This window comes from Natrialba aegyptia DSM 13077, from assembly GCF_000337535.1.
GTDB lineage: Archaea > Halobacteriota > Halobacteria > Halobacteriales > Natrialbaceae > Natrialba > Natrialba aegyptia.
The window spans coordinates 1-114,488 of record NZ_AOIP01000014.1; the positions used below are offsets into that span (position 1 = coordinate 1).

General features: G+C 64.1%; 97 protein-coding genes and 2 pseudogenes (1 of these 99 running past the window's edge). 45 read left to right on the forward strand and 54 right to left on the reverse strand.

Features of this window, described 5'->3' with window-relative positions:
- Positions 1-384, reverse strand: a pseudogene (locus C480_RS02950) (helix-turn-helix domain-containing protein); the annotation flags it as partial.
- A gap of 59 nt (positions 385-443) precedes the next feature.
- Here C480_RS02950 and C480_RS02955 point away from each other — a divergent pair.
- The 3 genes from C480_RS02955 to C480_RS02965 all read left to right on the forward strand — a co-directional run bounded on the left by C480_RS02955 (position 444) and on the right by C480_RS02965 (position 3,312).
- Entirely contained in the window at positions 444-1,001 is a 558-nt protein-coding gene (locus C480_RS02955) for a hypothetical protein (protein WP_006664131.1), read from the forward strand.
- 177 nt (positions 1,002-1,178) lie between these two features.
- Positions 1,179-1,736, forward strand: coding sequence for a hypoxanthine/guanine phosphoribosyltransferase (gene hpt, locus C480_RS02960; RefSeq protein WP_006664132.1), 558 nt, complete (start codon positions 1,179-1,181; stop codon positions 1,734-1,736).
- Between the two features lie 181 nt (positions 1,737-1,917).
- Positions 1,918-3,312: a uracil-xanthine permease family protein gene (locus tag C480_RS02965; protein WP_006664133.1), complete on the forward strand. Its 1,395-nt coding sequence runs from the start codon at positions 1,918-1,920 to the stop codon at positions 3,310-3,312.
- Positions 3,313-3,429: 117 nt separating this feature from the next.
- Here C480_RS02965 and C480_RS02970 read toward each other — a convergent pair whose 3' ends face one another.
- On the reverse strand, positions 3,430-4,581 hold the full coding sequence (locus tag C480_RS02970; RefSeq protein WP_006664134.1) for an acyl-CoA dehydrogenase family protein: 1,152 nt from the start codon (positions 4,579-4,581) through the stop codon (positions 3,430-3,432).
- A 115-nt stretch (positions 4,582-4,696) separates the two neighbouring features.
- Between C480_RS02970 and C480_RS02975 the strand changes: the two genes are divergently transcribed.
- Positions 4,697-6,670: a 3-hydroxyacyl-CoA dehydrogenase/enoyl-CoA hydratase family protein gene (locus C480_RS02975; protein ID WP_006664135.1), complete on the forward strand. Its 1,974-nt coding sequence runs from the start codon at positions 4,697-4,699 to the stop codon at positions 6,668-6,670.
- 360 nt (positions 6,671-7,030) lie between these two features.
- On the opposite strand, the gene C480_RS02980 is transcribed toward C480_RS02975, so the two are convergent.
- A complete protein-coding gene (locus C480_RS02980; RefSeq protein ID WP_006664136.1) occupies positions 7,031-9,004 on the reverse strand; it encodes a PAS domain S-box protein in 1,974 nt (657 codons plus the stop codon).
- Positions 9,005-9,019: 15 nt separating this feature from the next.
- Here C480_RS02980 and C480_RS24470 point away from each other — a divergent pair, with 15 nt between their 5' ends.
- Entirely contained in the window at positions 9,020-9,148 is a 129-nt protein-coding gene (locus tag C480_RS24470) for a hypothetical protein (protein ID WP_006664137.1), read from the forward strand.
- A gap of 94 nt (positions 9,149-9,242) precedes the next feature.
- Here C480_RS24470 and C480_RS02985 read toward each other — a convergent pair whose 3' ends face one another.
- Positions 9,243-9,617, reverse strand: coding sequence for a cupin domain-containing protein (locus C480_RS02985; protein WP_006664138.1), 375 nt, complete (start codon positions 9,615-9,617; stop codon positions 9,243-9,245).
- A 284-nt stretch (positions 9,618-9,901) separates the two neighbouring features.
- Here C480_RS02985 and C480_RS02990 point away from each other — a divergent pair, with 284 nt between their 5' ends.
- Positions 9,902-10,360, forward strand: a complete 459-nt coding sequence (locus C480_RS02990; protein ID WP_006664139.1) for a hypothetical protein — start codon at positions 9,902-9,904, stop codon at positions 10,358-10,360.
- Here the strand turns inward: C480_RS02990 and C480_RS02995 are convergent.
- The 3 genes from C480_RS02995 to C480_RS03005 all read right to left on the reverse strand — a co-directional run bounded on the left by C480_RS02995 (position 10,345) and on the right by C480_RS03005 (position 14,228).
- A complete protein-coding gene (locus tag C480_RS02995; RefSeq protein WP_006664140.1) occupies positions 10,345-11,040 on the reverse strand; it encodes an O-methyltransferase in 696 nt (231 codons plus the stop codon). The genes C480_RS02990 and C480_RS02995 overlap by 16 nt on opposite strands.
- Positions 11,041-11,141: 101 nt before the next feature.
- Entirely contained in the window at positions 11,142-12,311 is a 1,170-nt protein-coding gene (locus C480_RS03000) for an aspartate-alanine antiporter-like transporter (RefSeq protein WP_006664141.1), read from the reverse strand.
- Positions 12,312-12,644: 333 nt separating this feature from the next.
- Entirely contained in the window at positions 12,645-14,228 is a 1,584-nt protein-coding gene (locus C480_RS03005) for a long-chain-fatty-acid--CoA ligase (RefSeq protein ID WP_006664142.1), read from the reverse strand.
- A 197-nt stretch (positions 14,229-14,425) separates the two neighbouring features.
- On the opposite strand from C480_RS03005, the gene C480_RS03010 reads away from it, so the two are divergent.
- Positions 14,426-15,052: a universal stress protein gene (locus tag C480_RS03010; RefSeq protein WP_006664143.1), complete on the forward strand. Its 627-nt coding sequence runs from the start codon at positions 14,426-14,428 to the stop codon at positions 15,050-15,052.
- 45 nt (positions 15,053-15,097) lie between these two features.
- Here the strand turns inward: C480_RS03010 and C480_RS03015 are convergent, their stop codons facing one another.
- Positions 15,098-16,366 (reverse strand): cation:proton antiporter, encoded by a 1,269-nt coding sequence (locus tag C480_RS03015; protein ID WP_006664144.1) that lies wholly within the window; start codon positions 16,364-16,366, stop codon positions 15,098-15,100.
- A 98-nt stretch (positions 16,367-16,464) separates the two neighbouring features.
- On the opposite strand from C480_RS03015, the gene C480_RS03020 reads away from it, so the two are divergent.
- Positions 16,465-17,091 carry a hypothetical protein gene (locus C480_RS03020; protein WP_006664145.1) on the forward strand — a complete coding sequence of 209 codons (627 nt, stop codon included), beginning with the start codon at positions 16,465-16,467 and terminating at the stop codon, positions 17,089-17,091.
- Between the two features lie 63 nt (positions 17,092-17,154).
- On the opposite strand, the gene C480_RS03025 is transcribed toward C480_RS03020, so the two are convergent.
- From C480_RS03025 to C480_RS03035, 3 genes are all read right to left on the reverse strand, one after another.
- Complete coding sequence (locus C480_RS03025; protein WP_006664146.1) at positions 17,155-18,999, reverse strand: acetyl-CoA carboxylase biotin carboxylase subunit; 1,845 nt, start codon at positions 18,997-18,999, stop codon at positions 17,155-17,157.
- A 127-nt stretch (positions 19,000-19,126) separates the two neighbouring features.
- Positions 19,127-19,519, reverse strand: a complete 393-nt coding sequence (locus C480_RS24150) for a hypothetical protein (RefSeq protein WP_006664147.1) — start codon at positions 19,517-19,519, stop codon at positions 19,127-19,129.
- A 1-nt stretch (position 19,520) separates the two neighbouring features.
- Positions 19,521-21,065 carry an acyl-CoA carboxylase subunit beta gene (locus C480_RS03035; RefSeq protein WP_006664148.1) on the reverse strand — a complete coding sequence of 515 codons (1,545 nt, stop codon included), beginning with the start codon at positions 21,063-21,065 and terminating at the stop codon, positions 19,521-19,523.
- A gap of 157 nt (positions 21,066-21,222) precedes the next feature.
- On the opposite strand from C480_RS03035, the gene C480_RS03040 reads away from it, so the two are divergent.
- Entirely contained in the window at positions 21,223-22,563 is a 1,341-nt protein-coding gene (locus C480_RS03040) for a sodium-dependent transporter (RefSeq protein ID WP_083873332.1), read from the forward strand.
- Positions 22,564-22,704: 141 nt separating this feature from the next.
- Positions 22,705-23,488 (forward strand): annotated as a pseudogene (locus C480_RS03045) (ABC transporter substrate-binding protein); the annotation flags it as partial.
- Positions 23,489-24,067: 579 nt separating this feature from the next.
- Here C480_RS03045 and C480_RS03050 read toward each other — a convergent pair.
- The 4 genes from C480_RS03050 to C480_RS03065 all read right to left on the reverse strand — a co-directional run bounded on the left by C480_RS03050 (position 24,068) and on the right by C480_RS03065 (position 29,208).
- Complete coding sequence (locus C480_RS03050) at positions 24,068-24,967, reverse strand: metallophosphoesterase (protein WP_006664151.1); 900 nt, start codon at positions 24,965-24,967, stop codon at positions 24,068-24,070.
- An 11-nt stretch (positions 24,968-24,978) separates the two neighbouring features.
- Complete coding sequence (locus tag C480_RS03055; RefSeq protein WP_006664152.1) at positions 24,979-26,829, reverse strand: hypothetical protein; 1,851 nt, start codon at positions 26,827-26,829, stop codon at positions 24,979-24,981.
- On the reverse strand, positions 26,826-28,145 hold the full coding sequence (locus C480_RS03060) for a Single-stranded DNA binding protein (RefSeq protein WP_006664153.1): 1,320 nt from the start codon (positions 28,143-28,145) through the stop codon (positions 26,826-26,828). The genes C480_RS03055 and C480_RS03060 overlap by 4 nt, the downstream gene beginning before the upstream one ends.
- A 127-nt stretch (positions 28,146-28,272) precedes the next feature.
- Positions 28,273-29,208, reverse strand: coding sequence for a hypothetical protein (locus tag C480_RS03065; RefSeq protein ID WP_006664154.1), 936 nt, complete (start codon positions 29,206-29,208; stop codon positions 28,273-28,275).
- Positions 29,209-29,607: 399 nt separating this feature from the next.
- On the opposite strand from C480_RS03065, the gene C480_RS03070 reads away from it, so the two are divergent.
- Entirely contained in the window at positions 29,608-30,282 is a 675-nt protein-coding gene (locus C480_RS03070; RefSeq protein WP_006664155.1) for a 2,5-diamino-6-(ribosylamino)-4(3H)-pyrimidinone 5'-phosphate reductase, read from the forward strand.
- 41 nt (positions 30,283-30,323) lie between these two features.
- Here C480_RS03070 and C480_RS03075 read toward each other — a convergent pair whose 3' ends face one another.
- Entirely contained in the window at positions 30,324-31,328 is a 1,005-nt protein-coding gene (locus C480_RS03075; protein WP_006664156.1) for an NAD(P)H-dependent flavin oxidoreductase, read from the reverse strand.
- Positions 31,329-31,500: 172 nt separating this feature from the next.
- On the opposite strand from C480_RS03075, the gene msrA reads away from it, so the two are divergent.
- The 3 genes from msrA to C480_RS03090 all read left to right on the forward strand — a co-directional run bounded on the left by msrA (position 31,501) and on the right by C480_RS03090 (position 33,890).
- Positions 31,501-32,034, forward strand: coding sequence for a peptide-methionine (S)-S-oxide reductase MsrA (gene msrA, locus C480_RS03080; protein WP_006664157.1), 534 nt, complete (start codon positions 31,501-31,503; stop codon positions 32,032-32,034).
- Positions 32,035-32,148: 114 nt separating this feature from the next.
- Positions 32,149-32,586, forward strand: coding sequence for a CBS domain-containing protein (locus tag C480_RS03085; RefSeq protein ID WP_006664158.1), 438 nt, complete (start codon positions 32,149-32,151; stop codon positions 32,584-32,586).
- 83 nt (positions 32,587-32,669) lie between these two features.
- Positions 32,670-33,890, forward strand: a complete 1,221-nt coding sequence (locus C480_RS03090; protein ID WP_006664159.1) for an FAD-dependent oxidoreductase — start codon at positions 32,670-32,672, stop codon at positions 33,888-33,890.
- 26 nt (positions 33,891-33,916) lie between these two features.
- Here C480_RS03090 and C480_RS03095 read toward each other — a convergent pair whose 3' ends face one another.
- Complete coding sequence (locus tag C480_RS03095) at positions 33,917-34,306, reverse strand: STAS/SEC14 domain-containing protein (RefSeq protein WP_006664160.1); 390 nt, start codon at positions 34,304-34,306, stop codon at positions 33,917-33,919.
- 166 nt (positions 34,307-34,472) lie between these two features.
- On the opposite strand from C480_RS03095, the gene C480_RS03100 reads away from it, so the two are divergent.
- On the forward strand, positions 34,473-35,231 hold the full coding sequence (locus tag C480_RS03100; protein ID WP_006664161.1) for an SDR family NAD(P)-dependent oxidoreductase: 759 nt from the start codon (positions 34,473-34,475) through the stop codon (positions 35,229-35,231).
- Positions 35,232-35,282: 51 nt separating this feature from the next.
- Here the strand turns inward: C480_RS03100 and C480_RS03105 are convergent, their stop codons facing one another.
- Positions 35,283-35,648 (reverse strand): winged helix-turn-helix domain-containing protein, encoded by a 366-nt coding sequence (locus tag C480_RS03105; protein WP_006664162.1) that lies wholly within the window; start codon positions 35,646-35,648, stop codon positions 35,283-35,285.
- 70 nt (positions 35,649-35,718) lie between these two features.
- On the opposite strand from C480_RS03105, the gene C480_RS03110 reads away from it, so the two are divergent.
- The 3 genes from C480_RS03110 (at position 35,719) to C480_RS03120 (ending at position 38,876) form a co-directional block, all read left to right on the forward strand.
- Positions 35,719-36,471: a cob(I)yrinic acid a,c-diamide adenosyltransferase gene (locus C480_RS03110; RefSeq protein ID WP_006664163.1), complete on the forward strand. Its 753-nt coding sequence runs from the start codon at positions 35,719-35,721 to the stop codon at positions 36,469-36,471.
- A gap of 87 nt (positions 36,472-36,558) precedes the next feature.
- Positions 36,559-37,317: an ABC transporter ATP-binding protein gene (locus tag C480_RS03115; protein ID WP_006664164.1), complete on the forward strand. Its 759-nt coding sequence runs from the start codon at positions 36,559-36,561 to the stop codon at positions 37,315-37,317.
- Positions 37,314-38,876 carry a hypothetical protein gene (locus C480_RS03120; RefSeq protein WP_006664165.1) on the forward strand — a complete coding sequence of 521 codons (1,563 nt, stop codon included), beginning with the start codon at positions 37,314-37,316 and terminating at the stop codon, positions 38,874-38,876. Before C480_RS03115 ends, C480_RS03120 begins: the two co-directional genes overlap by 4 nt.
- Before the next feature lie 30 nt (positions 38,877-38,906).
- Here C480_RS03120 and C480_RS03125 read toward each other — a convergent pair whose 3' ends face one another.
- Complete coding sequence (locus C480_RS03125; RefSeq protein ID WP_049903187.1) at positions 38,907-40,817, reverse strand: bifunctional metallophosphatase/5'-nucleotidase; 1,911 nt, start codon at positions 40,815-40,817, stop codon at positions 38,907-38,909.
- Between the two features lie 167 nt (positions 40,818-40,984).
- On the opposite strand from C480_RS03125, the gene C480_RS03130 reads away from it, so the two are divergent.
- Positions 40,985-42,577 carry a cobyric acid synthase gene (locus C480_RS03130; protein WP_006664167.1) on the forward strand — a complete coding sequence of 531 codons (1,593 nt, stop codon included), beginning with the start codon at positions 40,985-40,987 and terminating at the stop codon, positions 42,575-42,577.
- Here the strand turns inward: C480_RS03130 and C480_RS03135 are convergent, their stop codons facing one another.
- Positions 42,578-42,976 (reverse strand): CopG family transcriptional regulator, encoded by a 399-nt coding sequence (locus tag C480_RS03135; RefSeq protein WP_006664168.1) that lies wholly within the window; start codon positions 42,974-42,976, stop codon positions 42,578-42,580.
- Positions 42,977-43,180: 204 nt separating this feature from the next.
- Between C480_RS03135 and C480_RS03140 the strand changes: the two genes are divergently transcribed.
- Both C480_RS03140 and C480_RS03145 read left to right on the forward strand, forming a co-directional pair.
- On the forward strand, positions 43,181-43,432 hold the full coding sequence (locus C480_RS03140) for an MTH865 family protein (RefSeq protein ID WP_006664169.1): 252 nt from the start codon (positions 43,181-43,183) through the stop codon (positions 43,430-43,432).
- Positions 43,433-43,608: 176 nt separating this feature from the next.
- On the forward strand, positions 43,609-46,143 hold the full coding sequence (locus tag C480_RS03145; protein WP_006664170.1) for a bacterio-opsin activator domain-containing protein: 2,535 nt from the start codon (positions 43,609-43,611) through the stop codon (positions 46,141-46,143).
- 311 nt (positions 46,144-46,454) lie between these two features.
- Here the strand turns inward: C480_RS03145 and C480_RS03150 are convergent, their stop codons facing one another.
- The 6 genes from C480_RS03150 to C480_RS03170 form a co-directional block, all read right to left on the reverse strand.
- The gene (locus C480_RS03150) at positions 46,455-46,832 is read right to left on the reverse strand and encodes a winged helix-turn-helix domain-containing protein (RefSeq protein WP_006664171.1); all 378 of its coding nucleotides are present in this window, start codon (positions 46,830-46,832) and stop codon (positions 46,455-46,457) included.
- Positions 46,833-47,035: 203 nt separating this feature from the next.
- Positions 47,036-48,076 (reverse strand): trehalose-phosphatase, encoded by a 1,041-nt coding sequence (gene otsB, locus C480_RS03155; RefSeq protein WP_006664172.1) that lies wholly within the window; start codon positions 48,074-48,076, stop codon positions 47,036-47,038.
- A gap of 101 nt (positions 48,077-48,177) precedes the next feature.
- Entirely contained in the window at positions 48,178-49,776 is a 1,599-nt protein-coding gene (locus tag C480_RS03160; protein WP_006664173.1) for an alpha,alpha-trehalose-phosphate synthase (UDP-forming), read from the reverse strand.
- A 197-nt stretch (positions 49,777-49,973) separates the two neighbouring features.
- A complete protein-coding gene (locus tag C480_RS23710) occupies positions 49,974-50,150 on the reverse strand; it encodes a hypothetical protein (protein WP_006664174.1) in 177 nt (58 codons plus the stop codon).
- Positions 50,151-50,315: 165 nt separating this feature from the next.
- The gene (locus C480_RS03165; protein ID WP_006664175.1) at positions 50,316-51,476 is read right to left on the reverse strand and encodes an iron transporter; all 1,161 of its coding nucleotides are present in this window, start codon (positions 51,474-51,476) and stop codon (positions 50,316-50,318) included.
- Between the two features lie 104 nt (positions 51,477-51,580).
- A complete protein-coding gene (locus tag C480_RS03170; RefSeq protein WP_006664176.1) occupies positions 51,581-53,218 on the reverse strand; it encodes a hypothetical protein in 1,638 nt (545 codons plus the stop codon).
- A gap of 163 nt (positions 53,219-53,381) precedes the next feature.
- Here C480_RS03170 and C480_RS03175 point away from each other — a divergent pair, with 163 nt between their 5' ends.
- The 6 genes from C480_RS03175 to C480_RS03200 all read left to right on the forward strand — a co-directional run bounded on the left by C480_RS03175 (position 53,382) and on the right by C480_RS03200 (position 60,558).
- Entirely contained in the window at positions 53,382-54,128 is a 747-nt protein-coding gene (locus C480_RS03175; protein WP_006664177.1) for an SCO family protein, read from the forward strand.
- Between the two features lie 2 nt (positions 54,129-54,130).
- Positions 54,131-54,718 (forward strand): TlpA family protein disulfide reductase, encoded by a 588-nt coding sequence (locus C480_RS03180; protein ID WP_006664178.1) that lies wholly within the window; start codon positions 54,131-54,133, stop codon positions 54,716-54,718.
- Positions 54,715-55,401, forward strand: coding sequence for a cytochrome c biogenesis CcdA family protein (locus C480_RS03185; RefSeq protein ID WP_006664179.1), 687 nt, complete (start codon positions 54,715-54,717; stop codon positions 55,399-55,401). Before C480_RS03180 ends, C480_RS03185 begins: the two co-directional genes overlap by 4 nt.
- A 285-nt stretch (positions 55,402-55,686) precedes the next feature.
- Positions 55,687-56,127 (forward strand): universal stress protein, encoded by a 441-nt coding sequence (locus C480_RS03190; RefSeq protein ID WP_006664180.1) that lies wholly within the window; start codon positions 55,687-55,689, stop codon positions 56,125-56,127.
- A gap of 220 nt (positions 56,128-56,347) precedes the next feature.
- The gene (locus tag C480_RS03195; protein ID WP_006664181.1) at positions 56,348-59,383 is read left to right on the forward strand and encodes a bacterio-opsin activator domain-containing protein; all 3,036 of its coding nucleotides are present in this window, start codon (positions 56,348-56,350) and stop codon (positions 59,381-59,383) included.
- A 350-nt stretch (positions 59,384-59,733) separates the two neighbouring features.
- Positions 59,734-60,558, forward strand: coding sequence for a helix-turn-helix domain-containing protein (locus C480_RS03200; RefSeq protein WP_006664182.1), 825 nt, complete (start codon positions 59,734-59,736; stop codon positions 60,556-60,558).
- Positions 60,559-60,590: 32 nt separating this feature from the next.
- Here the strand turns inward: C480_RS03200 and C480_RS03205 are convergent, their stop codons facing one another.
- Positions 60,591-60,830, reverse strand: coding sequence for a hypothetical protein (locus C480_RS03205; protein WP_006664183.1), 240 nt, complete (start codon positions 60,828-60,830; stop codon positions 60,591-60,593).
- Positions 60,831-60,972: 142 nt separating this feature from the next.
- A complete protein-coding gene (locus C480_RS03210) occupies positions 60,973-61,161 on the reverse strand; it encodes a DUF5786 family protein (protein ID WP_006664184.1) in 189 nt (62 codons plus the stop codon).
- Between the two features lie 639 nt (positions 61,162-61,800).
- Between C480_RS03210 and glmS the strand changes: the two genes are divergently transcribed.
- Positions 61,801-63,615, forward strand: coding sequence for a glutamine--fructose-6-phosphate transaminase (isomerizing) (glmS, locus tag C480_RS03215; protein ID WP_006664185.1), 1,815 nt, complete (start codon positions 61,801-61,803; stop codon positions 63,613-63,615).
- A 231-nt stretch (positions 63,616-63,846) separates the two neighbouring features.
- Here the strand turns inward: glmS and glmU are convergent, their stop codons facing one another.
- On the reverse strand, positions 63,847-65,028 hold the full coding sequence (glmU, locus tag C480_RS03220) for a bifunctional sugar-1-phosphate nucleotidylyltransferase/acetyltransferase (protein ID WP_006664186.1): 1,182 nt from the start codon (positions 65,026-65,028) through the stop codon (positions 63,847-63,849).
- Positions 65,029-65,436: 408 nt separating this feature from the next.
- On the opposite strand from glmU, the gene C480_RS03225 reads away from it, so the two are divergent.
- Positions 65,437-65,646 (forward strand): DUF7563 family protein, encoded by a 210-nt coding sequence (locus C480_RS03225; RefSeq protein WP_006664187.1) that lies wholly within the window; start codon positions 65,437-65,439, stop codon positions 65,644-65,646.
- A gap of 447 nt (positions 65,647-66,093) precedes the next feature.
- Here the strand turns inward: C480_RS03225 and glmM are convergent, their stop codons facing one another.
- Positions 66,094-67,407 (reverse strand): phosphoglucosamine mutase, encoded by a 1,314-nt coding sequence (gene glmM / locus C480_RS03230; RefSeq protein WP_006664188.1) that lies wholly within the window; start codon positions 67,405-67,407, stop codon positions 66,094-66,096.
- A gap of 190 nt (positions 67,408-67,597) precedes the next feature.
- Between glmM and C480_RS03235 the strand changes: the two genes are divergently transcribed.
- Entirely contained in the window at positions 67,598-67,912 is a 315-nt protein-coding gene (locus C480_RS03235; protein ID WP_006664189.1) for a MarR family transcriptional regulator, read from the forward strand.
- 81 nt (positions 67,913-67,993) lie between these two features.
- On the opposite strand, the gene C480_RS03240 is transcribed toward C480_RS03235, so the two are convergent.
- A complete protein-coding gene (locus C480_RS03240) occupies positions 67,994-69,019 on the reverse strand; it encodes a lipid II:glycine glycyltransferase FemX (protein ID WP_006664190.1) in 1,026 nt (341 codons plus the stop codon).
- Positions 69,016-70,641 (reverse strand): alkaline phosphatase family protein, encoded by a 1,626-nt coding sequence (locus C480_RS03245; RefSeq protein ID WP_006664191.1) that lies wholly within the window; start codon positions 70,639-70,641, stop codon positions 69,016-69,018. Before C480_RS03245 ends, C480_RS03240 begins: the two co-directional genes overlap by 4 nt.
- Before the next feature lie 225 nt (positions 70,642-70,866).
- On the opposite strand from C480_RS03245, the gene C480_RS03250 reads away from it, so the two are divergent.
- The gene (locus C480_RS03250; RefSeq protein ID WP_006664192.1) at positions 70,867-72,000 is read left to right on the forward strand and encodes a DegT/DnrJ/EryC1/StrS family aminotransferase; all 1,134 of its coding nucleotides are present in this window, start codon (positions 70,867-70,869) and stop codon (positions 71,998-72,000) included.
- 65 nt (positions 72,001-72,065) lie between these two features.
- Here C480_RS03250 and C480_RS03255 read toward each other — a convergent pair whose 3' ends face one another.
- On the reverse strand, positions 72,066-73,898 hold the full coding sequence (locus tag C480_RS03255) for an ATP-binding protein (protein WP_006664193.1): 1,833 nt from the start codon (positions 73,896-73,898) through the stop codon (positions 72,066-72,068).
- Positions 73,899-74,061: 163 nt separating this feature from the next.
- Between C480_RS03255 and C480_RS23400 the strand changes: the two genes are divergently transcribed.
- Together C480_RS23400 and C480_RS03260 are read left to right on the forward strand one after the other, a co-directional pair.
- Entirely contained in the window at positions 74,062-74,226 is a 165-nt protein-coding gene (locus C480_RS23400; RefSeq protein ID WP_161606992.1) for a hypothetical protein, read from the forward strand.
- Positions 74,227-74,463: 237 nt separating this feature from the next.
- Positions 74,464-74,808, forward strand: a complete 345-nt coding sequence (locus C480_RS03260) for a hypothetical protein (protein ID WP_006664194.1) — start codon at positions 74,464-74,466, stop codon at positions 74,806-74,808.
- A 47-nt stretch (positions 74,809-74,855) separates the two neighbouring features.
- Here C480_RS03260 and C480_RS03265 read toward each other — a convergent pair whose 3' ends face one another.
- Positions 74,856-75,518, reverse strand: coding sequence for a hypothetical protein (locus C480_RS03265; protein ID WP_006664195.1), 663 nt, complete (start codon positions 75,516-75,518; stop codon positions 74,856-74,858).
- Positions 75,519-75,836: 318 nt separating this feature from the next.
- Here C480_RS03265 and C480_RS03270 point away from each other — a divergent pair, with 318 nt between their 5' ends.
- A complete protein-coding gene (locus tag C480_RS03270) occupies positions 75,837-76,838 on the forward strand; it encodes a hypothetical protein (protein WP_006664196.1) in 1,002 nt (333 codons plus the stop codon).
- Between the two features lie 92 nt (positions 76,839-76,930).
- On the opposite strand, the gene C480_RS03275 is transcribed toward C480_RS03270, so the two are convergent.
- On the reverse strand, positions 76,931-78,946 hold the full coding sequence (locus C480_RS03275; RefSeq protein ID WP_006664197.1) for a DEAD/DEAH box helicase family protein: 2,016 nt from the start codon (positions 78,944-78,946) through the stop codon (positions 76,931-76,933).
- A gap of 139 nt (positions 78,947-79,085) precedes the next feature.
- On the opposite strand from C480_RS03275, the gene C480_RS23715 reads away from it, so the two are divergent.
- Positions 79,086-79,262 carry a hypothetical protein gene (locus C480_RS23715; RefSeq protein WP_006664198.1) on the forward strand — a complete coding sequence of 59 codons (177 nt, stop codon included), beginning with the start codon at positions 79,086-79,088 and terminating at the stop codon, positions 79,260-79,262.
- On the opposite strand, the gene C480_RS03280 is transcribed toward C480_RS23715, so the two are convergent.
- Positions 79,255-80,208 carry a transcription initiation factor IIB gene (locus tag C480_RS03280; protein ID WP_006664199.1) on the reverse strand — a complete coding sequence of 318 codons (954 nt, stop codon included), beginning with the start codon at positions 80,206-80,208 and terminating at the stop codon, positions 79,255-79,257. The two genes, C480_RS23715 and C480_RS03280, sit on opposite strands and share 8 nt — an antisense overlap.
- A 971-nt stretch (positions 80,209-81,179) precedes the next feature.
- Here C480_RS03280 and C480_RS03285 point away from each other — a divergent pair.
- Positions 81,180-81,779, forward strand: coding sequence for a DUF7344 domain-containing protein (locus C480_RS03285; RefSeq protein WP_006664200.1), 600 nt, complete (start codon positions 81,180-81,182; stop codon positions 81,777-81,779).
- Between the two features lie 474 nt (positions 81,780-82,253).
- Here C480_RS03285 and C480_RS03290 read toward each other — a convergent pair whose 3' ends face one another.
- From C480_RS03290 to C480_RS03300, 3 genes are all read right to left on the reverse strand, one after another.
- A complete protein-coding gene (locus C480_RS03290) occupies positions 82,254-83,945 on the reverse strand; it encodes a hypothetical protein (RefSeq protein ID WP_006664201.1) in 1,692 nt (563 codons plus the stop codon).
- 481 nt (positions 83,946-84,426) lie between these two features.
- Positions 84,427-85,371 (reverse strand): hypothetical protein, encoded by a 945-nt coding sequence (locus C480_RS03295; protein WP_006664202.1) that lies wholly within the window; start codon positions 85,369-85,371, stop codon positions 84,427-84,429.
- Between the two features lie 446 nt (positions 85,372-85,817).
- A complete protein-coding gene (locus C480_RS03300) occupies positions 85,818-87,629 on the reverse strand; it encodes a hypothetical protein (RefSeq protein WP_049903142.1) in 1,812 nt (603 codons plus the stop codon).
- A gap of 399 nt (positions 87,630-88,028) precedes the next feature.
- Between C480_RS03300 and C480_RS03305 the strand changes: the two genes are divergently transcribed.
- Positions 88,029-89,426 carry a hypothetical protein gene (locus tag C480_RS03305; RefSeq protein WP_006664204.1) on the forward strand — a complete coding sequence of 466 codons (1,398 nt, stop codon included), beginning with the start codon at positions 88,029-88,031 and terminating at the stop codon, positions 89,424-89,426.
- 68 nt (positions 89,427-89,494) lie between these two features.
- On the opposite strand, the gene C480_RS03310 is transcribed toward C480_RS03305, so the two are convergent.
- Together C480_RS03310 and C480_RS03315 are read right to left on the reverse strand one after the other, a co-directional pair.
- Positions 89,495-89,968, reverse strand: a complete 474-nt coding sequence (locus tag C480_RS03310) for a hypothetical protein (RefSeq protein ID WP_006664205.1) — start codon at positions 89,966-89,968, stop codon at positions 89,495-89,497.
- 105 nt (positions 89,969-90,073) lie between these two features.
- Positions 90,074-91,678, reverse strand: coding sequence for an alkaline phosphatase family protein (locus C480_RS03315; protein ID WP_006664206.1), 1,605 nt, complete (start codon positions 91,676-91,678; stop codon positions 90,074-90,076).
- 242 nt (positions 91,679-91,920) lie between these two features.
- Between C480_RS03315 and C480_RS03320 the strand changes: the two genes are divergently transcribed.
- The 4 genes from C480_RS03320 to C480_RS03335 are packed head-to-tail and all read left to right on the forward strand — an operon-like array spanning position 91,921 to position 96,223.
- Positions 91,921-92,871 (forward strand): polysaccharide deacetylase family protein, encoded by a 951-nt coding sequence (locus tag C480_RS03320; protein ID WP_006664207.1) that lies wholly within the window; start codon positions 91,921-91,923, stop codon positions 92,869-92,871.
- 51 nt (positions 92,872-92,922) lie between these two features.
- Complete coding sequence (locus C480_RS03325; RefSeq protein ID WP_006664208.1) at positions 92,923-94,026, forward strand: Gfo/Idh/MocA family protein; 1,104 nt, start codon at positions 92,923-92,925, stop codon at positions 94,024-94,026.
- Positions 94,023-95,120: a hypothetical protein gene (locus tag C480_RS03330; protein ID WP_006664209.1), complete on the forward strand. Its 1,098-nt coding sequence runs from the start codon at positions 94,023-94,025 to the stop codon at positions 95,118-95,120. Before C480_RS03325 ends, C480_RS03330 begins: the two co-directional genes overlap by 4 nt.
- Positions 95,120-96,223, forward strand: a complete 1,104-nt coding sequence (locus C480_RS03335) for an NAD-dependent epimerase/dehydratase family protein (RefSeq protein WP_006664210.1) — start codon at positions 95,120-95,122, stop codon at positions 96,221-96,223. Before C480_RS03330 ends, C480_RS03335 begins: the two co-directional genes overlap by 1 nt.
- 185 nt (positions 96,224-96,408) lie before the next feature.
- Here the strand turns inward: C480_RS03335 and C480_RS03340 are convergent, their stop codons facing one another.
- A complete protein-coding gene (locus C480_RS03340; protein ID WP_006664211.1) occupies positions 96,409-97,338 on the reverse strand; it encodes a glycosyltransferase in 930 nt (309 codons plus the stop codon).
- A 151-nt stretch (positions 97,339-97,489) separates the two neighbouring features.
- Here C480_RS03340 and C480_RS03345 point away from each other — a divergent pair, with 151 nt between their 5' ends.
- A complete protein-coding gene (locus C480_RS03345) occupies positions 97,490-98,587 on the forward strand; it encodes a DUF354 domain-containing protein (RefSeq protein ID WP_006664212.1) in 1,098 nt (365 codons plus the stop codon).
- A gap of 20 nt (positions 98,588-98,607) precedes the next feature.
- Here the strand turns inward: C480_RS03345 and C480_RS03350 are convergent, their stop codons facing one another.
- From C480_RS03350 to C480_RS03370, 5 genes are read right to left on the reverse strand one after another with little or no spacing between them, the layout of a single operon-like run.
- Positions 98,608-99,681, reverse strand: a complete 1,074-nt coding sequence (locus C480_RS03350) for a glycosyltransferase family 2 protein (protein WP_006664213.1) — start codon at positions 99,679-99,681, stop codon at positions 98,608-98,610.
- Positions 99,668-101,224: a nucleotide sugar dehydrogenase gene (locus C480_RS03355; protein ID WP_006664214.1), complete on the reverse strand. Its 1,557-nt coding sequence runs from the start codon at positions 101,222-101,224 to the stop codon at positions 99,668-99,670. Before C480_RS03355 ends, C480_RS03350 begins: the two co-directional genes overlap by 14 nt.
- Positions 101,224-102,228, reverse strand: a complete 1,005-nt coding sequence (locus C480_RS03360; RefSeq protein WP_006664215.1) for a Gfo/Idh/MocA family protein — start codon at positions 102,226-102,228, stop codon at positions 101,224-101,226. The genes C480_RS03355 and C480_RS03360 overlap by 1 nt, the downstream gene beginning before the upstream one ends.
- Positions 102,225-103,472, reverse strand: a complete 1,248-nt coding sequence (locus C480_RS03365) for a DegT/DnrJ/EryC1/StrS family aminotransferase (protein ID WP_006664216.1) — start codon at positions 103,470-103,472, stop codon at positions 102,225-102,227. Before C480_RS03365 ends, C480_RS03360 begins: the two co-directional genes overlap by 4 nt.
- Positions 103,469-104,047 (reverse strand): acyltransferase, encoded by a 579-nt coding sequence (locus C480_RS03370; RefSeq protein WP_049903190.1) that lies wholly within the window; start codon positions 104,045-104,047, stop codon positions 103,469-103,471. Before C480_RS03370 ends, C480_RS03365 begins: the two co-directional genes overlap by 4 nt.
- Before the next feature lie 468 nt (positions 104,048-104,515).
- Between C480_RS03370 and C480_RS03375 the strand changes: the two genes are divergently transcribed.
- Positions 104,516-105,052, forward strand: a complete 537-nt coding sequence (locus C480_RS03375) for a DUF7344 domain-containing protein (protein WP_006664218.1) — start codon at positions 104,516-104,518, stop codon at positions 105,050-105,052.
- A gap of 738 nt (positions 105,053-105,790) precedes the next feature.
- Here the strand turns inward: C480_RS03375 and C480_RS03385 are convergent.
- From C480_RS03385 to C480_RS03395, 3 genes are all read right to left on the reverse strand, one after another.
- Positions 105,791-106,795, reverse strand: coding sequence for a DUF1616 domain-containing protein (locus C480_RS03385; RefSeq protein WP_006664220.1), 1,005 nt, complete (start codon positions 106,793-106,795; stop codon positions 105,791-105,793).
- A 319-nt stretch (positions 106,796-107,114) separates the two neighbouring features.
- Positions 107,115-107,390, reverse strand: a complete 276-nt coding sequence (locus tag C480_RS03390; protein WP_006109692.1) for a PadR family transcriptional regulator — start codon at positions 107,388-107,390, stop codon at positions 107,115-107,117.
- A 253-nt stretch (positions 107,391-107,643) separates the two neighbouring features.
- A complete protein-coding gene (locus C480_RS03395; RefSeq protein WP_006109693.1) occupies positions 107,644-107,976 on the reverse strand; it encodes a winged helix-turn-helix domain-containing protein in 333 nt (110 codons plus the stop codon).
- A 421-nt stretch (positions 107,977-108,397) separates the two neighbouring features.
- Here C480_RS03395 and C480_RS22015 point away from each other — a divergent pair, with 421 nt between their 5' ends.
- Both C480_RS22015 and C480_RS03400 read left to right on the forward strand, forming a co-directional pair.
- Positions 108,398-108,568 (forward strand): DUF7563 family protein, encoded by a 171-nt coding sequence (locus C480_RS22015; protein ID WP_006664221.1) that lies wholly within the window; start codon positions 108,398-108,400, stop codon positions 108,566-108,568.
- 289 nt (positions 108,569-108,857) lie between these two features.
- A complete protein-coding gene (locus C480_RS03400) occupies positions 108,858-109,361 on the forward strand; it encodes a DUF7344 domain-containing protein (RefSeq protein WP_006664222.1) in 504 nt (167 codons plus the stop codon).
- A gap of 257 nt (positions 109,362-109,618) precedes the next feature.
- Here the strand turns inward: C480_RS03400 and C480_RS03405 are convergent, their stop codons facing one another.
- The 4 genes from C480_RS03405 to C480_RS03420 form a co-directional block, all read right to left on the reverse strand.
- Complete coding sequence (locus tag C480_RS03405) at positions 109,619-112,195, reverse strand: DUF7282 domain-containing protein (RefSeq protein ID WP_006664223.1); 2,577 nt, start codon at positions 112,193-112,195, stop codon at positions 109,619-109,621.
- A gap of 272 nt (positions 112,196-112,467) precedes the next feature.
- On the reverse strand, positions 112,468-113,061 hold the full coding sequence (locus C480_RS03410) for a helix-turn-helix transcriptional regulator (RefSeq protein ID WP_006664224.1): 594 nt from the start codon (positions 113,059-113,061) through the stop codon (positions 112,468-112,470).
- Between the two features lie 243 nt (positions 113,062-113,304).
- Complete coding sequence (locus C480_RS03415; RefSeq protein WP_006664225.1) at positions 113,305-113,658, reverse strand: hypothetical protein; 354 nt, start codon at positions 113,656-113,658, stop codon at positions 113,305-113,307.
- A gap of 238 nt (positions 113,659-113,896) precedes the next feature.
- Positions 113,897-114,488, reverse strand: the 3' portion of a protein-coding gene (locus C480_RS03420; protein ID WP_006664226.1) for an NAD-dependent epimerase/dehydratase family protein. The gene runs 539 nt beyond the window's last position; only the last 592 of its 1,131 coding nucleotides appear in the window; its start codon lies beyond the right edge, outside the window — the gene reads right to left on this strand; it ends in the stop codon at positions 113,897-113,899.

Below are 114,488 nucleotides of genomic sequence, written 5' to 3' on the forward strand. Positions count from 1 at the left end.
AGATGTGTATAAGAGACAGTCGAAGAGCAGCCCCTCGCCCAGATATTCGAGGGCTACGTGGGGGACCGACGTGCAGACTTCGGTTCGCTCCCAGTAGGTGTAGACGACGAGCGTATCGCTCGATCGATCGAGGACCTGCACCTCACAATCCGCCCCGCAGTGGTCCTTGACGAGACAGTCCGCGAAGTAGTCGGCCGTCTCGTAGGCCCGTTCGAGTTCGGCGAGCGCCGCGTCGGGTCCGGTCGCGAGGTCGACTCGCCAGAGGCTATCGGCGCTGACGTGACACGACAGCGAGCGGACCGACATCTCGGGGTAGTCCGCGAGCACGTCGGCGACCGGGTTGGTTCCCGGTTCGTACTCCAGTGCAAAGACGAACTCTCTCATTGTCGGCACTAGGGGTTCACGCGACAAATGGTTTCCCGCTCGATGGCGTACCGAACGGTATGGGACAGCCGGCAACAGCACGGATCAGAACGGAACTCCGCGAGTTCTGGGAGTTCTACCGCGGCTATACGAAGACGGCGATCCACGCAGCCACTGCGGCCGGACTCACGATCTTCGGGATTCTCATCTTTATCGACCCCTGGTTTGCCGCGATTGCGATCGCCTGTTACGTCGTTCCGCCGGTCGCATTGTATCTGCTGGAGGTGAACTCGGTTTGGGAGGCGGGTGACAGCGAGCGCGACCGTCAGGGTGTGAAAGAATCACGGCGGAATCGGGTTCCCGAGACCGACACCGACGCCGGTTCAGCCGAACCGGAGACGGCGCTGATACACCCGCCGTCCGGAAGTGATGCGACTGCTGGGCCGGCTTCCGGTGACGGTGATACAGATTCGGATTCGGATTCGGATTCGGACTCGGATTCGGACGACGGTGACACTGACACCGACACCGATTCCGGGGGCGATGGCGACACGGACAGCGATACTGACGATGGCGATACCGACTCGGACTCCGATACCGACGACGGGGATACCGATTCGGATTCGGACAGCGACTGATAACGCCATCGCCACGCCCGTGAGGCGAACATCCGGAGCGACCAGCGATGGAACGCGATTCGTTCAACACGAGCCGAACGACGGTGGAAACTCCACTGTCGAATATCCAACGCGAGAGGCCGCTCCGCTCGGAGTCGAGAACGAACCGCTTTTGCCGCGATTGCCCCAATCCACGACATGGACCGACTCCTCGCATCGCTCGACGACGCGCCGATCATCGACAAAGACGGCTACGAGTACCTCGTCCACCCGATCAGCAACGGCGTTCCGGTGCTCGATCCGGCGCTGTTGCGGGAGGTCGTCGTCGAGGTCATGCAAACTGCCGACCTGAACGTCGACAAGATCGTCGCCCCCGAAGCGATGGGCATCCACCTCGCAACCGCGGTGTCGCTACAAACCGACATTCCGCTCGTCGTGATTCGCAAACGAGAGTACGGCCTCGAGGGCGAGGTATCGCTCCACCAGGAGACGGGCTACTCGGAGTCGGAGATGTACATCAACGACGTCGAACCCGACGACCGCGTCGTCATCATCGACGACATGCTCTCGACCGGCGGCACCCTGGCGGCAATCTGTACGGCGCTCGACGACATCGGAGCCGAAATTGCTGACATCGTCGTCGTCATGCGAAAGGTCGGCCCGTCCGCCCTCGACGAGACGCCGTTCGAGGCGACGAGCCTCATCGACATCACAGTCGAAGACGGGGACGTTACCGTTCACTCATCGCACTGCTGAACTCGGTTTCGAGAGCGAAACCCTCTTTATTATTAGATATATGATGGGTTCGGCGAGTAGCTCTCCTGCTCCTTGTCGCGCTCAGATGTGCACGATTATGGATTAAAATACGGTTGATGGGGTTCGGTCTGAGCGCATATACGAGACCTTTTACCTCTCGGTTGCAAGGTGATTCCTATAGATGTCGAACGAATCCGGGGATGGCATTCACCTCGAGTACGGACTCGACGAGAAACCGCCGTTGCCGAAGTCGATCCTGCTGGGACTCCAGCACGTCGCGGTCATGATCGTGCCGGCGACGGCGGTGGCGTACATCGTCGCGGGCAGCGTCGGACTGAGCGGTGCCGATACGGCCTACATCGTCCAGATGGTGCTGTTGTTTTCCGGCCTGGCGACCATCGTCCAAGCCTACACGGTCGGCCCCGTCGGCGCGAAACTGCCGATCGTTATGGGAACGAGTTTTACGTTCCTCGGCGCGATGACGACGATCGGCGCAGACTTCGGCATGGCCGCGGTGTTCGGTGCGATCCTCGTTACTGGCTTCACCGTCGAAGGACTCATCGGTTGGCAGTTCAACCGCATCAAACCCTTCTTCCCACCGCTCGTCACCGGTCTCGTCGTCGTCATCATCGGACTGTACCTGATCCCGACGGGAATGGACTACGCCGCCGGCGGCACCGCCGCCCACGAAGCCGGCGAGTTCGGCGCGCTCCACCACATCGGACTGGCCGCGCTGGTTCTGGCCATCGCCGTCGGGCTCAACATGTTGACGCGCGGAATCACCCGTCTGCTGAGCATTCTCGTCGCGATCACGGTCGGCTACGTCGCCGCGGTCGCGGTCGGCCTCGTCGACTTCTCGCCGATCGGAGCGGCCGCATGGGTCGCCGTTCCGTCGCCGACCCGCTTCGGGTTCGAGTTCGAACCGATCGCGATTCTCGTCTTCGCCTTCCTCTTTCTCGTCTCCGCGATGGAGACCGTCGGCGACATGTCCGGCGTGACCGCTGCCGAAGGGCGAAACCCCGACACCCGCGAGTTCCGCGGGGCCCTCTTTACCGACGGTCTGCTGAGTTCGCTCGGCTCCGTCTTCGCCACCTTCCCCGTCACCTCGTTCTCCCAGAACGTCGGTATTATCACCTTCACGGGCGTGATGAGCCGCCACGTCGTCGGCATCAGCGGGGTCATCCTTGCGGTGCTCGGTCTCAGCCCGAAAATCGGTGCCGTCGTCACGACCATCCCGAGCGCCGTCTTCGGCGGCGCCACCCTGCTGATGGTCGGGATGGTCGCCGCCAGCGGCTTCCGATTGATCGTCCTGCACACTGAACTCGACCGGCGGAACATGGTTATCGTGGCCGTCTCGCTCGGCCTCGGCCTCGGTATCGCGACGACCCCGGAAGCGATCAGCGGGCTTCCGAACGCAGCTCAGACGTTCTTCGGCGAGCCGGTGATCCTGACCGCGCTGTCGGCGCTCGTCCTCAACACGTTCGTCCCCGGTGAACAGAGCCCGCTGTTCGACGCCGAAGCTGCAACTCCCGTAGACGACAACCCAAATCCTGCTCCCGGTCCCAGCGACGACTAGCGTCCCTTACGAAGACGGCCCCTTCTACATCCTCGCCGCGGATCGCCTCAAGAAGGAAGCTTCGATATTTTGCCGAGTACGGCCGCGAAGCGACCGACGCAGAGCAACAGTTTGGTTCTAGAAGCCCTTGCCGAGCATCTCGCGTGCGATGACGTTCTTCTGAATTTCTGAAGTGCCCTCGTAGATCTGGGTGATCTTCGCGTCGCGGTAGAACCGCTCGACCGGGAAGTCGTTGACGTAGCCGGCCCCACCGTGGATCTGGACGGCCTCGTCGGCGGTCTCGACGGCGATTCGGGAGGCGTACTCCTTGGCCATCGAAGCGAGTTTGGTGATGTCCTCGCCCTGGTCGACGTTCCAGGCCGCCTTGTAGGTCAGGTTGCGGGCCGCCTCGGTGTTCGTCGCCATCTCGGCGAGTTTGTGCTGGATGGCCTGGAACTCCGAGATCGACTGGCCGAACTGTTCGCGGTCCTGGGCGTACTCGAGCGCGGCGCGGGTGGCACCCTTGGCGATGCCGACGCCCTGTGCGGCGACGGCGGTGCGGGTCTCGTCGAAGAACTGCATCTGCTGCATGAACGCGGCGTCTTTGGTGCCGATGAGGTTCTCCTCCGGAACGCGCACGTCGTCGAAGACGAGTTCAGCCGTGTCCGAGGCGCGGATGCCCAGTTTGCCGGTGATCTTCTCGGCGGAGAAGCCGTCGCGATCGGATTCGACGACGATCTGGCTGAAGCCGTTGTACCGGCCCTGTGCGTCGGGATTGGTCTTACAGAGGACGACGAAGAAGTCGCCGACGGTCCCGTTGGTGATCCACATCTTGTTGCCGTTGATCACCCACTCGTCGCCGTCCTTCTCGGCGCGGGTCGAGACGGAGGACACGTCGGAGCCGGTGTCGGGTTCGGAGATCGCAGCACCGGAGATTTTCTCGCCGAGCGCGACGGGCTCTAAGAAGCGCTTCTTCTGGTCGTCGGTCCCGAAGTTCATGATCGCCTCGCAACCGAAGGAGGTCGAGATGATCGACAGCGCGATTCCGGGGTCGTAGGAGAACAGTTCCTCGGTGATGATCGCGGTATCGAGGATGGAGTAGCCGGCACCGCCGTAGTCGATCGGGATGTACGAGCCGGTCAGGCCCATTTCGGCGGCCTCGTCGATGACGTCGTGGGGGTATTTCTCCTGTTCGTCGTACTCCTCGGCGATGGGGACGATTTCGTTTTCGGCGAACCGCTGTACCTCTTCGCGGATCTGCTCCTGTTCTTCGGTGAGACCGAATTCCATGGTCAATCGTTATTATCCGAGCGATAAAGAGCTTTGTAACCGGCTATAAACGCAAAGAAAGTTTCTAACCCGGAAGAGGGAAACGTTCAAACGGGTGCCCATTGCATGATTATTCATGGAACTGGAAGACATCAACACCGTCGCAGTTCTCGGCGCGGGGAACATGGGACACGGCATCGCGGAGGTCGCCGCGATGGCGGGCTACGAGGTCGCACTTCGCGACATCAAAGACGAGTTCGTCCAGAACGGCTACGAGCAGATCGAGTGGTCGCTGAACAAGCTCGCGGAGAACGACCAGCTCAGCCAGGACGACGCCGATGCCGCGCTCGAACGCGTCACGCCGCTGGTCGACGTCGAGGAGGCCGTCGGCAATGCGGATGTCATCATCGAGGCCGTCCCGGAGAAGATGGAGATCAAGAAGGACGTCTACGGCGAGGTCGAGGAACACGCACCCGACCGCGCCATCTTCGCGACGAACACCTCGAGTCTCTCCATCACCGAACTCGCGGACGTGACGGATCGTCCCGAGCAGTTCTGCGGGATGCACTTTTTCAACCCGCCGGTTCGGATGCAACTCGTCGAAGTCATCTCCGGCGCGGAAAGTGCCGAGGACACCCTCGACGTGATCGAGGAACTCGCCGAAGACTTCGGCAAGACGCCGGTCCGCGTCCACAAGGACTCGCCCGGCTTCATCGTCAACCGCATCCTCGTCCCCCTGATGAACGAGGCCAGCTGGCTCGTCAGCGAGGACGAGACGACCATCGCCGAGGTCGACTCGACGACGAAATACGACATGGGTCTGCCGATGGGCAGCTTCGAACTCGGCGACCAGGTCGGCAACGACGTGAGCTACCACGTCCTCGAGTACATGCACGAGGTGCTCGGCGACGCCTACGAGCCGGCTCCGCTCCTCGAAACGAAAGTCGAAAACGAAGAACTCGGCAAGAAGACCGGCAAGGGCTTCTACGATTACGAGGACGGCGACGGCGTCGACATCCCGACCGACGAGCAGTCCGAGTTCGTCAAAGAACGGCTGCTCGCGACGATGGCCAACGAGGCGGCGAAGCTGATCGGTAACGACGTCGCCCCGCCGGAGTCCATCGACGAAGCCGTCCAGCTCGGTGCCGGCTTCCCCGACGGCCCGGTCAAACTCGTCGACGAGTTCGGTCTCGAACCGCTCCTGGAAACGCTCGAAGACGCCTACGACGAGACCGGCCACGAGCGCTACGCGCCGGCCGACTACCTCGCGGAGCGCGCCGACGAAGGCGGCTTCTACGAGTCCGCTGACGACGGGGCCGGCGTCGACTTCGACGCCATCCGCGTCGAGTACCCCGGCGACATGGTCGGACACATCGTCCTCGACCGCCCGCACCGCATGAACACCATCAGCGACGACCTGCTGGCCGAACTCTCCGAGGCCATCGACCTGCTCGAGGACGACGAGGAAATCCGTGCGCTCCTCATTACCGGTGAGGGCGAGAAGGCCTTCTCCGCTGGTGCCGACGTGCAGAGCATGGCCGCCGGCGGTGCCGACCCCATCGGCGCGGTCGAACTCTCGAAGAAAGGCCAGTCGACGTTCGGCAAGCTCGAAGCCTGCGACATGCCGGTCGTGGCCGCTATCGACGGCTACTGTCTCGGCGGCGGCATGGAACTGGCCACCTGCGCGGATCTGCGCGTCGCGAGCGACCGCTCCGAGTTCGGCCAGCCCGAACTCGATCTCGGCCTGCTCCCCGGTTGGGGCGGTACCCAGCGCCTGAAACACATCGTCGGCGAGGGCCGCGCGAAGGAGATCATCCTCACCGCAGAGCGCTACGAGGCCGCGACGATGGAAGAGTTCGGCTTCGTCAACGAACTCGTCGGCAACGACGAACTCGTCGACGAGGCACTCGACCTGGCGACCGATCTCGCCGGCGGGCCGCCGATCGCCCAGAAGTTCACCAAGCGCGCGATGCTCGCGGGCCGCGACGACACCGAGGCGGGGCTCGAGTACGAATCCTCCGCGTTCGGCCACCTGATGGCGACGGACGATCTGATGGAGGGCATTACGGCGTTCATGGGCGACGGTGAGCCGGAGTTCGAAGGGAAGTGAGGAAGTGAGGAAGTGAGGCGACCGTCGAAAGACGAACACAGCGAGTCTTTCGGTAGCGAACCGGCGTTCGAAGGGCAGTAGAAGGCGACGGTGTCCGACTGAGAGCGACGAGAAACGCTCTCGCGTGTCTCTTGCGGTTCTTGAACGCTTTCGATTCCGGCGTGGTCGATCCGATCACAGCGTGTGGCGGGCGTCTCGAGTCGAACTGCGAGCTTCTGTTCGGCGCAGTCGTTCGTTCGAGCACTGCTGTCTGCTCGCATCACTCTTCCGTCGCCCGCGACACGTTGGACACCCGTTCTAGACGGATGGTCGCGCAGTCGCGCAGTCCCACCGTTCGTTTGGCCTCGTTGACGACTCCGATCACGAACTCGATCGTCCGGCCACCGTGACGAACTCGAACCGCGCGCCGCCGGCCTCGCTCTCCGTCGCGGTAACGCGCCAGTCGTGGCCCGCCGCGACCTCGCGGACGACCCAGAGTCCGATACCGAGGCCGTCCGCGTCGGTCGACACCGAGGGATCGAAGAGTTCGGCAGCGGCGGCGAACTCGTCGGGAAGGCCAGCCCCGTCGTCCGCGACGAAGAAGCCGCACGGGTCGTCCGCTTCCAGTTCTCCGCCGGTGCCGTTCTCGATCTCGTCCGCCGCGAGCGAACACGCGTCGAACTCGAGTGTGCCGACCCGGACGGTCAGTTCGTGCTCGGACTCGTCGCCGTTGCAGCCGTGTTCGATCGCGTTCCGAAACAGGTTCTCGAAGACGCGCAACAGTCGGGAGCGATCGGCCGTGAGCGTCATCGTATCCACGATCGAGAGCATCGCCCCGCCGGTCGAGACGTGGTTCCAGGCCTCCGTCGCGGCCGATTCGAGATCGACGCACGTCGTTTCGCTCGCCCACGCGCCGTCGCGAGCGATCGCCAACACGTCGTCGATAATTGCCTCCATGCGGTCGAGACTGCGCCGAGCCGTCGGAAGGTGCTCGAGCGACTCCGTCTCCGCGACGAGTTCGAGATAGCCCTGGGCGATGCCGAGGGGATTGCGCAGGTCGTGGCTGACGATGCGGGCGAACGCGTCGAGGCGTTCGTTCTGCTCGCGAAGGCGGCGCTCGTTTCGCTTGCGCTCGGTAACGTCTCGGACGACGCCGACGCAGCCGCTGAACTCGTCGTCGTGGACGAGGACGGTGAGTTGGACTTCGCAGGGAATCCGGGCTCCGGACTTCGTTTCGAGCGGGGCCTCGATCGTCGTCGAACGGTCGTTGCTTCGGAGCAGCGAGCCGATCGCCGTTTCGGCACGGTCGATGGTCGACTCGTCGAAGAGCAAGTCGGCGTGTTCGCCGAGCAGTCCCTCGCGCGTGTAGCCGGTCATCTCGACGATCGCGTCGTTGATCGTCATGATGTGGCCGGCCGCATCGAGGACGTAAATGCCGTCCCCTGCCGTCTCGACGAGGCGTTCGTACCGGTGCAGGGTCTGCTCTTGCTGTTCGAGCTGGCCGCGGATCGCGATCGTTTCGAGGACGTGCGAGGCCACTTTGGCGACCGACCGAATCGTCTCCCGCTCGGCCGTCGACAGCGCCGTGGCCGCGTACACCACGAGCACGCCGTAGCGCTCCTCACACGTTGCAAGCGGCGAAACTGCCACCGCCTGCACGTCGCGTTCGCGGGCGCGATCGGCAAACGGAATCGACCGCGTGGCGTCGGTACTGGCGGTCTGTAAGGTCTGCGTGTACAGCGCGCGTTCGAGCAACGGATTCGCACCGTTGCCGACTCGAAACGTCCGGTGTGTCGGCCAACTGGTCGCCTCGGGGTCCGTGATCCAGGGCACGACAGACTGCTCACCGCGGTCGTACTCGCCAGCCCAGGCGAACACGAACGCATCGCTTGCCGTAAACGTCGTGCGAAGCACCTGCTCGACGGTTCGCGGCGACATCGCATCGGCCAATTCACACCGGATCGTTTCGACGAGTTCAGGGCGGCGATCCGCGGTCGAACTCGGGGTGATACTGTCGAGAATCGGCTGTGCGAGATCCGTTGCGGGAGCCGTCGCCGGGTCGGATGCGGAGAGTTCGGTGAGAACCGGCGTCGTCTCGCCGCAATCTGCATCCCAGTAGCCGAATATCGAGAGATCCGGCGCGACGGATTCGAGGGTGCTGCGGACGGCCGGAACGTCCGAAATCGTTCCCGCATCGATGACGACGGCGTCGACCGGGTCCCGTTCGAGACGGTCGATAGCCACGGCAGGCTCCCGTGCAACGGCGACGCTAACGGGTGCATCCGTCAGTGCGAGCGTCAGCGTTGCTCGCGTCGACCGATCGCGACTTATACAGAGGATCTGTCGACGGCTCATAGCGGAGGGTGTGTGATGCGGTTCTGGCTCGGTGTTATCGTCGCCATCTCTATCGTCGGCGCTATGATCGTCGCCGGCGTCGGCAGCGTCACCAGCAGGTGTCCAGCGGGAACCATCACACGACTGCACTCGTGTGAGAACTAATTGTTCTTTCTACATATCTTCCGTCTCGGTTGTACGAACCGTACGCAGTGGGTGCCGAAGTGATGGGAGCGGGGAGCGGAGCTACCGACTACAGTCACCCGGCAAAACCGGAGAGGGGCCACTCGCTGTCGTCATCGTCGTCCTGAATACTCGGTGCGCTCACGAGGACGAACGCGCTTTCGTCGTCACCGTTTTGGATCTGGCGCGTCGACGTTGGCGGAATCCAGAGCGCATCGCCGGTTTCCATCGCGACCGGTTCGTCGTCGACGACGACTGTCGCTTCGCCCTCGATGAGGACGTAGACTTCCTCGTGATCGTTGTCAGTGTGGTCGTGTGGCTTACTTTTCCAGCCCGGATCACAACGGGCAACCGTTACGCCGACCTGTTCCGTTTCGAGCGGATCGCTCAGGAAGTGCATCGCACTCGACACCTGCTCGACTTCCTCGTAGTTCACTTTCCGATAGGACATGGCTGTGCCTTGGTGTGGACGACAGTAAAGTTACGCGTTCATCCACCCTGACCGATCGGGCCGAACCCGTCGACCGGCGCGACCGCACCCTCGACCGGCAGGTGCACGTGCCATTCGCAACTCGGCCGAACAACATGGGTCCACCCCCGTCGGGGGATCGGTCACCTGATTGCCCCGGTTCGACGCGCGTCACCGCCGTATCCCCGTCAGTGCGCCCGTCTATCATACTGGTATACCGGAGCCAACAGCTATATAGCCACCCAGCTATAGGTGCCAGCAAAGCGGTGCACGACGTGATCCTGACACCAACACGTTCGGATCGACTCCTGGTCGCCGTCTCGCTCGCCCTGTTCGGCGTCGCGGGCGCTTTGAGCGCTTCCGTCGACGAACTCGGCCCAACGCTTGGCGCGACGACACTCGCCATTGCGGGCGTCTACACGCTCGCCAAGTACGCAAACAGCGTTTCTCGGCGCACGCTTGCTTCCCTGGCACTCGTCCTCTGGGCCGGATTCCTCGCCGTCGCTACCCTGCACGTCATCGGTCTCCAGACGATCGGTGCCGCCGTTCCCGGTCCGACCGCCGTGCTCGTCATCGCGGTCACCGCGGCGACGTGGGCACTGCTCCTGACCGCCTGTTCGACGACCGCGTTCCTCGGGTTCCGCGAGTACGGGACAACCGTCAGTACCGAGACTCTCGACGAGCAAAGCATCGAGAGCGAGCCGTCAGACTACTCGACGCGGTAACTCACCGCGATTCCCTCGCCGAGGGGCACGACGACCGTCTCGAACGACGGGTCTTCTCGAACGCGCTCTAGATACGACGCGATTCCGCGCGTGTGTTCGTTGCTCTCGGCCGCAACCCTGCTTGCGCTCTCCTCGCCGCCGTTCGCCGCCTCGACCATTTCCAGTAGCGCCTCGAACTCGATACTACCGGCCGAAATTGCATTATCCGCAATGACGACGCCACCGACCGGAACCTTCGAGCGGACGGCCTCGAACGCCGCTTCGTACCGGTGCTTCTCGAGGTCGAGCAACACCACGTCGAACGGCCCCTCGTATCGCTCGACCGTCTCCAGTGCGTCGCCGAGTTCGTATCGCGCAACGTCGTCGTATCCACCAGCAGTCATATACTCGCGGGCCTGCTCGAGTTCAGCCTCGTCGACTTCGGTGAGGACGAGTTCGCCGTCAGCGGGAAGTGCCTCGGCGAACCAGTACGCGGAGTAGCCATAGCCCGAGCCGAACTCGAAGATGCGCTCGGCGTCGGTGAGACGGGCAACGAATCGGAGAAAGGCACCGACTTCGGGACCAACGTGAGGGAAGCCCTCCTCGCGGGCGAACTCGTCCATCTCGGCGAGCGTGTCGTCGGGGTCGGGACCGGCTGCACGAACGAAGCGGCTGAGCTCGGTTGTGAGTACGTCGACCATGGCTAGTGGTACGGGAGCGAGAATATCAAGCTCGGGGGACGATGCCACGCCGTGCGGTCACCCCTGCGAACCGTTCCGGAACCGAGATTCGGGGGCGACTCTCAGCCGACCGTGGCGGGGACGAGCAACACCAGCACCTTCGCGTACAGTACCATGAACAGGAGGGCGAAGGGGTAGGTGTTGCCGTAGGCGGCACCGACCTCGTCGGCGTCGGTAGCGTCGATCGCCGCGGCGAGGCCTTTCGTGTCGGTGTGGCCGCCGCAGATACCGCCGGCGGCCGTGATCCAGTCTTGGCCCCAGAGCCGTCGCGTGACGGCCAGTCCAACGAGAATCGCGGTGAGGCTCGTCAACGCCGACGCCAGGACGATCTGAACGCCGTACTCGGCGACCGTTTGAACGAGCCCGCTGCCGGCTTCGATGCCGACCGTCGCGAGGAATAAGCCGAGCGTGAGCGACCGGAGTTCCGAGAGGATCGTCCGGTCCATCCGTAGCGTGACCGGCCCGAGTTCGCCGTAGTAGCCGAGCACCAGCGCGGCGATGATGACGCCGCCGGTCGTTCCGAGCGTCGGCGCGCCGAGCGGACCGAGCGGGAGCGGGATCGACCCGAGTACGACGCCGACCGCGAGCACGAGTCCGAATCCGACGAGGCTGAACGACACCCGCTCGATTGGCGAGTCGTCGGAACCCGATTCGGCTCCGTCCACGTCGGCTTCGTACCGTCGACGCTCCGCGTCCATTTCGAGGCCGGCGAATCGAGGATAGAGTTGCTGAAAGAGGACGATGAGGACGGCACCGACGACGTAGCCGATCGAGTGTCCGATCTGGTACGATGCCTGTGCGCTACCGGACAGACCGTCGAGGGCGGACGCGAGACCGGGGCTGCTCGTCAGCGCGCCGGTGAACGCACCCATGAGCAACGGCGTGTTCGTCTCGGGGAACAGGACCGTCGCCGAGAGGGCGGTAACCGCGAAACCCGACGCGGTCATGACGGCCGCGAGGACGACGAAGTACGGGCCGTAGGTCCGGATAACCCCGGAGATGTCTTCGGCGGCGATCAACCCGACGCAGGCGACGAACAGCGCGAGTGCGAGGCCGGAGTACGACGGCGGGACCGTCAGTCCGAGGTGACCGAGTACCAATCCCGCAAAGAGCGGGCCGGCGACCCCGAACGAGACGCCTCGAACGGTGACGCGCCCGACCGCCATGCCGACGACGAGCGCCAGAAAGACGACGAAGATTCCGTTACCGAGCACGTCGCTCACGATGGACACGGCCGCTCACCTCCCTCGAGTGCCGTCGCGTTCGTCCGACCGATACCGAGAACGTTCCGCCGATACAGCGATGATGCCTGTCTGATGGGTAGTAGCACCTCCAAAGCGGCGCTTCTCTCGTTCCGGCCGGTCGAGCGTCGCAGAGCGATGCCCGGCCGTGCCACTCAAAAGTTACTACCCAACGAGTAAGATCTCATCGATGTAGGGAGAATGTCCATATCGTCAATTATGATCGTCACTACTGCGGATTAGACGCTCTGAATCGCCTCTCCCCACACTCACAGCGGGTGTAGGATCAACGAATTTCGCTTTCAGTGCAGCGCAGTAGAGCCGTCAGTTCGTCTCTGCTTCCGCCGTCTCCTCGCGCTCGCGAAGCTTGAACTTCTGGACCTTCCCCGTCGTCGTCCGCGGGAGTTCCTCGACGAACTCGATTTCGCGCGGGTGCTTGTATTCCGCCAGATTAGTCAGGCAGTACTCCCGGAGTTCGTCGGCCGTCACGTCGGCGTCGGGCGTCGGCACGACGAATGCCTTGACCGTCTCCCCCCGTCGATCGTCCGGAATGCCGGCGACCGCAGCGTCGGCGACGGCCTCGTGTTCGAACAGCAATTCCTCGACTTCACGCGGGTAGACGTTGTAGCCGCCCGTGACGATCATGTGCTTCTCGCGGTCGACGACGTAGAAGAAGCCGTCTTCGTCGTGGTAGCCCACGTCGCCGGTGTGGAACCACGTCGTTCCCGCTGCCTCGGTGAAGGCCTCCTCGTTCGCCTCGGGCAGGCCGTAGTAGCCTTTCATTACGTTCGGCCCGGAGACGACGATTTCGCCGGTGATCTCGGTTAAGTCCGTTTCGTCCTCGTCGACTGGACCCTCCTCGACGGGCGAGACGTCCTCGAACTCGTCATCGACGACCTTCGAGTCGACGCCGGGGACGGTCTTGCCGATACTGCCGACGCGCCGCCCGTCGATCGGACTGTTGAAGTGCGTGATCGGGCTGGTCTCGGTGAGTCCGTATCCCTCGTAAACCTTCGGTTCGTAGCGGTCTTCGAACTGCCGGAGGACTTCGGTCGGAATGCCGGATCCGCCGACGCCGCACAGCCGGACCGAGGAGAAATCGAACTCGTCGGCGTTGGGCTGGTTGATCACGTCGTTGTACATCGCCGGCACGCCGTGGAAGACCGTGAGTTCCTCGCGCTCGACGAGCGAGACGGCGTCCTGGGCGTCCCACTCGGCCATCGGGTAGTAGGCTGCACCGTTGAACAACGCGGCGTTCATCGTGACGGTCATCCCGTAGATGTGAAACAGCGGTAGAACGCCGAGTTGCTTGTCGTCGGGCCGAATTCCGTCCGGAACGAGTTTCGCCGCCGCCGTCGCGTTCGAAGCGAGATTTTCGTGCGTTAGCTGGACGCCTTTCGGCTGTCCCGTCGTCCCCGACGTGTACGGCTGAACCGCCACGTCGTCGCCGGCGCGGTCGACGATATCGGGAGCACCGCGCTCGAGGAACGCCTCGAACGTCGTCGCACCCTCGGCTTCGCCGTCGATACTGACGACGTGTTCGACGCTCGTCTCGTCCTGGACCGCCGTGACGAACGGGACGAGATCGGAGAGCGTGACGACCACCCTGGCCTCGCTGTCGCCGAGTAAGTGGCTGATCTCCCGCGACTTGTACTGCGGGTTCATCGGCACGACGACGCCGCCCGCCCGTAACGTTCCGTGGAAGGCGATCAAAAACGGCGGGACGTTCGGCAGATAGAGCGCAATACGGTCGTCCTCGCCGATCCCCCGCTCGTCGAGCGCGGTTGCGAACGCACCAGTCTGCGCCCAGAACTCGTCGTAACTGGTCTCTTCCCCCCGGAATCCGATCGCGGTGGTACCCCCGTGTTCCTCGACGGCTGCCGCGACGTTCGTGACAAGGTTTGCCATTGCTCACGCAAACTGTTGTCGTACTGTGTGAAAAACATTTACATTGTTTATACTATATTGATTCGTCCTTACCAGGCTGACGAGTTCAGCGCCGGCGCTGGTACTCAAGAGCAAACAGGTAGGACACTGAACTCGGCTGTGGCGGTGGCCCAGCGGGAGTCGAGCCTATTTACGTTCGTGTGCCAAACGTCCGAGCGATGTACGATCACGTCCTCATTCCGACGGACGGAAGCGACGGGACCCGGCGGTCGATCACGCACGGATTGGCCATCGCCGATCAGTTCGGCGCGACGGTCCACGCGCTCTCGGTCGTCCCGGAAGGCCCGTTCGGAACGTTCGAGAGCGAGGCCGCAACCGAGGCCGCCCGGCGCGCCGTCGACCGGGTCGCAATGGAAACGAGAGCCGCCGATCTCGAAACCGTTACCACCGTCGCACAGGGTGTCCCTCACGAGGAGATCCTCGCCTACGCGGACGACAACGAGATCGATCTCATCGTCATGGGGACCCAGGGACGGACCGGCCTCGACCGCGTGCTCGTCGGGAGCGTCACCGAACGCGTCGTCCGGATGGCCGACGTGCCGGTCGTCACCGTCCGACTGACGGACGACATCCGAATCACCGACGCCGAGGAGGCGCGTGAACTCGCGCACGAACAGGCCGAACAGGAGGGGTACGAGGACGTAACGAGTGTCGGCGAGCCACACCGCACCAGCGCCTCCTGGATCGTCCCGCTCGAAGCGAACGGCCACTCGATGCAGGTCCACATCGACGCGGTATCCGGCGAGGGCCGAATTGCAGACCGAACTCGTGACGAGGACCGATAAGAATCGATGCGACAGTGTCCCCCGCACGGTGGGCCGTGCAGCCGATTACCGTTCTGCTGATCTGAGGTGATTGACGACTGGTGTCGCAGTAATCCCGTGGACGACGACCGAGAGCAGGACGACCGCACCGACCAGCGCCCACACCAGGTCCGCGTTGGCAAAGACGGCCTCGTTGAGGGCGTGTGAGAGATAATAGAACGAGCCGATTCCGCGAATACCGAAAAAGGCGATCGTTCCGCGCTCACCCCAGTCGCGGTCGAAACCGAGGAGACCGACGATCCCTGCGACCGGTCGAACGACGAAGACGATTACGACAGCAGCGATTGCGGCCTCGATCGTCAACGGCGCGAGAAGGCCGCCGACGATCGCACCGCCGAAAAAGACCATAATGATCGCCATCACGGCTTGCTCTGCTAACTCGCTGATCTCGTGTAACGCCTCGTTGTACTCGTGCGAGCGCTCGTAGTTCCGAATCAGCAGCGCTGCAATGAAGACGGCGATGAACCCGTAGCCGCCGGCGAGTTCAGTGAGGCCGTAGACGAGCAGCGTCGCGGCGACGGCTTCGAGGCCCTGTACCGATTCGGCGATCTGGGTGGTCGGGTTCGTCAGGAAGACGATGCGGGCCGTCACTGCGCCGAGAACGGCACCGAGTGCGACGCCGACGGCGATTTTGTAGGCGACGGCGACGAGAAGCCACTCGCCGAGCCAGTTGCCGGGAGCGATACCGACGAGGGCGATCGCGATGGCGAGATTCGTAAACGGGAACGCGAGGCCGTCGTTCAGGCCGGCTTCGGAGGAGAGCGCGAATCGGACCTCCGCCTCGTCTTCGCGGGCAGGCGGAGCCTCGATCTGTTCGTTGGTTCCCGAGCCGGGTTCGTCGACCTGGACTTCCGCGGCGAGGACCGGGTCCGTCGGCGCGATGCACGCCCCGAGCAGGACGGCCGTGGGGAGAACCAGGCCCGCGAGTCCCCAGCCGAGCAGCGCTGCGCCGGCAATCGACAGCGGCATCGTGATCGCGAGGAGTCGCCACGTCGACGCCCAGGCGCGAAGTCCGGGCGGGCGGTCGAGTTTCAGCCCGACTCCCATGAGCGCGAGGATCACGCCGAGTTCGGCGAGGCGTTCGGTCGTCTCGCTCTGTTCGAGCGGGTCCGGCGGCGGGAGATCGATCGGGAGGCCAAACACCAGCAAGCCGAAGGCGACGAAAAAAAGCGGCAGCGAAATCGCTCGGTTCGCGACGAGACGGGGCAAGATCGCGACTCCGAAGAGTACGATTCCGACGAGGACGAGGCCGATGTCGTACAACTCGAGTACCATCAGGGACCAGTAACTACCGACAACGGAAGTCTTGAAGCCGATGCAGGCAGATGCAGAACGAATCCCTATGGCGACCGCCACCCCAGGCCGATACGATGATGCGACGCGGCGATTCCTCGGACCGTCAGGCCCAGCCTCGCGACCGTCCCCGAACCGAGACGTGCCGGCGGCGGCTCCTCCGATGGGGCGGTCTCGTCGGCCTCACTTCCCTGAGCGGCTGTACCGCGGATATCGGCGAGGAGTTCCCGCCGAACGAAAAGTGGCCGACCGCCGACCTCGCACCCTCGCTCCCCGTGAGCGAACGATCCACCGTCCTGGAAAACGGAATCGAAGCGATGGCTCCCGAATCGATCGCCGACGAAACCGAGTTCGAGACGGCGATCGACGAGTACGGAATCGACGTCGAAACGGTCGAGCGAGACCGGGACGTGCTGACGATCGAGTACGCCGCGACGGAGCGCTACGAGACGAGTACGCTCCACACCCTCGGCCCGATTGCAGGCGCGTTCGCAGCCCTCGTCGACGCCGGCTACGACGCCACCGCGCTCGCCGTTACCATCCTCGATCCCGCCCCCGACTCGTTCGGCGAAGCCTCGATCGAACGCCCGTGGGCCGAGGCCTACCTCGACGGCGACCTGTCCGCGGCGGAATACGGTGAACTCGTCGCCACGACGGTCGCCTCCGAACGTCACCCGCCGGATGTCGAAGTCTCACCGTCAGAATAGCGTTCTCGCGGTATCGGCCCGTTGTTTCCCGTGATTTCTGCCTCCCGATTCGCCCGAATTTCCTTATTCGAGCACCACCAGCACGTCACCCATATCGACGCTCTGTTCCTCCTCGACGGCGATCTCCGTCACCGTCCCGCCGCGGGAAGCCACGATGTCGTTTTCCATCTTCATCGCTTCGAGCACGACCAGCACATCACCTGCCGCGACCTCGTCGCCCTCCTCGACTGCAACGTCGAGGATCGTCCCCTGCATCTCGGCGTCGACGGTCTCGCCGTCGCCGGCGAACTCGTCGCTGCCGCCGCTGTCCCCGTCCGCCGGCTGTGGCGGACTTGCCGCCCCAGTTCCGGTGCTGGCCGCCGCCCCGTCACCGACCGGAATCGCCGGCGCGCCGTGCTCTGCGAGTTCGACTTCGAAGCGCTTGCCGTTGACCTCGACGGTGAACTCGCGTTCGACGGTCTCTTCGTCGTCTTCGTCGCCGCCGCTGCCGGTGTCACCGCCCCACTGCGCCTGAGCCTCCTCGATGCGGCTCTCGTCGAGTTCGTTGTCGAGGTACTTCGTCGTGTGCGTGCTCGCGACGAACTGCTCGTCGGTGAGCATGAGCCGGTGGAAGGGGATGATCGTCGGGATGCCCGCGATGTCGTACTCGCGCAGGGCGCGAAGCGAGCGGGCGATACACTCCTCGCGGTCCTCGCCCCAGACGACCAGTTTGGCGATCATCGAGTCGTAGTCGGTCACGAGGTCGTCGCCCTGCCGGAGCGCGTCGTCGAGGCGGACGCCGACGCCGCCCGGCGGATCGTAGGTCTCTAGTTGGCCGCCGGTTGCGGGTGCGAAGTCCTCGGCGGCGTTCTCCGCGTTGATCCGGAACTCCATCGCGTGGCCGTCGATGTCGACCTCGTCCTGATCGAAGTCGACTTCCTCGCCTGCGGCGATCTGAATCTGGCGCTTGACGATGTCGTAGCCGGTGATCTCCTCCGTGACGGTGTGTTCGACCTGGATCCGCGTATTGACCTCGAGGAAGTAGAAGTTCGCGTCCGGCCCGAGCGGCCCGTCGCGGCCCGACTCTTCCTCGACGAGGAACTCGACGGTGCCGGCGTTGGTGTAGTCGGCGGCGGCGACCCCGCGGCGGGCGGCCTCGCCGATCTGTTCGCGGAGTTCGTCGGAGAGGGCCGCGGATGGACCTTCTTCGATGACCTTCTGGTGCCGGCGCTGGAGCGAGCAGTCCCGCTCGCCGAGGTGGCGGACGTTACCGTGCTCGTCCGCGAGAATCTGGATCTCGATGTGGCGGGGCTGTTCGAGGTAGCGCTCCAAGTAGACCGAGTCGTTGTCGAAGTAGGCCTCGCCCTCGCGCTGTGCGCTCTCTAACTGGTCCTCGATCTCGCTTTCGTCCCAGACGACCTTCATCCCGCGCCCGCCGCCGCCACCCTCGGCCTTGATGGCGATCGGATAGCCGTGTTCCTCGCCGAACGCCGCGACCTCCTCGGGGTCGGTGACGGGGTCCGTCGTCCCGGGGACGATCGGCACGTCGGCCTCGGACATGATCTCGCGCGCCTTCGTCTTCTCGCCGAGCGATTCCATCGCGTCGCTCGACGGACCGATCCAGGTGATCCCGTCCGCGGCTTCGACCTTCTCCGCGAACTCGGCGTTCTCCGCGAGGAAGCCGTAGCCGGGGTGGATCGCGTCGGCGTCGGCCTGCTGTGCGGCCTCGATGACAGCCTCGTGATCGAGATACGAGTCCGCCGCGCGAGCGGGGCCGACGTTGTACGCCTCGTCCGCGTATTGAACGTGACCGCTATCCGCGTCGGCCTCGGAGTAAATCGCGACAGTTCCGACGTTTAACTCCTCGCACGCCCGCATCACTCGAACGGCGATCTCGCCGCGGTTCGCCACGAGAACCTTCCTGAACATTCCTGTGGGAACGGTTGCGTGGCCACTACCTTACTTTTTCGCAACGAGGCGAGTACTCCTCACGAATAACCGGGAAAGACAGACAGTACCGCGGGAACGCAGTCCCGTCGAACCACCTGCCCGTCGCTCAGAACCGATCCGTCCTGCCGGCAGCGGTCCACGCGTCCGTCGGCGCCGACCGCGGCACTCGGCTGAACTCGCCCTGCTGCGCTCGAACGCGACCCGAGAAGGCCCACCGCTTGCCGTCCCACGTCTCTTCCTCCTGGGCCGCTGCGGCCGCCGCACGCGCCTGATCGTGCAGGTGTGCCCCGATCGCAGCCGCGATCGCCGCCGCCTCCTCGTCGTCCGCATCGGCCGGCAACCCGAGTTCAACACCGGCGGGAAGGCCGACCTCGAGCGGCCGCGTCTCAGTCTCGGCCGAGTCGGGTTCGGTGTGCGCTGCGGACGCCTCGGACTGCGGCAGTTCTGCGCCGTCAGCAGCGCGAGTTTTGTCGCTCGCTTCCGGGTGCTGTGCAGTCATACTAGAGCGGGATGTTGCCGTGTTTCTTGTCCGGGTTCTGTTCGCGCTTGGTCTCTAACATCTCGAGGTCGGCGATCAGCCGCGGCCGCGTCTCCGTCGGGACGATCACGTCGTCGAGGAAGCCCTTGTCCGTCGCCGTGTAGGGATTCGCGAACTCTTCGCGGTACTCGTCGATGAGTTCCTCGCGGAGTTCGTCGGGGTTTTCGGCCTCGGCGAGTTCCTCGCGGTAGAGGATGTTGACCGCGCCTTTCGGACCCATGACGGCGATTTCGGCGGTCGGCCAGGCGTAGTTGACGTCCGCACCGAGGTTCTTCGAGGCCATGACGCAGTAGGCACCGCCGTAGGCTTTGCGGGTGATGACGGTGAGTAGCGGCACGGTCGCTTCCGCGTACGCGTAGAGAAGCTTCGCCCCGTGGCGGATGATACCGCGGTGTTCCTGGTCGGTTCCGGGCATGTAGCCGGGCACGTCGACGAAGGTGACGATCGGGATGTTAAAGGAGTCACAGAAGCGCACGAACCGCGAGCCCTTCATCGAGGCGTCGACGGTGAGCGTGCCGGCGTTGACTCGCGGCTGGTTCGCGACGAGCCCGACGGAGCGGCCGTCGAGGCGGCCGAAGCCGACGACGATGTTCTTGGCGAAGTTCTCGCCGACCTCGAAGAACGAGCCTTCGTCGACGGTTGCATCGATCACGTCCGTCATGTCGTAGGGCTTTTGCGGGCTGTCCGGCACGATCGAGGTGAGCCGGTCGTCTCGCCGGTCCGGATCGTCCCACGGATCGACCCGCGGCGGGTCCTCGACGTTGTTCTGCGGGAGGTAGGAGAGGAGGCGTTTGATGTCGTCTAGAGCCTGCTCCTCGCTCTCGCAGGCGAACTGGGCGACGCCGGTCTTGTCGGCGTGGGTCATCGCGCCGCCGAGTTCTTCGTGGGTCACGTCCTCGCCGGTGACGGTCTCGGTGACGCCGGGCCCGGTGATGTACATGTGGCTCGTGTCCTTGACCATGAAGATGAAGTCGGTGATCGCCGGGGAGTAGACGGCACCGCCGGCGCACGGCCCCATCGTCGCGGAAATCTGTGGGATGACGCCGCTCGCTTCCTGGTTCCGGCGGAAGATTTCGGTGTAGCCGGCGAGGCTCTTGACGCCTTCCTGAATGCGGGCACCGGCGGAATCGTTGAGCCCGATGACGGGCGCGCCGACCTCCATCGCCATGTCCATGACCTTACAGACCTTCTCGGCGAAGACCTCGCCGAGCGAGCCGCCGAAGACGGTAAAGTCGTGTGCAAATACAAAAACTGTTCGGCCGTTTACCTCGCCGTGGCCCGTGACGACGCCGTCGCCCCGGATTTTCTTCTCGTCCATCCCGAACTGCCGGGTCTGGTGGGTTCTGAGCTGGTCGAACTCGGTAAACGTGCCCTCGTCGAGGAAGTAATCGATCCGCTCGCGGGCGGTCATCTTGCCCTTGTCGTGTTGTTTGGCGATTCGGTCCTCGCCACCGCCGAGGCGGGCCTCCTCGCGCAACGCCTCGAGTTCGTCGATCCGATCGTCCATCGTCATGCAGGAACCACCCCGCTTGGATTCATACGCCGTTGTGCGAGGACCAATAGGAAAAGGATTCCGTAACTCCATCACGATTAATAGACATCTAGGTGACATTTCAGCAGTCTCACGGAAAGTTATATATAAGTCCTATTTAAACAGCGTAGGCATGGCACAACGTGAGTCATGGGCAACGAGGACAGGGTTTATTCTCGCTGCCGTGGGTAGTGCTGTTGGGCTTGGAAATATCTGGCGGTTCCCCTACCAGGTGGGTGAGTACGGCGGGGCAGCATTCCTCGTCGTCTACCTGTTGTTGGTCGCACTTGTCGGGTTCCCGGTCATGATGGTCGAGTTCACGATCGGTCGACACACCAAACGGAACCCCGTCGGTGCGCTCAAACGGGTCGGAAGGGGGGCCTGGACAAAAATCGGCTGGGTGTTCATTGCTGCCGGCTTCGTTATTCTCTCGTACTACAGCGTCATCGCCGGCTGGATTCTCCGGTACACGGCCATCGGATTGCAGGGTAATTACGCCGCCGGCGGTGCCGGCGAGCAGTTCATGTCGGTTGCTGGGGGGATGGGATCCGTCGTAACCCACGCCATTTTCATGGCCGCAATTATCACCGTCGTCGCGTTTGGCATTCAGCGCGGGATCGAGTTCTCGGTCAAGCTCATGGTGCCCGCGATCATCGCCCTGCTGATCGGCCTGGCGGTCTACGCCGGAACGCTTTCCGGCGCTGGCGAGGCGTACGCGTACTACCTCTCGCCGGATCTGGGGACGATCGCCGCGAACTGGACCGACATCCTCCCCGCTGCAGCCGCACAGGCGTTCTTCACGCTCTCGCTCGGGATGGGTGTGATGATCACCTATGCGTCATATCTTGGTGAGGACCGGAACCTCGCGAAGGACGGTGCCATCATCGTCGCGCTCGACACCGCAATCGCGTTTACCGCTGGGCTGGTCGCGTTTCCGGTACTCTACACCGCCAACCTGACGGATGTCGTCGACGGACCGAGCTTCATCTTCGTCAGTCTCTCCGAAGCCTTTAGCAATGTCCCGCTCGGCGGGATCCTCGGCGCAGTCTTCTTCGCCATCGTCACGATCGCCGCGCTGTCGAGCGCGATCAGCATCATGGAGGTCGTCGTCTCGTATCTGATCGACGAACATGGCGTCGACCGGCTCCCGGCAACGGTCGGCCTCGGTATCCTAATCTTCCTCGTCGGTCTGCCGGTAGCGTACGAACCGAACGGTCTCAACTGGCTCACCGTGTACGACGGGTTCGCGAACTCGATCCTTCTCATCCTCGGCGGCCTGCTGCTTGCCATCTACATCGGCTGGGTCGCAACCGACCTCGGCCTCGATGAACTCGGCAAAGGGATTCAGGACCTCGGATCGTGGGGAATGGCCTGGATCTGGACGCTCCGGATTCCGGTCATCATCGTGTTACTCGTCGTCCTTGCGCAGAACACGATCGGATACTACGACAGCCTCATGGGTATCTTCGGCTGAGAGACGAGGGTCGAACTGCGAATCGAAACCGAACAGAGACTAGCCTTTTTCAGTCGGTCGCTGCACTGATCCACTGACGAGAACCGTCTCCAGCCGCCATCTCACCTAAACTCTTTTATATGTGTGGTGTGATCATGTACCATAGATTGGGAACTCAACCGACGGCGGGTACTGAGTGGTATCGGTGCAGCAGGTGTGGCCGGTGTGGCCGGCTGTATCGGTGACGAAGGTGGCGTCACAGAAGCGGGCCGGACGTCCTGAACATCATCGGCTATCCCGAAAGCGGCATCCAGATCTTTCGGGACTACTACTCGAACTACGACAACGGAACCGACATTATCGTCCCTGACGGGCTCCAAGACGGCGATCTTCCCGGCGAAGTCGACAACGACATGGAAAACGTCATCGGGACCGCACCGGCCTCGGAAGGACCGAACGAGGATGCTTCAACGACCTCTACGAGGACGAGTTCGGCGACTCGCCGGGCGTCTTCAACTCGCACACGTTCGACGCGGTCGCGGTCTGTGTCCTCGCGAACATCGCAGCCGGCGAGAACGACGGCGAGGCGATCCGCGACCAGATGCGCCGGGTCGCAAACCCCGGCGGCGACGAGTACGGTCCCGGCGAACTCCAGGACGCCGCGGAAGCCGTCGCCGACGGCGACGAAATCTCGTATCAAGGTGCCTCGAGCAGCGTCACCTTCGACGATATCGGCGATCCGGCGGACGCCGGCTACGACGTCTGGGAGTTCGCGGACGGCGGAACTGAGACGATCGATACGGTTGCGTTCGAGGGCGAGGGCCCTGGCGGCGAAATGGCGGACGATTCCCCCGGCGGGACTGACCGCGAGGTAATGGTCGCGATGTTGCTCCCCGAGACCGGCGACCTGGGTGAACTCGGCAGTCCGATGATCCAGGCCGGTGAACCGCAGTTGGGCGATCGAGAACGGGATCGAACGCGTGTTTACAACAGTCATCCACTAGTCGAACAGGACGAGAACAGCCAGTGCGACAGTTCGCTCTGCCCGACACTACTCCTGCCGGTCGACTCCGTTCCCCGGTCCGAGACACAGTACAGTCACGAACCCCGAGAAGATGCCTCCAGACGCCGCTCACTCCATCTCCCACTCCGCATCATCCGCCCGGACGGCCGCTACCTCCTCCCGGTCGCCGAGCACGCGAAAGACGAACCCCGCATCGTCCCGTTCGAACTGCAGATCAATCGTCGTGATATCCGCACTGAACTCCGCTACCTCAGATAGTGATCCTTCCCGCGATGCGGGCGCTTCGAGGCCGTAGTCCTCGTATGCGACCTGTGTCGAGGCGACGACCATGTCTTCCGCATCGTATACGTCCGCATCGATCCCGCTTGTATCCGTCTCTCGAATCTCGAGTCGGTACGTCTGAATCGGCATAGTGGCCGTTCTTCCGGGTATCGGATGGCAATACGGCTTACATGCGCATGCGTCACAGCTCAGACAGCACAGGCACAACTGACGGCCAGATCACACCGACTCGTAGGAGCCAAGCCGAGTCCCATCGAGAAGATACGCCTCTCCGTCCGCGAGGCCGTCCGGAAGAAACGGCGAGAGAAACGACTGCTCCGGCAGGTTCACCCACGTCCCCCCGACGAGTTCATTGAACGCCGGGAGGACGATAATCTGTGGTGGCTCGGCCGTCCCATTGTCCGCGAGCCACGGCAGTGTCGCGCCGAAGTGGTCGCAAAACGGGTCCGGGTCGAGCCGTCCGCGGAGCCAGACGCGTTCGACGCGACTCCCGCCGACTTCGTCTTCGAGGCGGACGCACGGGTGTTCGTGGCCGAGACAGACGACTGATGAGCCGAGAACGGCGCGCGAGGGCCAGGTGTGTCCGTGACAGACGCCGACGGTGCCGGTGTTGGTGCTAGTGCCCTCGGAACCATCGGGGCCGAGCGCGATACCGTCGCCGGAAACGATGGTTACCGACCCCGCTGGCGGACCCGCCGAGGGGACTGCTCCATCGGCTGGCTCCAGCCACGTCTCGATCGCGCCGTCGTGGTTGCCTTTCACGATCGTCACGTCGAGCGATCGCAACGGTTCGGATTCGAAGAGCACCTCGAGTTCAGCTCGCTCGGCACCGCCGGGGTCGCCGATCGAATGCATGAGATCGCCGAGGACGACGAGGCGGTCGGGATTGGTGTGCTCAATGAGCGAATAGAGACGTTTGCGGCGCTCGGGGGCGTGACTGGGAACGTCGACGCCGCGTTCGTATCGCAAGCCGGCTTCGTAGCCGGCGTGGTAGTCCGCAATGAGAAGCGCCCGCTCGGTCCCGAGATCGGCGAGGGCGGCCGGTTGGCCGGGGACGGGTTCGACGTGGGTGGTCGAAGTCTCGTTCTCGTGGGTGTCGGGCGGGCGGGAATCTCGCATGCCGAACTCGATCAGATCGCTTTGAGCGTTTCGTCGCTCGATTCGTAGCACTGCCCGCCCATCAACGCGTCCTGAATCGCGTCTTCGACGTCGGCCTCGGACGCGCCGGTGTCGGCGGCGACGGTTTCGACCAGCTCCGTGCGGTCCGCCCCGTCGCCGTCGTCTAGCTCCTCCATGATGTCGACGACGTGGGCCTGGAGGTCGACAGCCTCCGACTCCTCGGGCTCTTCGGCCTCAGTCTCGTCCGCATCGGTCGCGTCCACGTCACTCGCGCCGGTGTCCGGTTCCGGCTCTTCCGTCTCCAGGTCCGGTTCCGATTCCGATTCCGCTTCGTCGTCTCCCTCGGATTCGGTCTCGAGATTCGACGCCGGCGGTGCACCGAGGTCGTCGCTCGCGCTCGCACTCGCACTCGTTTCCGTGTCCGTGTCCGCCGCTGTCTCCGCTTCGTTCGATTCACCGTCGCCAGCCGTCGCATCGTCGGCGGCGTCGGCGTCGGTGACGTCCGCAGCGTCCGGCACATCGATGTCCGCTTCGCCCGGATCGTCGACCTCGGTCCCCGTCGTGAACTCGGTCCCGAACTCGTCTTCGATCTGCTCGCGCTCTTCGTCGTCCATCTCGTACATGCCGCTGTCACCGGGATCGGGATCGGGACCGGAACCGGTATCGACATCAGCATCAGCATCGAAGTCGCCGAGCGATTCGGACCCTGCATCATCGGCTTCGGTCGATTCGGCCGTGTCGTCCGTGGTATCCTCGGAATCTACAGTCCCTTCAGTACCGGTAGTTTCCTCGGGATCCGTCGTACCGGCTTCAGTCGCCGCGCCGCTGGACGCATCCGTTTTTTCGCTCGCTGCAGCCGTCTTGCTCTCGTCCGACTCGAGTTCATCGTCGGCTGTGACCTCGTCACCGGACTCGTCGAGATCGACGCTCGTCGTTTCCGTTTCGGTCGCCGTACCGGTGGCGGCCGCCGTCTCGTCGGTGTTTGCCGGCTCGTCGCCCGCTGTTGCCGTTGCCGCAGTGGCCGTGTCGACTGTCTCCGACTCGGCGTCCGTCGCTCCACCAGCGCCACCAGCGAGTTCACGCTCGTCGATATCGAGGCCGTCGCTGGCAGCAAGCGACGCGAGCGAGTCGAAAGTCGCGTCCCCGCCCGTTTCGTCCGGTCGAACGGTGAACTCGCCGACCTCGTCGCGGTCGTTCGCGACGACTTCGACCGCCTCTATCGCACAGTCGCGAAGCGCGGCGAGGTACGACGGCGTCGTGCCGTAGTGGTCCCGTGCGAGCGGGATGCCCGCCGCGAGGCCGAACTCGACGCCGGCCTCGCGCAGGGCGTCGGTCACCCCGTCGTCGCTCGCGTCCGGCAGCGAGTCGAGCGTCGCAGCCTCGGCGTAGGTGCCGATGCGCTCGATGGTCTGTTCAGCCGTGGTGACGACCCACCGGTCGCGCGTTGGGGCGTCGACCGCGGCGATGCTCTCCGGCCGAATCGACGTGTAGACGCGGTCGCCGTCGTCGGGTTCGAACGTGCGAGCTTTGCCGGTCACCGCGACGAACGCCGGCGGTTCGACCTGCTCTAAGAAGGCCAGCGCATCGGGCTGGTACTGCCCGGCGTAGACGACGAACGCACCCGTCGGATCGACGACGCGGGCGCGAACCATCTCGTCGTTGACCGCCGTGACCTCGGTGAGCGTCCCGACGGCGAAGACGCGGTTGACCCGGGCACCGGTCGGTGAAACGACGTAGTTCGGCGCGCGCTCCTCGTCGCTCTCCGCGTACGACAGCGAGGCGTCGTCGTACTCCGCCGCGAAGAGCCGATAGGCGATCTCGCGGCCCGGAATCTCCTCGTCGTCGGAGCCGTTTGCGCTCATGCGTCCACCTCCTCGGCGTCCGCGCCATCATCGATCTCCGCTACCTTCTCAACCGCCTCGAGGAAGGTGCGTGCACGCGCCTGCGCATCGTCGTCGCTCTCCTCGAAGCGTTCCGCGTCGAGATTCGCCCCGTACTCGTCAACCGAGAGGTGTCCGCGCACGCTGAACTCGCGGCCGACGATGCGCTCGCGGATCGTATCGGCGACGACCGACTGGTCCATCGCCTCGCGCGCTTGCTCGAGGGCGTCGTCGAGGGTGCCGCCGTAGACAGCCGCGGTCAGTTCGTCGTCCAGTACGACCGTGACGGTGCCGGTGCCGTCGTCGAGGATCGCCTTCACGCGAAGGTCGTCGATCCCGTCGACGTCGCCGTGGGTCCGGCACTGCCCTTTCTGAATGACGCGGTAGCACTCCGGACAGCGCTGGATAATTCCGGAGCCGTCCCGCACCGCGATCACGTTGCCGACGAGTTCAACGTCGTAGATGCCGCCCGTCGCGACGGCCTCGCTGACCGCCATCGTCGTCGTGTCCGCACCCACCTCGATCTCGCGGTCGAGTTCGGTGACCGTCGAGAACTCGGAGACGTTGACCTCGGGGACGCCGCGGAACTCCTGGACGTAGGCGTTTTCGATGCGAACGGGGCCACCGTCCTCGATTTCGGGAGCGGGGTCCCAGTTCGTGAACGGGAGGCGGCCGCTCTCGTCGCCGACGACGCCGCTCAGGATTTCCGTCTCGCCGTCGCGGCCGTCGATCGTCCGGCGTTCGCACTCGAGGACGGCGACCTCGACGGCTCTCGCGCGGTCTCCCGTCTGGAGGTCGGCGAGGGTCGCCTCGCCGCCGATTTCCTGCGTGAGCTGCAGCGACTCGTCGACGAACGAGAGCGAGGTGCTTTCCCCGAGGTTGAGTTCGGGTTCGCCGTCCCACTCGCGGACGCCGGCATTGCCGGCGGTGATCGTGTCGCCCGGCGAGAGCCCGAAGTCCTCCCAGGCGGTGTAGTCGATGGTGCCGGTCTCGTCGGCGAGTTCACCTTCGACGATGACGTGGTCCGATCCCTGGTAGCGGATCGATCGCTTGCCGGCGGTCAGGACGGTGCCCGTGACGGTGACGTTGCCGTCGTCGGGCGTGATATCGCCGATTTCCTTGCTTGAGGGGGAACCGCTGCCGCCGCTCGAGCCGTCGCCGTACTTTCGTCGGAGGCTCTGTTTGGCTTCGTCGACCGGAACGCTGTACTCCACGAGATTCTGCAGGTCGGATTTGACCTCCTCTTTGTCAACGCCGAGGTCGGAGGCGAGATCCTCGGCATGATCGTCGAGTTCCATCACTTGCCTTTCGTGTGGGGGCTTCAAAAGCGTTCCCGCAACGGGGTGAAAGTAAAGCGTTCGAACGGATTTCGGCGGACCGAGTTCGCCGGTGGACCGCGGGCGTGACCGGATGATGAAGACGTTGTTAGTCCGCGTAGCCGAGCGCCGAGAGACGTTCCTCGACGTCGCTCTCGTCGGATTCGGCCGATTCGTCGGCTGCGGTCGGCGTCTCGATCGTCTCCTCGGGGGCGTCGCCCGATCGCACAATCTGTTTTCGCTCCGTATACGGCGGAACGAACCACGGGACGGTGTTCAGTTCCGGCATCCGGATGTTCGTCGGGTGGAAGTAAACCGGGACCGGGAACGGCGTGGCCCACTCGCCGAGCGCGTTTCCGTGATCGGCCGTGATCACCGTCTTCCCCGGGAGATCCTCGGCGAGGGGCACGGCCTCCTCAAGTACCCGAATCAGGTTGTCGCGATAGGCTTCCCAGAAGACGCCTTCCTCGATCTCGCCGTTTTGCAACTCTTCCCAGACGAATCCGGGCGCATCGTCCATCGAATCTTCGAGCATCATATCCCGAAGTCCGCTCGTGATGTCGCTGTCGACATCGAGTTGCGTTTCGCCGATGAACGGGACGTGGGGCTGCATGAAGTGAGCGATCAGCCGCTTGTTCGGGTAGGTGTCGTGAGCGGACCGGGCGCGTTCGGAAAGAACCGCCGGGAGAACGGTCCCTGCCTCGTCGTCCCAGTCGTCGATCCAGGCGCGGTCCGTATCGTAGAACGCGTCGTCAAGAATTCGTTTTTCGTGGGGGTTCGCGGTGACGTAGACGGTGTCGTTGTGGGTCCGTCCCTCGAAGTTCTCGGAGAGGAACTCCGGCGACGAACTGCCGCGAGACTGAAACCGGGAGAGTTCGCCGTCTAACGAGTTCTTGGCATAGATCTGCGTGAACAGATCGTATCGACAGCCGTCGAGAATAATCAGGTTGTCCCAGTCCGCATCCATGACGTACTCGCCGTCGTTTCCCCGAATCCGCTTCTGGATCGGACCGAGAACGGAGGACAGCAGGAGTTGCCGTCGCATAAAGGGAGACGTCAGTGTTCCCTTCGCCATAGTCAGTTTTTCCTGTAGGGCCATGAATGACTGTTCATTCACAGCGATTAAAAGATTACCGAATGTGATTTCCGAAAACAACAAACACGGTGGGAGTTGGGATCGTACGCTTCAACCCAGAGACCAAATATTCCGGGCGTTGGGCCGAGGGAGCTCGAATTCGTAGATGCATGGCCTAGCCGGTACGGAAGACGACACAGGGGCGAACAGGAAAGCGCTGACTCGCCCGCAGTGAGTAACGGACCACAACTCACGAGTTCACTGTGCCGCCATCGGCTCGCCACTCGTGGCGGACGGATCGCACGCCGTGACTACCACCGGCGGCGACGGACACCGTAGCTTCTTGGGGATTCCCGCCAGAGGGGGCGTATGCACGTCGTCGTCAACGCCGCCACGAGTGCGGACGGCAAACTCTCCTCGCGCCGGCGCGAACAGGTCGCCATCAGCGGCGAGGCGGATTTCGACCGCGTCGACCGACTCCGGGCCGACAGCGACGCCGTCGTCGTCGGCGTCGGCACCGTGCTCGCAGATGACCCCCACCTCACCGTCAAGGACGACACCCTGCGCGAGCAGCGCCGCGAGGCGGGCGAGCCGGCGAACCCCGCCCGCGTCGTCGTCGACTCCACCGGTCGAACGCCGCTCGACGCCGCCGTCCTCGACGATGCCGCGACGACGTACGTCTGCCTGACCGAATCCGCACCCGTCGAACAGCGACTGGATCTCGCCGACCGCGCCGAACTCGTGACCGCGGGCGACGAACGGGTCGACCTCCTGCGCGCCTTCGCCGCCCTCCAGAACCAGGGCCTCGAGCAGCTCATGGTCGAAGGCGGCGGCGAACTCATCTTCTCGCTGTTCGACGCCGGCCTCGTCGACGAACTCTCCGTCTTCGTCGGCCCGACGATCATCGGCGGTCGGGACGCGCCGACGCTGGCCGACGGCGACGGCTTCGTTGCAGACTTTCCCGAACTCGAACTCGCGGACATCGAGCGACTCGACGACGGGGTGCTGTTGACGTGGCGCGTCGCGGACGGAGCCGGAACGTAAGGTCGTCCGACACCCGCGGCTCAAGATCGCCGGCGTGGCGCTCACCGAGTTCGGTCGAGCGCCGCGAGCGTTTCGTCGGCGAGTTCACGCACGAGTTCAGCTGCGGGAAGCACGTCGCGCGTGATGCCCGCACTCTGGCCCGCATACAGCGGCAGTTGCTCAACCTCGCCGCGTAGCTCTGGAGTGGCAAGCGAATCTTCGTATCGGCGGACTGGCGTTCCGTCTCCGGTTTCCGCGACGGTATCGTTCGAGCCCGGACGGTCGGTTTCGGGTTCCCCTGCGGCTCGCCAGTTTGCGACGGTTTCGTTTTCGAGCACTCGGTGTGGAGCGTTCGGCCATCCCTCGTCGTAGAGGGTGGCGTAGACGGTCTCGGTTTCGCTCGCGTCGAGCACTCGCTGCCGATAGAGCCGGTGAACGCGGGCTTCGGGGGTTGCCAGGAATCGCGTGCCGAGCCACGCCCCGGCCGCGCCGAGCGTGAGCACGGCACCGATTCCGCGTCCGTCCGCGATGCCGCCGGCGGCGATAACCGGCGTGTCCGGCACGGCGTCGATCACGCGGGGAACCAGCGGGAGCGTCGCAACGTCGCTCTGGACGTGACCGCCGGCCTCCCAACCCTGTGCGACGATACAGTCGACGCCTGCGTCGACGGCGGCCATCGCTTCGTCGGCGCTTCCGACGGACTGCAGTACCGTCCCGCCGTGGTCGTGAATCCGCTCGACGTAGGGTGCGGCGTCGCCGAACGAGAAGGAGAAGACATCGACTCCTTCCTCGAGACAGCAGTGGATGTGCGTCTCGGTTGGAACCGTCTTCGCGTCCGGATCGACGACGATATTCACGCCGAAGACGCCGTCCGTTCGGCGGGCGGTTTCGGCGACGGCCTCGCGGGTCTGAGCTTCGTCCCGCCAGGTGACGGCCAGCATGCCAAGGGCACCGGCATCGGCGGCGGCAGCAGCGAGTTCGGGACAGGTTGCACTGCCGATGGGCGCTTGCACGAGCGGCACGTCGAGGTCGAGCACTTCGGTGAGCGAGGTTTCCAGGCGCGACATAGCCGAAGGGAAACGGTTTGTCGGGCCGTCGCTTGAATCTGGTGCTCCCTGCGTTCGTCCGGTTGTCGGTCGATCGTCGCCCGATCGCATTGGTCCGGCCGTCGTCGTCCGGTCATCATCGTCCGCATCCACTCCCGTCACATCTATCCTCCCGCAGCACCTACGAGCGGGTATGGAACGAGCTACGTTCGGCGGCGGCTGTTTCTGGTGCGTCGAAGCGGCGCTCGAAGCGCTCGACGGCGTCGAATCGGTTACCTCCGGCTACGCGGGCGGCCACACCGAGAACCCGACCTACGAGGAGGTCTGTTCCGGACGCACCGGCCACGCGGAGGTCGTCCAGGTCGAATACGATCCGGCCGACATCGCCTACGAGGACCTGCTCGAGGTCTTCTTTACGATCCACGACCCGACGACGAAAGACCGCGAGGGGCCCGACGTGGGCTCGCAGTACCGCTCGGCGATCTACGCCCACGACGACGAGCAACTCGAGACGGCCGAGGCCTTCGCGGCTGAACTCGAGAACGAAGGGCTCTACGAGGGGATCGTCACCGAAATCGAGCCGCTCGAGACGTTCTACGAGGCCGAGGAGTACCACCAGAACTACTTCGAGAAGAACCCCAACGACGCCTACTGCTCGATGCACGCGGCACCGAAGGTCGAGACGGTCCGCGAGAAGTTCGGCCCCGACGCGACCGCGGAGCACTGAGTTTTCGACGGAGCCGAACCGGCGGTCTCGGAGCCTACTGCTGCTGCCTACGACGGTGCGCTCATTCGAAAGCTTCCGTTTGAATACCGGACCCGTGATAGCGTTCTCTAAACGATGCCCGTTGGAAACCTCGGTCCGGACGACGTTATCACGGCGAATCGCGACGCTGAGCTCGGCGAAATAGCGCGGCTACTCGCGGAGGAAAACGTCGGCGCGATCGTCGTTACCGACGATAGTGGCACCGAACCCGTTGGGATCGTCACCGACCGCGACGCGGCGCTCGCGATACACGACCACGACGGTGAGGATGTCGCGTCCGCGACGGTCGACGAGGCGATGACGGCCGATCCGGCGACGATCCGCGAGGACGCGGAGTCGATCGAAATCTCGAGGGCGATCGACGAACACGGGGTTCGTCGGTTCCCGGTCGTCGACGACGACGGCGAACTGACCGGAATCGTCACGCTCGACGATCTCGTCGCGACGATCGGCGAACAGCTCGACAACGTCGCCGATACGATCGAACGGCAGTCGCCGGAGTACAGTCCGTAACGCCGCTCGGTCCGAATCCGTCGTTTCCAAGCGGAATTCCCCGGCAGTGAAACATACGTCCCGCTAGAGCACCTGCGTTCAGTATGGCCCACTCGACTTCGGTTCTCGTCATCGGCGGCGGCGCAACCGGCACCGGAATCGCCCGCGACCTCGCGCTCCGCGGCGTCGACGTAACGCTCGCCGAACGCGGCGGCCTCTCGGCGGGCGCATCCGGTCGTTCACACGGCCTACTCCACAGCGGCGCTCGCTACGCCGAGTCCGACGCGGCAGGCGCGCGCGAATGCATCGAAGAAAATCGCATCCTGAGAGGCATCGCTGGCGAGTGTGTTCGGGAGACGCGCGGCCTCTTCGTCCAACTGACCGACGACGACCCGGCCTACTTCGACGCGAAACGCGACGCCTGCGAGGAACTCGGTATCCCGGTCGACGTCATCGACGGCGATATCGCACGGGACGCCGTTCCAGAACTCTCGGCCGACGTCGAACGGGCGATGTGGGTCCCCGACGCCGTCGTCCTTCCCTCCCGGCTCGTCGCGGCGAACGCCGCCGATGCGCGCGACCACGGCGGCGACATCCTGACCCACGCGCCGGTGAACTCGATGACCGTCGAGGACGGCCGGATCACGAGCGTCTCCCTCGGCGGCGAGTTCAGCGAGACGATCGAGCCGACGGTCGTGGTGAACGCGGCCGGCGCTCACGCCGGGGAGGTCGCCGAACTGGCGGGTGTCTCGGTCGAAATGCGGCCGACGCGGGGCGTGATGGTCGCGGTCGAACACGGGGGGCTCGGCCCGGTGCTCAACCGCTGTCGAGAACCCGCGGACGGGGATATCGTCGTTCCCCACGAGGACGAGGTCGTTCTCGGGACGACGAGCGTCCCGGTGTCCGATCCTGACGAGTTCAGCCGCGAGGAGTGGGAGGTCGAGCAGACGATCCAGGAGTGTGCGACGATGCTGCCGTCGGTGTCCGACGCACCGCAGCTTCGGTCGTGGTGGGGTGTTCGCCCGCTGTACGAGCCGGATGAGGCGGCCCGCGGGGGTCGCGGGATTTCGCGCGGCTTCTTCCGAGTCGAGCATGCGGACGATGGCGTCGAGAATTTCGTCAGTATCGTTGGCGGCAAATTGACGACCTACCGGCGGATGGCCGAATCCGTCGCTGATCTGGTCTGTGAGCGACTCGGCGTCGACGAGTCGAGTTCGACCGCAGAACGCGAGTTACCCGGCGCGTCGGAGCCGGCTGAACTCGACGCGTTCGTTCGGGAGTTCGACGGACAGGGGCCGACGGATACGGATCTCGTCGGGCGATAGGTTGCCGTATCGCCTGTAGAAAGCGGTTACTGCTCGCGAAGCCACGCCTCGGCGTCGTCCCGATTGTCGAAGATCCGCGAGGTCGTGTTCTCCCCGACTTCTGAGACCATGTCTTCGACGGACATGTTGGCGACGACGCTCTCGGGCTGGATGATCGCCATGTTCCGGAGCGAGGAGTCGAACGCGCGCGGGTGCCAATCGTCCTGGGTCCACTCGCGGTCCTCCGGGGTGACCGTTCCCATTTCTCGGAGGTCGGCGAGCCAGTTCCGGGCGTTCTTCTGGATCACGAGGTCGAGCCCTTCGTCGAGGCCGTCGCGGTAGGTATCGCCCTTCGAGAAGTCCTGCCAGTTCATGACGACTGCATCGAGCGTTCGATTCCATTCGACGGTCAGCGAATCCGATTCGTAGTGTGCCATTACAGTAGTGGAGACATATATGATTTATAAAGATTATTGCCACATATTCGATCTAAAATAGGACGACCTATTTTTTAGATGGTATTGTGAGGGGCTCACTAACGAAATACGGCGGAATTACAGGTTCCCAAAACAGCTATCCATCGTCGGGCCGATAGAACAACTAATGCGACTAGTCGAAGATCAGGTGGCAGTCATCACCGGTGCGGGGTCCGGAATCGGGCGCACGACCGCAAAGACGTTCGCCGACCAGGGAGCAGCCGTCGTCGTCGCGGACGTGGATACCGACGGCGGGGAGGCGACCGTCGACGCGATCACCGACGACGGCGGGGAGGCGACGTTCGTTCACGCGGACGTTTCCGATCCCGAGGACGCCGAGGGGATGATCGAAACCGCCGTCAGCGAGTTCGGCGGGATCGACGTGCTCTTTAACAACGCGGCGATCGAGGGGCCCGTGTCGCGACTCAACGAGTACGACAACGACGCCTTCGAGCAGGTCATCGACGTGAACCTGAAAGGCGTCTGGTACGGGATGAAGTACGGCATCGAGGCGATGCTGGCCGACGGCGGCGGCTCGATCATCAGCGCCTCCTCGATCGGCGGCGAGGTCGCCGTGCCCCAGTACAGCGGCTACGGCGCGGCCAAGGCAGCCGTCAGCCAACTCACGAAGTACGCGGCGATCGAGTACGCCGAAGAGGGCATCCGCGCGAACGCGATCGCTCCCGGCATCGTCCGCACGGAGATGATCGAACGGACGATCGACGAGCACCCGGAAATGGAAGCGCAGTTCCAGGAAACCGAGCCGATGCCCGGCCTCGCGGACCCGGAGGAGATCGCAAACGCCGTGCTCTTCCTCGGCTCCGATCTCTCCTCGCGCGTGACCGGCGTCACGCTCCCCGTCGAAGGCGGCTACCTCGCACAATAAGCCGGCCGCACCGGTTCGTCGCTACGGTTCGTCGCTGCGAGTCGGTCGTTCTCAGTCCTCACTGTTGCGCAGCCGTTCCCGTAACTCGAGCGACTGCGTCGCTGCCCGGCCGAGATCGACGCTGAACTCGCGGTCGTCGTCGAGTTCGATATCGATCCGGTCGAAGGTAGCGACGTAGTGGGTGCTGTCGTGGCGACCGCGGTGGTGTTCGGTCGTCTCGGCGATGAGTGCCGCGTCTCGGAGGCGGTCGAGTTTTCGGTAGGTGGTCGACAGCGGAAGGTCGGTTTTGTCGGCGACTTCGCGGGCGGTCTGTGGGGTTTCCAGGAGGGCAATGATCGCTCGACAGTCGGGATCGTCGAGGGCATCGATGATCGCCGCGAGCGGCGGCGTTTCACCGGTCGAACAGTCGAGGGACATCGCAACTGCGTAGGGATCGAGGACTCAAGACGGTTGTGTCGGATTCGAGCGGTGCGACAGGAATAGCTACATGTACGGTCGGGTCGACGGCTGGGATATGGGCGAGGATCGGACGCCGGAGACGGCAGATACGCCGGAATCGGTTGCATCGACTGAGGCCGTCATCGAAAACACGCCAGGACAGGGCCGAACGCCGGAGGCGGAGCGGATCGAGCCGGCAGCGCCCGACGAGTTCGGACTCGTACAGGTCTGGTGGGGCGACGGAAAGGGGAAGACGACGGCGACGCTCGGAATGGGGATGCGCGCCGCGGGTCACGGCTACCGCGTGCACGTCCTGCAGTTCATGAAAGGCGGGGCATCGAGCGTCGAGGCCGTTCGCGGCGAGTACAACGCGATCGACGCGCTGCCGGGAATGAGTTACGAGAACCTCGGCCACTACGGCTGGCACGGCATGGCGGACGGCAGCGACGAAGCACAGCACGAGGCCGAAGCGCAGGCGGGCCTCGAACGCGCCCGCGAGGTTCTCACCGCAGCGAGCGAGGTCGACCTCGGCGCACCGCTCGACCTCGACGGCGATCCCGAGGACGGCGTCCACATGCTCGTCCTCGACGAGGTGCTCTACGCCGTCGAACGCGACCTGCTCTCTGAAGATGACGTACACGACCTGATCGATGCGAAGCCGGCCGATCTCGAACTCGTACTCTCCGGCGGGCACGATGAGCCGACGTATCTCGAGAAGCGCGCGGATTTGATCACGAACGTTCGAAAGGAGAAACACCCGATCGAAGACGGCCAGCGGGCGCGTCGCGGAACGGAATTCTGATTCTGCTCTCCGCCGCTCTCACCGCCCGCGGTGGCAGGTGGGTGCCAGCACAGTTATTACCAGCCACTGTGAATGACTGTTCAACTGATGGGTATCCTCCGAGTCGATGAGTTGCGCAAGTCGTACGGAGCCGTCCGGGCGGTCGACGGAATGTCTTTCGACGTCGAACGCGGAGAGTTGTTCGGCTTTCTCGGGCCGAACGGTGCCGGCAAGACGACGACGATTCGGTCGCTGACCGGCCAGATCGTCCCCGACGGGGGAACGATCAGCGTGCTGGGAACGGACCCGACGACAGCCCCGCTCGAGACGAGACGGCGGGTCGGTATCCTTCCGGAACAAGCCTCGCCGCCGAGTTTTCTCACGCCGCGGGAGTACCTCGAGTTCGTCGGCGACGTGCGCGAGTTAGACGAAGCGGCTGTCACGGCGGGTATCGAGCACTGGGCGGAGCGACTCGGCTTCGCGAGCAAACTCGAGACGCTGCATACGGACCTCTCTCGGGGCCAGCAACAGAAGGTGATGATCGCGCAGGCGTTCATCCACGAACCCGACGTGGTGTTGATCGACGAGCCGCTTGCGAACCTGGACCCGCTCGTCCAGGAGCAGGTCAAGCAGTTCCTGACCGCGTACGCGGCCGACGATAACGCCATCTTCGTTTCGACGCACAACATCGACGTTGCGGCCGACATTTGCACGCGAGTCGGCATCGTCGCCGACGGCCGGATCGTCACCGAGCGGTCGCTCGTCGACGAAACCGGCGACTCGCTGCTCGAGACCTTCCTCGAGCACGTCGACGACGCGAACGCTCGCGACATGCCGGCGCTCGAACGGACCGAAATCGAAGCATGAGCGGGGAACAGACCGGGCAAGACGAGCCACAAACCGGCCAACTGGAGCGTGTTACCGATATCGGCGGCGGCATCGACAGCGGTGGCGTCGACAGCGGCCGCGTTGGTGGCATCGGGAACGGCACGAACCGCCTCCTGTTTACCACCCTCCTGCGCGAGGAGTGGCGGCTCCACACGCGACTGTTCGGCGGCTGGCGCTTTGCCTCCTTTCCCCTCCTGATCGTCCTCCTCGCCGCCGCCGCGACCGTCGCGCTCCTCGAAACCGGCACGGCCCCCTCGACCATCGTCCTCGGCCTCCACGCCCTCGCGCTCGGGTTCGGCCTCTACAGCGGCACCGCCGGCTTCGCCGGCTCGAACATGCTCGAAAACGTCTTCGGCCGGCTCTCGCTCGTCCTCTCGTCGGCGTCCACGCTTCCGCTCTCCCGCCGGCGGCTCCTCGGGATGTTCCTCGTGAAAGACGCGCTGTTCTACGCCGTCGTCTTCGTCCTCCCGATGGCCACCGCCGCGATCCCGATCGGCGGCCTCTCGGCGACGACGCCGACTGAACTCGTCGCGTTCTGGCTCTCGCTCTCGCTCGTCTTCGCCGCCGGCATGACGGCGACCGTCGCCCTGATCGCCGTCCGAACGCGGGGCGTACCGACCTGGACAATTGCGTTGGCTCTCGTCAGCGCTGCCGCCGGGACCTGGGCGCTGGACGGACCCGCCGCGATCGAATCCGTCCGCACGCTGGTCGTCCCGCTGTCGGGATCCCTCTCCGCGGCGGGCGGTCTGGCGATCGGAACGGTCCTCGTCGCCGCCGCGTCGCTCGCGCTGTACGACCCGACCTACGGCCGGCCGACGCGGACGGCGAGCGATCGGTTTTCCCAGCTACGGGCCGCCGGCGACCGACTGCCGTTCGCGGACGATCCCCTCGTCGTCAAAACGCTGCTCGACCTCTCGCGCTCGGCCGGCGGCGTCTGGAAGCCGTTCGTCTCTGCCGGCATTTTGCTGGCGCTGGTCGCCGCACTCGTCGGCGTCGTCCGCGAAATCACGGGCATCGAACCCGCGCCCGGCATCTTCTTCGGTGGCGTGCTGGGTCTCGCCGCGTTTACGACCTACAACTGGCTCACGCAGTTCGACTCGCTCGAGTTCTACCTCACCTATCCGGTCGCCATCGACGACGTGTTCCGCGCCAAGCGCGCGGCGTTCGTCCTCGTCGGGACGCCGGCGGTCGCCGTGCCGTACCTCGCCGCCGTCATCCGGTTCGACGCGACGCTCGTCGACGCCGCCGTCGGCGCGATACTGCTCGCCGGCTACGGCCTGTACTACTACGGGCTAACGGTCTCCATCGCCGGGTTCGATCCGAACGAGTTCCTCTTCGATTCGGTCCGCTTCGGAACCTTCACCGTCGGCGTCGCGGTCGCGATCGTCCCGACGCTGGTCGCGGGATTCGTCGTGGTCCCACCGACGCCGGCGCTCGCGGCGGCCCTGGCCGTCGCCGGAATCGGCTTCGGCGCGCTCGGCATCGTGCTCTCGGGCCGGGCGGGGCCGAAGTGGGCCGAGCGGTACCGGGACGAGTAACGCCCTGCTGAACTCGCGCTCGCGTCGCCGTCACCGCCGGCGATTCACCGCCTCGTCGGGCATCGCGTACCGATTTGGAATCAGCCGCGTCTCGCAGTACTTCTCGCCGTCCGCGTAGTCGACGCCCGGCTGCACGAACGGATACGGCCCGTCTGCGGGCGTGTTCTGGACGGTGCCGCCGTCGTCCGGCGTCGTGACCAGACCGTCGGTATCGATGTCGAGCGGGGATTCGTCTGCGAGATACTCGACGAGCACGTCGACCGCCGTCGTTCCCGCCTCGATCTCGACGTTCCGAAACGGGAAGTTACAGCCGCCGAGTTCACGTGCGGACGAACCCGGCTTGTCGAGGGCCGCAACGGTGTAGGAGTCGTTCGGGTCGATCGGGTCGCCGTCGATCGTGAACGCGACGAGGCGGCGCTCGCGCTTTGCCGTCGGATCGATCGTCAGCGAGACGTTCGGGGAGAACGACCGGACGCGACCGTTTTCCTGCTCGTAGACGTGCGGCGAGAAGTTGTCGTTCAGGGATGCCTCCACGTGGTTCGTGAGCTGTTTGCCGTAGGCGTCGCCCGTCGCGACCGGCGAGGTCATCGGAAACGCACCATAGCAGTCGTCGAGTGTGATCTCTCCCGGCGGTACCGCGAAGCCAAACCGGTAGCCGTTCACGACGGCCAGATCCGCGCCGGTGAACTCGACGAGGGCGTCGGTCAGGGCCGCGTTCCACGAGTTCACCAGGAACGACCGCCGGGCGAGCCGGGTGGCCGTCTCGCCGACGACGGTATCGAGCGGCTGCTCGAGCGCGCCGTGGCCCTGCTCGAACTCGGGATCATCCGCGAGGAACGGTTCGCGAACGCGCTCGACGGCCGCCCGCGCGTTGGGGTTCGGATCGGGCGTGTACTCGTGGTCGGTCGCGAGACAGTAGAGGACGTGGCGGACGGCGAACTCGTGGGCGTCGTGGTCGCCCTCGGTATCAGCGCCGTCCGCACCGCTGCCGCCGTCGGCATCCACGTTTGCGTCCGCGTCCGCGTTCCCTCCAATTCGACGAATATCGAGCCGTCCGAGGGCGTCACCCATCCCCGATTCGATGACCGCCGTTCCGTCGACCACGATCGGCTCGTAGGTGTACTCGTGCGTGTGAGAACTTAGTGCCACGTCGATCGAGGGGCAGTCCTTCGCCGCCTGGACCATCCACTGGAGGCCGATTTCGGTGACCGCGATCACGAGTTCAGCGCCGTCGGCTTTCGCTTTCCGAGCGGCCGCCTCGAGCAGCGCGGGGTGCTTGCCGAACTCGTACTTGTCCTCGTGGAGGGCGGGTGCCATCCGGTCCATGTAGACGTTCGTCATGCCGACGACGCCGACGCTGATGCCGTTTCGCTCGACGAGCGTGTACGGTTCGTACAGGGAGTCGGTCGTCCCGGCGTCGTAGAGGTTGTTCGCGAGGACCGTCGTCCCACGGGTCTCGAGTCGGTCGAGGTACTCCCGGAGCGCGCCGTCGTCGCTGCTCTCGTCGGCGATGTCCCAGTTTCCCGGGACGTAGACGTCCGGGTCGAGGTGGTCGGCGACGAGATCACAGAGGTCCCGTCCGTCCCCGTAGGTCGCGACGGCGGACCCGTGGAAGGTGTCGCCGCTCATGAGCGTCAGCGTCGCCGGGACCGCCGATCGAATCTCGCCGAGTTTCGCCGAGAGAATCGGGATCCCGCCGGCTCGTTTCACGAGTTCGTCCGCGTCGCCGAACTCGAAGGCCGCTCGCGAGTTGGAGTGGGGGGTGTCGTAATAGACGTGGTGGCGCGGCGTGAGTTGGCCGTGGAGGTCGCTGACGTGGGTGACGGTGAGTTCGTCTACGTCGCCGTCGCTATCGCTATCGTTGGCGTCGATGCCGACGGACGAGTCTCCGGCGAGGACGCGCCAGTCGCTCACGTACTCGTTGTCGAGTGTCGGTGGCATCGGATCGGGGGACGCTCCACCGGCGATGTACGTAGTTGTCGGGCCTGCGACGGACCGGTCCGTGGCGTCGGTGAACTCGGTCCGGTTGTGGCGGTTCGAGAACGGCGGTGGGAAGCCGGAGATGGAATCGACAGGACGATACACTGGGGCGCAGCAGGGACGTGTGAATGACGCAGACGCTTCTGGTCGCCGGGACTGCGAGCCACGTCGGCAAATCGACCGTCGTCGCGGGGCTCTGTCGCCTGCTCGCGGATCGGGGCGTCTCGGTCGCACCGTTCAAAGCGCAGAACATGAGTAACAACGCCCGCGTCGTCATCCGCGAGGCGGGGGAAGACAGCGGCAACCCGTCGGCTGTGACCGCCGAAGCGAACTCGAACGAGGCCGACGACCGGTGGGGCGAAATCGGCGTCTCGCAGTTCACGCAGGCCCGCGCGGCGCGGCTCACGCCGACGACGGATTGCAATCCCGTCCTCCTGAAACCGCGCGGCGACGGCGAGAGTCAACTGGTCGTGCAGGGTCGAGCCCGCGAGCACGTTCCCGCCGGCAGCTACTACGAGAACCACTGGGAGGACGCCCGTATCGCCGCCGAGGACTCCTATCGGCGGCTGGCGGCCGACCACGACGTGATCGTCGCCGAGGGCGCGGGCAGCATCGCCGAGATCAACCTTCACGACCGCGACCTCGCGAACGTCGAAACCGCCCGGTTCGCCGACGCCGATATCCTCCTGCTCGTCGACATCGAGCGCGGCGGCGCGTTCGCCAGCCTCTACGGAACGATCGAACTCTTACCCGACGACATCCGCGAGCGCGTCGTCGGCGCGCTCATCACCAAGTTCAGAGGCGACCCGTCGCTGCTCGACCCCGGAATCGAGGAGATCGAATCGCGGACTGGCGTCCCGATCCTCGGCGTGTTACCCTACGACGATCCCGGCCTGCCGGAGGAGGACAGCGTCGGCCTCCCCGGCGTCGAGGAGCGGGGCGTCCGCGGCGACGACGACGGCGTTCCGGCCCAGCAGCGGCTTCGAATCGCGGTTCCGCGTCTCCCTCGAATTTCCAACGCGACCGATCTCGAGGCGCTCGCCGCGGAACCTGGCGTGTCGGTCGTCTACGTGCCGGTCGACGATGGAGCGAGCGATACCCCTCTGGACGCAGTTGCGGCTGACGCCGTCGTTCTCCCGGGGACCAAAAACACGGTCGACGACCTCCGCGCGCTCCACGCCGCCGAGTTCGGCGACGCACTGCACGCCTTCGACGGCCCCATCGTCGGCATCTGTGGCGGCTACCAACTCCTCGGCGAGCGACTCACCAACGCCTCGCTCGAAGGGACCGGCACCGACGATACACTCGACGGGCTCGGATTGCTTCCCGTCGAAACGCGGTTCGACGAGGACAAGCGACTCGAGCAGACGACGGTCCCCGTCGACGGGTCGGCGACCCCGCTGCTCGCCGGCGCAGATGGGACTGCTTCAGGGTACGAAATTCACGCCGGCCGAACGCGGGCGCTCGAACCGGTCCAGCGGCCGCTCGGTGACGCGAGTGCAGCACGCGGACAGGTACTCGGAACCTACCTCCACGGTGTCTTCGACAATACGGCGGTCCGCACGGCGTTTCTCGAAGCCGTGGCGCGGTCTGCAGGTGTCGAGTGGGCTATGGATAGCGTGAACTCGCCTGGAGAGACAGCAACGGCACCCGCAGATCGGGCTGCAGAATTGCTTCGACAGCATGTCGACGCGGCGTTTCTCGAGTCAGTTCGACCCTGATTACGGTTGGTTTGGCGTCCCCTCTCGGTACGTTCCAAGCAACTCCTCTAAGATGATACACTCCTGATCGGTCGCTTCGTAGTGGGTGTCGATAAACCGCTCTGCAGCCTCGTAGTTGCCCCGCAACCCCTGTTTGCGGACTGTAATCACAGCATCGAGGAAGAACGTTCCACCGTCCGTGCCCAGTGCCTTCGCGTGATCTTCTTCAGTGATATCGAGTTCGGATTTGATCTCGTCGAAGTTGAACGTCTCGACGTCGTGATCGGGGTCGATGAGCGTGAGTACGTACTCCGCAGAGAAGCGATAGAACTCGGATTTGCTCTCGAACATACCGTCGTCGACGAGCGTGTCGATCTCTTCGACGACCTCGTCGGGGTACCTGACGGTATCTTTCGCCATGGGTTGACATGCAGTCCGGGGCATAATTACTGTTTCGGAGCTGTTGGAGCCGGTGACTATCTTCCAGTCAGTGAATACGCTAGATAGACACTATCAGTGCTATGAGAGCGGAAGAAACCCCAGCGAAGGGGAGAATTACGCTCTCACAGTGAACGCGCAACTACCTACAAATTTATTATTTATCGGACGTAACGGGGTCACGCAATGGCAGATGAAGACGAAATCCGTGAGCAGATGATCGACGCGTTCGAAGGCGCTGACTACCCGATCTCGAGTCCGATGGACCTCGTCCCGGCGCTGCCGAACGGTCCGGGGACCAAGTTCGAGTCCGGGGATTTTTCGATGACTGCGATGGAACTAAACACGAAAATATCCGGCGGCGACTTCCCGTACGACGATCCGGAATCGTTCGTTGACGACGTCATCGGCGAACTGAAAGAAGCAGACGAGCTATAACCGGTTCGGAGACCGGCAGGTGCGACAGCAGCACAGTCATTCACCCGCACGGCCGCCTGTTGGCCGACCGTCGAATCATTTCGATCCCTATGTTTTATTGCAGGTCACGGTGTTGGGTAGAAAGAATACCGGCTCGGAGCACTGGCGGAGTGACGAATAGCCGATCTCCCGGACACATGGAGCACTCACAGGAAACCGTCTCACTCATCTGTGTAACGACCGCACCGGCGAGCGAACACCGACTCTGCACGGAACTCGAGGCGACGGATCGTGATCTGCCGGTGGAGACTATCGTTCGGTCGCTGGCCGAACTCCGATCACCGGATCGATCTGGGGCCTCGTTCGCGTTCAAACCGGACGGGATCGTCATCGATGTGGATCGGCCCGCGTCGTTACAAACGGCTATTGGTCAGATTGAAGACGTGAGAACGGAAGCGCAGACGCGGACACGGACACAAGAGTCCAACCGGGACACGGCGCAAGACGACGACGGCGAACGGCCGATCGTCGTCACACCACAGAACGGCAGCGAAACGCTCGCTGCAGCGGCACTCCGGGCCGATGTGAGCGAGTACGTTCCGGCGACCGATAATGCCGTCACCCGCGTTCTCAACGTGGTTCGAGAAGAGACAGCGACGACTGGCAGCCGTGGGAGTGACTCCGAGGGGGAGGAAGGTGAGGAGAGAGACGGAGACGGAGACGAAGACGAAGGGGAAACGGAAGAAAAACAGGAACGAGAACAGGAACGGCGACAGAAGCAGGCGAGCGCAAACACCGATCCAACCGTCGGTACCAGCACCGACCCCGACTTTGGCCCCAACCCCGACTCCGAACAGCACGTGGAACGTGACGCCGAATCGACGCCCGCACCGAACGCCACCCACGACGATACCTATCACCGAATCATCGCCAACGAACTGCCCGACGAGGCGTTCGTCATCGGTGCCGACGGGACGTATCTGGAGTCCAAAATCCGACCGAGTTCAGCCGAACTCTACACCATCTCCGCGGCCGAACTCGTCGGCAAGCGCCTCACCGATGCGTTCCCGGAAGAGACCGCGACACAACTACAGGACTGTCTCGACCGCGCACTCCGAACCGGCGAGGTCCAATCCGTCGAGTACAGCGTCGAGACCACCGAAGGCCGCCGTCGCTACGAAGCGCGCGTCGTCCCGATCGACGAACGCATCGACGGCCAGCGCGCCGTCATCTGGCTCGCCCGCGACATCACCGAGCGCGCACAACGCGAACGCAGACTGCGGGCCAGGCAGGCCAATCTCGAGACGCTCAACCGTATCAACGCCGTTATTCGGCAAGTGATCGAAACGCTCGTCGACGCCCCCACCCGGGATGCGATCGAACGAGAGGTCTGCGCTGAACTCGTCGATTCGGATCTCTACTGTGGGTGCTGGATCGCCGAACGCACCACGAACGGCGAGTTCACTTATCGAACGGGTGCGGGCGAAGCGACGACGTATCTCGAGGCCGTTCGGAACCTCGACGACGCACGGTATGAACACTCACAGGAACGGACGCAAGCGGGGGCAAGTGGAGAGTCCGAGGCTGACACGGCAACCACGACCGTGGCGGGTGAGGAGGCTGATGATGATACCGACGGGAGCGCTGATGAGCACGGTGACAGTGGTCGTGAGAGCGAACACGATGGAGACGGCGGTACCGACGCTGACACCGACAGCGACACCGACACTGAGAACGGAGCTACCAAACCCGCCTCACCAACGGACATCCAGAGACCGGTCGAACGAACCGGAACCACGGGGGAAATACTGACGGCAAACCACATCCTCGAACGAGAGCCCTTACCCGAGCCGATACAGGCCGCCGCCAGCGAAGACACCGTTCGGGCGGCGATCAGCGTTCCGATCGTCCACGAGCAAACGATCTACGGCGTGTTGACCGTCCTCGCGAGTCGCGCCGATGCGTTCTCGGACACCGAACAGGAAGCGTTCAAACTCCTCGGGGAAACCATGGGCTTTTCGATCATGGCAGTCAAAAGCCGCCAGTTGCTATTTGCCGATACCGTCACCGAACTCGAGTTCAGGATCGACGGCGGGGAGTCGTTTTCGTTCGATCTGACGACGGAGTACGACTGTACGTGTTCTCTCGAATGGTCGGGGACGACCTCGGACGGCCGGCCGATCCAGTACGTGACCGTCGACGGACTCGACGGGGAGACGGTGATCGAGGCGGCATCGGAACACGAGTCGATCGAGTCGTGTCGGCTCATCCACGACGGGCGGGATCACTGTACGATCGAGATGCGCCTGGTCGAGTCCGGCGTTCGAACGATTGCGAATCACGGGGGAACGATCCGGGACGTGACGGTCACAGACGGGGTCGGAACCTGCATCGTCGAGGTGCCCCAGCACGGCGACGTCCGGGAGGTCGCCGAGGCGCTGTCCGCGATCTACGAAAGTACGGAACTCATGGCGCGTCGCGAGGTCGACCGGCCGGTCCACACGGCAGTCGAACGCCGCAATCGAATCCACGAGGAGCTTACAGACCGGCAGTTGACGACGCTGCGCCTCGCCTACTTCAGCGGCTTCTTCGAGTGGCCGCGCTCGAGCACCGGCGAGGAAATCGCCGAGACCATGGGTGTGACTCCACCGACGATGCACCAACACCTCCGAAAGGGGCTCAAGACGGTTCTTTCCGAATTCTTCGAAGAGGGAAGTAGCCCGACGGAGTGACCGGCTCCAAATTGGAGCCACGAATGGCCGTCTCTCCGGTGAACTCGTCTCTGTGAGACGACTGTACCCGACCGAGTTCATCGGGGTCTCATACGGTCTGCTGTAACGATTTACCGGCGCAACCGCGCCCGTCCTGCGGTTGCGCCGGAAATGACTGACAGCAGTCCGTATCAAAGGCTCGAAGGGTCGTCCACCGGGAGGGTGGGATGACTCGCTACGATGATCGCTGGTCCGCTGGTGAGGTCGCGAATAAAATGCGGTCTGACGACGCAGATGATCCAATCGATCGCGGCTGAGCGGCGGAAACGGGATTACTCGTCGGCGTCTGTGTTGGCGTTTTCGTCGTCTACGTCACCGTTTTCCCCGCGGACGAAGGCTGCCTGGCTGTCACCGTTCTGATCGAGATCGCCCGCGCTGGGGCCCTCGATGAGGTCTTCGAAGTCGTCGGCCTCGCCGTACTGATCCTGATAGACGAGTGCTGCTTTGCCTGTCGAGGAAATCTCGTAGAGGCCGGATCGTTCTGCTGGCCCGATCTTCTCGACTAGGCCATAGTCTTCGAGGACGGGGAGACGGGTGTTGATGTTTTTTCGACTCTTTCCCGTGTGGGCGGCGAGATTCGTCGCGACGTTTCGCCCCTTATCCTCGAGCGCTTCGAGGATAAGGAAATCAGTTGGCTGGCGTAGCTTCACTCTCTGTCACTCTCGTACCGAACCTTTATTTCCACTGGTAACTAATACTTTCGGCTTGTCCCGGGGAGTTCGTTTTGGAAATCACTATCGGCAACAATATATGTGGTCACGCGTAACGATGGCGTGGGGCCAGCAAACCCCCGCTGAACGCCGGCCGTAAGCCATCGGAGCCGGCGATTGTCAGCGCCAGCAGCCAACGGTATTTATTCATTCGCCACGGGCGTCGGCCAGCGTTCCGGGATCGGCCCGACACGCGGGTCGTCGTTCCACAGCTCAGTTCCAGACAGCGACTGCGTTCGCTGCCCGACGAGTTCGACGCCGGCGGTCCCGAGCCAGTCGAGAACGCGGGCGACCGCGGCGGGTGACCGGACGCGGAAGGATGCCGTGGAGGGATCCTCATCGCCGACGCGAATACTGATGCCGTCGGCGTCGATGGCGCGGAACGCGGACTCATCGGTCACGTCGTCACCGATGTAGAGTGGAACGGTACCGTCCGGGAGCGTCGACGTGATGACGTCGACGGCGTCGCCTTTGCCCCAGTCGATCGTCGGTCCGATTTCGAGGATGCGTTTGCCGGGAGAGACCTCGAGTTCGTCGCCGCCGACTCGGTCGACGACGGTCCGTGTGAGCCGGCGAACGGTGGGGCGAGCAGCGGGTGGGACGGTGCGCACGTGGACGGTTCCGGTCAGGCGCTTGTTTTCGATTCGAACGTTCGGGATCGGGCCGAGGACGGTTTCGAGCGCTTCGCAGACGGTTTCGAGCCGAGCGGCGCGTTCGTGTGCAACCGGGTGAACGGCGACGGTCTCGTTCCAGGCGAGTTCGAGGCCGTGGTTGCCGGCGTAGATGCGCGGCCCGTCGATGCGGGTCCGCACGTCGGCGAGGCTCCGCCCGCTGACGATAGCCGTCGTGACGGGAGCGGCATCGACGAGCCCCGCGACGGCGGTTTCGTTTGCCGTCGTCGGCGCGGCTGCATCGGGCTCGTCGACGATGGGGGCGAGCGTCCCGTCGAAGTCGAGACAGACCAGCAGATGCGTTGCGTTGGCGAGGGTAGCCCGGAGCTGTGGCAGGTGCTCGCCCGTCAGGAGTGGGGGCGGTTGCAGTGGTGTCTCGTGTGGGGAGTCGTCTGTAGTGGTCTCGTCGGTATCGGTGCCGATGCCGGCGTCGATATCGGTGTCGGTACTGGCGTCGGTGCTTTCGATACTGGTATCGGAACCGTCGTCGGTGGCTGCTGACTGGTCGGACATCGTTCGCAAATCAGGTGTGGGTGGAGTTCGGATGGTGGGATCGAGACTCGTTCCGTCACGGGAAGCGAGTGCAGAGACGGTCGAACGCACACGAGTTCAGTTCAGACGAGCGAGGTTCGTTCGTGCGAGCCGGAGTCGGAATCCGATTCGGAGTTGGCACCCGACTCGGCGTCGTCCGTTCCGGACTGCGAATTCGGTGCTGTCCACTGGCCGTCGTGGACCCGGGACAGCCACTCGAACTGCGTTTCCATCCAGGCATCGATATCGTTCTCGAAGATCGTCTTTCGAAGGGCATCCATTCGACGGGCACGATCCTGTGGCGACAATGTGAGTGCGTCTTCGATTCGATCGGCGAACTCGTCGACGGCCGTCGGGTTGATCGAAATCGCGTTCTCGCTCAATCGTTCGTGTGCGCCCGTGCGGTCGCTCAACAGCAGGGTACCGTCGCCGTCGACGCTCGCGGCCACGTACTCCTGGGCGACCAGGTTCATCCCGTCACACAGCGAACTGACGATCAGCAGATCGGCGTGCCGGTACAGCGCACAGAGGTCGTCCGCCGGCAGAATATCTTCCGTGTAAACGATCGGCTGCCAGTCGTCGGTCCCGAACCGGCGGTTGATCCGGTCGACCTCGCTCCGGACGAGGTCGCCGTGGCGAGCGTAGGCCGGAATCTCCGTTCGCGACGGCGTGGCCTTCTGGACGAAGGTGAACTCGCCGCGCCAACCCGGATTCGCCTCGAAGAAGCGCTCGAGTGCGGTCAGCCGTTCCGGAATGCCCTTCGTGTAGTCGAGGCGGTCGACGCCGAGTCCGAGCGTCACGTTCTGCGGAATATCGTAGCGCTCGAAGAGCGCGTGGAGCCGGTCCGCATCCGCGGTGCGTGCGCGCTGATCGTAGGAGTCGGCATCGACCCCCATCGGCGTCCCAACGGCGCGGGTCGTGTGGCCCTTATAGCGGACCGTTCGCCGCTCGCGGTCGACCGCCGCGTCCGGCAGGTACCGGCGGACGCAATCGAGGAAGGCGTCGGCGTATCGCTCGACGTGGAATCCGAGCAAATCGTTACCGAGCAGCCCTTCGAGTACCTGCTTGCCTTCGGGGCAGTACTCGAACGTCGCCGGCGAGGGCCACGGGATGTGCCAGAACTGCGCGACCGTCGCCGACGACGGAATCGACTCGCGGATCATCCGCGGCGCGAGCGCGAAGTGATAGTCCTGCAGCCAGACGACCGACTCCGAACTCGCGTGCTCGGCGACCGCGTCCGCGAACGTCGCGTTGACCGTCCGATACCACTCGAAGTCATCGGCTCGTTCCTCGACGAGTTCAGCGAAGCCGTGACAGAGCGGCCAGAGGACGCGGTTGCTAAAGCCGCGGTAGTAGGCGTCGACGGCGTCGTCGGAGAGGTCGATCCGACGAAGCGTGTAGCACTCCTCCTCGGGCGGGACGCCGACGCAGTCGCGCGCGTCGGTGACGTCGAAGTCGGCGTCGCCGTCGCCCCAGGCGATCCAGGTGCCGCTCGTTTCCTGCAGAACGGGATCGAGACCGGCGGTGAGGCCGCCGGTGGGTTCGTCGACCGAGATCGCTGCCGTGTCCGTTCCTGTCTCCGCGTCCGGCTCCGCGTTTCCGTTCGTTTCCGCCTCCGTGTCGTACTCGTGGCGATACGGCTGCCGATTCGAAACGACAGTGAGAGAGTCGGGAACTCGCATTCGCTGAAACAGAACAGGGCCGCCACTGGTTGCTTCGCGGCCTGCAGCCGCAGGGGGGTTAACAGTCCGCTCGTGGCGTTTCCACCGTCCGGACAGTCCGGTTTCTCGATGGCTCTGGCCACGAGCGGCAGCGAGCAACTGCACCCGACGATATCGAAGCCGACGGCAGTCCGAGGTGAACTCGTTTCCCCGGCCCATCAGTAGAAGTACAGTTCGAGTTCGTGACCGCAGTTGCGACAGGCGGTTTCGGTGCCGCGTAATCGGTCGGCCGTGCCGTCGTCGACGAGTCCGGGACCAGCAGGGACGGCGGTGGTGACGGTTGTATCACACTCCGGGCAGCCGATCTGCATGGTTGCGTTTTCCGAGCGAGACATACACACGAGGTAGTCCGGATCGGGGGTTAGTTATCATCGGCATAATGGGGCTGTTTCCGACCGTTCGTGACCGTTCCGATCGATACGAGTTCGTTTACGAACCGTTCGTCGCGGTAGTTGCGCCGTTCCGCCAGTTCGTCGTAACTCGGGAGCGTTTCGACTGGCTCAGCGCTGGACCTGGAAGCGAACATCGTCGAACGCGCGAAACGCCGTCTCGTAGCCATCGTGGCGGGCGACCTGTGGCGGCGTCTCGACGCTGATCGTGATCGTCGTCTCCCGCTCGTCCGCGGTGGACTGGCCCGTACTAAGCACGTCGCTCTCGGCTCCGTAATGATGGCCGAGCGTCGGATCGACGGCTTCAGTGAGCGTCAGCGATTCGCGGGGTTCGGTCCCGCCGCCGTCTCCGTCGCCGCCGGTGCGTTCACTACCACCGCCATCACCCCCGCTATCGACGATCGCGGAGAGCCCCGCAAACGGCAACATCACGTCGTTGTACGGCGTTCGGAGCGTCACCGCAAGATACACACGCTCCGATGCGCCACCGACCCGCTCCGCGTCGAGCACGAGCGCCCCAACGCGCGCGTCACCACTATCGGCCGTTCCGAGGTGATCGCCGGGTAACTCAGCGAGCGGTTGGCCGCGCGAGGACGGCATCGAATCGTTCGTCCGCAAGTCGAGGGCTTCCCGGGTGCCCCGCCGCTGGGTGTCGATATACTCGACGCCGAGGTCGTGAACGTCCTCCCTGGCGTGGGTGAACTCGACCGTGAGCGTCTCGGTGCGGTCGAGACGATCCCCGAACGCCCCGGTTCGATCGGTGTCGAGGGGACCGACCTGAACGCGCGCCGTGTACGTCCCGTCACCGGATAACTCGACGTTATCGCCGTAGTGAAAGCCCATCTGCTGGGAGATCATCGGCCACAACGAACCGACGGGCGTCGCCTCTTCCCCTTCCCGTACCAGTTCGAGACGGACCGTCGCCGGAACCACGAGTTCGGTCTCCCGATCCCAGACCGTCACCATGAGATGCAGACTGTCCGACGGCTGCACGTCGACCTGATTCGACTCGCCGGCGAGCAGCCAGAATCGGTGCGGGATCGTGTACCCGAGGGCGATCCCGAACTCGTCGCCGGTCGCGGTGCCGAGTCGGGCCATTTTCTCGGTCGATGCGGGGAGGTAGACCGCGTCGGGACGGTCCTGGACGAGCGGCGGGTTCGACCAGGCGGATTCTTCCTCGAACCCGAGCCGTTCGAGGCAGCCGGCGAGGGAGAGCGTGCCGATTCCGCTCCCGGCGACGGCTGTCCGACGGAGGATGCTCCGGCGATGCATTGTCTGCGTGTGCACTCCCGGAAACAAAACAACTATCGCAATCGATCGCGGTTCGATTGCGGTTCGATTGGGTCCGGAGGCGTGGTTTTGGTTTTGACGAGCGGTTATCCCGCAAGCGTCGGGGGTTGGACCGTCGGTAACGTCAGCAACCAGAGACTAACCGCCGTGTAACAGACCATCACCGCGATAAGTGGGTATTGACTCCGGATCGCCTGTAGTCGGCCCGGGAAGCAATCGAACGCGGTCGCGTGGGCGACCCAGACTGCGAGCAGGTGGCCCGCGAGCAACGCGCCGATCTCGAGCATTCCAACCCACCCCGGTAGCGCCAGTGTCGTCGGATTGAGCGGCGGCGAGAGCGGACTCGTCACGACCGCGACCGCTGCGGGCGACAGCGAGAGGACGACCCCGACGTAGTGGGCGACGTGATAGCCCGCCGCGATCGCGAGTAACGGCGGGGCGAACCGCCGAGCCAGGGTCGCCGTCGAGAGGTACGTCGGCGCGGTTCGCCGGGCCGTAGACGCAGCGAGCCAGTACAGCCCGAAGGCGACGGCGTACCCGCCGGCGAAGACCGCGAACGTTGCAACGGCGACCGGTGCCCCAGCGCCGACGAGTTCGGCGAGCAGTCGGCTGCCGGGCGGGGTGACGACGAAGCCGTTGAACGTGAGTTCCCAGACCAGGAGGAGAACGAACGCGACCTCGCTGGCGTCGGTGACGAGATCGGGGTCGCGCAGGCGGGAGCCGGGGAGGACGAGGGTGAGGCCGCGTCCGTCGCGACGGCGCTGAATCGGGGCCACAGCGCCGTAGAGCCGGAAGACCGTCGCGAGGGGATCCGCACGGCGAAACCACGCGTTCGATCCGAAGAGGATCGCGCCGGCAACGGTGTAGATCGTGTAGCCGGCGGCGAGTCGAGCGAGAAGGGGGGGATCGGACGTAACCGGAAGGACGAGTTCGAGCCAGACGAGCGCGCCGAGGCCGGCGACGGCGGGCCACGAGGAGAGGGTAGAGGGATATGTGAGTAGCCCCGATCCGCCGTCGGCGATCGCGTGGGTATCGGTGGGACCAGTATCGGTACTGTCGGTATCGGTACCCCCGAAGGACTGGATCGGCGGGAGCAAGCACATGACGCCCTCTCCGAGGGCGGCCAGCGCGCGTGCGAGTCTGCGAAACGGATCGAGCGCGGGCCAGGGGTTCCCGACCAGGAACGCGACCATCGGAAGCAGCGACCGGAGACCGACGAACGAGAGAATGATCGCGAGGTTCGCGGTCGGCGCGACGCGGCCGGGCCCGGTCAGGCCAACGACGACGGTCCCGACGAGCGCGGCGACGCCGACCAGCCCGGTGAGCCACCACAACCCGCTCGCGAGTTCACGCAGGTGCGGAGCCAGGGCTGAACTCGTTTCGGAGCGGTTCGATGGGTTCGATGGGTCGGACCGGGAGGCTGAGAGCGGCAGCGACCAGGTGTGGAGGGCGTCGACGAGTTGCCGGTCGGTGACCAGGGCGGCGAGCAGTGCCGAGGCACCGATGGCGACGCCGCCGGTGAACACCGTCAGCCAGGCTGGAACGGTGAGTTCGCGATCGTCACCGAGTCCGGCGGCGGCGTTCGACGCGCTGGCGGTATCGGCGGCCGCGCCGATGCCGAGACAGACGATGGCGAGGACCGTGGCGATGGCAACGAGCGTACGTATTGAATGCCACTGCCGTCGGAGACGGGACGGGGGTGTCGGTGACAGCCACGAGCGCATGGACGATACGGTGAGTGACGGAGGCGAGACCGAAGTAGGTACTGACTTCGATAGTGTCGGCGGCGGTCGAAAACGATAGCGACGGAGAACATCTCGTGATAGTACATGTTGCTTCGGCAGGCGAACCAACGAACCTTTGCTCGCTCCGTCCAACGTATCCCGTATGGAGCGACGCACGTATCTCGGCTCGTTTGGCGCGGTGGGGGCTGCCGGACTGACCGGGCTTGCCGGCTGTCTCGGTGAGGTCGGCATCGGCGACAACGCTGACAACGACGATGGCGACAACGACGATGGAACGATCCTCGATCCGCCGGACCGCCCCGGCGATCCGGATGCGATTTCACATCCCACCCACGGCCAAGAGTTCCCCGACTTCTCGCTCCCGGATCCGTTGAGCGGCGAGACGATCGATACCGCCGATTTCGCCGGCGAGAAGTCGTTCCTACTGACGTTCTTCTTTACGTCGTGCCCCAACGGAGCCTGTCCCGCCCTGCTCTTGCGTCTCCGGCGCGCCCAGGCGGACGCCAAGGAAAACGGCTACACGGACGATCTCAGCCTCCTCGCGATGACGTTCGATCCCGAACGCGACACCGCGGACACGCTCGAGAGCTACGCGCACGAACAGGGCGTCGACCTCGAGGCCGGCAACTGGCACTTCCTTCGCCCGGAAAGCTACGAGAGCGGCAAGGAACTGCTCCACGATCAGATCGGGATGCGAATCGAAAGGGTTCCCGAGGAGGAGACCGAACACGAGAACCACGACGGCTACTCGTTTACCCACCTGAACTTGATCCTGTTGGTTAACCAGGACGGCATCGTCGAACGATCCTATCCACAGGCGCTCAATCCTGAACTCGGCGGGAGCGTCGAACAGATCGTCGACGACACGAGTACCGTCGCCCAACAGTAACCATGCACCGACGAGACGTTCTCGCCGGGCTCGGAAGCGCGGGCGTGCTCGCCGGCGCGGGAGCGGTCGCCGTCTACGGCGTCCCCTCTCCCGACGAGTTCAGTTCCGGCGGTGGCGGCGAAGAGACTGACGAGCCCGACCCGCCCGAGCCGATAGAGATCGAAACGGTCGACGCCCCGGGCAGCGAGGCGGGAACCGCTCTGGTGCCGTCGCCGTCCGAGCCGACGTTCATCGACCTCTTCGGCACCTGGTGTGCACCCTGCATCGAGCAGATGCCGGCCCTGGCCGAGGCGCACGCGCAGGTCGGCGACCGGGTGCAGTTCGTCTCGGCGACCAACGAGTCAGTCGGCGAGGGCCGATCGATCACCGAGGACGAACTCGTCTCGTGGTGGGACGAACACGACGGCAACTGGACGCTCGGACTCGACCGCAACGCCGAACTCACCGTGCGCTACGGCGGGAACGGCTACCCGTCCGCGGCCGTCGTCGACGCTTCGGGTCGGCTGCAGTGGTCGGACAACGGCGTCAAGAGCGCGGACGAACTCGTCTCGAAGATCGAACTGGTACTCGAGGATGACGGGGAACAATGAACGAAATCACGGGTGAGGCGACGATTCTCTCGACGATCACGTTCTCGCTGCTCGCCGGCGTCTCGACGTTTTTCTCGGCCTGCGCGTATCCGCTGTTGCCGGGATACGTCGGCTTCTACGCCAGCCAGACCGACGGTGACGAGGCCTCGTTGTCGGGGTCGCTCATCAGGGGTCTCGTTGCCGGTCTCGGCGTTCTGGTAACGCTCGCGCTCATTATCGGCGCGACCTACTTGATCGGTCACTCGACGCTGTCGCGCGTGACGATTTTCGAGCCGATCGCCGGTGTGTTACTCATCGGTTTCGGTCTGCTCATCGTCTTCGATCGGGCACCCTCGATATCGATTCCGCTGCCCAAACGACGGTCGAGCATCCTCGGCTTCGGGATTTTCGGCGTCGGCTATGCGCTCGCCGCTGCGGGCTGTGTCGCCCCGATTTTTATTTCGGTGACCTCCTATTCGCTGACGCTGCCGGTCGGCGAGGCGGTGCTCCTCGTCGGCACGTACGTCGGCACCGTCACGCTCCTCATGGTCTCGTTGACCGTCGCGACGGGGGTTGGCCTCATTGCCAGCGGTGGCCGGCTCACCGCACACACAAAGTTACTCGAACGAATCGCCGGCGCGGTCATGATCGTTGCCGGACTCGGACAGCTCTACCTCTCGGTTTTCGTCTTCAACGTGATCTGACACGGCGACTCCTTCGATATCGAACGGAGACTGATCAAGACCGCCGCTACCGGCGCGCACATATAGGCCGTCCCGTTCAGTACCGCTCGTCGTGTGCCAGTACCAGTGCCCCAACTGCCTCACGGAAGCCGGCGTCGAACGGTGCCGGGAGGTCACGGCCGACGGACTCGAGCGAACGTTCGTGTGCCGCAACTGCGAGTACGAGTGGACGGTTATCTTCTGAGCAGCGGCCCGGCAACAGCAAGTCAGACACGTATCCCGCTCTCTCTTGAACCGCTTGATGTAATGTACCAAGACCTGCTACTGGCGACCGACGGGAGCGAGGGCGCACAACTGGCGACCGATCACGCGATCGAACTCGCCTACCGCCTCGATGCGACGCTACACATCCTCTCGGTCGCCGAAGAGGGGCCACACGGCAGCGAAAAGCGCGATCGGTTACGAACCGACCCGGAAAACGAGGCCGACGAGGCCATCACCCGGGCCGTCACCGAGGCCGAGCAGGCTGCTACGGACACCGGGCTCGAGGTGACAACAACCGTCCGAGAGGGCGTCCCACAGGACGAAATCGTCGAGTTCGCAACGATGAACGGCATGGATATGATCGTCGTCGGGACGGCGGGTCGCTCCGGACTCGACAAACTGATCGTCGGCAGCGTCGCCGAAGAAGTCGTCCAAAACGCACCCGTACCGGTCGTTACAGTCAGAGAGCACGAGACCGAGTGACAGTCACGGTAGCGACGAAAGTCGCCGTTACCCATCGGTACGGAATCGATACTTACCTCTCCAGCCCCGAACGGACATCCGTGACCGTGTGTGCCAGCCGTCGGCCCCGTGTATTCGCCGATCGATCCCGACGAACGGGCCACCGTCACCCACACAGAGCGGGCGGACAGGAACGGGTCGACCGGTTCTCGACCGGACGGTTCCCGGCGGTGGTCGGCCGATGAGCGACCGGCCCGCGATGAGTGGCGACGAACCGCGTTCCGTCCTCGTCGTCGGCTCGTCGCCGCCAGTCGAGCGCACGGCGGCCGCGCTTTCGGCAACCCTCGACTCGACTGCGCTCCTCCGAGCGCGGACCGTCTCGGCCGCGCGCGAGCACCTCGCGTCCGCGTCACACGCCGCGTCTTCGTCACAGCACCGTACGATCCACTGCCTCGTCTGCGAGTTCAGTCCCGAGTCGGAGACCGACACTGTGCAACCGACACCGCTCGCCGAACTCGCGTCACTGGCGGCGAACGGGGGTATCGACTCGCTGCCGCCGATCGTCGCCATCACCGACGACGAGCGGGTGAACGACGCGCTCGATCACGGGGCTACCGACGTGATTTCGCCGGCGGACTCGCGGGCGACAATCGCGGCCCGGGTTCGAAACGTCGCAGAACTGCGCCACCACCGAGACAGTGCGCCGGATTCGGCGACGAACGGTGCTGCGGACCTGGCGACACTGGACCACCTCCCCGCTGCAGTATTCACGCTCGGACCCGCCGGTGAACTCGAGTACGCGAACGCGACCGCCCGCGAGTTCTTTCGCGGTGCATCGGAAGCGACCGTTCGAAACCGGGAGGAGACGCCGCTCGAGGGGACCGTCGTCTGGGAACTGTTCCCCGCAGAGATTCGGGAAACCGTCGTCGACCGCTGTGCCGAGGCGCGAGCGTCCGGCTCCGTCGTCCAGTTCGAGACCCCGCTGCCCGAGCGACTCCCCGCTCTCGCTCCCTCATCGGACGGCCCGTCCACGGCACAGCGCCGCCTCGAGGTGACCGCCGCCCCCGATGAGAACCGCCTCACAGTACTCGCTCGCGAGTTCAGGCGCGACCGGAAATCCGACGACGGCGTGGAGCGCGACCGGCTCGCGTTGCTCGAGGAGACGATCGACGCGCTCGAAGACGGCATCGCCGTTCTCGAGGACGGGACGCTCCGAATCGCGAATACGACGCTGTGTGATCTCGCCGGCACCGGGACGCTCGTCGGCGCGGCCGTCGACGCGCTGTTCGACGACGAACTCGCGGCGGCGATCCGCGAGCGCGCCGATTCTCCGGTCAGCAGGTGGACCGACCCCATCCAGGGTGAACTCGACGGCGGCGGATCGGCACGGTCGGTCCCAGTCGACGTGTTCGTCGCGCCGCTGTCGGTCGCGGAGCGAACGCTCTGTGTGGTTCGCGACAGACGACGCTCGGCGACGGGGACGCTCTCGACAGTCTGTCGGACGATCGATTCTCTCTCGACGGCACCGTCCCGGTCTGCCGTGCGCCACGCCGTCGTTACCGGAATCCGAGAGTATTCCGGAGCCGAGTTCACCGGCTGGTACCGATCCGCCGACGACGGGGACCTGCTCAGCCCCGCGGCGGTCACGACGGCCGAGTCGGTGCCCCGGATCGAGCCGCCGGCAGTCGAACGCGAGGACGTGCCGTTGCACGTCGGTCGTGACGGTGACGACCGTCGCGACGGGACCGACGGCGATAGGTACCGCGACACCGTTCACGCCACGCTCGTCGATCGAGCCGACGCCGATCCGTTCCTCGCCCGCTCGGGCCTGCGCGCAGAGCGCGTGCTCGTCGTTCCGCTCGCGGAGCGCGGTGTCATCGTTGCGACGAGCAGCGATCCGATGGCGTTCGACGCGCTCGAGACTGCGCCGGTCGAGACGGTGTCCGCTGCCGGAGCCGCCGCTCTCGATCGAATCGCCGCTCGCGAACGCGTTCGAACGTCTCGCTACGAGCGCGCGCGCCTCGAATCGGAACTGGACGCGGCCGCACAGCTCCGAGCGGGCGAGCGCCACCTCCTCGACGCCGATAGCCGGACGGCCGTCGAACAGCGCCTCTGTGAAGTCGCCGCCGCGCTAGCTCCGGCCGACGCGGACGAACTCGCCTGGGTCGGCCGCGCCACCGCCGGCAACGAGACCGTCACCCCCCGGACCTGGTCGGGATCCGCGGCCGGACGGGACGGCGAGTGGCTCGACTCCCAAACGATTCCGATCGATCCTAACGCGGCTGCCCCCGCCGGCCGAGCGGCGGCGAGACGGGACTCGATCGTCGTCGACGACCTCGCGGAGACCGCTGCTGACGCGGAGACGCACGACGGCGGCGAGAACGCGGACACGACCGCGTTCATCCGCGCCGCAACCGAACGGGGCGTTCGCTCGGCGCTGAGCGTCCCGATCGAACACGACGAGTTCAGCTACGGAACGCTCACGGTGTACGCCGACCGGCCGGCGACCTTCGACGACCACAGCCGGCGGGTGTACGCCCACCTCGCGGCCGTCGCCGGCCACGCCATCGGCGCGCTCGAACGCAAACGGGCGCTGCTCGCGGACCGCGTCACCGAACTCGAACTCGTCCTGCGCGAGTCCGACGACGTCCTCGTCGCGCTCGCCCACGAACTCGGCCAGCCGCTCGACGTGCAGGCGGTCGTTCCGCGCTCGGCGGGCGGCTCGACGGTCTACTGTGCGTTGCCGTCCGGCGAGTTCGAATCCCCGTCGGCGTCGCGTCTCGACTCGCTCACCGAACTCGACGGCGTCGCTCGGGTTCGGTCGGTCGGGGAGGGCGAAACCGGCTCGGTCGTCGAGTTCACCGTCGAGACTGAAACCATCGCGGACGCGCTCGCGGCCCACAACGGTCTCGTGCGGACGCTCACCCCGGTCGACGACCGGACGCGATTGGAACTCGACCTGCCCGATCCCGTCGACGTCCGATCGTTCGTCGAGGGACTCCAGCGTGCGTTTCCGAGCGCTGAACTCGTGTCTCGGCGCGAGCGAGAGCGGGAGACGCGATCCCCGCGGGCGTTCGACGCGGCCGTTCGGAAGCGGTTATCGGAGCGCCAGTTCCAGACGCTCGAGGCGGCGTACTACGGCGGCTTCTTCGCGTGGCCCCGCAAGAGCACGGGCGAGGAAATCGCCGACTCGCTGGCCGTCTCGCAGCCGACGTTTAGCCGCCACCTTCGAACGGCCCAGCGGAAGCTCTTCGAACTCCTCTTCGACGAATACTGACGTGAACACCGCTCTTGCACTCCCGGCGAGCGAGACGAGTTCGGAATCGTCACGCGGCCGGTTAGCGACGCTGTCCAGTTCGGCCACGACTGCCGGTAATCTGCTGTTGGACGACCGTAATTCGGTTGTACCGCCGCGGCGGAGCCGGCGAAATTGGATAACCGGTTATTTCTTCCGCCCGGAAACAGTCACGGATTTCGACGGTTGAATCAGTATTGACTCGATTTGTTTATATATTTCCGTGTATAGCCTCCACGCCCATGTAGTCACAGTCGAATCACGGAATCGATGAGCGTGTGTTCGGTAACAACTCCTTACAGTAGCTTTCTACGCGAGCGGGGGATGATTCCATGAGTCTCGATCTTACCGAGACGACGGAGAAACGAGAGCGAGCGAGAACGGACGCCGAAGCGGAGTCACCACCCGCGTCCGTGACTGCGAGCCAGACCGAGTCGGCGACAGCCACGGTCGACACCGGTTCAGCCGACCACTCCGGAACAACCCCCGCACAGACGCCCCTGCGTACGCAGGCGGATGGCGGCGTCATCGCGCAACTCCGCCTCGAACACGAGGCCCTCCTCCTGCGTCCAACCCTGCGGCGCGCACTCGATACACCCGTCGAACTCGAGTACCGCACGCAGACGCCGCAAGACCGGACCGTCGTCTTCCTCACCGTCTACGGGACCGAGTTCGAGCCGTTCGACCGTGCGCTGGCAGTCGACCCGACCGTCACGGATCCCGTCCTCGTCGACCGCTACTCCGACAGACGGGTCTACCGTGTGACACTCACCGACCGCGCACTGGCGCTCGCTCCGATGACGACTCCCGTCGACGGCCACATTCTCGATATCACGAGTTCGCGCGACGGCTGGCTCGTCCAGCTTCGCTTCCCGGACCGTGACGCGCTAGTCGAGTTCAACGACACCTGCCGTGCACGCGGCGTCTCCGTCGCGGTCGAGCACCTGCGGGTCTCGGACGACGAGGACGACGGCGTGGTCGCACTGACCGAGAAACAACAGGAATTGCTCCTCGTTGCCTACCAGGAAGGGTACTTCGACGTGCCACGAGGGATTTCGCAGGATGAACTCGCGGATCGACTCGATGTCTCGAAGTCGGCGGTCTCACAGCGGCTTCGCCGAGCGATCGGTGAACTCTGTGGGGCGACGATCGCCTGACTCGGCGATCGAGCGGCTCTCATTTCGCCCGGTTAACGAACGACGTGAAGTCGGAACATCGATCGCAGGCTCCAGAGTACAAGCGCGCTACCGACGATGAGTCCGATCGGAAGCAAGAGTAGAGAGTTGTTGAACGATGAAGCGAGAATCTGAACGCCGAGGATCGCAAGGAAGAGCAGTCCAATCGTTTTGAGGCCTGTTTTGATCCATTCTTTGAAAACAGCGCGGGCGATCTCACGGACGCGTTCCTCGTCGAGTTCTGCAGCGGGCACAGGGGGAACTACGAGGAGGGCATTCACAGTTGTTACGTTTGAAGAAGAGAGCGTGGAAGGGCGGTCGAGACGAAACTGAACCCGAGTCGCGTACAGCGCTAGCTCGAGGGCAGAGCGAGAGCGGAGAGAAAGCGGTCGTTCGTTATTCGTCGGCGTCGTCGGACTCGTCCCGCATTGTGCCCAACTGGGAGACGAGTTCGTCCGTGGAGGCGTCGGATTCGAACGAGAGCTGGCCGTCGTGGTCGTTCTGGTGGACGTTGACGGCATCGACATCGTCTTCGTCGGCTGTTTGTTGCTGTTGCTCGGATTCGTCGTAGCTACCAAAACCCATGGGCATACTGGACCGAGCGGGACCATAGGTGTGGCGGTTCGACGCCGTTCTGCGGCGTGTTGACGCGCGCGAGACCTGTCTCTAGGCGAATCTTTTTTCGACCGAACGGCCGGGGAACAGGACGAGACGAGATGGCGGTGAGAGACGGGTGGCTGTCCGCTCGTTGGCCGAGTGTGAGCAGTCCATACCACTGATTCGGCGCACCTTACGGGAATGTTCGGAGCAACATACGAATCATCGGATCGCTGTTTGGTTTACATACTCACAAATATCTGAGGATAGGTGCATAATTGATGACGAGTAACAGAAATAGTGAAGAATCCATCACTTCTATATCGTAACTATAGAACAGTCACGAAACGGTGATTGGGTGCCGTGTAGTGAATCACTGTACTCATCCTGTAATACCGCTGGTTCCGGTAGTCTACCTATAGTAATGGGTTCGGCTTGCTTGTGCTCGTACCATGTCCGTGCCCCGTTTCCGCCCGTGCCGAATCGTGACGGGCGATCGACTCACTCGGCGGACTCGATCGTCGACACCGCTATCACACCCAGGAACAGCACCGCATCCCACACGCGACTCGCCAGTCGCCACCACCGGCTGCCAGCTCTGGCGGCCACTTCGAGGGTGACCTATCGATGTGTGGAATTATCGGACACATCGGGACCGGAAACGCGCTTGAAACGCTCCTTACAGGGCTCGAAAACCTCGAATATCGCGGCTACGACTCCGCCGGAATCGCCGTCCAGAACGGCTCCGGAATCGCCGTCCAGAAACGCTCCGGCAAGGTCGACGAACTCAAGAACTCGATCGGTGACAGACACATCGAGGGGAACGTCGGTATCGGCCACACCCGCTGGTCGACTCACGGCCCCCCGACCGACGAGAACGCCCACCCGCACACGGACGACACCGCGGACGTCGCCGTCGTCCACAACGGAATCATCGAGAACTACGCCGACCTCAAATCGTGGCTTCGCGAGCGCGGCCACGAGTTCACGAGCGATACCGATACCGAGGTCATCCCCCACCTCATTCAGTACTATCTCGACGCCGGGATGGCAAACGAGGCGGCCTTCCGGCGAGCGATCGATGAACTCGAGGGGAGTTACGCGGTGACGGCGATGCTCGACGGCGAGCACGTCCTCTACGCGGCGCGACAGGGATCGCCGCTCGTCGTCGGCGTCGAGGACGACGAGTTCTTCCTGGCGAGCGACGTGCCGGCGTTCCTCGAGTACACCGATACCGTGGTCTATCTGGAGGACGGCGACGTTGCGATCGTCGACGAAGACGGCGTCGAGTTTACGGATCTCGCGGGAGAGTCGATCACGCGGGAACCGGAGACGGTCGAGTGGGACCCCGAGCAGGCTGGCAAGGGCGAGTACGACCACTTTATGCTGAAAGAGATTTACGAACAGCCGACCTCGCTCGCGCAGGCGATCGAGGGTCGGATCGATCCCGAGAACGGGCGGATTGCGCTCGAGGACTTCCCGTCGGGAACCTTCGAGGGCGTCGGGAACGTCCAGCTTATCGCCTGCGGAACGTCCTATCACGCGGCGCTGTACGGTTCGCTCGCGCTGAACCAGGCGGGGATTCGCGCGACGGCGCTGCTCGCGAACGAGTACAGCGTAACGGCACCGCCGGTCGACGACGAGACGCTCGTCATCGCGGTGACACAGAGCGGCGAGACGGCGGACACGCTGAACGCGTTGCGCCAGGCGACCGCGGCGGGTGCGGACACGCTTACCGTGACGAACGTGGTCGGCTCGACCGCCGCCCGCGAGGCGGACGACACGCTGTTCATCCGCGCCGGCCCGGAGATCGGCGTCGCCGCGACGAAGACGTTCTCCTCGCAGGCGGTCATGCTGACGCTGTTGGCGCAGCGTATCGCCGCCGATACCTGCGGCGAGCCGCCCGCGGACCTCACATCACTTCTGCCCGACCTGTCTCGAATGCCCGCGCAGCTCGAGTCGATGCTTGTGACCGACGACGCAGCGCGGATTGCGGACCGCTATCGCGACAGTCAGTCGTACTTCTTCATCGGACGCGGACTCGGCTATCCGGTCGCACTCGAGGGGGCGTTGAAGTTCAAGGAAATCACCTACGAGCACGCGGAGGGATTCGCCTCGGGTGAACTCAAACACGGGCCGCTCGCGCTCGTCACGCCGAACACGCCGGTATTCGCGGTCTTTACCGGGGACGAGGACGAGAAAACGCTCAAGAACGCCGAGGAGGCCCAGACCCGCGGCGCGCCCGTGATCGCGATCTGCCCGGACGACCATCGGGCGGTCGAAGTGGCGGACCGGCACATCGCGATACCGGCGACCGATTCCGAACTGGCGGGCCTGTTCGCGAACGTGCAACTGCAACTCGTCTCCTATCACGCGGCGAACCAGCTCGACCGGCCGATCGACAAGCCTCGCAATCTGGCAAAGAGCGTCACCGTCGAATAGACCGCTGTCGCCGCTCGAAACCGCGGGATTCGAGGCCACCCCCGTCGCCTCGAATCCGTACGGCAACGCGAATCGGTGGCCCGAACTCGAACGGATCTGCGATCGATGTCGACGCCGAGACGGGCTGTTGGAGACGACGATCGTGTACCCTGTGACCGATCGACAGCCTCCGATCGGACTAGCCAGATACCGCTACATAAAATCGCCGCCTGAGAGCGTCGGTTGCGTTCGTTATCGGTCCCGTTCGACGACCTCGCCGGGCCGCGTCGTTGCCGCCGTATCGAGTTTCAATCCGGGCGTTAGACTCGTATTGATTCCCGTCTTGACGCCGTCGCCGGCAACGACGCCGAACTTTCGCCGGTCCGTCGAGATGCGTTCGCCCTTGACGGTGAATTTGACCGCCTCGTCGTCGTGTCGGAGGTTGGCAACCGTCGTCCCGGCTCCGAAGTTGATGTTGCGACCGAGGACGCTGTCACCGACGTAGGACAGGTGGCTGACCGACGTGCCCCTGGAGAGAACGCTGTTTTTGATCTCGACGGCGTTGCCCACTGACACGTCTTCGCCGAGGAGCGTCGCCCCGCGAACGTACGCGTTCGGGCCGACCGTCGCTCCCGATCGAATCAGTGCCGGCCCCTCGACCACGACGCCCGGCTTTACGGTTGCCCCCTCCTCGACGACCACAGCACCTTCGAGCTGGGCGGCATCGCTGACCTCGCCCTCGATGCGGCGGTCGAGTTCGCCGAGTTTCCATTCGTTGGCTTCGAGCAGTTCCCAGGGACGACCGACGTCCATCCAGCGGTCGGTCGTGACCGGCGTGACGGCGAACTCGTCGATGACGCGGGCGAGAACGTCGGTGATCTCGTGTTCTCCGCGTTCGCTTGCGGGAACGTCGAGCCAGTCGCGGGCGCGTTCGGGGAAGGCGTACGCACCGGCGTTGGCGAGATTCGTTGGCGGGTCGGCGGGCTTTTCGACGATGTCGACGACGGTGCCGTCGTCGGTGCTCAACACGCCGTAGTTGCGAGGGTCCTTGACCTCGATCGCGCAGACGGCCGGGCAGCTGTCGAACAGAGCCGCAATCGCGGCCGGATCGTACAGATTGTCACCGTTCAGGACGGCAAAGGGACCGTCCAGGTGCTCACTAGCCGCGTTGACGGCGTCGGCAGTGCCGTTCTGGTCGGTCTGGACGGCATACGAAACGGAGACACCGCGATAGGTAGCACTGAAGAACTCTCTGACGGTCTCGGATTCGTAGCCCACGACGAGGACGATTTCGTCGGCACCGGCGTCGATAGCGGCATCGACGGTGTGGGCGACGAGCGGACGATCAGCGACGGGCAACATCGGCTTCGGAACGGAGCCGGAAAGGGGTCGAATTCGCGTCCCCTCCCCCGCTGCGAGAACGACTGCTTTCATGACCGCGACCTACGGCAATCGGTGGGATAAATATACAGCATCTAATCTCGCCAGGGGTGTCACTGAATGTACGGGGAACGCACACGTACCCGCCGGAACCGGCATCGTTGTCCCGCGCACATCTGTTCAGATCAGTTTCACCGGATTATTATACCGGCCCGTGGAAGATCGATCTGAGAGTTACGAGCGGGTGCACTACACTCTGACGATCAATCGGGGCAAAAACACCCGGTAAAACGATTCATTACGCTCAAGAAATATTGAATTTCGCGGTTGAAAACCGGTTATACAACCGATTCTCCGCCGTTCCGAATTACCCCGGGAATCGGACGTGAAATCCGAGACTACCTTTCAAAAATCGAGTTATGCAGTCTATATTAAATACCGTTCTGTGGTTACGGCCTGTTGATGTCGACGGAACCAACCGATGCGAAGTGGACGCCGATGACGTCTCGCCAGCAAACGAGTGCCCCCCGGTGTGTCAACTGCGGCAATCAGGTTACCCGTCAGTTCGCTCGCGTCTTCGGTGACAATCGCGATGTTGTCCACGCCTGTCCCGACTGTGCAACCTACCGGGAGATGAAGACGTCCGACTTCATCCCCGAAGAAGACCGCTAGCACTCGGTTGCCACAGCTCGCCCTCGGCCCGGACACTACTGCTCTCACCGCACTCCCACTACCCTCCCACCCCCACATTTACTCCCCCAACCCTACCCACTCCCGGCATTAACCCACAAACGCCAATCGATGCCCCGCCGTTCCCACCGACACCACCCCCGTTCCCTATTCCATCACCCCACTTATCCCACTCACACCGCCTTCCACGGACTGAACTCGCCGCTTATGGCGCGTCGCCGATCGCTCGTTCGGTAACGATCGGCTCTCACAGCCCGGTTCGGACACCAGCGACCACTGCAATACAGAACTCGTAGCAGTCGCCTCCGGAGAACCCAGATTCCACGCTTCACCGCCCAAATCTTCAGCGCCCAAATCGCCAGCCCCTCTCAATAGTCAGTAGTCACTACTTGCGCCCCCGCACAACCGCATCGCTACACGCCACCGAGTTCAGCTTTCGTCCTCGACGAGTGAACTCGCCTCGTCGAAGACGCGCTCTGCGGCGGCGGCGGCTCGCGCCTCGGCCGTAATCCGAACGAGCGGCTCCGTTCCGCTGGCGCGGATCAGGAACCAGCCGTCGTCGGTTTCGACCCGGACGCCGTCCAGCGTGTCGACTTCGTCGTACGACGCGGTGACGCGCTCTCGAACGGCGTTCATGACCGCTGTCTTGTCCGTCACCTCGATCGACGTGCGACGGATCGGATACTGTTCGATTTCGCCTGCGAGTTCGGAGAGCGGCCCCCGCGAGGCGACGAACGCGACGAGCTTGCAGGCGGCGAGCGGACCGTCGGGACACAGCGTTTCGGCGGGCCAGATCCAGGCACCGCTCGGTTCGCCGCCGAAGGAAACGTCGGCCTCGGTGGCGCGTTCGGCGACGTAGACGTCGCCGACCTGCGTGCGGGTGAGCGACGCGCCGACGGCCGTCAGCGCGTCGTCGACGGCGAGACTGGTGTCGACGGGGGCGGCGACCCGGTCACCCTCACCGGCGGCCTCGCGGGCGAAGACTGCGAGGAGGGCGTCTTTCGGGACGAACGTTCCGGTTTCGTCGACGGCCATCATGCGGTCCGCGTCCCCGTCGTGGCCGATTCCGAGATCGGCGTCGGTGTGCTCGACGACGGTCGCGAGCGTCTCGAGGGTGTCCGCGTTTGGTTCGCTCGGGCGGGCCGGGAACGAGCCGTCAGGCTGTCCGTTCAGGGTTTCGACGGTACAGCCCAGATCGTCGAGGACGGCCGCCGTAATGCCGCCGGTGCCGTTGCCCACGTCGACGATGACGGTCGGCGACCCCTCGATGTCGACCGCGTCTGCAATCGCGTCCGCGTGGAACGCGGCCGCATCCTCGTACCGGCGTCGGGTACCGAGTTCGTCCCACGCGCCGAGTTCGTAGTCGTCCTCGCGGATGCGCCGCTCGATTGCGTTTCGCTGCTCGGGACCGAAGGCTTTCCCAGAAGGTGTCCAGAGTTTGAGTCCGTTGTCGGTTTCGGGATTGTGCGAGGCCGTCACAACGATGCCCGCGTCCGCATCGAGGTGGGCGATCGAGCGGGCGACTGTCGGGGTCGCCTCGATGCCGACCTCGATCACGTCCGTGCCGCACTCGCGGAGTCCGGCGGCGACGGCATCGACCAGCATCGTCCCGCTCTCGCGAACGTCTCGACCGAGAACGACGCTGTCGTATCCCTCCGAGGCGACCGCTCGACCGACGGCGAGTGCGAGGTCCGCGGTCACCTCGTCGCCGACCGTCCCGCGAATACCGCTTGTTCCGAACATACCTGTCGTGATGCGGTCACGCGCCTTACTATGTTGTGGTTAACGCCGTTGACCCGCCCGAATAGCCGGGAGCTACCCGATCCCGACGCTCCGAGACACAACGGTCCGATCATTAGGAGGGTCTTAGACTTCTAAACTGTCGAAACCGTATAGGACGTTACGAGAATACCCCGGTACACCGATCGACCGTATGCGCGCAACTGATACTACTCCCGAACACGAGTTCGACGCCGACGGCGATTCCGACTCGAATCAGAACTCGAATGTCGACAAAACCGACCAAGCCGACGACGCGCTGACCGACCTTCCTCCGAGCGCGAAACTCGTCTACAAGGTCCTCGAATACGAGGGGACGATGACCCAGAACGAACTCGCCACCGAGTCGCGACTCTGCGCCCGAACCGTTCGCTACGCGCTCGGCAAACTCGAGGACGGAAACCACGTCGAGAGCCGCGTCTGTCTGCAGGACGCCCGCCAGTCGACGTATCGGATTATCGACTCTTGACTTCTTGACTTTTGCTGTCCGCCCTGCAGAGCGAGGCCTGCTCCTCGCATCTCCGTAACGGCCTGAACGCGGTCGCGATGCCTACCGATACTTCCGGTACCGATCGACCGCCAGATCGAAACCGAACGCGCCCGACGTGATGACGTAGTTCGTTACCAGGCGCGGATTGAACTTCGCCTTGTACCGGTTGATGCTCGGCACCCCCGCCCCGACCAGGTCGTAGCGCTCGAGTTCAGCGCGCAGTCCGTCGCGCATGACGTGCCAGTCGAGCAGGTCGTTGATGGCGATGTCCACGTCCGCATCGGGCTTGACGCCGCCTTGCCACCGGTATCGAGTCGTCTCCGACTCGACGACCAGAATGCCGCCGACGAACTCGCCGTCGACGCGACAGACGTACGGCCGGATCGAGCCGTCCGGAAGCACCCGGTGCAACGACCGGGCGAACGCCGGACTCAGGTGAAACGCCCGCCCCTGGTTCTCGTAGCGGGCGGCGACCTGCTCGACGATCCGCTCGACGTCGTCGGTGTCGCCCTCCTCGATCACGTAGTCGTTCTCGCCCTCATCGGCGTTCCGGATGTTGCTCCGAGCGTCGCTGCTGAACCGATCGAGCAGGTCGTCTTCGGACCGCCCCCCACCCGCGAGGTCGACGACGTAGGTGTACGACGGCTCGACGTCGAACTCGTTCCAGACGAACGGGCGCACGTCGTCGAACTCGGCGGCGACGATCCGCGTGTACAGCGGCGAAATCTCCGCATCGAGCCACGCGAAACAGCCCTCGAGAAACCGCTTGATCCGCCGGTCAGCCTTGCGCTGTTTGAGTTTGTCGACGTTCAACAGCGCCGGCCCGAGATAGCACGACCACGACTGCGGTGCCGGCGAGAACACCCCCGTGATCGGCCCTCTGGTGAACTCGAAGAGCGGAAAGAGACCGACCGCTTCCTGGCCCTTGTAGCCGACGAGCAAGTGCGGCGTCGTGCCCGTATCCTGGGCCTGGAGTCGGATCGCGTCCGCCCGAAAAAACGGGTTCGTCCCGTCCGAGCGCTCGACGTACCGGTCCCACTCGGCGGCGTCCTGCCACGGATCGAGTTCGGTGACTTCGATCGTCATAGGTACCCCAGGTCGGAGAGCCGATCCTCGACGGCGCTGTCGTCAGTCGCCGTGATCGGTGCCGGCTCGTAGGCCGGGTACTCGGTCGTCGTACTCTCCTCGACGATCGGGAGCGTGGTGCCGTCCATCGCGGCGTCGATCGGCACGTCGAACAGCGAGCAGATCGTCGGTGCAACGTCGAAAATCGTCGCCCCCTCGAGACCCGCTTGTTCGTCGAACGCCTCCCCGGCCGCGGCGACGACGCCGGTCTGTTTGTGGTTCCAGGATTCCATCGGCTCGCCGAACTGCGCCTGGCCGAGGTCGGCGACGACGGCCGTGTCGAAGGCGGCGGGGACCGTCACGATGTCGGGAGCGTGCTCGACGTGCGGGCCGTCGAAGTACACCTCCCGCGGGGCGACGGCGTCGAACATCGGCTCCCCGTCGGGAGTTCGAACATCGGCCAGGTTGTCGATAACCTCGTCGCGCACCTGCTCGTATTCGGGGGCGGCCACCTGCCCATTTGGCTCGCGACCCTCGAGATTGATCCGGAGCCCGAGTTCACTTTTCGAGCGCATGTAGACCTGCGAGTTCGGGAAGTCGACCTGCTCGCTCGCCGCGCGGATCATGTCGTTCGGGACGCGGCGGCCGATCGGCTCCTTGAGACCGACGTAATCGAGCGCGGTCGCGACGCGCTGTGTGGTGACCCCCACTTTCGCGGCCGCGTTCATGGCCGTCTCGATCGCGCTGGTTTCGTCCGACCCGGCGTCGTCGCCCTCGAGCAGGTCGTTCTCCCAGGCTTTCGACCAGTCGGGCATCCCCTCGCCACCCTTCCGTGCGCCGAGGTAGCCCTCGTCTCTGAGGAACTCGTTGATCCTGAACTCGGGGCCCGAAACCGGCCCCATGCCGTGGTCGCTGACTACAAGCACGTTGTCGGGGTCGGTCTCCTCGATCGTTTCGGCGAGCTGGGCATCGACTTCACGGTAGACGGCCTCGATGGCTTTCTTGTCGCCGGGCCGTTCGTGGAACACCGAGTCCGTCTGCTGGAACTGGACGAAGCCGAAGTCGGGGTCGATCCGTCGACAGAGATACCGAAACGCCTTCCCCCGGAGTTCGATCGTCCGCTCGTAGCCCTCGATCGAGCGGTCCGGCTCGGGGCCGCTCTGGGGGTAAATCCGGTAGTCCCCGCAGGCGAGTTTCACGTCCTCGAGAATCCCCTCTGGGTGGCAGTCCGGATCCTCGGGAGCGGTCATGCCGGGGATCAGCGCGCCGTCGAACTCGCGGGACGGATGCGTGACGGGCACGTTGACGACGACGCTCGAGAGACCGTGTTCGGAGAGCAGTTCCCACACCGGCCGTTCTCGAACGTGCGTCGAGTTCACCACGTCCCAGTCGTAGCCGTCGAACGAGAGGAAATCGAAGACGCCGTGCTTGCCGGGGTTCTTCCCGGTGTACATCGACGGCCACGCGCTCGCCGTCCAGGGCGGGATCTGTGACTCGAGCGGCCCGCTGGTCCCGGTTTCGAACACGCGTTGTAGCGTCGGAACCACACCCGACTCGAACAGCGGGTGAAGAATCGGACGACAGGCAGCATCGAGTCCGACTACCAGTAAGGAGAGCCCGGTTTCGTCGGTCGAATCATCCATGGCGGAGCGATTGCGTCCGTCCCTGCTTTGTTATGCGAGTATTTTGTCCGTGTAAGCCGGGTCTGTCTACTCACTCGCCAGTCGGCCGACGACGACTCCGGGCTGTAAGCCCATCCTGTCACTGGCACGACCAGTGTACTGTCTCCATCACTAAGGGCGCCTTCGGCGACATTCGGCTGTGATGCGCCTCGTGGTGACAAGGATTGCGGCCCGTGCTGTGGGCCGATGATCAGCGAAACGCCATCGCTGCTCGCCTCCTCGCTCCCCTCCAGGCAGTCGACCGGTATCGAGCCGTTCGTCGACCGCTACGCTCGCGAGTTCAGCTTCTACGGTTCGGGGAAACTCGCCCTTCGCGACGGGCTCGCCGGACTCGTCGACGCCGGACCGGACCGCGAGCAGAACGTCCTCGTCCCGGCGTACCTCCCGGACGCCGTCGTCGAGCCACTTCGTGAACTCGAACTCGAGCCGCGATACTACGCCGTCGAACCGACGCTCGCACCCGATTTCGTCGACCTGGAACGGCGGCTGGACGACGCCACGCTCGCGGTCATGTCGGTCAACTACTTCGGGTTCCCCCAGCCGGGACTCGATGAACTGATGGCGATCGTCGACGACTACGGCTGTTATCACATCGACGATAACGCCCACGCACCGCTTAGCGTCGACCGCGACACGTTGCTCGGAACGCACGGCGATCTCGGGATCGCGAGCCTCTGGAAGCTCCTGCCGATTCCGAACGGGGCGGTTCTCTACCGTACTGATGACGCCGTGATCGACCGGTACGAACCCTCGCCGCTTGCCGGCGTTCACGATGCATTCGACGGTCGGGACTGTCAGTACGTCCTCAAATCGGTCGCTCGAGAGACGCTCGATGCCGTGCCGGGAGTGAGACACTCGTTCGAACGCCTTCTCGCCGGCCGGCGGCGGTCGCCGACCGTCCCGACGCCGCGCCAGCGGTACGAAGCCTGGAAAACGCCGATGTCGAAACTCTCCGCGTTCGTCGCCGGCGACATCGATCCGGTCGCGATCCGTCGCACACGGCGAGCGAACTTTCGGGCCTGGGTGCAACTCCTCGACGGTCGCGAGGGCGTCGACCCGGTGTTCACCACGCTTCCCGAGGGAATCTGTCCCCAGGCCGTTCCGGTCCGCGCGGACAGCCCCCACGCGTTCATCACCGAACTCGAACGCTGCGGCGTCGAGGGAGTCCACACCTGGCCGCGACTCTCGACGGCGGTACGTGGGAAGTCCGAGTACGAGACGGCGACGCGACTCTCACACGAACTCGTCACGCTCCCGGTTCACCAGCACATCGACACGACGGCGATCGAGGCGGTCGGCGAGTCGCTTCGCTGGCCGTAGTTGTGGCATCTTATTCGGACGGATCGGCAGCGGAGTCGGCGTATCAGCAGTGAGACGTACCCGAGTCACTGCGTGCGCTGTTCCGGCCAGACTCCGGCTTCCTGCCCGGTCGCTTCGGTCTGTTCGTTCTCGTCGCGCTTGTTATCCCCGTCCCGGTCCCCATCGTCAGTCTCGGTTTCAGTACCCTCAGCCGTCGCTAACGCCTGCAGTTTCGACCGAACCGCATCCGCAAGATCGTACGACCGCACGCCGGTCCGGTCGAGGACGGCTTCCGTGCGCAGTTCCGAAAGGAGACTCTGAACCGCGACAGTCGAGCGGTCGACCGCCGTCGCGATCCGCTCCGTCTCGAGTGGCCCCTCGCCAGCCAGCACCACGAGCACGTGTGCGGCCGTCTCGACCGTACAGCGAGAGCCTTCGCTCGCCTGTTCGAGACGCCCGCCGATCCAGGTCTGCTCGAGCAACGCGACGACATCGCCCATGTCGTACTCCGTCTCGTCGTTCGCGACGACGAGCGCCGACTGCCCCTCGTCACCGCCGGTACCGACGTATCCCAGTTCGACGGGGGTGCCGCCGGCTTGCACGATCGTCTCCGACGCTGCGTCGGCGTCAGCGTCGCCGTCACCGACCTCCTCAGCGTCCGTCGAGGTTTCGGCTTCGAGTTCCTGAACGCGAGACCGCAGCCGTTCGGCCTCCCCGCGCAGTCGCTCGATGGTCTCTGTCCGGGCGGCGAGCGTCCCTTCGAGTTCGTCGATGCGTTCCTCGCGCGCTTCGAGTTCAGCGCGGAGGTCGTCGCGCTCGTCCTCCAGGTCGACGACCTCCTCGTGGAGGCGGCGTAGTTCCTCGTCGTTGCCGCCGCCGAGTTGCGTCTGGACCGTGCCGGGATTGCTCAGCGCGTCGGCCATCTGTTTGGCCGCGCTCGAGACGTCTCGGGCGGACTCGAGTTCGTCCTCCAGGGTCTCGATGCGTTTCTCTTTTTTCTCGAGTTCGGCCTCGAGTTCGTGGATGCGGTCCTGTTCGCGGTCCTTGCGCTCGGAGATGTCCTGCAAATCCCCGACGAGGGCGTCGGAGACGGACTTGAGTTCGGGGCGTTCGAAGTCGTCGAGGCCGGGCGTCGCGCCGGCGTCGAACGTTCGCTTGCGGCGGAACTGGACCTTGCGGACGTCGACGTCGGTCCAGTCGGTCTGGACGAACGCCTGGCCATCGTCCAGATCGGAGACCATCTCGGAGTACTCGGTGTCGATGATTCGGCCGACGACCTTGGTGTCGTTGTCCCAGGTGAGGCGGTGCCAGACGAGCCAGTTCGCCTGCGTGATGAAGTCCTTCTTGACGTCGGCCGGGCGCTGGCTGATGCCGAGGATGCCGAGGCCGTGCTTGCGCCCGCGCTTGCTGATCTTGATCAGGAGGTTCCCGGTTTCGCCGACGCCGCCCCCCTCGGGGATGTACTCGTGAACCTCCTCGACGACGAGCAGGAACGGCTTCTTGAGCTTCTTTTCCTTGACGAACAGCTGGCGGGCGATCTTTCGTAACAACTCGTCCGACTCGTCCTCGTCGAGGTAGCCCGAGACGTCGAGGATGACGGGGACGTTCTCCTCTAAGGCGAGCGTCGCCATCTGTTCGGCGTGCTCCGGGCCGATCTGAATGTCACACTCCTCGTCGGCCCCGGCGTGGAGCATCTCGTACTCTTCCTTGAGGCCGTAGTACTCCCCGTCGGTGTCGACGATGAGCAGCGGGAAGCCGGCCTCGAGCAGTTCCTCGGCGATGACGGAGGCGGTGTTCGACTTGCCCGACCCGGACTTGCCGGTGACGAATCCGCGGCCCGTCAGCAGTTCGACGACCGGTAAGTACAGGTCCGTCCCGTCATCGGTTTCGCCGACGAGCACTTCGCGTTGCTCGCTCACCGCCGCCCCACCTCGTCCGCGCGCGACTCGCTCATTATCAATACAGTCCGAACACGCGACCTTGAATATTGGCCTCGACGTGAGAGTCCGACTCGGCGACCGGATTTCGACGGCGATTACTGGCCCATAGTATGTTCACAAGTGCCACACCTGAGAAAAGATTATGTCACTCCCGCTCAACGTATCGATCGTTCCGATGATCTCGACCACGCCACCATCCACTCGCCACGCGGCAGCCGTCGTCGCTGCCGGGCGAGTTCTCGAGTCCGTCGCCAGCGGATATCTCGCTGGCAATGGGCTCATCGGTGGCCGTGGACGGGATCGCTGACGGCTCCACGCCGTCTCTGACCCCGTCCGCGCCGCGCACGTCTTCGCCGGTCGGGGTCGCTACGACTGTTCCTTCCCGGGTTTCTCCGTTACGCAATCGGGGATTCCGCCGTTCGGTTCACGCGACACCGGCCAGCGAGTGCTGCGCGGGGCGACGCCCCCGCAGTGGACTGGCCACCGGCGGACGCCCGACGACACGGGCCGTCCGACCGCCGAGTTCGACTCTCGGCGGGGGCTTATGGATCGCACCCAACCCACAATCGCGGCGACGCTCACCGTTCGCGTGCCGATCAACGCGACCGGCAGCCTCGCCGACGGCGCAGCGCGCGTCGTCGAACGAATCGACGCCGTCGACCGACTCGAAGACGCCACCGTTCGCGGCATCGATCCCGCACTGAACGACACGACGGTCGATCTCCGCGTTCGAGTCGTGTTCAGCGACCCCGCCCGCCGCGACGAGACCGACGCCAAAACTGAACTCGCGGCCGGCGTCGGCATCAAAGCCGTCGAAAACGTGGAACCAGAGCCCGCAGAGACAGCAGAGCCGGAGCGATCGCCGGCGACGCTCTCGGCCGTCGACTAGTTCGCCGTTCCGATCGCCGCCACTCGATCGGGACAGCATTTCCAGTCTCAGTCCCGCCCGAGCGTGAGCGACCGGTCCCTGTCCACCACCGTATAACCCTGCGCCGCGTACGCTTCTTCCTGATAGCGATTCGCAGCCACCAACTGCGTCAACCGGTTCAGCGCGTACCGGCGCGTCGATTCGAACGCGACGACGACCGCTGTGTTCTCCCCGTCTTCTTCGACGGAGACGCGGTATCGTCCCCACGGTTTCCCGCCCGCCGTGACATCGATCTCACAGTCGGCACCAGCGGACCTCGTCTCGGGACCGGAGCGAACGGTTACCGCCATCGTAATCGACCGCCGGCCGAACAGATACGAGAACTCGTACACTCCGCCGTCCGCCGTCGAGCGAACCGTTTCGGCCCCGCCCCACTGGAACGGAAGCGCCGGCGGCAGCGCGCTCGCGAACTCGTTCCGTACGGCATCGGGATCGGCATCCGTTCGCAAGTGCAACTCACCCTCGGTTTCGAGCAGCGGAACTCGAACGAGTGCGATAGCTGCGAGCGAAAGTCCGAGGGCCGCAAAATACGGCAGAACGACGAACGCGCCAAATACAGCGATCACAGCAACCGCCGCGACGAGAAGCGTCAGAAACCGTTCAGTACGTGTATACCGTTCGGTTAGTGTGCGGATCTGATCCGGGACCTCGACGCCGGCAGTGGCGGACATACCTAACTCGACACTGTCATGATCGGCTGATGAACGTTCCGAATCGAGTTCTCGTTTCGGTCGGCAAACTGCAGGAGTCCTGAAGAGAGCGGATCTGTCGTTACCGTCGGTCGAGACGGGTCGGTTGTCGTCGCTGGTCGTCTCGAGCGGCGTTCGACACCGCCGCTACGAGCGTCGCTTCAGACGGTCTGCTGTACCGATTTCCGGCGCAACCGAAGGAAGTTCGAAGTTACGCCGGAACTGAGTACAACAGTCCGTATCAGGCCCGAAGCAATCAGATATCCAAACTCTCAATACTACCTTACAGAAACGGGGCGTATGTCCCCCAGACGAGATGCAGCCCTCTCGAACGCGACCGACGAGCAGACGAGTTCAGCGGCCCAGTTCTCGCGACGCCGCGCGGTACAAGGCGGGATCGCAACGCTGGCCCTGCCGCTGGCTGGCTGTGTGAGCGACTCGGCCGAGGAGTCGGCTCCGGAAGACGGAGACGGAAACGGAAACGGAGATGAAGCGGACGCTGACGGGACCGACGATGGCGATCGATCCGCCGAGGAGAACGCGGCCGAAGAACGCGACGACAGCGTCGATGCCGCGCTATCCGCAGTGGTCGAGACGTACCTCGAGGCGGCCGTCGAAGAGGACACGGAGACGATGAGCGAGGTGTCTCATCGACTGAACCCCCTCGACCCCGCCGCGTTGGAAGAAGAGGGGTGGGAGTTCAGCGGCGGAAACGGTGACGACGATCCCGGCGAGTACGAGACCACCGTGCGATCGAGAGACGCCGCCATCGACGCCGTCTTCGAACTCGAGGGAAGCGAGTTCTGGTTCGACCGGGGCGAACTCGACGACGACCTTGCCGACGAACGGCTCGCGATTCTCGAGGTCGGTGCCGACGATCCCTCCGGTGCGGACCCGACCGTCTGGGTACTCGCCACCGAAAACGACGAGTGGAAGTATCTGTTCGCCGGCCCGGCGGACGACGCGCCGGACGATCCGTCGGAGGCGTTCGAGGAACCGATCGAAGACGAGGCAAATGACGTCGTCGAGGAAATCAACTGGGAGTACGACAGCCCCACGAGCGACGTGACCCAGGCGGCGGTCGTCCTCACCGATTCGACCGAGATCGACGCGGAGCGAGTTCGTGTCGAGTCGACGATCGCCGGCGGACAGACGGGTGCCTACAATAACGAAGAGTTCGGTGCAACCTGGACGGGAATCACGTTGTACCTGAAAGTCGATCCTGCGGGCGACCAAATCGTCGTCACCGCGATAGACGGCGACGAGGAAACCGTCGTCCACCGAGAGCAGTTCGAGCCGTAAACGGTCGCTGTGGAGCGCTTACTGCCGTGCTCTCGCCGATACAGTCCCGCCCCGCTCAGCGACGAGAAATCCTTCGACTTCACCAAGAAATATCACTCTCGATCGCTCTCGGCGTCATCTCGATCGATCGTCTCCTCGCGAACCGTCATCCCCTTGCGGCCCAGATGCTGGAGTTGTCGCCGCGCGAAATCCTCCTCGCGCGTGCCGCGCGTCGCGAGCACGTAAACCAATGCGCCGCCCGCCGGCCGCATCGTCCGCCCCGCTCGCTGGGTCCCCTGCCGGCGAGAGCCGCCCAACCCGGAGGCGACGATCGCCAGATCCGCCGTCGGGAGGTCGATCCCCTCGTCGCCAACCCGCGAGACGATCAACAGGTCGCGCTCGTCGCGCCTGAACTCCTCGAGTAGCCGCCGGCGCTCGTGATGGGGCGTCTCGCCGCTGAGGAACGGGACGTCGAGCGCGGTTGCGAGTTCACCGCCCTGGTCCAGGTAGTCCACGAAGATGAGGGCCTTCGAGTTCGGCTCGGCGGCGAGGAGGTAGCGGATCTCGTCGATCTTGCCGCGGTTCTGGGCGGCGATGCGGTACCGCTCGCGTCCGTCGGCGGAGGCGTAGGCGTTTTGCTGTTCGTCGTCGCCCCACGGGACGTAGCGGATCTCGAGTTCGGGTTCGGCGACGAAGCCGTCGTCGAAGAGCGCTTGCCAGTCGGTGCCGATCGGGGGGCCGACGAGGGTGAAGATCTCGGTCTGGCGGTCGTCTTCCCGGATGGGGCTGGCCGAGAGTCCGAGGCGGTGGCGCGACTGCAGGTGCGTACTTCGCCGGTACACGTCCGAGGGGACGTGCTGGCACTCGTCGAAGATCACGAGCCCCCACTCGCGGTCGTCGAACAGCGAGCGGTGGCGATCCATCCCGGCGATCTGGTAGGTCGCGATGGTAACGGGGCGGACGTTCTTCTGGCCGCCGTGATACTGCCCGATCTGGTGGGGACCGAGCGAGGTGAACTCCTCGATCGTCTCGGCCCACTGGCGGGCGAGGTCGCGACTCGGAACGAGGACGAGTGTTTCGCCCTCGACGTGGGCCATGGCACCCATCGCGGCCACCGTTTTGCCGCTGCCCGGCGGGCCGACGAAGACGCCCTCGCCGGCCTCGGCGAAGCGGTCGATCCAGGTTCGCTGGTAGTCGCGCAGGGAAACTTCGAGGTCGACGGGGAGCCGCTCGCCCGAGTCGAGTTCACGGTGGTCCTGGACGGGGTAGCCGGCTTCGTAGAGGACGCGCTTGATCGCGGCTTCCGAGCCCTTGCGGACCCAGTCTTCGGTGTCGGAGATGGGGGCGTGGACGTGTTCCTCGTCGAGTTTCTGGCGGGCGACGTTGCCCATCACTTCGGGGCTCTCGGCTTCGAGAACGGTGTAGCCCTCCTCGTGGGTGGTGAGCCGGAACTGGTGGGCGCGGTCCCACTGGCTCTGGACCCAGTCTTCGAGTTCGGCCGAGCGCTGGCCGAGCGCCTGGCGCATGGTTCGCGCGAGTTCGTCGAAGGAGTCGTGGGGGGCCTGCCAGACGTCCTCGGGTCTGACGACGTAGCGGTAGCCCTCCTCGCCGTTGCCGTCCGCGAGGTGGGCGAACTGGGCGAGCTGGGCGCGGGTGAACTGGTCGGGGCGGTCGACGACGATTTCCCGGCGTTTGGGGAAGACGACGACGCGCTCGCGGTCGGTGAGGTCCTCGAGTTCGCTCGGGTACCAGACGACGGGATCGGCCGAGACGGCGAGGCGTTCGAGATCGCCCCGCTCGGCGAGGGCGTCGAGGCGGTCGCTGACGGCGTCGTGAGAGGGGTGGTGATCGAGCGTGCGCGCGACTTCGCCGGCGGTGAGGACCGGCCGGCCGGCCTGCTGGCAGGCGTCGTGGAACGTCTCGAGCGGGAGCGGCGAGGGCGACTCGCCGTCCGCACCCGTGCTGGCGGGTGCGTCTGCGTCCGTATCCGCATCCACGTCTGCGTCCGCGTCCACATTCGGATTCTCGTGTTCGTTCCCGTCGGCGGCGTCCACGCTGTCGGTCTCGGCGGCGTCGGCGGCAGGAAGGTGCTCGTCGCTGCGCGTCGCTGACGAACGTTCGTCTGTCACTGCAGGCCCTAGCGGTGGCGGGAGTAAACAGATTTCGCTTAGCCGACACGGGCGCAGTAGTCGTGTCGGTCGTTGCCGCGGTGTGGTGTGGCCTGTGAAAGCGCAACACTATATGTCGACCGAGGCCGTACGAACTCGTATGTTCCGCGCGATCCTCCCGGAGGGACAGATCATGTGTGAGGACTACGATCGAACGGACGACGGACTCAGGCTCTACGACGAGAACGGCGAGTTCATCGCGTTCGTCCCGTACGCGAATTTACACGCGTTGCTCAACGAGGACGTCTACAGCGAGAACGAGCGGTCGATCATGTAACCGGCGCTTGATCGATCGCGTCGAGTTGCTCCCGGTAGCGGTTTCTGACGGTGACGACGGTGGTCTGGGCGGTGTCGGCGACGGCTCGTTGTGGGATCGTTTCGTCACAGAGCAGGCCGGCGGCGTAGATAGCGGCGGCGGCGAAGCCGGTCGGTGATTTGCCGGAGTGGAGTCCCTGTTCGGTCGTCTGTTCGATGATGTCGACGGCTTTGGTTTCGACGGCTTTGCTCACGTCGAGTTCGGAGCAGAACCGGGGGACGAACTGGCGCGGGTTCGTCGGCTCCAGATTGATATCGAGTTCGTCGGCGATGTAGCGGTAGGTGCGCCCGATCTCGCGCTGGTCGACTCGCGAGACGGACGTTACTTCCTCGAGACTGCGCGGAATGCCTTCCTTTCGACAGGCGGTGTAGAGTGCGCTGGTGGCGACGCCTTCGATAGAGCGGCCGCGGATGAGATCCTGCTCGAGGGCCTGCCGGTAGATGACGCTTGCCGTCTCTTTGACGGGTTTGGGGACGCCGAGGGCGCTGACCATGCGGTCGATCTCCGAGAGGGCGTACTTGAGATTGCGTTCGCCGGCGTTTTTCGTGCGGATGCGTTCCTGCCAGACGCGCAGCCGGTGGAGTTGGCCGTGCTTGTCGGCTGACATCGAGTGGCCGTTTGCGTCCTTGTTTCGCCAGTCGATCGTCGTCGTCAGCCCGCGGTCGTGCATCGACTGCGTAAGGGGTGCGCCGACGCGGGAGAGTTCGTCGTGTTCCTGGGCGTTGAACGCGCGCCACTCCGGGCCGTAGTCGATCGGATCTTCGGTGAGGACGAGTCCGCACTCTCCGCAGACGCGTTCGCCGCGATCCGGATCGTGAATGATCGTCTCAGTTTCGCAGTCTGGACATAACCCTTGGTCAGCCTCCTGGACCTCGGTTCTGGTCTTGTCGATGATGGACTGCGTCATCAGTAGTGGACGGAAACCGTGCTGTCACTGTAAGGGGTTCACATGGTTTCGCGAGAAACGCCGACTTACTGCACCCGAAGAGGGCACGACGACGGCGTGTTTCGTGTCCCGAAGCAGTGCCCGGAAACGGTCACTCGTCTCGCGAGAGAAAAAGAAAGACAGTTCGGATCGAACCCGCTCCGGACCGGGAACTCGGCGATTTCGTCTCCTGACGAGTCACACCGGCGAGTCAGAGTAGCGCGTTCACTACCGATACCTGGGTCAAGATAGTAACTGGACGACGAGTAACACTGTAGTTCCCCACGTAAAGGTGGCTTTCGAGTGCAAACCGTCAGGAGAATTTATGTCGCTCGAGTCAAACGTTTCCTAACAGTGCTGTGTTGCCGACCCGCACACCGACGCCACTCTCCGCATCGATACCGCGTTTCGAGCCACAGTCGTACGGCGTCGATACAGACGCCCAATCCATCGATACTGACGCTGCACTCGATCTCGAATCGTCCACAGCAATCGCGCTTTCACCACCGCGGCAGTGTCGTGTCGAGAAGCCGGCCCGTACCCCCTTTGCAGCCGGTGCGAAACGTGGCTGTGCTTAAGAGTGTCTCTGTTGGTGTACAACTTGGTGTGTCAATCGTGACTGCGAATTGCCGTTCGAGCGTACAGGGGCCGCTGCCGGTCCGACAGTCCAGTGGTTCGGACACGGCCTGGCGACGGCAGTCCTCGGCTCAAACCGTCCCAGCGGAACCACTGGAATCGAACTCTGAGCGACGACGTGTTCACCGGGAACAGATTCGAACCCGAACTCAGAACCGATACCAAAACCGTTCCCAGAATCGACTCTACAATCAGTCCACACGGGACCAAACCCAACCCCAAATCCAACCCCAACTCCGATCAACCCGGAAACAGTTCGTCCACAACCACTGCAACCGGTCCACCGGACGGCTCCCAACCGGCGGAGGCACGCGATAATGTCCTCCGTCGATACCTCTCTTCCGGACGAACTCTCCTCCTCCGTCGGCGACGCCGAAACTGACGACCAACTCTCCAAAGACGTCATTTTCGAACTCCTGAAGAACCGCCGCCGACGCGAAGTCCTCACCTACCTGCTCGAGGCCGACGAAACCGTCACGCTCGGTGAACTCGCCGAACAGATCGCCGCCTGGGAGAACGATACGAGCGTTAATGCCCTCAGTTCGGACCAGCGAAAGCGGGTCTACGTCGCGCTCTATCAGACCCATCTCCCAAAGATGGACGATGCCGGTATCGTCGAATACGATCAGGATCGCGGTCTGATCTCGTTGGCAGACAACGCCGACCTGCTGATGATGTATCTGGACACCGATACGCATCGACAGGACCGCTGGGATCGGTGGTACGCTGGCCTGAGTGTGGCCGGTGGCCTCCTCGTTAGTGCGGCACTGGTTGGTCTTCCTGGGCTCACGGCCCTCCCAACACTTGCGATCGCTGGCGGTGTCGTCGTCGCGTTTTTCGTCCTCTCGCTCGCCCACGTCGCGACGAACCGCCAGCACGAACGCGATGTCGACGGCAAACTCTCCCGAATCGAGTAAATCCATTTCGTTCGTATCCACCCGCTCGTCCGCGACTCACAGAATCTGACCAGTCGTTCCCGCTGGCGTTCACGACGACGAACAGAATCGAGAAGGACTTTTACCCGGGCCGTTCGTACCATCAGATGGCTCCCGGCGACCGTCATCCAGTACCGGAGCAGTTCGCGTGCCAGCTTGCTGTTCCACGCGCGGGAGCCATCTGATTACTGATACCGAGTACCAGCCTCTGGCTTCCGGACAGTCAGAGAGTGGGACTACCGAACGCCGCGTGTGCTGTCACACAGCGCCGAGACGACACCACGGCCCGTTCACGACCGACGGTCTCGACGACCGGTTTTGGCTCGGAAGCTGATCTCTCAGTTGGACTGTCATCAGTCAGTTCCGACGAACCCGCAATCCGTCCCGGGTTGCGCCGGGAAATCGGTACCGTCTCGATCCCGGCCCGCAATCTCTCCTTCTCGACTCCCAGCGCAACTACTGATCCCGCGCGTTGTACTGCACGTCTACCGCTGCGTTCCCACACAGCGAGAAGTCTCCGAGTTCACCCGCGAACCAGTAGGCATCGAGTTCGGTATCGACGACGCCGCGAACGGTGCCGTCCGCAATCGTGTCGTCGGTGTCGATGGTCGCTTCGCCGGGGTCGGCTTTGACGATCGTCCCGTTGACCGTCACGGCGTACGACGTGGGGTCGTCGGTGCCGGAGCCGTCGATAACCAGCGCGTGTGGCAGCAGTTCAGTGTCGCCGTACGCTGCGGGATCGATCCGTTCTCCGTCGAGGAAGACGGCCGCCTCGCCATCGGTAAACGTCACGTCCGTCAGCGCCCCCGAGAATCGGAACTCCTGCGTCGAGTCCGTCACCGAACTCTGGACCGTCGAGCCGGAGATCGTCGTCGCCTCGTCGTCCGGATCTTCGTCGGCGTCGAGTTCGATCGTGCCGTCGACCGTGATCTCGTAGCTCGTCGGCGCGCCGCGGCCGTCGATTTCGAGCTCGTGTGGGAGCTCCTCGCCGTAGTCTGCGGGGTCGACTTCCTCGCCGTCGACGAGCACTCGTCCGGGGCCGTCGACGGTCAGCGACGAGAGTTCGCCCTCGAACCGGAACGCGTCCTTCCAGTCGGCGACGACGCCGCGAACGCTGCCGTCCCCGAGTTCGTCTTCGCTATCGATCGTCGCGCCGTCGGTAGTCGCCTGCTCGACCGATCCGTCGACCGCGAACTCGTAGCGGGTCACGTCCGCGCTGTCGCCCTCGACGAGCAGCAACTGCTCGCCCTCAGTGTCGTCTTCGTCCGTGGTAGCGTCCGTCTCACCGCTGGTCGTCGAATCGCTCGCGCCACCCGAGGCAGCCTCGACCGCCGAGGTCGGGGTTCCGTCGGGAACCGAGAGTTCGGGTGAACTCGAGACGTCCGTCCGCTCGAGGCCGTCGCCCTGGACGTTGCCCTCGATGGCTCCGCCGGACATCTGGGCGGTTCCGCTTCCGCGGAGGACCATCGCGTGCGGGTACGGTCCGTCGGCGAAGTGCGAGTTCTCGATCGAGACGGTGTCACCGGGCCAGACCCACACCGGGCGACCGTGCGCCTCGGTGTAGCCGCCCCAGCCGGGACCGTAGTCGGTGTCGTCGTTGTATGCGACTGAGTCGACGATCTCGTCGTCGCCGCCGCCGACACGGTACGTGCTGACGCCGTTGTTCTTGCCGTAGCAGCGGTCGAAGTGGGCCGACCCGCCGGAGGCGGTGTTGGAACAGTAAAAGCCGTTGTTCGGCCATCCCTGGACGTTACAGTGGCGGAAGGTCATGTTACAGGACGCGTCCTTGTGGTAGAACACTGCGCCGGGACCGTGGACGAAGCTCTCGCCTTCCTTGGTCGAGCCGTCGCCGAGGTAGACGTTTTCGATCAGCACGTCTCCGCTTGGAGCCGTGATCGAGATCATGAAACCGTCTCCGCGGTGGAGTCCCTCGAAGCCGACGTTGCGGATCGTCGAATTGCCACCCTCGACGAGCAGGACGACGCTATCGCCGGTCGTTAGGTCGATCAGTTTGTTCTCGAAGGTCTCTCCCTGACCGATCCGAATGACCTGACCCTGCGCGGCGATCGTTTCGTAGTCGGCCTCGTCGGCCGCGCCGACGGTGCCGGCAAACGCCGTCGCTGCAGTCGTTGCGCCGGCCAGTTTCATATACGATCGACGGCCGAGTAATCCAGTATTACCGCCTGTCACTGCCTTATCCCCGGATGAACCATCACCCGGTACCGAACGTTCGCGTGCCATGTACTACGAGTAATTTGGGACTACTACAAGAAACTTTCTCTTATCTAATCTCTAAAATTTACAGACGGTAGATATGGTCTGAGAATTCGTTCACGAAACTATCTATCTCATCTCCCGGAACTCGACCCATCACAGCGGTCCACTCCGGCGGTAATACAGTATTACCACTCGACACGGTGAACTCGTAGCGAATCGGTGATTCGATCTGTCACTTCCGAGCTGAGAACGTGACGAGTTCAGAACTCGTTCCGGTTACGGGACGCGATAAATGCTGGCCGTCGGGCACGGCTGGAACGGAATGGAAAACGCGACACAGCAAAAGGAGAGCAGACCCGTCAGCGGGGCTGTGGTGGAGGGCCGCCGTCAGGAGGACGAGGACGGCGAGCGATCAGTCGGAACTGCCGGAGGCCGCAGCCTCGGCGTCGGTCGGGACGCCGTCGGGGATAACTGCCTCGGGGTCGGTGCCGACGCTGTCACCGAGTTCGACCGTCGAGCCGGCGTTTTCGGCGATACCGGCTTCCTCGTCGTAGTCGCTATCGCTGACGACGACCTCCGTGGCGGAGCCGTTTGCACCGGCGTCGATAGCAGTGTTCTGTCCGTTCATCTCGATCTGGCAGTTGTCGACCTCGATCGTCCCGGGTGCCCAGGCCCAAATGCCGCGGCCCTGGTAGCCCTCGTCGTCGACGAGGACGCTCGAGTTCGTGATCTTGCTGCCTTCCGTCGCGACGCGGAAGTGAGAGACGTAGCAGTTTGCGGCGAAACAGCTGTCGATGTGGAGGGTACCGCCGCCGCCGGTCCCGGGCGCGGAGCCGTAGATGGCGTTGTCCGCGAAGTTCTGGATGTTGACGTTCTGGAAGTCGATGTGTCCGGCGTGGTCCGGATTGACCCAGAAGGCGGTCTGGCCGTGGCCGCTCGAGCTGCCGTTTCGCTCGTCGGTCCCGTCCCCGAGGTAGACGTTCTCGATCGAACTTTCGCCGCCGGAGTCGGAGATACCGAAGGTAGCGGAGCCGGTTCCGGAGGTATTTTTGCCGGTAAATCCGATGTTTCGGATCGTCCAGTCACTACCCTGCGCGGTAATGACGATATCCTGGCCGGTGGTCATGTCGATGAGTTTGTTCTCCCACGTGTCACCGGACTCGACCGTGATCGTCTGCCCTTCGGCGTCGATACGTTCGTAGTCCGATTGGCCCGCTGCCGTCCCGGCTGCACCGAGCGTCGTCGCTGCGGCCGCGACCGCCGCGACCGATTGGACGTAGTTGCGGCGTGTTAAGCCGGAATTACAGCCGTTGTTCGGAGTCGTCTCCGTTTCGGACGTACGGGAATGCTGCGCCATACAATTCCGTAACAACACCTTATGCCCATAAACCTTTCTTTGGATCCGAAGATTAAATTTATAGAGATTCTTTGTAACACTACGGTTTCGCTCACAATGTAGCCCGTCTCGTTCACGAAGATACGAACGATGAACGGTGAAAACGGTTCTCACAACAGGGGCTTTCCGAGTCAATACGTTCTTACTCGCGTTTTAAGGAGCTATACGGCCTGTTTTCCGTCTGCTGATCAGTGTGCTAACTCGTCACAGTTGGTCGGCAGATCCGTGCTGAAACAGTGGACAGTCCGTAATTACCCGCGCCGTCGCGGCGAGAGTTCAGCCAGTCCGTGGTACCGCTTTCCGACGCACTTGCAAGAGCGGTCGCGGATGCGCCGGAGCTGACTGACAGGAGTCCGTGTCAGTCGTGAGCCGAGACCGGTCGGAGAAATCGGTTCGAGACCGGTGCCCTAGACGGTGGCCCCGTCAGACGCGTTCGTCGACTCGACCGCGTACAGCTCGAACTCCTCGTTAGAGACCACCTTGTTCACGCCCGGTTGCTGCGAGACATCATTCAATGCGTCCTCGCTGTGGTGTAGTTCCTGATAGACCTCGATCTCCCTCGTCACGTCGTATTCCGTGACGGCGAAGTAGTAGTCGGATCCACGATACGCGCCCGTGTAGTTGCCCGCCTCGAACTCGTCGGGATCGACTTCGCCGCTCGCGGTGCCGGCGCTCGTCAGCGGTGCCTCACGTTCGAGGCCGTAGATACCGTGGTCGTACCGGTAGGGATCGTATCCGAGCCCGGCGTACGGCTGGTCATCGACGCCGTGGTCGAAACTCGTCTCGTAGCCGCTGTACTGCTGGTCGGTCACGTGCTGATTCGGACTGAAGATCAACGGTGATGCGTAGATGGTCCCCAGCCCGAGGACGAGACACGCGCCGAGGGCGACGGCGGCGACCGTGTTCGCTCCGGGCCTCGTGAAGTACCGTGAGAGCCCGCCGATACCCTGAGCGATCGCGACACCCGCGAGGATCGTCAGGACGACGTAGATGAACCCGACCTGTCGGAAGGCCATCGTCGGCGTCCCGACGAAGTAAAGCAGGAAAATGCCGCCGAGCGGGAAGAGCGCGATCGCGAAGTAGGTGACGAACGCCGAGGTCTCGCGGTCGACTTTCGTCCAGCCGAGCCACATGACTAGCACGAAGAGCGCGACGAGCAGTCCGATCACGGCCGCATTGAGGAACATCCGAACGAACAACTCGCCGAGGCTGCCACCGATCTCGGTAAGCGACGCCCCGCGTTGGTTGACCGTCTGTCCGCCGCTGATATCCGCTGACAACATCCCGGTGACCAGCCCGGACAGCGCGCTCTGGAACCGCTCGTTCGCCAACGCCCAGGCCGCAAAGATGACGCCGAGGACGATCGCGTGCGTGTAGGCCGTCGGGTGGTCGAGCATCGGATGATCGCTGTACCGCCAGCGCGCGAGGTACTGCACGCCCGCGACGGTCCCAACCAGGACGACGACATTGATCATCTGCTGCGGGTGCACGAGCAAGAGTGCGATCCCGGTGAGATATAGCAAGGCACTGAACGGCGAGAGTCCGAGCGGCAGCCGCTCGACCGTCGACCGGCGGTGAAGGTACGCGACGAAGGCGAACAACACGACCGGAACGAGAAACAGCGCGTTCGAGTTCGTGTGCACGCCCATGTGCGTCGCGATGTTGTTGATCGGTAGGACCATCCACGAGACGATCGCGGCGACGCCGACCGCGAGCCCGTTGCCGGAGATGTCGCGGACGACGAGCGGCACGAACACCAGGAACGGAACGAACAGGACGACGACAGTGAGCAACAGGGCCCGCTCGATGGGGACGCCGGCGACGAAGTGCAAGACGGATGCGAGCGAGTGCAATCCGGGATAGAACAGCTCGTGGGGCTGTAAGTTGCCGCTGACGATGTCCCGCGTCCACCCGAGGTGGGTCAGCGCGTCACCCATCCCGGCAAAGCGGTAGTTCCGAATCAGCGGCAGGCTCACGATCGACGTTACCGTCGTCGCACCGAGTGCGATCCCGATCGCTTGCTGGCGGCCGCGGCAGGCGAGCGCCGTGACGAGTGCGATCGAGAGTGCGATCCCGAATCCGACCCAGACGGCCGTCGGCGTTGCGGTAAACAGCGACGGTTCGTACGCCGTTGCTGGATTCGCCCTCGCGACGAGGAGTCCCGCAGCGAGAGCGAAAAAGCCGACCGCGTACGTCACGTTGAGCACTGATCGGTTCATCGTCTCAGACCTCCACGATGCAGCCAACTGATTGGACACATTGCTTGCTCGAAGCCTCGTCGAATGGGGCGTTTGTTATAGGGAACCTATCAGACAGGGTGTGAATGCAGGAAAAACGAACGGGTTTGACAGTCGTCGACACGGCGTTTCCTGGCGACTCTCCAGCCACCATCCGGAGTCATCGCGTAACCGGTACGGTCGTCGTACACGCTGAACTCGGGGGACTGCGCTGGAACCCGTTCGACAGCCACGGCCGTTGAAGGGCGACGTTGTATCGTGTACGGCGTCGTTGTCGAACAGCGGAGGGTCGGCTATGGATCGATTTCATCGTCCCCGACTGATCAACGGTTCTGATGGTTTTTGTAGCCCTCCGTAGTCCTCGGGACAACGAGTTCAGCTATGTCATCGATCACTCTCGACCGGCCGACCGTCTCCGGGTCGACGCTCGCGTGCGAGGTGCACCCGTCGTCCGATCTCCAGCGCTTTTTCACCGGGAAGCCGATCACCGTCAACTACGACCGTTCGATCGAATCCGTTCCGGACGGGATTCTCGTGATTCCGATCCTCGCACAGGTGTGTCCCGTCGCCTGGGCGAACGGTGCGGACGTGTACGTCGAGACGGTCGACGGGTCGTTCGCGCACGCGCTTGCGGCGGTTCAGGAGTCGCTGTGTCGAATGCACGACTTTCTCGAGGGTGGCGAGCTGTACGCCCGTCGAGTTCACGATGGCGATGACGCTGGCAATGGCGATGGCCAGCGCTCCGACGGTTCCGACGACGCTCCTGGAACCGGCACCGACGACGGCAGCACTCACAACAACGACGACGGCAGCGACAGCGCGCTTCTCTTCACCGGCGGCGTCGACTCGACCTGTTCGTACGTCCGCCACCGCGAGGAAGCGCCCACGCTCGTCAGCCTCCGCGGCTGGACGATCACGCCGGACCCGGCCGACGACGAGGACTGGGCGACGCTGCGAGAGCGCGTCTCGGCGTTCGCTGACGAGCGCGACCTCGACACGGCGTTCCTCGAGACGAACGCCCTGTCGGCGCTCGACCACGCAATGCTTCTCGCTCACTACAAACGCTACGTCGACGGCGGCTGGTACAGCTCGGTCGGCCACGGTCTCGGCCTGCTCGGCCTCTGCGCGCCGATGGCGTACACCCGCGACATCGATGACCTGTACGTCGCCGCGACCCACTGGGACGGCATCGACCTCGAATGGGGCTCGCGGCCCGACATCGACAATCACGTCCGCTGGACCGGCACGCAGTGTCACCACGACGCGTACGACCGCACCCGCCAGGAGCGCCTCGATCTGATCGCCGACTACGTCGAGCGCGAGGCCCCGGATCTCGAACTCCAGACCTGCAACACGCGACTGGACGGTAACTGCGGCCGGTGCGAAAAGTGCTATCGGACCGCCGTCGGCCTCCGCCTCTCGGGGCTCGACCCGCAGGCTCACGGCTACCCGTTCACCGACGCGGAGTACCGCGACCTCCGGCGCGATCTCGAGCGAGGGACGTGGGTGCTCGGACAAGACGAACGCTACATGTGGGAAGATATCCGCGAGCGCGTTCGCGAGACGGACCGCGAGCCCGAATCGGCCGCCGAACGCGAGTTCTTCGCATGGCTCGAGACGGCGAACCTGGATGAACTCGTCTCCGACTCTGGGCCGCCGCTGTCACATAGAGTGCTTCGCGCGGGCGCGAGAAACGCGCCGGCGAGCGTCTACAACGCGGCGTATCCGGTCTGGAAGACGATGAAGACCGGCCTTCACCGGGTTCGGCTGGGGCGATAAGAAGTGACGAGCCGAGCCGTGAACGGCGATTTTCCGCGAGGGTGGCGGAATTCGAGTCGGCGATCTGCTTAGCTGTCGGTGTCGGAATCGGCGTCCGCGTCTCGATCCGCATCTGTATCCGCATCCGTATCCGCGTCCGCATCGGACTCGTCCGCCCGTCCGGGCGTGATTTCGATCGGGTGAACCTCCTCGTCGGTCTCGCTTCGGTCCGCCGTTTTCCCGCCCCGGCTCCTCGACTCCCCGCCGACCGGGATCTTCGTCCGGAGCGACGAGGCGACCGACTGTACCTGATCGGCCAGTGTCTTGACCTCCGACTGGAACTCCTCGACGGAGCGTTCGACGTAGTGAACTCGTCGGAACGGGATTCGCCGGACGATATCGTTGCCCTCGTCGTCCTCGTCGGTCTTGATGATCCAGTGGTCCTGGAAGTAGGCGACGTGTTCGTTCGGGACGGTCTTTCGGACCGTTCCCTCGTCGGGTTCGTCGTAGACGATCGTTGCCTCACCGAGATCGCGTTCGAGTTCGAGGTCGTCGTCGACCATAGTGGGTGGTTGGTCGCGAGAACGGTAGCCGCTGTGCTTGCAAGCGTTGGACCGGTCACTATCGAGACGAGAGCGGAGCGGCCGAAGCGACGACCCGGCGGGCGATCACTCCATGTAGCCGAGGCCCTTCAGCCGGTCTTCGACCTCCGTAAAGTCCTCGTCAACGCCCTCTTCGTCCCCGTTTTCGGGTTGTGTAACGGGAGCGCGCTCCACTTTCGTCTGCGAGGGCGTCGCCGCCGAATCGAACGCGTCGAAGAGGACGCGCCCGTCGACGTTCTTCGGGACCGGTTCGCCGATACCGTGGAGCAGCGTCGGCGCAACGTCGACGACGCGGGCACCGCGAAGGGTTGCTCCGGGTTCGATCGACGGTCCCCGACAGAGGATAATTCCCTCGCTCCGGTGGCTGGCCGCGTACGTCCCGGTATCGCCGAACAGCTGGTCGGTGATCGCGTTCCGGCAGTCGTAGCCGTCGACGCCGTTGACGACGAGATCCGGCGAGCCATCGTCGGTCGGGAAGAGTTCGTCGCCGTCGGCGATGGTGAGCACGCGATCCCCCTGTTCGTCCGTGACGGACTCGAAGAGTTCGACGAGTTCCGTTTTGACGCGGTCGATCTCCGACGGCGGGACGATGCCGTGTTCGAAGCGGTCGGTGTCGTTGACGTAGCAGTTGCCGGCACCGTGAACGAACGCGGTCGTCTCCTCGTAGTTGACGTCGTAGAGGGCGTGATCACCGGGAATCTGTTCGGCGACCGAGTCGACGAGCGTCCGGGGGAGCGTCGAGACGAGCAGTTCTTCGGAGATGCCGACCCGCGCCAGCACGTCGGTGATCCGGTCGCGAGAGATGCCGAGACTCGCGAGCGCGCCCCGCGTGCCCTCGTCCTCGCGTCTGGCGAGATAGCCCTCTCGTTCCAGCACGTGGTTGATGTAGACCAGCTCGTCGATCGAGCCGAACCCGTGATCGGAGACGACGTAGAGATCGGCGTCGTGGCGATCGGTGAACTCGATCACGTCGCCGAGGATGGCGTCGAGTTTGCGGTAGTGATCGAGGAGCCGGTCCATGTCCCAGATGAGGTGCTGGAACCGGTCGGGGGCGGTGTAGACGAAGAAGAACAGCCGCCAATCAGCGCCCGCCCGATCAAATTGGATGTCCATGACCTCGCGGCGGTTGGCCAGCATCTCGTCGACGGCGACCTCGAAGTCGTCGAGTCGGTCGGCGTACTCGGGGTAGTCGAGACTGATCTCGTAGTCGGGCACCCGAGACTCGATCTCGGCCTGGAGGTCGGGCGGGTGGGTGAAGTCCTGGTCGGTCGAGGGCGTCATCATTCCGGTGACCATCGTGCCGTCCTCGTCGAGTTCACGCGCGGGATAGGTCATCGGGACGTTGCCGACGTGGGCGGGAGAGAGGAGATCCCAGAGGGTGGGTTGGGTCACGTCGTGGCTGGTGTACATCTCGTGGGTGTAGGTTCTAGAGAGGTTCTGGAAGCCGTAGATTCCGTGTTTGTCCGGCCAGACGCCGGTCGCGATCGATGGCCACGCGAGTGGCGTCGTCGGTGGACGCGTGCTCTCGAGGGTCCCGGACGCGCCCTCGTCTCGAAGTCGGGCGAAGTTGGGGAGCACCCCCTCGTCGCACCACTGTTCGATCAACCGCCACGGCACGCCGTCTAAGCCGAGGACGAACGCTCGTCCGGTCCGGTGAGTAGATCCGCTCATGATTGTCGAGAAACCTGCTGTCGTGGAGGTGTCGGCATGATCGCTTTGTTATAGACAACGTTCACGGACTGATCAGCCGAAACGACCGTTGTTCGGTCACGTTACTTCGTCCTCCCAGCAACGGCGTGATTGTTTGCTCCGCATACCGTTTGCGGTCGCGCGCCTGCACACCCAAAGGGACCAATAACAAAACCGGCAGATCAAATCCGCCACGAGTATGCTACGACCGCGTGGTGGGAACGATGGGTAGCGTCGTTTGTTCGCTCGATGCCGAACTCGGCTGGGGCTTTCACGATTTCGAAACACCGCCCGCCGACCGACTCGAAGCCGGCCGCCGCGGCTGGTCGACCATGCTCGACCTCTTCGACGAGTACAAGATTCCGGCCACCTGGGCCGTCGTCGGCCATCTCATGCTCGAAGACTGCGACCGCGTCCACGCGGACCACCCCGCCCCCGAGGACTGGTTCGAATACGAGCAAACCGACTGGAACGACCGTCCCGACCTCCGATTCGGCCCTGATCTCGTCGATGCCCTACTGACCGCCGACGTCGACCACGAGTTCGCCAGCCACTCGTTTTCGCACGTCCTCTTCGGCCGCCCGGAGACCGACCGCGACCTCGCCGTCGCTGAACTCGAACGGAGTCTCGAGATCGCGGATGCGTGGGGTCAGCCCGTCGACTCGTTCATCTATCCGCGCAACAATATCGGCCACCGGGACGTGCTCGCCGAGTTCGGAATCAGCGCGTACAGAGGGCGGTCGCCGACGCACGACGGCGTGCGCGGGCTCTTCGATTCGACGGTTCGGGATCAGACGATGCTGGTCGAGCCGTACAGAGACGAGTTCGGATTGGTGAACGTGCCGGCCTCGCTGTTTCTCTTCGGCTTCGAAGGGCCGGCGCGGACGGTTGCGGAGTCGATCTGGCAGGATCCGATGGTCGTCCAGGCCAGGCGAGGGATCGAGGAGGCCGTCGGTAGCGACGGCATCTTCCACATGTGGCTGCACCCGAACAACCTCACGCACCGTCGCGACGACCGGCGCATGCGGGCGATTCTCGAGTACCTCGATCGACGGCGGGCGGAGACCGATCTGACGGTCGAAACGATGGGCGACGTTGCGCGACGAGTGGCCGTCGCCCGCGGCGTCGACGGTGGGGCCATCGCCGTCGACGGTGGGCGGACGAGCGACGACTGACGCGTGTACGACGGCGATAACAAAGCCCACCCACGGCCCGTTCTTGCGTAGATGTGCTCTGCAATCCGCAGTCGATTATCCGGCTCGAGCGGCCTCGCGCTCGGCGTGCTCGGCGTCGGCAATATCGGCATGGTTCACCTGAAATCCGCTCTTTCGATGGCCGCGGTCGACGTTCGTGCCGCCGCCGACGCAATGCCCGAGAACCGCAACCGGGCCGAACGCGCCGGCGTCGCGCGCACGTACGACGACTATACGACCCTGCTCGACGCGGAAGAACTCGACGCGGCCGTCGTCGCGCTACCGCCGTTTCTCCACGCTGACGCGGTCGAACGAGCCGCCGAGAACGACATCGACGTGTTCGTCGAAAAACCGCTTGCGCGCTCAACTGAGGAAGCCGACCGCTTGCTCGAAACGGCCCGCAAGGCCGGCATCGCCGTCGGCGTCGACCACACGCTTCGCTACCAGCCGGACATGATCGGCGTCAAATCCGAATACGAGGACGGTACCGTCGGCCACGTTCCGTACGCCTCGATTACGCGGCTCAACGACGGCCCGCTCGGCCGTCCGCCCGTCGAACACGCGCCACCCTCGTGGCCGCTCGACGCCGACGCGGCCGGCGGCGGCTCGCTGCTCGAACTCGGCATCCACTGCTTCGACGTGCTCGAGTGGCTCTTCGGCGACCTCGAAGTCCGCGACGCCACGACCGGTACGACGCTCGACATCCCCGTCGAGGACGCGGCGACGGTCCTCCTGCGCGCACCCGAGACGGAGACGACGATCACGCTCCACTGCGGCTCCTATCAGTGGGAACAGCTTCCCGAAGTGAACACGCGTCTCCGACTCGAGGGCGTCACCGGGACGATCAGCAACCAGGACCACCTCCCCGGAAACTTCTACGCGAGCGCAGCCAAATCCGCGCTCTCGAACGTCGCGAGCAGAGTCACCGGCTCCGAGTCCGACGTCTTCGGCCCCACGTTCTACCTGCAGGCCCACTACGAGGCGCTTTCGGCGTTCTGTGACGCGATTCGCAACGGCGACCGGCCGCCGGTCGACGGCCAAGACGGCAAGCGGAGTCTCGAACTGGCCGAAACCGCCTACGAACTGGCCGCCGCGGGAGACGACACCGAACTCGAAACGATGGAGGTGACGCGATGACGGGCGCGCCGGTCGTCCGCGGAACGGTCATCGAGGCCGGCGAAAGGATCGACGATGACATCGATACCACCGACGGTACCGAACCACGCGACCTACGCAGCGGTCACAGCGGAAACGGCAATGACGCGCCCACTCGACGCTGGAACCCCGATATCGACGCACGGATGGCCGCCTACGAGCCGTCCGTCGAGGACGTTCTCTCGCCGACCCTCGACGAGCTTTCGACCGCCGACCCGGAGCGAATCACTCTCGTTCCCGACGCGCACTACCCGTTCCACCCCTCCACCGGCATGGTGACCGATCCCGCCCTCGTCGGCGCAACCCTCTCCCTCCTCGACGACCGGACGGACGCCGAACTCGCCGTCGCCGGCACGAGTTCAGCGGCCATCGCGTTCGAGCGCACGACTGACTACCTCGGCTATCCGTCGCTGGTGGCACGCACCGGCGCTGAACTCGTCGATTGTAGCGACGACGACCTCGAGCGGGAGCGATACGTCCTCACGAACGACGACCACGCTGTCGCGGTATCGGTTCCCGTGCGCCTCCGAGAAAGCGCCGTGATCACCGTTCCGACGCTTCGACCGACCGACGCCGGGGCGTTCGCTGGCGGACGGCGAACGCTCGCGCGGCTGGTCGACGCCGTCACCGACGCCGCGGCAACCGCCGTTGCAGCAACCCGCGCGATCGATCCCCGCGGCTCCCTCCTCGATGCGACGACGGCCTACGGCGAGTCCCCCTACGCGGCGAACACCCTGTTTGCCGGTCCGACGCCCGCCGTCGACACCCTCGGCGAATCGCTGCTCGGCCGGTCGAGCACCGCCGATCGGACGCGCGCAGCTGAACTCGAGGCGATGGGGACGGCGGACAGCGCCAGCGAGCTATCGACGGTTCGCGTCACACCGGTCGGACCCACAGCGGACGCCAGCGGCGTCGACTTCGAACAGCACCTCGCAACGCTCCGGAAGCGACTCGACGGCGCGTCGCTGCCGCCGTCGGACGCAACGCACCCCGCCGTCTCGGCCGCGTACCGCCTCTACGCTGCGGTCGGCGGGGACGCCGTCCCGCCACAGCTCGACGCGCGAGGTGGGCACTGATGGCGGAATCGAAGGCAGAGTCGGATGCTGACGGGTCTGCGGCCGGGACCAAACGAGAGAGGGAATCAGGCACCAGCACCGACACCGGTACTGGCACCACCACGACTGACACGACATCCAAAACCGACACTGCCACCCCCACCGCCGCCGTCACCGGCGCAACCGGCTTTCTCGGCACCGCGCTCTGCAACCGGCTCCTCGCCGACGGCTGGACCGTCCGCGGCCTCTGTCGCCCCACCTCCGATCGCAAACGGACCATCCGCGACGGCGTCGACTGGTACGTCGGCGACCTCTTCGATCGACCCACGCTCCGCGAACTCGTCGACGGCGCCGACGCCGTCTTCCACCTCGCTGGCGTCGGCCTCTGGAGCGCGTCCCCCGAAACGGTCGAACGCGTCAATCGCGAGGGAACCGGCACTCTCCTCGACGCCTGCCGCGACGCCGACACCGGCCGGCTGATCTTCACCAGCACCGCCGGCACCCGCCGCCCGGACCAGCCCGGTGAACTCGCGACCGAGACGGACCTCGTCGAACCGATCGGTGCCTACCAGCGCTCGAAGGCGACTGCAGAGCAGTTTGTCGACAGGTACGCCGCCGAGGGCGGCGACGCCGTAACCGTCCATCCGACATCGGTCTTCGGACCGGGCGACGACGAGTTCACCGCGCAGTTGCTCTCGATGGGGCTCGAGCCGACGATGCCGGCCTACCTGCCGGGCGGACTGAGCATCGTCGGCCGCGACGACGTGGTCGGCGGCCTGCTGGCGGCGTACGAACGCGGCGAGTCGGGCGAGCACTACATCCTCGGCGGCGAGAACCTCACCTACGAGCAGGCGATCGAGCGGATCGCGGACTCCGGGGACGGCTCACCGGCGCGCGTGCAGGTGCCGGCGGCGGCAATTCACGCGGCCGGGCCGGTCGCGGAAGTCGTGGGAACGGTCACGGAACAGCACGTGTTTCCGTTCGACCGAAAGATGGCGCGGCTCGCGACCGAACGGCTGTTCTACAGTTCGCGCAAGGCCAAAGATGAACTCGGATACGAGTATCAGCCGCTCGAGGCGCACTTGCCGGCGGCGATCGAGTGGTATCGAACGACGCGTCGGTGAGGCGGGAGGTGAGCGGGAGGCGAGCGGAGCGGTATCGGTGTGTAGCTGTCACCGTTCCGTCTGTTCCAGGGGCATGACTGCCCCGGTTTGACTCGAACGTGCCGCGGCACGAATGGTGAAGACGAGAGGCGTTCGTTACTCGACGCCGGTTGCACGCGCGCCACGCGATCGAACGGGACTCGAGTTCAGTAGCTCCCGTACGCGACCTGTTCGTACACGTCGAGCCAGCGCTCCGCCGTCCGATCGACGCTAATCTCCTGTGCGGCCTCCCTGCCGTTCGATCGATCGCCGCGTTCGAGGGTGTCTCGGAGGCCGTCGATCAACGCTTCGTCGCTCGTTGCGACACAGGACGGTGAGACGTCCTCGAGTCGCTCTCGAACGTCGCCGACATCGACCGCGACGACGGGCAGATTGCAGGCCATCGCCTCCTTTACCGAGTTCGGCGAGCCCTCGCTGTGCGAGGTCAAAAGCAGGGCGTCGGCGGCGTTCATGTAGTCGGGGATCTCGTCGTGGTCGGCGTCGTAAACCGTGTGCAATCGTACCGGGCGGTCGACCAGACCGTTGACCGCGTTGACGATCCGCCGTGCTCGCGGGTAGTTCTTCACCTCGCGCTCGGGCGTGTAGGGAAAGAGGACGTGGTGAGCGTCGTCGTCCCAGTCGACCGTCTCGCGGGCGCGACGTTGCGGGCTCGGCCGGAACTTCTCGAGATCGACGCCGTCGGGGATCACGGTGCAGTCCCGGTCCAGGTACGTCCGCATCTCTTCTGACATGACCACGAGTTCATCACACAGCGGCGCGCAGGCTCGGCTCACCGGTTCGACGGGGCCGTAAATATCGGAGCCCCACAGCGAGAGGATGACGGGTTTGCGAACCTGTGCGAGCGCCATCGGTGCCGTCAGGCCGTAGTGGGCATGGATCAGGTCGTAGCCGTTGCCGGCCTCGCGGAGTACCGAGGGGAAGAACTTGAGGTACTCGAGCGGGCTTCGCGACGTTTCGCCGTCGACCGTTCCCGACACCGATAGCGTCGAGAAGGTGACGCCGCGCCGTTCGAGTGCACGCATCTGCTCGGTCAAAAACGGCGCATCGGCGTTCGTCGTCAGCGTGAGCACGTGCATCTCGGTATCGGTGTCTCTCACCGGCGGCGTTTTGTTATCCAGAACCTTTTCTGAACGGTCAGACGGGAGTGAATATACCGATTATGGGTGTTTTACACGTGCTACTGTACGTGTACGATTACAAAGCAGCCGAAGCGTCTAGCTGTGGGCGATGCGAGTTCTCGTCTTTGCCAACACTCCCGCGCACGTGCATCTGTATCGGCACGCCGTCGATCACCTCGCGGAGGCGGGTCACGAGGTGCTCGTTCTGACCCGGGAGTACGCCTGTACGACCGACCTACTCGAGTTCTTCGGGCTGCCCTACCGGCGGTACGGGACCCACGAGACGCGCGCACCATCGAAACCGCAACTCGCTCGCGAGCTGGGCGAGCAGTTCGGCCGGATCGTCTGGGAGGCGAGGCGGTTCGATCCCGATGTCGTCTTCGGTCGTGGCCCGTACGCCGCGCTGGCGGGAACCGTCACCCGAACGCCCGTCGTCCTCGTGCTGGACGACGAACCGGGCGACTTCAATCACACCGTCTCCCGACCGTTCGCCGACTGCATCCTGTCGCCGGAAGTCACCCGTCGCGACCTCGGCGACGACCACTACACCTTCGACGGGTTCAAGGAGTGCGCGTATCTCCACCCCGACGTCTTCGAGGCGGATCGAGCGATTCACGAGTTCCTCGCGCTCGATCCGGACGAGTCGTACGCGCTCGTTCGCTTCAACGCGATGGACGCGCTCCACGATGCCAACATTGAGGGCTTCTCGCGGGACCAGCGACGCGATCTCCTCGAACGGCTGAGCGAGCACGCGACCGTCTTCGTCTCGGACGAGAGCGGAACGATGGACTTCGGCGACCTGCCGGCCAGACCCTACGACCTCCATCCGGCGTTGATCCACGACGCGATGGCGGGAGCCGACCTGCTCGTCGCCGATACGGGCACGATGGTCAACGAGGCCGGCTTGCTCGGGACGCCGGCGCTTCGCTACCAGGGAACCGACGACCACGAGTACGGCGAGTTCAGCGAACTCGAACGCGCGGGTCTGGCCGAGCAGTTCGACGACTACGCCGCACTCTGCGACCGGGCGGTCGAACTCGTGCGGACGGACGCCACCGACCGCTGGCAGCGCCGCCGGCAGGCGTACGTTGGTGATCTCGTGAACCTGACCGATCTACTCGTCGCGGTCGCCGAGGCCCGCGGGGATCTCGCTGCACTCGACTCACCGGCGCGCGCGGTGTTGCGCCCGCGATCGGCGGTACGGTGAGCGGGAGACGGAAAAACAGGCTACTCGGGCGAGTCGGTCCGGTTCGGCTCGGCCGGCTGCTCGAGGGCGGCTCGTTCGCGGTCGGTACTGTCCTCGTACCGGGTTCGTTGGAGCGATTCGTTCTCCGCTGCGTCCATCGAGATCGCGACGCCGAGGGAGACGACGCCGACCAGTACTGCGAGAACGGATGCGAGCGCGCCCGTGAACCCGTCCCTGCCGCGTGCAGCCTGAACGATCGAACCGGCGAGGCCGCCGCTCCCGACGGCGAGTCCGGCCGTTCCAGCCGCGTAGAACAGGACGGCGGGGTGAAAGCGCTCGATCACGTACTGGCGTTTGAGCCGCCAGTAGAAGCTCCGTAAGAGGAGCAGCGAGACGAACCGAACGAACGGGGCGTACCTGATGCTGCTTTCCTCGTCGCCGTAGAGCGCCGACATCGACACGTCGGCGACGCGGCAGTCGTTGACGCTGAGGTGCGTGAGGAGGTGATTGAGAAACCCGTACTGGTCCGTGATCGCGTCCAGGTCGAGTTCGTCGATGGCCTCGCGCGAGATGGCGGTGTAGCCGTTCTGGGGGTCGCTGATCGTCCAGTAGCCCGAAGCGAACTTCGAGAGTCCGGAGAGAAGCGCGTTACCGACGAACCGGAACGTCGACATTCCTTCGCGGTCCTCGGCGTACAGCAGCCGATTCCCCTTCGCGTAGTCGGCCTCGCCGTCGACGACGGGATCGATGATCCGCTCGAGGATCGTCGGATCCATCTGGCCGTCCCCGTTCATGACGGCGACGACGTCGATCCCGTCGCGTGCGGCGCGCTCGTATCCCGTCTTGACCGCCGCGCCGTAGCCACGATTCTCGTCGTGGCGGACCGGAACGACGCGGCGACCGTCACCTCCGTCGGCGGCAGCTCGCTCCGGCTCGCTTTCGGCGTTGACGCGGGCTGCAGCCCGCTGAATCACCGCCCAGCTATCGTCCGGCGAGGCGTCGTCGACGGCGTAGATCCGATCGACGTACGACGGCACCGTCTCGATCACCCGATCGACGAACGCCGACTCCTTGTAGGCCGTGACGACGACGCCGATCGATTTACCCCTGTACATCGGTCCCACCATCCGTTCGGTTCGCCGCTGATTCGTTCGGCGAGTCGCCGCCGGCGTCCTCGCTCAGCCGCCGACCGTCGCTCTCCTCGCTGACGGCGTCCGTCGGGTTGGCGTCACCCTCACTGCTGGCGCTTCGAGCGCCGGGCCGCGGCGGCCGGCCGCGTCGCGACCCCGCAAGCGTGTACACGCGGTGTGTCGTCTCCTCGAGTTCGGTTGCGTCCCGGCCGTCGACGACCACCATCGGCTCCGCGGCGTCCCAGTCGATGCGGCCGAACTCGTCGTGGGGAGTGACGACGACCGCGCCGTCGACTGCCGACGATTCGAACTCGTCGATCGAAAGGGGTCGCGCGCCGTAGTCGGCGGGGTCGACCAGGGGATCGACGCCCGCAACGTCGGCACCGCGTTCCTGAAGCTCGTCGATAACCCCCAGCGCGGGCGAGGCCCGCGTTTCCTCGACGCCGGGACGGTAGGTAATTCCGAGAACGGCGATCGATGCACCGTCCAGATCGGTGCCGACGGCCGCGAGTTCGCGGTCGAGTCGGTCGACGACGACCGAGGGCATGGACTCGTTGACCGCTCGCGCCGTCCGCGTGAGGGCCATCGGCTCGTCCATCTGCGAGAGCAGGAAGTGCGGGTAGTAGGGAATGCAGTGGCCGCCGACGCCGGGACCGGGGTCGTGGAGCTGGCACATCGGCAGGTCGTTGGCCGTCTCGATGGCCTCGCGAACCGAGATGCCGAGGTCGTCCGCGAGCCGGCCGAGTTCGTTCGCCAGCGCGATGTTCACGTCGCGGTAGATCCCCTCGAACACCTTGACGGCCTCCGCGGTCGTCGCGTCGGCGACCGGGTGCACGTCGTTGGCCGAGAGTTCGTCGTAGACGAGCGCCGCGGCGCGGGTGCTCTCGTCGTCGGTGCCGCCGACGACCTTCGGATACTGGCCGCGGATATCCCGCAGCGCGGTTCCGGAGGAGGTCCGCTCGGGACAGAACGCGAGGCCGAACTCCTCGGGATCGAGTCCGCTTTCGGCCGCCAGGAACGGCTGAAGTACGTCCCGGCAGGTTCCCGGCGGGAGGGTCGACTCGGCGATGACCAGGTCGCCGGGAGAGAGGCCGGCCGCGATGTCCGCGGCGACGGACTCGACCGTCGTCAGATTCGGCTCGTTCTCCTCGTCTAGCAGCGTCGGGACGATGATGACGTGAACTCGGGCCTCGGCGGCGGCAGCGGGGCCGTCGGTCGTGGCGTCGAGCCGTCCCTGCCGGACCTGTTCGGCGACGAGTTCGGCGAGGTCGGGTTCGCCGACGACGTGGCTCTCGCCGGCGGTCACCGTCTCGACGACGGCGGGGTCGATGTCGACGCCGGTCACGTTGCCGGCTGTTTCGGCGTAGACGGCTGCGAGCGGAAGGCCCATCTTCCCGAGCCCGTAGACGGCGACGGGAACGTCTCCGTCGGTAAGGCGCTCTCGTTGACGGTCGGCTGGGACAGCCGTGCCGTAGAGTGCCGTCTTCCGGACCGATTCCGGTTGTTCAGGCGCGTCGCCCGTCTGCATCAGGCTTCCACCTCCTGTTCTCGGCGCGGGGTCTCCCCCGAGACGAGCGACTCGATCGTCTGGACCGTCCGAAGCGCTTTGACGCCGTCTTCGGCCGTAACTGCCGGTTCGACGCCGGTTCGAACCGCGTTGACGAAGGACTCGAGTTCGTGGCGCAGCGGTTCGCCGTTGTCGACGCGGGCGTTTTCGACGACGCTCTCGTGGCGGTAGCGGTTCGGCCCGTCGTCGGTGAGGTATTCGGGGTAGGAGTCGCGGTGAATCAGGACGGACTGCTCCAGGTAGTCGACTTCGACGAGACACTCGCGGGCCGTGACGGTGAGTTTGCGCACCTTCTTCTGGGTGACGCGGCTCGCGGTCAGCGAGGCGACCACGTCGTCGTAGGCCATCGTCGCGGTCGCGTACTGGCCGTCGTCGGTGCCGATGGCGTTGACCGAGGTGGGCCGGTCGTCGAGGATCGAGCCGACGATGTCGACGTCGTGGACCATCAGGTCGAAAACGACGTTTGCGCGGGTCGTCCGGTCGACCGGCGGGCCGAGGCGCTCGGCTTCGAGACCGATGACGTCCAGGTCCTCGATGAGTTCCATCACCGTCTGGACGGCCGGGTTGAATCGCTCGATGTGGCCGACCTGCAGGACGAGTCCCGCGTCTCGCGCCTGTTCGGCCAGCGCACGGCCCTCCTCGACGGTTCTGGCGATCGGTTTTTCGACCAGCACGTGCACGCCGGCGTCGAGACAGGTCGATACCGTCTCGTAATGGACCTGGGTCGGCACGGCGACCGTGACGGCATCACAGCGCCGGCACAGCGTCTCGCTGTCGAGCGCCGCCGTGCCGTACTCCGCGGCGACCTGCTTTGCGACGCTCGCGTCGTGGTCGGCGACGCCGACGAGTTCGACGCCGGGCAATTCGTTGTAGACGCGCGCGTGATTCTTCCCCATGGAGCCGACGCCGATGACGCCGACCCGGATCGGTCGTGTCGATGGAGATCGCGTTCCTTCCGTACTCATAGATTGAAGTGATCGTGGACGGCTTCGACGACGGTTCGGCGCTCGCGCTCGGAGAGACTCGGGTGGACCGGCAGTGAGAGAACGGTCTCGGCCGCTCGCTCCGCCTCGGGCAGCGACGCGGCAGCCGTACTCACCGTCTCGTAGGCCGGCTGGCGGTGGATCGGCGGATCGTAGTAGATCGCCGAGTCGACGTTGCGCTCCGCAAGCGCGTCCGCGAGCGCGTCCCGCTCGGCCGGATCCTCGGTCCGTACCGTATACTGGTGATAGACGTGGCCGTACCCCTCCGGCACCGTCGGCGTCTCGAGCGGCAGCTCCGCAAACTGGTCGTCGTAGGAGGCGGCGTGTTCCCGGCGCGCCTCGTTGAACTCGAGCAGGCGCTGGAGTTGGACGCGGCCGATGGCGGCGGCCAGGCTCGTCATCCGGTAGTTGTGACCGAGGGAAACGTGGTCGTAGCCGCCGGTTTCTCCGGGGGCCCGGCCGTGGTTGACGTACTGTCTAACGCTCTCGGCAACGTCTTCGCGATCGGTCGTGACGATGCCGCCCTCGCCGGTCGTCATGTTCTTCGTCGGATAGAACGAGAAGCAGGCGGCGTCGCCGAGCCCGCCGACGCGCTTGCCGTCGACCGTCGCGCCGTGGGCCTGACAGGCGTCTTCGAGGACGAAGAGGTCGTGTTCTTCGGCGAGATCGCACAGCGCCGGCATCCGCGCCGGCAGGCCGTAGAGGTGAACCGGCAGGAGGCCGACGATGTCGTCGCGTTCCGCCAGCACGCGCTCGACAGCAGTCGGATCGAGCGTGTACGTGTCGGGGTCGATATCCGCGAAGACTGGCGTCGCCCCCGTAAGCCGGATCGCGTTCGCACTCGCGACGAACGAGAACGGAGAGGTGACGACCGCGTCGCCCTCGCCGACGCCGAACGCCTCGAGCGCGGCGTGAAGGGCGGTCGTCCCGTTCGAGGTCGCAACCGCGGCCTGAGTCCGACAGAACCCGGCGAACTCGCCCTCGAAAGCCCTGACTTCGGGTCCGTCGGCGAGCGTTCCATCCTCCAACACCGCTCTGACGCGCTCTATCTCCGTCGAACTGAGATCCGGATCCGCGATCGGAACGTCGTCAACGGGTTCGACGGCGCTCGTCTCGGTTCTGGCCTCGGTTCCGCCGTCGGGTGCGGCCCGACCCCGTTGAATCGACGGGTCCGTTTCGCTCTTCTCCTCACTCTCCGTCGGATCGTCTGGCGATTTCTCAGTCATGAGAGCTGATTCGGTCCGTCAAGTGGCCCAGGAAGCGATTCGATCGTCGCCGGCGCACCGACCGCGAGCCGCCCGGGCGGAACGTCGTCCGTAACGACCGCTCCAGCCGCGACAAACGCACCCTCACCGATCGTCACGCCCGGCAACAGCGTCGCGTTCGCGCCGATCGATGCGCCGTCCTCGATCGTCGGCCCCTCGAGACCGTTGTCGGTACGAACCGGATACTCGTCGTTGGTCAGCACCGCACCAGGACCGACGAAAACGTTCGAGCCGATCCGCGTCTCCGTCGGCACGTACACGTTCGTCTGCAGGCTCACGTGCGAGCCGATCCGCGTCTGCCCGTCGATAACCGTCTTGGTCCCGACGAGCACGTCGTCGCCGATCGCGGTCGCCTCACGGACGAGCACGTCGTGGCCCGTCGTGAACTCGTCACCGATCGTCACGTCCCCGTAGACGATCGAGCCGGCCCTGATCGTCGCGCCGTCGCCGAGCAGCGTCGGCTCGTCGAACTCGCCGTAGCCAACCGTCGCCTCGGGATCGATCGTACAGTCCTCGCCGGACTCGAACGCCGTCATCTGTTCGGCCCTCCACCGCGTGACTGTCGCTCGGTCCGTCGCTGTCGCGGTCGGTCGACGATCGCCCGCTCGAGACTGAGAAGCCCCGTCGTACACGCCACCGCGGCGGATCGTCGTCGGTTATGCTGTGTCATTGGTTACTCGATACCCGCGAGGGAATCGTCCTGATACAGCCGGTAACGAGGTTTTGTTATCCCCGTCTTGACGAGTTCGTAGCCACGAACTACAGCGACGCGGCCGGGCTACGCCCTCCCTACAGAACGGGCCTCACCCGACACCCTCATCGATCGTATCTCCCCATAGATGCCGTGAATCGTTGGATCTGGCGTCTTTCACGAACGCTAACCGGTACAATCGGGTTTCGAGCAGGTAGCCGCGCGATAGTAAAGGCCGAGTGTCTCTCACTCGGGGACGTGAGGTATTCGAACACCCCCGATCGACAGCTGATTCGGGACCGTGAGGGCACCCATGTCTGATCAGGAGTTCACACAGGCTGAACTCTTCGACGTGTTCAGCAACGCCCGACGGCGTCGCGCGGTACAGTACCTGAAACGCCAGGGCAGCACCTGCGATCTCGCACCGCTCGTCGAACAGGTCGCCGCCTGGGAGAACGATACCGATCCCGACGATGTCACGCGGACCCAGCGCCGACGGGTCTACATTTCGCTGTACCAGACTCACCTGCCGATGCTCGAAGACCACGGCATCGTCGACTGGGACCCCGACAGCCACAGCATCACGCTCTTGCCGAGCGACGAACTCTTCGAGCCGTACCTCGACCGACGACTCGGTGCACAGCGACCCTGGCACCGGTTCTACGCGGTCGTCTCGGCGCTCGGAGTCGGTGCATTCGCCGTTGCGTGGCTCGCCGTTGGCCCGCTGACGACCGCTGTCGCACCGTTTGTCGCACTTGTAGTCTGTGTCGGCGTCTTCGCGGTCTCGATCGCACAGCACGTCTCGCGGCGGCCGGACCTCGAGCTGCCGTTCGGTTCCGCGAGTCGATAGTCTTCTCGGACAGGAGCGCCCTCGACCCTGTTCGAACGCCCACCCTTCTCACAGCCGTTCGTGGCCGCTCGTCGGCGCGCCGTCACCCACCGGTGAGTGTGAGCGCCGCGACGCGGGCTGACTGACGGACGGGTAACCGAGACGGTTACGCCGCACACGTCATCACGCCCAGTCGCACAACCGTCGCCAAAACGAACGCGGGTTGCAGACGAGATTGGCAACGTGAACCGTTCGGAACGCATTCCGTCAGAATCGGTGACGAGGCGTGTTCGGAAGAGAGTGCGATACGATCGGTTGATGGGCCACGCTCGTCTGCAGGGCAGCGTCGATCTGCTCGGCGACGATCCGTCCGGATCGCTCGGGCTCGAAACGCTACCAACTAGCTCGGCGAACGCACCCTCGCAACCAAGCGCTTCGACCGGTGCGATTGTCTCCCCCAACCCCGGCGTTGACCGCAGTGACCGGCACGATATCGTCGAGTTCCTCCGTTTTCCTCACGGGCACCAAAACAGCCGCCTCGGGTCCCCTCAACTGCGTTTCTGAGATGTTGGGAACACGGACACGGTCATTGTCACACAGGTCCAGTTCGTCGCAATCGCCACTCCGGACGGTGGCGATGGCGGTAGCGACGGCAGAACTCTCGTCGGTCACCCGTTCGCGAAGCCACAGCTGAATTACTGGCTAAAAAGCGTGTCACTCACCATCAAGAAGCGACGAAAGAGCGGTACAGCGAATCCGCTACGCGCCGGCGTCTTCGGTCACCGTCACCCAGAAGGTCGTCTCGGCGAGAGCGTCCTCGGCCGTCGGCTCGCTCGGCGCCTCGTCCTCGTAGAGGAGCACGCTGATACGAACGGTTTCACCCGACTCCGCCGTCGGCGTCACCTCGAGTTCTTCCTGTGCGCTCGACCCGTCCGTAACGGTCGCACTGATCGTATCGAGTTCGGTTCGGTCGACGACTGTGTCGTCTTCGAGCGTTTGTTGTTGGACGACGGCCGTGTATGTCATCTCTTCACCCGCCTGGTTCTCCATTTCGACCGTAACGGGAACCGACTCGCCGGGTGCGACTTCGTCCTGGATACCACCGGTGACGAGGTCACCGCTCTCGTTTTCGGAGTACAGGGCGAGTTGGCTGAACCCGCCGGAGGAGACCGGTGCGATCAGGCCAACGAGGAGGGCTCCGGCCGCGACGACGATTGCAACCCCGAGAAGCAGCGACGTGACGGTTACGGCTCCGCTCTCACCCTGGCGAAAGCCGGCCAGAGCGGCAATCGGTGCGACCCGGAACCGTTTCGCCTCGGGGACACGAAGCCGGCGAATCACGCCGATCTGTGCCACTACGACGGTAAACACGCAGAGTGCGGCCGCGGTCGACGCGGTTCCGAGTCCCCACTCGGTAACCGCCAACCCGAGTGCGAGCAGGGGCACGACGGCGACCGAAACCGCAAGCGCCAACCCGAGTCGCTCGACCACGTCGATGCCGCGCGGATAGGTTTCAGCATCGACGGCCGTCGCGGTCGTCTCCCGGGCGTCGCGCTCGCCCGCTGGAAACAGTACCGATACGAGTGCGTACCCCGGGACGAACAGCACGAGCGGCAGCGCCGCGATCAGTCGGAGCGCCGTCTCGTCAGCCGCACTCGTGACGGCGACGTATGCGCCGATCGCAACGAGTGACACGATCGCCAGATCGCCCGGATACCGTCGTACGGACCCGATCCGAGTCTGCGTGCTCGTTCGTAAACTCATCTGTGTAACACCCCCACGCGCCCGACGGGGCCAGTACTACTCGCATCGGTCGAACTCGTCACGGAACTCGAACGCGCTGTAACAACCATCTCGTCTCTCGCCTCCACGAATGTCCGCTTTGTTATGCGCGCTATATTTCAATCTACAATCATTTTTTGATCTCACTATCAGCGATCGGTATATGACCGAAGCGCAGTTCCCGATGACTCGCCTCGTCTTGGACGTTCTACCCAACCCTCAGGGACGCACGGACCCGAGCAGTCGCTCCGAACTCGTCACCGCACGCATACGGAACTGCAGAAAAAGACGACTACCGCAGTCAGAAGTCGACGTATTGTTCCTCCCACTCACGCCGGTCATCGATCTGTTGGCGCCCGTCATCAGTAATCGCGTAGTAGTTCGTTCGCCTGTCGAGCTGTCCTTTCTCGACCAGTTCTTTGTTGACGAGCGTATCCAGGTTCGGATACAACCGTCCGTGATTGATCTCCGAGCTATAGTACTTCTCAACCTCGTCCTTGACAGTTTGTCCAGAAGGCTGGTCTGCGCCTGCAATGACGTACAGCAAATCGCGCTGGAAACCGGTCAGATCGTGCATTGCTCAATCACAGTGACCGTACCACAGAATAGATATTTGTTATCCGTATCATACAGCGTTGTTAGTACTCCTTTCAGTATTTTTCAAAGTGTCTAAATCGATTGTTCCCGTGACAACCATCCGTTCATGACTGTCCAAGAACCCTGAATATCGGCTTGTCTGCGTTTCCTCCAATTATCGTCACCTCACCATCACGAACGCGCGGATGACAGACACACGCATACACTGCCGCGCATACTCCGTCGATCGCCCGTCACTCGTCCGTCACAGAGAGCGCGACATCGATACCTTCGTCGTCGATCCGGACGCGCACCTGTTCGACGGTCGCCTCGTACGCCGTCGTGTGCGATCCGTCGTCCTCGAACCGAACACATTCGGCGAGGAGATCTCCCTCGAGCAAATTATTTATCCGCCGGTACACCGTCGCGGACGAGCTATCAGTCCGATCGGTCAGTTCCTTCGCCGTCTTCGGTCCTGAACTCGTTGCGACGAGGATCGTCCGCGCGCATTCGTCGCCGAGAACGTCGAGTTGGACTGTCGACTCAGTCGCCGGGTTCGATTGGGTATTACTCGCTTTCGTGGACATCGTCGTACTCACCTGGTATGGTCCAGCAATCAAACTGGTAAGCGAAAGCGGTATTTTATAACGATGTGCCTTCGAGACGGAAAGTCACGCATTCCGGCGCGAAACATGGGATTTCGATATCGAAACCGATTCTTTCGGTCAGTGAGATTCACGGTCACAGCGTCGTTTCCCACCGAACACGGTCCAACCGATCCAAATTCGGATTGAGGTCGACCCGGATCAATTCCGAGCAGAACGTCCGAGATATCCGGATAACGCCGCTATTCGGCGGGAAATTGTGCATTTCTCCAGCGCAGATCCACCGACGAGAGTGAACAGTCGCAGTCCTTTATTCGGATCTGCCCCCCTCGGTTGGAATGCGCTAAACCGCTCCCATACCCACCATCCACCCATGAACTCTCCACACCAAAACTGGCGACCGATGGAATCGTCGACCGCAGGTGCCCGCTGTCGCAACTGCGATACACACGTCACCCAACAGTTCGCCCGCGTCTTCGGCGACAACGGCGACATCGTCCACGGCTGTCCGGCCTGTACAACATATCGTGAGATGCAATCCGGTGGCCACCTCCCCAGTACCGAATCCGACTGACTCCACGACTGCTCGCCAAGACACGACCGGAATCGGTCGAACGACGTACAATTTTTATCGCAGACGACTGGTACTAATCGAATTGGTACTCGTGTGAAAATCGGATCGTAATCGCGTTGTGCCGCCGTCAGTACTATCCTGACCGCGTTCACCGTCGGATGATTCCGTCCGTATTCATATAACAACTAATACCGCAGGTTAAAGTCAGTGGTCAGCAAAGTGGAGGACGTGCATGAGAGACGATGATGGACTGTGCGTCGAGACGCGACAAATGAATGATACATAAGCAATGTCTGTCCAGAGGAGTCGTCCCGAGTCGCTTGCAGAAAGCGAGGTCTTTCACATTCTCGGCAACGACAGACGACGAGCAATCGTCCAACTACTCGCACACCAATCCGGACAGGTCGATGTCTCAGACATCGCGACCGAGATCGCCGCTACCGAGTCCGAAACGACATCAGTACCGAATAACCTCTACAAAAGCGTCTACGTCTCCCTCCAACAGACGCATCTCCCTCAACTCGAGGAAGACGCAGTCATCGAGTACGATTCGGACACCAAAACAATCCAACCGGGTCCGAACTTCGAGGACGTTATCACCTATATCGACGGCCACGATGGCGATCACACTCGAGTTCTCCAACTCCACCTTGCCGCCTGCGTCATCGGTCTCGGCCTTATCGTCCTCACCGGACTCGACCTCCCGCTGCTTTCCAGTCTCGATCCCGTCCTCTGGAGCGTCCTCATTCTAGTCGCCATCGCCGGGAGCAGCCTCTACCGACTCTTCGCTTGAACTCTCGCCACTCACCTGCCGTTCCCGCCAGCAGAGACACTCTTTTCACGCCGTACTCACCACCCGCGACGTTCAACAGTCGCCGTACTCACCGAACTCAAATGCCCAAGAAACGCCGTTTACAGCACTCTCCATAACAATTTCACTCTCCACAACTATCGTTTTCGCCACAACAGAGACAACGCTCCCACGCGCTCCCACGACAGCACCTGATCCGCACGGAACGAAAAAATCGGCTGACCGAAAGCACTTCCGACTTACGCGAGTGCCGCAGCCACGTTCGCGCTCGGTCCCGACTCCTCGGCTGCTGAACTCGTCATCATGTCGTCCATTCCCGAGTCGTGCATACTGACAACGATGATCGTTGCCTGTTCGATCGTAACGGAGATCTCGGAGTCGTCACTAGTGTCGGTGTCAGTGTCGGTCTCCGTCTCGGTATCGGCATCAGTCTCCTCCGTATCGTCAGTCATCGCTTCGTCAGTATCGCCGTTGGTTTCGGTATCGTTGTAGTCGTCTGTGTCGTCCGCTTCGGTATCCGTCTCTTCGACGCCGTTTTCGGTTTCGGTCTCAGTCTCGGTTTCGGTCTCGGTACTTACATTGTCCGAGTCCTCGATGCCGGTCGTCGTGGAGTCGTTCTCCGCGACACCGTTGTCGTCTTCGATACCGTCGTCAGTAGCATTGGTATCAGCCGTCGCCGAATCGGCCTCGGTATCGGTATCCGTCTCGTGGCCATCTTCACCGGTGTCGATACCGTTCTCGGCCCCAGTATCGGCACTGTCGTCAGCACTGAAGACAAAGATGGTCGCCTGTTCGATCGTTATCTCGTGTTCACCGGCATCGGCATCTTCGACCGCTGATTCATCGGTTGCGTCGTCGTGCTCATCGTCTGCGGCACCGTCACTGGCGTTATGGTCGTCTCGCTCCTCCGATGGTTCCGTCTCAGTGGTCTCGTCGTCCGTTTCTGGGGATTCGGTATCGTTCGTCTCCGTCTCGTTCATTTCGTCGTCCCCACCATCACAGCACGGCTCTGCCGTGGCAGCTTCGTCCGACTCGTTTTCGACGGGAGCAGTCGTGTCGTTCTCCTCGTGTTCGTGTTCAGTATCGTTGGTTTCCGATGACTCCGTATCAGTGGTCGTGTCCGTCTCGTTCATCGTGCTGTCGTCTTCAGCGCCACAGCACGCGGTTTCTGACTCACTGTCGTTGGCGTCAGTTTCGGTATCCGTCTCGACTGTCTCGTTTTCGTCGTCGAGTTCAGTATCGTCGGTGTCGTCGGTGGTGGTGTTGGTTTCGGTGTCAGTGTCAGTATCAGTGTCGGTCTCGGTGTCAGTGTCAGTATCAGTGTCGGTCTCGGTGTCAGTGTCAGTGGTGGTTTCAGTTTCGGTGTCGGTCTCGACATCCATCTCGTCCTCGGATTCGGTGGTGTCGACCTGTTCGTCAGCCGCTGAATCGAGTCCCTGAACGAGGACGAAGATCGTCGCACGCTCGATCGTGATCTCACTCTGGTTGCCGTTGGTCATCTCGTCCGCTGGCAGGTCGTCTGCGCTGTGGAGTAGGACGAAGATGGTGGCGTTCTCGATGGATGCCGTGCTAACGGAGTCCGTTTCCGTTTCTGTGTCTGTTTCTGTCTCAGTGTCCGTTTCTGTCTCGGTAGTCGTCTCGGTATCCGTTCCGGTGTCGGTTTCAGTGTCAGTTTCAGTCTCGGTGGTAGTTTCAGTGTCAGTGTCAGTCTCTGTCTCAGTGTCCACAGCCGTTTCGTTTTCACCGTTCGGTTGCATCGCACCGTCACCGGCATGGTCGCCCATGGACGACTCCATTCCGCCTGGACCGAGTGGGGCGATCGTTGGCTGTTCGATCGTCACTTCGATCTGTTTCTCGTCGGACATGTCGTCGTCGTCGCTGCACTCGAAGCCGTGTGCGACAAGGGTCGCCCGGTTGATCGTGACGGTGAGTTCACCATCGCCAGCGGCGGTGTCGGCTGGCTGATCGTCGACCGGTTGGTCATCCGTCGGTTCGTCATCCGTTGGCTGCTCAGCTGCAGGCGTGTCGTTCGCCGGCTGCTCGTCTTCGGGTGCATCAGCGGCTGGCTGATCGTCTGCCGGTTCACCGTCCGCTGGTTGCTCGTCTACCGGTTTATCGTCTGCCGACTCAGTATCGTTAGCCGGCATCTCAGCAGCGCCGTTGTCGGCCGTTCCGTTCGCTTCGACCGTTACAACTGCCTCAGCAGTGACGGCGTCGCCTGCATCGGTGACGTACGGGCCGTCCTCTTGGCCGTCAGTCTCGACGAAGTCGTACTCCTGGTTGTCGTTCGTATCGAGGTGCGGCATGGCGACCAGCGTTTCGTCCTCAGTAAGCGGCTCGTCGAGCGTAATCTCGATGTTCTCGTGCGTCCCTGGTTCGAGGTATGCTGACGTACCGATCACGCTCTCGATAGCCTCTCCAACGAGAAGACTACTGTTGTGAATCGTCACGAAGCCCCCGTCAGGAAGCGTTGCCTCCTCCACGACGACCGTCTCGCCCGCCGTCGTCTGATCTTCGAAGGTCACCGTCGCTGTCTGTGCCGGTCCGTCATCACTCACATTATCGCCGGCTTCTGCATCGCCGTTCGTTCCTGTCTCATCGGAGGTTTCCGCCTCGTCTGTCGCCCCCGAGTCCATCTCCGTCTCCGACGCTGTCGTCTCGGTTGCTGTCTCTCCCTCGTTACTGCTCTCCTCGTGTGCCTGGTCGCTCGTGTTTCCACTGGCACTCGCCGATGTTGCCCCCGCGACCATCGCAACACCCGAGGTTATCATCATCAGTGTGATGAGCAGTACGAGTAGCTTCTTGCGTACGTTCATAGTGTGCCGTTGAAGGCACTCGTTCATCGCTGGAGTGGCGCTTAAACCGCCACAACCATTTCGCCAGGAAACTGTACACTACGCGTTCCTGACGCCAGACACGCCGATCCCGTCGCCCGCAGAAAGGACCGATTGAGAACCACAATGACACCAGTCGCCGTTCGACATACACCGTACTTGTCGTCGCCCTTCAATGTGTGACCCCGATTCCCACACATTAGACGGACTCGCGACAGACGATACATAACACACGACACGCGATATGCGATACACTACTCGTTCGACTGCTCCGGCGACTTCGACGCCGTCGGCTCGTGCCCCGGCAAACAGACCAGATTCTCCCGTCCCAGCCGTAACTTGGTCACCTGGTCGTCCTCCTCGAGTTCAGCCAGCAGCCGGCTCACCTTCGCTTTCGACCAGTCGACCGAGTCGACGATGCGAGACTGTTTCATGCGCCCCCCGTTCTCGCGGATGAGTTTGTGGACCCGCTCCTGGTCGGTCATGAACTCGTCGCGGTGGGAGTCGTAGTTGGGGTTGTGCTTGTGTCGATGCTTGTAGTCGGGTCCGTGCTTGCTGTCGTGGTCGTAATCGTGTTCGGAGGTGTCACCGTAGCTGTCGGCCCTGCGATTCTGTAATCGGTCTCGAGCGACGAGGATAGTGCCCAGGGCAGTCAAGAGGAGCAGTCCGAGGAGTGCTGCGAGATGGGCACCACTGCTCGTCTGAAGTGGCACTGCAGAAAAAGTCGGCTCGAAACCGACGCGTTCAGCGACCGCGGCGTGGTCGCTAGCCGAGCGAAGCAGTCCCGCGTCGGAGACGGTAGTGGGAAAGTGGATGCTCATGATGACGACGAACGAAGACTCACTCACTCGTTTCTGAACCGTCGACACCCGCCTTCAAAGTATTTTTTATGGATCATGTATTGTTATTACTTGGTAAGTATATCACAGAAAGTGGTGTGTGCGGGAATCCGACGCGATACTGGAGCCGTCGCCGTCCGGTTTCGAAGGATACCGTAGCCGTTGGTAATTCGATTTTACCAGTGAGCGGTAATTCGACTGGAAGGCCGATGCGTGAGCGAAAGCCAGTGGGAGCCGACACCCGTCTCGCCATCAGATGCCCGGGACGCCGGCGGCCTCGAAACCGGTGATGCCGAGGACCGCGAGGACGTACAGGATGACCAGGACCGAGATCCAGGCGACGATCGTGATCGCGATCGCATCGACCCAGCCGCCAGGATAGCGAGCGTTGATTACAGCAAGGTACGCGACGAATACCAGAAGCGGGCCGAGCAGCGGAATCCAGCCGAGGAAGAACCCGACGACCGCCCAGACGACCGCTCCGATCAACGCCGTGATGAACGCGTACGTGTAGTCGTCCGTGTCGACGACGAACCTGGCACCGAGGAAGATGCCGAGCGCGCCGATGAGCAGGCTAACCACGAACACGATGAGGCTCTCGATCATAGACTGTGTGAGCCCCCCCATACCGATAGTTATCACTCACCTACACGAACTGGACAGCACGATTAATCCGTCTATCAATACGCTTCTCGTCGCGTTAGCGCCGGTTCTTCCGGGAAATTATGCAGTACTTTCGTAACGAAGACGAGGCATTATCGGGGAGCAGTTGTCTGTTTGTCACTCCTCTCTCGGCTTCGTCTCGATCGCAATTGCACTCTCCTCCCGCTATCCCAGCGTCTAATTACTCCTGTGAATACTGCTCGTGCTGTGCCGCCATCGCCGCCCGCTGTGAACTCGTCGCGGACCGGTCGGTTTCCTGAACGAGGGACCGAATCCCCGACTCGAGACCCACCTGCGCCTCGAACTCGAGTTCACGGCGCGCCTTGGTGATATCTGCCCCGCTGTGTCTGATGTCGCCGGGCCGGGGCTCTCGATGGACGATCGGGGCAGTGGAGCCGACCGCGTCCCGAACGAGTTCAGCGAGCTCGCGGATCGACGTGCGTTCGCCGGTGCCGATGTTGTAGGCGGTGCCGACGGCGTCGGTCGTCGCCGCTTGCAGGTTTGCCCGGACGATGTCGGAAACGTGGACGAAGTCCCGCGTCTGTTCGCCGTCACCGTCGATGGTGATCGGATCGTCCGCCCGCGCCTGGTCGAGAAACGTGGAGATGACGCCGCTGTAGGGGCCTTGCTGGCGCGGGCCGTAGGCGTTGAAGTAGCGGAGCGCAACGGTGGGCAGGTCGTAGAGTTCGGCGTAGCGGCGGGTGTACTGGTCGAGGGCGAGTTTCTGGATTCCGTAGGGAGAGTTCGGGTCCGTCGAGGCGGTTTCGGAGATC

What these genes read in the sequence shown, in the direction of transcription:
- C480_RS03120 (WP_006664165.1), top strand. Translation starts at nt 37,314, where the DNA reads ATGAGCGGGGAACAGACCGGGCAAGACGAGCCACAAACCGGCCAACTG.
- C480_RS03075 (WP_006664156.1), bottom strand. Translation starts at nt 31,328, where the DNA reads ATGTCGCGCCTGGAAACCTCGCTCACCGAAGTGCTCGACCTCGACGTG.
- C480_RS03305 (WP_006664204.1), top strand. Translation starts at nt 88,029, where the DNA reads ATGTCATCGATCACTCTCGACCGGCCGACCGTCTCCGGGTCGACGCTC.
- C480_RS03330 (WP_006664209.1), top strand. Translation starts at nt 94,023, where the DNA reads ATGACGGGCGCGCCGGTCGTCCGCGGAACGGTCATCGAGGCCGGCGAA.
- C480_RS03100 (WP_006664161.1), top strand. Translation starts at nt 34,473, where the DNA reads ATGCGACTAGTCGAAGATCAGGTGGCAGTCATCACCGGTGCGGGGTCC.
- C480_RS03225 (WP_006664187.1), top strand. Translation starts at nt 65,437, where the DNA reads ATGTCGACGGAACCAACCGATGCGAAGTGGACGCCGATGACGTCTCGC.
- C480_RS03235 (WP_006664189.1), top strand. Translation starts at nt 67,598, where the DNA reads ATGCGCGCAACTGATACTACTCCCGAACACGAGTTCGACGCCGACGGC.
- C480_RS03200 (WP_006664182.1), top strand. Translation starts at nt 59,734, where the DNA reads ATGAGTCTCGATCTTACCGAGACGACGGAGAAACGAGAGCGAGCGAGA.
- C480_RS03320 (WP_006664207.1), top strand. Translation starts at nt 91,921, where the DNA reads ATGGGTAGCGTCGTTTGTTCGCTCGATGCCGAACTCGGCTGGGGCTTT.
- C480_RS24470 (WP_006664137.1), top strand. Translation starts at nt 9,020, where the DNA reads ATGCGGTTCTGGCTCGGTGTTATCGTCGCCATCTCTATCGTCGGCGCT.
- C480_RS03140 (WP_006664169.1), top strand. Translation starts at nt 43,181, where the DNA reads ATGGCAGATGAAGACGAAATCCGTGAGCAGATGATCGACGCGTTCGAA.
- C480_RS03385 (WP_006664220.1), bottom strand. Translation starts at nt 106,795, where the DNA reads ATGAGTTTACGAACGAGCACGCAGACTCGGATCGGGTCCGTACGACGG.
- C480_RS03010 (WP_006664143.1), top strand. Translation starts at nt 14,426, where the DNA reads ATGTACGATCACGTCCTCATTCCGACGGACGGAAGCGACGGGACCCGG.
- C480_RS03195 (WP_006664181.1), top strand. Translation starts at nt 56,348, where the DNA reads ATGAGCGACCGGCCCGCGATGAGTGGCGACGAACCGCGTTCCGTCCTC.
- C480_RS02980 (WP_006664136.1), bottom strand. Translation starts at nt 9,004, where the DNA reads ATGAGCCGTCGACAGATCCTCTGTATAAGTCGCGATCGGTCGACGCGA.
- C480_RS03245 (WP_006664191.1), bottom strand. Translation starts at nt 70,641, where the DNA reads ATGGATGATTCGACCGACGAAACCGGGCTCTCCTTACTGGTAGTCGGA.
- C480_RS03050 (WP_006664151.1), bottom strand. Translation starts at nt 24,967, where the DNA reads ATGCGAGATTCCCGCCCGCCCGACACCCACGAGAACGAGACTTCGACC.
- C480_RS02995 (WP_006664140.1), bottom strand. Translation starts at nt 11,040, where the DNA reads ATGGTCGACGTACTCACAACCGAGCTCAGCCGCTTCGTTCGTGCAGCC.
- C480_RS03105 (WP_006664162.1), bottom strand. Translation starts at nt 35,648, where the DNA reads ATGTCCCTCGACTGTTCGACCGGTGAAACGCCGCCGCTCGCGGCGATC.
- C480_RS03145 (WP_006664170.1), top strand. Translation starts at nt 43,609, where the DNA reads ATGGAGCACTCACAGGAAACCGTCTCACTCATCTGTGTAACGACCGCA.
- C480_RS03365 (WP_006664216.1), bottom strand. Translation starts at nt 103,472, where the DNA reads ATGACTGAGAAATCGCCAGACGATCCGACGGAGAGTGAGGAGAAGAGC.
- C480_RS03315 (WP_006664206.1), bottom strand. Translation starts at nt 91,678, where the DNA reads ATGAGCGGATCTACTCACCGGACCGGACGAGCGTTCGTCCTCGGCTTA.
- C480_RS03290 (WP_006664201.1), bottom strand. Translation starts at nt 83,945, where the DNA reads ATGAAACTGGCCGGCGCAACGACTGCAGCGACGGCGTTTGCCGGCACC.
- C480_RS03310 (WP_006664205.1), bottom strand. Translation starts at nt 89,968, where the DNA reads ATGGTCGACGACGACCTCGAACTCGAACGCGATCTCGGTGAGGCAACG.
- C480_RS03175 (WP_006664177.1), top strand. Translation starts at nt 53,382, where the DNA reads ATGGAGCGACGCACGTATCTCGGCTCGTTTGGCGCGGTGGGGGCTGCC.
- C480_RS03180 (WP_006664178.1), top strand. Translation starts at nt 54,131, where the DNA reads ATGCACCGACGAGACGTTCTCGCCGGGCTCGGAAGCGCGGGCGTGCTC.
- C480_RS03060 (WP_006664153.1), bottom strand. Translation starts at nt 28,145, where the DNA reads ATGGAACTCGACGATCATGCCGAGGATCTCGCCTCCGACCTCGGCGTT.
- C480_RS03270 (WP_006664196.1), top strand. Translation starts at nt 75,837, where the DNA reads ATGTCCCCCAGACGAGATGCAGCCCTCTCGAACGCGACCGACGAGCAG.
- hpt (WP_006664132.1), top strand. Translation starts at nt 1,179, where the DNA reads ATGGACCGACTCCTCGCATCGCTCGACGACGCGCCGATCATCGACAAA.
- glmU (WP_006664186.1), bottom strand. Translation starts at nt 65,028, where the DNA reads ATGAAAGCAGTCGTTCTCGCAGCGGGGGAGGGGACGCGAATTCGACCC.
- msrA (WP_006664157.1), top strand. Translation starts at nt 31,501, where the DNA reads ATGGAACGAGCTACGTTCGGCGGCGGCTGTTTCTGGTGCGTCGAAGCG.
- C480_RS03005 (WP_006664142.1), bottom strand. Translation starts at nt 14,228, where the DNA reads ATGGCAAACCTTGTCACGAACGTCGCGGCAGCCGTCGAGGAACACGGG.
- C480_RS03135 (WP_006664168.1), bottom strand. Translation starts at nt 42,976, where the DNA reads ATGGCGAAAGATACCGTCAGGTACCCCGACGAGGTCGTCGAAGAGATC.
- C480_RS03335 (WP_006664210.1), top strand. Translation starts at nt 95,120, where the DNA reads ATGGCGGAATCGAAGGCAGAGTCGGATGCTGACGGGTCTGCGGCCGGG.
- C480_RS03250 (WP_006664192.1), top strand. Translation starts at nt 70,867, where the DNA reads ATGATCAGCGAAACGCCATCGCTGCTCGCCTCCTCGCTCCCCTCCAGG.
- C480_RS03130 (WP_006664167.1), top strand. Translation starts at nt 40,985, where the DNA reads ATGACGCAGACGCTTCTGGTCGCCGGGACTGCGAGCCACGTCGGCAAA.
- C480_RS03240 (WP_006664190.1), bottom strand. Translation starts at nt 69,019, where the DNA reads ATGACGATCGAAGTCACCGAACTCGATCCGTGGCAGGACGCCGCCGAG.
- C480_RS02975 (WP_006664135.1), top strand. Translation starts at nt 4,697, where the DNA reads ATGGAACTGGAAGACATCAACACCGTCGCAGTTCTCGGCGCGGGGAAC.
- C480_RS03280 (WP_006664199.1), bottom strand. Translation starts at nt 80,208, where the DNA reads ATGACGCAGTCCATCATCGACAAGACCAGAACCGAGGTCCAGGAGGCT.
- C480_RS03015 (WP_006664144.1), bottom strand. Translation starts at nt 16,366, where the DNA reads ATGGTACTCGAGTTGTACGACATCGGCCTCGTCCTCGTCGGAATCGTA.
- C480_RS03190 (WP_006664180.1), top strand. Translation starts at nt 55,687, where the DNA reads ATGTACCAAGACCTGCTACTGGCGACCGACGGGAGCGAGGGCGCACAA.
- C480_RS03115 (WP_006664164.1), top strand. Translation starts at nt 36,559, where the DNA reads ATGGGTATCCTCCGAGTCGATGAGTTGCGCAAGTCGTACGGAGCCGTC.
- C480_RS03170 (WP_006664176.1), bottom strand. Translation starts at nt 53,218, where the DNA reads ATGCGCTCGTGGCTGTCACCGACACCCCCGTCCCGTCTCCGACGGCAG.
- C480_RS03095 (WP_006664160.1), bottom strand. Translation starts at nt 34,306, where the DNA reads ATGGCACACTACGAATCGGATTCGCTGACCGTCGAATGGAATCGAACG.
- C480_RS03185 (WP_006664179.1), top strand. Translation starts at nt 54,715, where the DNA reads ATGAACGAAATCACGGGTGAGGCGACGATTCTCTCGACGATCACGTTC.
- C480_RS03405 (WP_006664223.1), bottom strand. Translation starts at nt 112,195, where the DNA reads ATGAACGTACGCAAGAAGCTACTCGTACTGCTCATCACACTGATGATG.
- C480_RS03020 (WP_006664145.1), top strand. Translation starts at nt 16,465, where the DNA reads ATGCGACGCGGCGATTCCTCGGACCGTCAGGCCCAGCCTCGCGACCGT.
- C480_RS03350 (WP_006664213.1), bottom strand. Translation starts at nt 99,681, where the DNA reads ATGTACAGGGGTAAATCGATCGGCGTCGTCGTCACGGCCTACAAGGAG.
- C480_RS03375 (WP_006664218.1), top strand. Translation starts at nt 104,516, where the DNA reads ATGTCTGATCAGGAGTTCACACAGGCTGAACTCTTCGACGTGTTCAGC.
- C480_RS03260 (WP_006664194.1), top strand. Translation starts at nt 74,464, where the DNA reads ATGGATCGCACCCAACCCACAATCGCGGCGACGCTCACCGTTCGCGTG.
- C480_RS03325 (WP_006664208.1), top strand. Translation starts at nt 92,923, where the DNA reads ATGTGCTCTGCAATCCGCAGTCGATTATCCGGCTCGAGCGGCCTCGCG.
- C480_RS03300 (WP_049903142.1), bottom strand. Translation starts at nt 87,629, where the DNA reads ATGAACCGATCAGTGCTCAACGTGACGTACGCGGTCGGCTTTTTCGCT.
- C480_RS03265 (WP_006664195.1), bottom strand. Translation starts at nt 75,518, where the DNA reads ATGTCCGCCACTGCCGGCGTCGAGGTCCCGGATCAGATCCGCACACTA.
- C480_RS23710 (WP_006664174.1), bottom strand. Translation starts at nt 50,150, where the DNA reads ATGTCTCGCTCGGAAAACGCAACCATGCAGATCGGCTGCCCGGAGTGT.
- C480_RS03340 (WP_006664211.1), bottom strand. Translation starts at nt 97,338, where the DNA reads ATGCACGTGCTCACGCTGACGACGAACGCCGATGCGCCGTTTTTGACC.
- C480_RS03165 (WP_006664175.1), bottom strand. Translation starts at nt 51,476, where the DNA reads ATGCATCGCCGGAGCATCCTCCGTCGGACAGCCGTCGCCGGGAGCGGA.
- C480_RS03360 (WP_006664215.1), bottom strand. Translation starts at nt 102,228, where the DNA reads ATGAGTACGGAAGGAACGCGATCTCCATCGACACGACCGATCCGGGTC.
- C480_RS02985 (WP_006664138.1), bottom strand. Translation starts at nt 9,617, where the DNA reads ATGTCCTATCGGAAAGTGAACTACGAGGAAGTCGAGCAGGTGTCGAGT.
- C480_RS23715 (WP_006664198.1), top strand. Translation starts at nt 79,086, where the DNA reads ATGTTCCGCGCGATCCTCCCGGAGGGACAGATCATGTGTGAGGACTAC.
- C480_RS03090 (WP_006664159.1), top strand. Translation starts at nt 32,670, where the DNA reads ATGGCCCACTCGACTTCGGTTCTCGTCATCGGCGGCGGCGCAACCGGC.
- C480_RS03400 (WP_006664222.1), top strand. Translation starts at nt 108,858, where the DNA reads ATGTCTGTCCAGAGGAGTCGTCCCGAGTCGCTTGCAGAAAGCGAGGTC.
- C480_RS03070 (WP_006664155.1), top strand. Translation starts at nt 29,608, where the DNA reads ATGCACGTCGTCGTCAACGCCGCCACGAGTGCGGACGGCAAACTCTCC.
- C480_RS03395 (WP_006109693.1), bottom strand. Translation starts at nt 107,976, where the DNA reads ATGTCCACGAAAGCGAGTAATACCCAATCGAACCCGGCGACTGAGTCG.
- C480_RS23400 (WP_161606992.1), top strand. Translation starts at nt 74,062, where the DNA reads ATGTCACTCCCGCTCAACGTATCGATCGTTCCGATGATCTCGACCACG.
- C480_RS03125 (WP_049903187.1), bottom strand. Translation starts at nt 40,817, where the DNA reads ATGCCACCGACACTCGACAACGAGTACGTGAGCGACTGGCGCGTCCTC.
- C480_RS03110 (WP_006664163.1), top strand. Translation starts at nt 35,719, where the DNA reads ATGTACGGTCGGGTCGACGGCTGGGATATGGGCGAGGATCGGACGCCG.
- C480_RS03055 (WP_006664152.1), bottom strand. Translation starts at nt 26,829, where the DNA reads ATGAGCGCAAACGGCTCCGACGACGAGGAGATTCCGGGCCGCGAGATC.
- C480_RS03390 (WP_006109692.1), bottom strand. Translation starts at nt 107,390, where the DNA reads ATGCACGATCTGACCGGTTTCCAGCGCGATTTGCTGTACGTCATTGCA.
- C480_RS03285 (WP_006664200.1), top strand. Translation starts at nt 81,180, where the DNA reads ATGTCCTCCGTCGATACCTCTCTTCCGGACGAACTCTCCTCCTCCGTC.
- otsB (WP_006664172.1), bottom strand. Translation starts at nt 48,076, where the DNA reads ATGTCCGACCAGTCAGCAGCCACCGACGACGGTTCCGATACCAGTATC.
- C480_RS02970 (WP_006664134.1), bottom strand. Translation starts at nt 4,581, where the DNA reads ATGGAATTCGGTCTCACCGAAGAACAGGAGCAGATCCGCGAAGAGGTA.
- C480_RS03370 (WP_049903190.1), bottom strand. Translation starts at nt 104,047, where the DNA reads ATGACGGCGTTCGAGTCCGGCGAGGACTGTACGATCGATCCCGAGGCG.
- C480_RS03415 (WP_006664225.1), bottom strand. Translation starts at nt 113,658, where the DNA reads ATGATCGAGAGCCTCATCGTGTTCGTGGTTAGCCTGCTCATCGGCGCG.
- C480_RS03085 (WP_006664158.1), top strand. Translation starts at nt 32,149, where the DNA reads ATGCCCGTTGGAAACCTCGGTCCGGACGACGTTATCACGGCGAATCGC.
- C480_RS03210 (WP_006664184.1), bottom strand. Translation starts at nt 61,161, where the DNA reads ATGGGTTTTGGTAGCTACGACGAATCCGAGCAACAGCAACAAACAGCC.
- C480_RS24150 (WP_006664147.1), bottom strand. Translation starts at nt 19,519, where the DNA reads ATGACTGCACAGCACCCGGAAGCGAGCGACAAAACTCGCGCTGCTGAC.
- C480_RS03040 (WP_083873332.1), top strand. Translation starts at nt 21,223, where the DNA reads ATGGCACAACGTGAGTCATGGGCAACGAGGACAGGGTTTATTCTCGCT.
- C480_RS03345 (WP_006664212.1), top strand. Translation starts at nt 97,490, where the DNA reads ATGCGAGTTCTCGTCTTTGCCAACACTCCCGCGCACGTGCATCTGTAT.
- C480_RS03035 (WP_006664148.1), bottom strand. Translation starts at nt 21,065, where the DNA reads ATGGACGATCGGATCGACGAACTCGAGGCGTTGCGCGAGGAGGCCCGC.
- C480_RS03025 (WP_006664146.1), bottom strand. Translation starts at nt 18,999, where the DNA reads ATGTTCAGGAAGGTTCTCGTGGCGAACCGCGGCGAGATCGCCGTTCGA.
- C480_RS22015 (WP_006664221.1), top strand. Translation starts at nt 108,398, where the DNA reads ATGGAATCGTCGACCGCAGGTGCCCGCTGTCGCAACTGCGATACACAC.
- C480_RS03065 (WP_006664154.1), bottom strand. Translation starts at nt 29,208, where the DNA reads ATGCGACGGCAACTCCTGCTGTCCTCCGTTCTCGGTCCGATCCAGAAG.
- C480_RS02965 (WP_006664133.1), top strand. Translation starts at nt 1,918, where the DNA reads ATGTCGAACGAATCCGGGGATGGCATTCACCTCGAGTACGGACTCGAC.
- C480_RS03295 (WP_006664202.1), bottom strand. Translation starts at nt 85,371, where the DNA reads ATGGCGCAGCATTCCCGTACGTCCGAAACGGAGACGACTCCGAACAAC.
- C480_RS02955 (WP_006664131.1), top strand. Translation starts at nt 444, where the DNA reads ATGGGACAGCCGGCAACAGCACGGATCAGAACGGAACTCCGCGAGTTC.
- glmM (WP_006664188.1), bottom strand. Translation starts at nt 67,407, where the DNA reads ATGTTCGGAACAAGCGGTATTCGCGGGACGGTCGGCGACGAGGTGACC.
- glmS (WP_006664185.1), top strand. Translation starts at nt 61,801, where the DNA reads ATGTGTGGAATTATCGGACACATCGGGACCGGAAACGCGCTTGAAACG.
- C480_RS03160 (WP_006664173.1), bottom strand. Translation starts at nt 49,776, where the DNA reads ATGCGAGTTCCCGACTCTCTCACTGTCGTTTCGAATCGGCAGCCGTAT.
- C480_RS03355 (WP_006664214.1), bottom strand. Translation starts at nt 101,224, where the DNA reads ATGCAGACGGGCGACGCGCCTGAACAACCGGAATCGGTCCGGAAGACG.